The 112,949-nt window shown below is 74.5% G+C and carries 111 protein-coding genes (2 of these 111 cut by a window edge); 47 read left to right on the top strand and 64 right to left on the bottom strand.

What is annotated here, in order from left to right; genetic code table 11:
* Positions 1-341, top strand: partial view of a MarR family winged helix-turn-helix transcriptional regulator gene (locus tag FE634_RS18750; RefSeq protein ID WP_170981579.1) — the 3' portion only. 166 nt of this gene lie to the left of the window's left edge; the window shows 341 of its 507 coding nt (coding positions 167-507); its start codon lies beyond the left edge, outside the window; the stop codon is at positions 339-341.
* 66 nt (positions 342-407) lie between these two features.
* Here FE634_RS18750 and FE634_RS18755 read toward each other — a convergent pair whose 3' ends face one another.
* From FE634_RS18755 to FE634_RS18765, 3 genes are all read right to left on the bottom strand, one after another.
* Entirely contained in the window at positions 408-1,430 is a 1,023-nt protein-coding gene (locus FE634_RS18755) for an NAD(P)H-binding protein (RefSeq protein WP_138876751.1), read from the bottom strand.
* Positions 1,431-1,573: 143 nt separating this feature from the next.
* The gene (locus tag FE634_RS18760) at positions 1,574-1,990 is read right to left on the bottom strand and encodes an SRPBCC family protein (RefSeq protein ID WP_170981580.1); all 417 of its coding nucleotides are present in this window, start codon (positions 1,988-1,990) and stop codon (positions 1,574-1,576) included.
* Positions 1,987-2,877: a phosphoribosylaminoimidazolesuccinocarboxamide synthase gene (locus tag FE634_RS18765; protein ID WP_458351849.1), complete on the bottom strand. Its 891-nt coding sequence runs from the start codon at positions 2,875-2,877 to the stop codon at positions 1,987-1,989. Before FE634_RS18765 ends, FE634_RS18760 begins: the two co-directional genes overlap by 4 nt.
* A 93-nt stretch (positions 2,878-2,970) precedes the next feature.
* Between FE634_RS18765 and FE634_RS18770 the strand changes: the two genes are divergently transcribed.
* Positions 2,971-3,930, top strand: coding sequence for a sulfotransferase family protein (locus FE634_RS18770; protein WP_148240874.1), 960 nt, complete (start codon positions 2,971-2,973; stop codon positions 3,928-3,930).
* A 46-nt stretch (positions 3,931-3,976) separates the two neighbouring features.
* Here the strand turns inward: FE634_RS18770 and FE634_RS18775 are convergent, their stop codons facing one another.
* The gene (locus tag FE634_RS18775) at positions 3,977-4,882 is read right to left on the bottom strand and encodes a hypothetical protein (RefSeq protein ID WP_138876754.1); all 906 of its coding nucleotides are present in this window, start codon (positions 4,880-4,882) and stop codon (positions 3,977-3,979) included.
* A 136-nt stretch (positions 4,883-5,018) separates the two neighbouring features.
* Here FE634_RS18775 and FE634_RS18780 point away from each other — a divergent pair, with 136 nt between their 5' ends.
* Positions 5,019-5,639, top strand: coding sequence for a hypothetical protein (locus FE634_RS18780; RefSeq protein WP_138876755.1), 621 nt, complete (start codon positions 5,019-5,021; stop codon positions 5,637-5,639).
* Positions 5,640-5,664: 25 nt separating this feature from the next.
* Here the strand turns inward: FE634_RS18780 and FE634_RS18785 are convergent, their stop codons facing one another.
* The gene (locus FE634_RS18785; RefSeq protein WP_138876756.1) at positions 5,665-5,937 is read right to left on the bottom strand and encodes an acylphosphatase; all 273 of its coding nucleotides are present in this window, start codon (positions 5,935-5,937) and stop codon (positions 5,665-5,667) included.
* Positions 5,938-5,993: 56 nt separating this feature from the next.
* Here FE634_RS18785 and FE634_RS18790 point away from each other — a divergent pair, with 56 nt between their 5' ends.
* Positions 5,994-7,487 (top strand): MFS transporter, encoded by a 1,494-nt coding sequence (locus FE634_RS18790; protein ID WP_262347488.1) that lies wholly within the window; start codon positions 5,994-5,996, stop codon positions 7,485-7,487.
* On the opposite strand, the gene FE634_RS18795 is transcribed toward FE634_RS18790, so the two are convergent.
* The 3 genes from FE634_RS18795 to purD form a co-directional block, all read right to left on the bottom strand.
* A complete protein-coding gene (locus FE634_RS18795; protein WP_137293958.1) occupies positions 7,432-8,016 on the bottom strand; it encodes an antibiotic biosynthesis monooxygenase in 585 nt (194 codons plus the stop codon). The genes FE634_RS18790 and FE634_RS18795 overlap by 56 nt on opposite strands.
* A gap of 83 nt (positions 8,017-8,099) precedes the next feature.
* On the bottom strand, positions 8,100-9,530 hold the full coding sequence (gene purB / locus FE634_RS18800) for an adenylosuccinate lyase (RefSeq protein WP_138876757.1): 1,431 nt from the start codon (positions 9,528-9,530) through the stop codon (positions 8,100-8,102).
* A gap of 58 nt (positions 9,531-9,588) precedes the next feature.
* Positions 9,589-10,824 carry a phosphoribosylamine--glycine ligase gene (purD, locus tag FE634_RS18805; RefSeq protein ID WP_148240875.1) on the bottom strand — a complete coding sequence of 412 codons (1,236 nt, stop codon included), beginning with the start codon at positions 10,822-10,824 and terminating at the stop codon, positions 9,589-9,591.
* A 113-nt stretch (positions 10,825-10,937) separates the two neighbouring features.
* Here purD and FE634_RS18810 point away from each other — a divergent pair, with 113 nt between their 5' ends.
* Together FE634_RS18810 and FE634_RS18815 are read left to right on the top strand one after the other, a co-directional pair.
* Positions 10,938-13,286: a protein kinase domain-containing protein gene (locus FE634_RS18810; protein ID WP_138876758.1), complete on the top strand. Its 2,349-nt coding sequence runs from the start codon at positions 10,938-10,940 to the stop codon at positions 13,284-13,286.
* Positions 13,277-15,412, top strand: a complete 2,136-nt coding sequence (locus tag FE634_RS18815) for a serine/threonine-protein kinase (RefSeq protein ID WP_137293962.1) — start codon at positions 13,277-13,279, stop codon at positions 15,410-15,412. The genes FE634_RS18810 and FE634_RS18815 overlap by 10 nt, the downstream gene beginning before the upstream one ends.
* A gap of 55 nt (positions 15,413-15,467) precedes the next feature.
* Here the strand turns inward: FE634_RS18815 and FE634_RS18820 are convergent, their stop codons facing one another.
* A complete protein-coding gene (locus FE634_RS18820) occupies positions 15,468-16,766 on the bottom strand; it encodes an adenylosuccinate synthase (protein WP_138876759.1) in 1,299 nt (432 codons plus the stop codon).
* A 220-nt stretch (positions 16,767-16,986) separates the two neighbouring features.
* Between FE634_RS18820 and FE634_RS18825 the strand changes: the two genes are divergently transcribed.
* Together FE634_RS18825 and lysS are read left to right on the top strand one after the other, a co-directional pair.
* Entirely contained in the window at positions 16,987-17,901 is a 915-nt protein-coding gene (locus tag FE634_RS18825; RefSeq protein ID WP_137293964.1) for a diacylglycerol/lipid kinase family protein, read from the top strand.
* Between the two features lie 37 nt (positions 17,902-17,938).
* Complete coding sequence (gene lysS / locus FE634_RS18830) at positions 17,939-19,624, top strand: lysine--tRNA ligase (RefSeq protein ID WP_138876760.1); 1,686 nt, start codon at positions 17,939-17,941, stop codon at positions 19,622-19,624.
* A 101-nt stretch (positions 19,625-19,725) separates the two neighbouring features.
* Here lysS and FE634_RS18835 read toward each other — a convergent pair whose 3' ends face one another.
* From FE634_RS18835 to fbaA, 4 genes are all read right to left on the bottom strand, one after another.
* Positions 19,726-20,760 carry a type IV toxin-antitoxin system AbiEi family antitoxin domain-containing protein gene (locus FE634_RS18835; protein ID WP_138876761.1) on the bottom strand — a complete coding sequence of 345 codons (1,035 nt, stop codon included), beginning with the start codon at positions 20,758-20,760 and terminating at the stop codon, positions 19,726-19,728.
* A 210-nt stretch (positions 20,761-20,970) separates the two neighbouring features.
* Positions 20,971-21,387 carry a DUF3151 domain-containing protein gene (locus tag FE634_RS18840; RefSeq protein WP_137293967.1) on the bottom strand — a complete coding sequence of 139 codons (417 nt, stop codon included), beginning with the start codon at positions 21,385-21,387 and terminating at the stop codon, positions 20,971-20,973.
* Positions 21,388-21,470: 83 nt separating this feature from the next.
* On the bottom strand, positions 21,471-23,204 hold the full coding sequence (locus tag FE634_RS18845; RefSeq protein WP_137293968.1) for an alpha/beta fold hydrolase: 1,734 nt from the start codon (positions 23,202-23,204) through the stop codon (positions 21,471-21,473).
* Between the two features lie 83 nt (positions 23,205-23,287).
* A complete protein-coding gene (gene fbaA, locus FE634_RS18850) occupies positions 23,288-24,316 on the bottom strand; it encodes a class II fructose-bisphosphate aldolase (RefSeq protein ID WP_137293969.1) in 1,029 nt (342 codons plus the stop codon).
* Positions 24,317-24,386: 70 nt separating this feature from the next.
* Between fbaA and FE634_RS18855 the strand changes: the two genes are divergently transcribed.
* The 3 genes from FE634_RS18855 to FE634_RS18865 are packed head-to-tail and all read left to right on the top strand — an operon-like array spanning position 24,387 to position 26,283.
* The gene (locus tag FE634_RS18855; protein WP_137293970.1) at positions 24,387-24,908 is read left to right on the top strand and encodes a DUF2867 domain-containing protein; all 522 of its coding nucleotides are present in this window, start codon (positions 24,387-24,389) and stop codon (positions 24,906-24,908) included.
* A complete protein-coding gene (locus tag FE634_RS18860) occupies positions 24,905-25,789 on the top strand; it encodes a hypothetical protein (protein ID WP_137293971.1) in 885 nt (294 codons plus the stop codon). The genes FE634_RS18855 and FE634_RS18860 overlap by 4 nt, the downstream gene beginning before the upstream one ends.
* On the top strand, positions 25,786-26,283 hold the full coding sequence (locus FE634_RS18865; protein WP_137293972.1) for a SigE family RNA polymerase sigma factor: 498 nt from the start codon (positions 25,786-25,788) through the stop codon (positions 26,281-26,283). Before FE634_RS18860 ends, FE634_RS18865 begins: the two co-directional genes overlap by 4 nt.
* A 46-nt stretch (positions 26,284-26,329) precedes the next feature.
* Here FE634_RS18865 and FE634_RS18870 read toward each other — a convergent pair whose 3' ends face one another.
* Positions 26,330-26,995, bottom strand: a complete 666-nt coding sequence (locus FE634_RS18870) for a TrmH family RNA methyltransferase (protein WP_137294068.1) — start codon at positions 26,993-26,995, stop codon at positions 26,330-26,332.
* Positions 26,996-27,092: 97 nt separating this feature from the next.
* Between FE634_RS18870 and FE634_RS18875 the strand changes: the two genes are divergently transcribed.
* Positions 27,093-27,815: a DedA family protein gene (locus tag FE634_RS18875; RefSeq protein WP_262347489.1), complete on the top strand. Its 723-nt coding sequence runs from the start codon at positions 27,093-27,095 to the stop codon at positions 27,813-27,815.
* A 16-nt stretch (positions 27,816-27,831) separates the two neighbouring features.
* On the opposite strand, the gene pyrE is transcribed toward FE634_RS18875, so the two are convergent.
* Positions 27,832-28,374 (bottom strand): orotate phosphoribosyltransferase, encoded by a 543-nt coding sequence (gene pyrE, locus FE634_RS18880; protein WP_222847618.1) that lies wholly within the window; start codon positions 28,372-28,374, stop codon positions 27,832-27,834.
* A 32-nt stretch (positions 28,375-28,406) separates the two neighbouring features.
* Between pyrE and FE634_RS18885 the strand changes: the two genes are divergently transcribed.
* Entirely contained in the window at positions 28,407-29,570 is a 1,164-nt protein-coding gene (locus tag FE634_RS18885) for a pyridoxal phosphate-dependent aminotransferase (RefSeq protein ID WP_148240876.1), read from the top strand.
* Here FE634_RS18885 and FE634_RS18890 read toward each other — a convergent pair.
* Both FE634_RS18890 and clpB read right to left on the bottom strand, forming a co-directional pair.
* Positions 29,557-30,648, bottom strand: coding sequence for a hypothetical protein (locus tag FE634_RS18890; RefSeq protein ID WP_138876762.1), 1,092 nt, complete (start codon positions 30,646-30,648; stop codon positions 29,557-29,559). The genes FE634_RS18885 and FE634_RS18890 overlap by 14 nt on opposite strands.
* A gap of 175 nt (positions 30,649-30,823) precedes the next feature.
* The gene (gene clpB, locus FE634_RS18895) at positions 30,824-33,409 is read right to left on the bottom strand and encodes an ATP-dependent chaperone ClpB (protein WP_138876763.1); all 2,586 of its coding nucleotides are present in this window, start codon (positions 33,407-33,409) and stop codon (positions 30,824-30,826) included.
* 173 nt (positions 33,410-33,582) lie between these two features.
* Here clpB and FE634_RS18900 point away from each other — a divergent pair, with 173 nt between their 5' ends.
* Positions 33,583-34,344 (top strand): HAD family hydrolase, encoded by a 762-nt coding sequence (locus FE634_RS18900; RefSeq protein ID WP_138876764.1) that lies wholly within the window; start codon positions 33,583-33,585, stop codon positions 34,342-34,344.
* The gene (locus FE634_RS18905) at positions 34,341-36,875 is read left to right on the top strand and encodes a glycoside hydrolase family 65 protein (RefSeq protein WP_458351847.1); all 2,535 of its coding nucleotides are present in this window, start codon (positions 34,341-34,343) and stop codon (positions 36,873-36,875) included. The genes FE634_RS18900 and FE634_RS18905 overlap by 4 nt, the downstream gene beginning before the upstream one ends.
* 9 nt (positions 36,876-36,884) lie before the next feature.
* Here the strand turns inward: FE634_RS18905 and FE634_RS18910 are convergent, their stop codons facing one another.
* The 6 genes from FE634_RS18910 to FE634_RS18935 form a co-directional block, all read right to left on the bottom strand.
* Positions 36,885-37,769, bottom strand: coding sequence for a universal stress protein (locus tag FE634_RS18910; protein ID WP_137293977.1), 885 nt, complete (start codon positions 37,767-37,769; stop codon positions 36,885-36,887).
* Entirely contained in the window at positions 37,769-39,259 is a 1,491-nt protein-coding gene (locus FE634_RS18915; RefSeq protein ID WP_148240877.1) for an amino acid permease, read from the bottom strand. The genes FE634_RS18910 and FE634_RS18915 overlap by 1 nt, the downstream gene beginning before the upstream one ends.
* A 129-nt stretch (positions 39,260-39,388) precedes the next feature.
* On the bottom strand, positions 39,389-40,318 hold the full coding sequence (locus FE634_RS18920) for an Abi-alpha family protein (protein WP_138876765.1): 930 nt from the start codon (positions 40,316-40,318) through the stop codon (positions 39,389-39,391).
* Positions 40,315-41,622, bottom strand: coding sequence for a DUF445 domain-containing protein (locus FE634_RS18925; RefSeq protein ID WP_262347491.1), 1,308 nt, complete (start codon positions 41,620-41,622; stop codon positions 40,315-40,317). The genes FE634_RS18920 and FE634_RS18925 overlap by 4 nt, the downstream gene beginning before the upstream one ends.
* Positions 41,623-41,728: 106 nt before the next feature.
* Entirely contained in the window at positions 41,729-43,225 is a 1,497-nt protein-coding gene (locus FE634_RS18930; protein WP_138876767.1) for a hypothetical protein, read from the bottom strand.
* Positions 43,222-43,716, bottom strand: coding sequence for a hypothetical protein (locus tag FE634_RS18935; RefSeq protein WP_137293982.1), 495 nt, complete (start codon positions 43,714-43,716; stop codon positions 43,222-43,224). Before FE634_RS18935 ends, FE634_RS18930 begins: the two co-directional genes overlap by 4 nt.
* A 43-nt stretch (positions 43,717-43,759) precedes the next feature.
* Here FE634_RS18935 and FE634_RS18940 point away from each other — a divergent pair, with 43 nt between their 5' ends.
* Positions 43,760-45,637: a DUF6020 family protein gene (locus tag FE634_RS18940; RefSeq protein WP_148240878.1), complete on the top strand. Its 1,878-nt coding sequence runs from the start codon at positions 43,760-43,762 to the stop codon at positions 45,635-45,637.
* Between the two features lie 646 nt (positions 45,638-46,283).
* On the opposite strand, the gene FE634_RS18945 is transcribed toward FE634_RS18940, so the two are convergent.
* From FE634_RS18945 to dnaK, 6 genes are all read right to left on the bottom strand, one after another.
* Positions 46,284-46,814 (bottom strand): GtrA family protein, encoded by a 531-nt coding sequence (locus FE634_RS18945; RefSeq protein ID WP_137293984.1) that lies wholly within the window; start codon positions 46,812-46,814, stop codon positions 46,284-46,286.
* The gene (locus tag FE634_RS18950; protein WP_137293985.1) at positions 46,811-47,737 is read right to left on the bottom strand and encodes a glycosyltransferase; all 927 of its coding nucleotides are present in this window, start codon (positions 47,735-47,737) and stop codon (positions 46,811-46,813) included. The genes FE634_RS18945 and FE634_RS18950 overlap by 4 nt, the downstream gene beginning before the upstream one ends.
* Positions 47,738-47,843: 106 nt before the next feature.
* Positions 47,844-48,278, bottom strand: coding sequence for a heat shock protein transcriptional repressor HspR (locus tag FE634_RS18955; RefSeq protein ID WP_137293986.1), 435 nt, complete (start codon positions 48,276-48,278; stop codon positions 47,844-47,846).
* A 10-nt stretch (positions 48,279-48,288) separates the two neighbouring features.
* On the bottom strand, positions 48,289-49,467 hold the full coding sequence (gene dnaJ, locus FE634_RS18960) for a molecular chaperone DnaJ (protein WP_138876769.1): 1,179 nt from the start codon (positions 49,465-49,467) through the stop codon (positions 48,289-48,291).
* A gap of 84 nt (positions 49,468-49,551) precedes the next feature.
* Positions 49,552-50,199 (bottom strand): nucleotide exchange factor GrpE, encoded by a 648-nt coding sequence (gene grpE / locus FE634_RS18965; protein WP_262347492.1) that lies wholly within the window; start codon positions 50,197-50,199, stop codon positions 49,552-49,554.
* The gene (dnaK, locus tag FE634_RS18970; RefSeq protein WP_138876770.1) at positions 50,196-52,064 is read right to left on the bottom strand and encodes a molecular chaperone DnaK; all 1,869 of its coding nucleotides are present in this window, start codon (positions 52,062-52,064) and stop codon (positions 50,196-50,198) included. Before dnaK ends, grpE begins: the two co-directional genes overlap by 4 nt.
* Before the next feature lie 209 nt (positions 52,065-52,273).
* Between dnaK and FE634_RS18975 the strand changes: the two genes are divergently transcribed.
* From FE634_RS18975 to FE634_RS18990, 4 genes are all read left to right on the top strand, one after another.
* Positions 52,274-53,644, top strand: a complete 1,371-nt coding sequence (locus tag FE634_RS18975) for a GntP family permease (RefSeq protein WP_137293989.1) — start codon at positions 52,274-52,276, stop codon at positions 53,642-53,644.
* 75 nt (positions 53,645-53,719) lie between these two features.
* A complete protein-coding gene (locus tag FE634_RS18980) occupies positions 53,720-54,946 on the top strand; it encodes an HNH endonuclease signature motif containing protein (protein WP_148240879.1) in 1,227 nt (408 codons plus the stop codon).
* A gap of 83 nt (positions 54,947-55,029) precedes the next feature.
* Positions 55,030-55,554, top strand: a complete 525-nt coding sequence (locus FE634_RS18985; protein ID WP_138876774.1) for a PGPGW domain-containing protein — start codon at positions 55,030-55,032, stop codon at positions 55,552-55,554.
* Positions 55,555-55,676: 122 nt separating this feature from the next.
* A complete protein-coding gene (locus FE634_RS18990; RefSeq protein ID WP_138876775.1) occupies positions 55,677-56,330 on the top strand; it encodes an AMIN-like domain-containing (lipo)protein in 654 nt (217 codons plus the stop codon).
* A gap of 16 nt (positions 56,331-56,346) precedes the next feature.
* Here the strand turns inward: FE634_RS18990 and FE634_RS18995 are convergent, their stop codons facing one another.
* From FE634_RS18995 to FE634_RS19010, 4 genes are all read right to left on the bottom strand, one after another.
* The gene (locus FE634_RS18995; RefSeq protein WP_222847619.1) at positions 56,347-57,363 is read right to left on the bottom strand and encodes a hypothetical protein; all 1,017 of its coding nucleotides are present in this window, start codon (positions 57,361-57,363) and stop codon (positions 56,347-56,349) included.
* Positions 57,364-57,386: 23 nt separating this feature from the next.
* Positions 57,387-58,052, bottom strand: coding sequence for a DUF6624 domain-containing protein (locus FE634_RS19000; protein ID WP_138876776.1), 666 nt, complete (start codon positions 58,050-58,052; stop codon positions 57,387-57,389).
* Positions 58,053-58,090: 38 nt separating this feature from the next.
* Positions 58,091-59,011 carry a pseudouridine synthase gene (locus tag FE634_RS19005; protein ID WP_138876777.1) on the bottom strand — a complete coding sequence of 307 codons (921 nt, stop codon included), beginning with the start codon at positions 59,009-59,011 and terminating at the stop codon, positions 58,091-58,093.
* A 67-nt stretch (positions 59,012-59,078) separates the two neighbouring features.
* Positions 59,079-59,471: a GNAT family N-acetyltransferase gene (locus tag FE634_RS19010; RefSeq protein ID WP_137293996.1), complete on the bottom strand. Its 393-nt coding sequence runs from the start codon at positions 59,469-59,471 to the stop codon at positions 59,079-59,081.
* A gap of 153 nt (positions 59,472-59,624) precedes the next feature.
* On the opposite strand from FE634_RS19010, the gene FE634_RS19015 reads away from it, so the two are divergent.
* Complete coding sequence (locus tag FE634_RS19015; protein ID WP_138876779.1) at positions 59,625-60,260, top strand: calcium-binding protein; 636 nt, start codon at positions 59,625-59,627, stop codon at positions 60,258-60,260.
* Positions 60,261-60,270: 10 nt separating this feature from the next.
* Here FE634_RS19015 and FE634_RS19020 read toward each other — a convergent pair whose 3' ends face one another.
* Positions 60,271-61,158: a LysR family transcriptional regulator gene (locus FE634_RS19020; protein WP_138876780.1), complete on the bottom strand. Its 888-nt coding sequence runs from the start codon at positions 61,156-61,158 to the stop codon at positions 60,271-60,273.
* A gap of 71 nt (positions 61,159-61,229) precedes the next feature.
* On the opposite strand from FE634_RS19020, the gene FE634_RS19025 reads away from it, so the two are divergent.
* Entirely contained in the window at positions 61,230-61,937 is a 708-nt protein-coding gene (locus tag FE634_RS19025; RefSeq protein WP_138876781.1) for an aspartate/glutamate racemase family protein, read from the top strand.
* 9 nt (positions 61,938-61,946) lie between these two features.
* Here FE634_RS19025 and FE634_RS19030 read toward each other — a convergent pair whose 3' ends face one another.
* Complete coding sequence (locus tag FE634_RS19030; protein WP_138876782.1) at positions 61,947-62,483, bottom strand: hypothetical protein; 537 nt, start codon at positions 62,481-62,483, stop codon at positions 61,947-61,949.
* Between the two features lie 69 nt (positions 62,484-62,552).
* Here FE634_RS19030 and FE634_RS19035 point away from each other — a divergent pair, with 69 nt between their 5' ends.
* Genes FE634_RS19035 through FE634_RS19050 form a run of 4 tightly spaced genes read left to right on the top strand, consistent with a single transcriptional unit; the run spans position 62,553 to position 66,429 of the window.
* Positions 62,553-63,545: a M28 family metallopeptidase gene (locus FE634_RS19035; protein WP_138876783.1), complete on the top strand. Its 993-nt coding sequence runs from the start codon at positions 62,553-62,555 to the stop codon at positions 63,543-63,545.
* Positions 63,533-64,711, top strand: coding sequence for a CapA family protein (locus FE634_RS19040; protein ID WP_138876784.1), 1,179 nt, complete (start codon positions 63,533-63,535; stop codon positions 64,709-64,711). The genes FE634_RS19035 and FE634_RS19040 overlap by 13 nt, the downstream gene beginning before the upstream one ends.
* 49 nt (positions 64,712-64,760) lie before the next feature.
* Positions 64,761-65,534: a polysaccharide deacetylase family protein gene (locus FE634_RS19045; protein WP_138876785.1), complete on the top strand. Its 774-nt coding sequence runs from the start codon at positions 64,761-64,763 to the stop codon at positions 65,532-65,534.
* Between the two features lie 43 nt (positions 65,535-65,577).
* On the top strand, positions 65,578-66,429 hold the full coding sequence (locus tag FE634_RS19050) for an aldo/keto reductase (RefSeq protein WP_137294004.1): 852 nt from the start codon (positions 65,578-65,580) through the stop codon (positions 66,427-66,429).
* Between the two features lie 34 nt (positions 66,430-66,463).
* On the opposite strand, the gene FE634_RS19055 is transcribed toward FE634_RS19050, so the two are convergent.
* Positions 66,464-66,958 (bottom strand): MarR family winged helix-turn-helix transcriptional regulator, encoded by a 495-nt coding sequence (locus tag FE634_RS19055; RefSeq protein WP_262347493.1) that lies wholly within the window; start codon positions 66,956-66,958, stop codon positions 66,464-66,466.
* 41 nt (positions 66,959-66,999) lie between these two features.
* Between FE634_RS19055 and FE634_RS19060 the strand changes: the two genes are divergently transcribed.
* Both FE634_RS19060 and FE634_RS19065 read left to right on the top strand, forming a co-directional pair.
* Positions 67,000-67,896 (top strand): EamA family transporter, encoded by an 897-nt coding sequence (locus FE634_RS19060; protein WP_425464717.1) that lies wholly within the window; start codon positions 67,000-67,002, stop codon positions 67,894-67,896.
* A gap of 32 nt (positions 67,897-67,928) precedes the next feature.
* Complete coding sequence (locus FE634_RS19065) at positions 67,929-69,167, top strand: MFS transporter (protein ID WP_262347494.1); 1,239 nt, start codon at positions 67,929-67,931, stop codon at positions 69,165-69,167.
* Positions 69,168-69,175: 8 nt separating this feature from the next.
* On the opposite strand, the gene FE634_RS19070 is transcribed toward FE634_RS19065, so the two are convergent.
* A complete protein-coding gene (locus FE634_RS19070; RefSeq protein WP_137294007.1) occupies positions 69,176-69,766 on the bottom strand; it encodes a hypothetical protein in 591 nt (196 codons plus the stop codon).
* Between the two features lie 151 nt (positions 69,767-69,917).
* On the opposite strand from FE634_RS19070, the gene FE634_RS19075 reads away from it, so the two are divergent.
* A complete protein-coding gene (locus FE634_RS19075) occupies positions 69,918-70,370 on the top strand; it encodes a hypothetical protein (protein ID WP_138876787.1) in 453 nt (150 codons plus the stop codon).
* Here the strand turns inward: FE634_RS19075 and FE634_RS19080 are convergent.
* A complete protein-coding gene (locus FE634_RS19080) occupies positions 70,351-71,337 on the bottom strand; it encodes an AraC family transcriptional regulator (protein ID WP_138876788.1) in 987 nt (328 codons plus the stop codon). The genes FE634_RS19075 and FE634_RS19080 overlap by 20 nt on opposite strands.
* An 82-nt stretch (positions 71,338-71,419) precedes the next feature.
* Here FE634_RS19080 and FE634_RS19085 point away from each other — a divergent pair, with 82 nt between their 5' ends.
* The 3 genes from FE634_RS19085 to FE634_RS21245 all read left to right on the top strand — a co-directional run bounded on the left by FE634_RS19085 (position 71,420) and on the right by FE634_RS21245 (position 72,681).
* The gene (locus FE634_RS19085; protein WP_148240880.1) at positions 71,420-71,890 is read left to right on the top strand and encodes an anthrone oxygenase family protein; all 471 of its coding nucleotides are present in this window, start codon (positions 71,420-71,422) and stop codon (positions 71,888-71,890) included.
* A 78-nt stretch (positions 71,891-71,968) separates the two neighbouring features.
* A complete protein-coding gene (locus FE634_RS19090) occupies positions 71,969-72,532 on the top strand; it encodes a TIGR03086 family metal-binding protein (protein WP_262347495.1) in 564 nt (187 codons plus the stop codon).
* The gene (locus tag FE634_RS21245) at positions 72,529-72,681 is read left to right on the top strand and encodes a hypothetical protein (RefSeq protein ID WP_187366753.1); all 153 of its coding nucleotides are present in this window, start codon (positions 72,529-72,531) and stop codon (positions 72,679-72,681) included. The genes FE634_RS19090 and FE634_RS21245 overlap by 4 nt, the downstream gene beginning before the upstream one ends.
* A 3-nt stretch (positions 72,682-72,684) precedes the next feature.
* Here the strand turns inward: FE634_RS21245 and FE634_RS19095 are convergent, their stop codons facing one another.
* From FE634_RS19095 to FE634_RS19120, 7 genes are all read right to left on the bottom strand, one after another.
* The gene (locus tag FE634_RS19095; RefSeq protein WP_138876790.1) at positions 72,685-74,094 is read right to left on the bottom strand and encodes a cytochrome P450; all 1,410 of its coding nucleotides are present in this window, start codon (positions 74,092-74,094) and stop codon (positions 72,685-72,687) included.
* 23 nt (positions 74,095-74,117) lie between these two features.
* On the bottom strand, positions 74,118-74,876 hold the full coding sequence (locus FE634_RS19100; RefSeq protein ID WP_138876791.1) for a sucrase ferredoxin: 759 nt from the start codon (positions 74,874-74,876) through the stop codon (positions 74,118-74,120).
* 68 nt (positions 74,877-74,944) lie between these two features.
* Entirely contained in the window at positions 74,945-77,899 is a 2,955-nt protein-coding gene (locus FE634_RS19105) for a helix-turn-helix transcriptional regulator (protein ID WP_187366754.1), read from the bottom strand.
* A gap of 32 nt (positions 77,900-77,931) precedes the next feature.
* A complete protein-coding gene (locus FE634_RS21250) occupies positions 77,932-78,081 on the bottom strand; it encodes a hypothetical protein (protein ID WP_170981583.1) in 150 nt (49 codons plus the stop codon).
* Between the two features lie 302 nt (positions 78,082-78,383).
* A complete protein-coding gene (hutI, locus tag FE634_RS19110; protein WP_138876793.1) occupies positions 78,384-79,544 on the bottom strand; it encodes an imidazolonepropionase in 1,161 nt (386 codons plus the stop codon).
* Positions 79,541-80,842, bottom strand: a complete 1,302-nt coding sequence (locus tag FE634_RS19115; protein WP_137294016.1) for a formimidoylglutamate deiminase — start codon at positions 80,840-80,842, stop codon at positions 79,541-79,543. Before FE634_RS19115 ends, hutI begins: the two co-directional genes overlap by 4 nt.
* Entirely contained in the window at positions 80,839-82,050 is a 1,212-nt protein-coding gene (locus FE634_RS19120) for an allantoate amidohydrolase (protein WP_281283801.1), read from the bottom strand. Before FE634_RS19120 ends, FE634_RS19115 begins: the two co-directional genes overlap by 4 nt.
* Positions 82,051-82,073: 23 nt before the next feature.
* Here FE634_RS19120 and FE634_RS19125 point away from each other — a divergent pair, with 23 nt between their 5' ends.
* Positions 82,074-82,679, top strand: coding sequence for a nitroreductase family protein (locus tag FE634_RS19125; RefSeq protein ID WP_138876794.1), 606 nt, complete (start codon positions 82,074-82,076; stop codon positions 82,677-82,679).
* On the opposite strand, the gene FE634_RS19130 is transcribed toward FE634_RS19125, so the two are convergent.
* Both FE634_RS19130 and FE634_RS19135 read right to left on the bottom strand, forming a co-directional pair.
* Positions 82,614-83,930: a serine hydrolase domain-containing protein gene (locus FE634_RS19130; RefSeq protein ID WP_148240882.1), complete on the bottom strand. Its 1,317-nt coding sequence runs from the start codon at positions 83,928-83,930 to the stop codon at positions 82,614-82,616. The two genes, FE634_RS19125 and FE634_RS19130, sit on opposite strands and share 66 nt — an antisense overlap.
* 33 nt (positions 83,931-83,963) lie before the next feature.
* Positions 83,964-84,731 (bottom strand): dienelactone hydrolase family protein, encoded by a 768-nt coding sequence (locus FE634_RS19135; RefSeq protein ID WP_137294019.1) that lies wholly within the window; start codon positions 84,729-84,731, stop codon positions 83,964-83,966.
* Positions 84,732-84,858: 127 nt separating this feature from the next.
* On the opposite strand from FE634_RS19135, the gene FE634_RS19140 reads away from it, so the two are divergent.
* From FE634_RS19140 to FE634_RS19155, 4 genes are all read left to right on the top strand, one after another.
* The gene (locus FE634_RS19140) at positions 84,859-85,404 is read left to right on the top strand and encodes a DnaJ family domain-containing protein (protein ID WP_262347496.1); all 546 of its coding nucleotides are present in this window, start codon (positions 84,859-84,861) and stop codon (positions 85,402-85,404) included.
* A 60-nt stretch (positions 85,405-85,464) separates the two neighbouring features.
* Positions 85,465-86,571: an HpcH/HpaI aldolase/citrate lyase family protein gene (locus tag FE634_RS19145; RefSeq protein WP_138876796.1), complete on the top strand. Its 1,107-nt coding sequence runs from the start codon at positions 85,465-85,467 to the stop codon at positions 86,569-86,571.
* A 37-nt stretch (positions 86,572-86,608) separates the two neighbouring features.
* Positions 86,609-87,439, top strand: coding sequence for an HpcH/HpaI aldolase/citrate lyase family protein (locus FE634_RS19150; RefSeq protein ID WP_138877244.1), 831 nt, complete (start codon positions 86,609-86,611; stop codon positions 87,437-87,439).
* Positions 87,440-87,584: 145 nt separating this feature from the next.
* Positions 87,585-88,160, top strand: coding sequence for a DEAD/DEAH box helicase family protein (locus tag FE634_RS19155; protein ID WP_137294021.1), 576 nt, complete (start codon positions 87,585-87,587; stop codon positions 88,158-88,160).
* A gap of 40 nt (positions 88,161-88,200) precedes the next feature.
* On the opposite strand, the gene FE634_RS21420 is transcribed toward FE634_RS19155, so the two are convergent.
* Positions 88,201-88,812 carry a patatin-like phospholipase family protein gene (locus FE634_RS21420; RefSeq protein WP_222847622.1) on the bottom strand — a complete coding sequence of 204 codons (612 nt, stop codon included), beginning with the start codon at positions 88,810-88,812 and terminating at the stop codon, positions 88,201-88,203.
* On the bottom strand, positions 88,728-89,081 hold the full coding sequence (locus FE634_RS21425) for a patatin-like phospholipase family protein (protein WP_222847623.1): 354 nt from the start codon (positions 89,079-89,081) through the stop codon (positions 88,728-88,730). The genes FE634_RS21420 and FE634_RS21425 overlap by 85 nt, the downstream gene beginning before the upstream one ends.
* 67 nt (positions 89,082-89,148) lie before the next feature.
* On the opposite strand from FE634_RS21425, the gene FE634_RS19165 reads away from it, so the two are divergent.
* Both FE634_RS19165 and FE634_RS19170 read left to right on the top strand, forming a co-directional pair.
* On the top strand, positions 89,149-89,343 hold the full coding sequence (locus tag FE634_RS19165) for a DUF4337 domain-containing protein (RefSeq protein WP_138876798.1): 195 nt from the start codon (positions 89,149-89,151) through the stop codon (positions 89,341-89,343).
* The gene (locus FE634_RS19170) at positions 89,340-89,651 is read left to right on the top strand and encodes a hypothetical protein (RefSeq protein ID WP_137294024.1); all 312 of its coding nucleotides are present in this window, start codon (positions 89,340-89,342) and stop codon (positions 89,649-89,651) included. Before FE634_RS19165 ends, FE634_RS19170 begins: the two co-directional genes overlap by 4 nt.
* A gap of 4 nt (positions 89,652-89,655) precedes the next feature.
* Here the strand turns inward: FE634_RS19170 and FE634_RS19175 are convergent, their stop codons facing one another.
* The 7 genes from FE634_RS19175 to FE634_RS19205 all read right to left on the bottom strand — a co-directional run bounded on the left by FE634_RS19175 (position 89,656) and on the right by FE634_RS19205 (position 96,646).
* On the bottom strand, positions 89,656-91,074 hold the full coding sequence (locus tag FE634_RS19175) for an aminotransferase class I/II-fold pyridoxal phosphate-dependent enzyme (RefSeq protein WP_138876799.1): 1,419 nt from the start codon (positions 91,072-91,074) through the stop codon (positions 89,656-89,658).
* Complete coding sequence (locus FE634_RS19180) at positions 91,064-92,206, bottom strand: M20/M25/M40 family metallo-hydrolase (RefSeq protein ID WP_187366755.1); 1,143 nt, start codon at positions 92,204-92,206, stop codon at positions 91,064-91,066. Before FE634_RS19180 ends, FE634_RS19175 begins: the two co-directional genes overlap by 11 nt.
* Entirely contained in the window at positions 92,203-92,544 is a 342-nt protein-coding gene (locus FE634_RS19185; RefSeq protein WP_137294027.1) for a DUF2200 domain-containing protein, read from the bottom strand. Before FE634_RS19185 ends, FE634_RS19180 begins: the two co-directional genes overlap by 4 nt.
* Positions 92,545-92,605: 61 nt before the next feature.
* On the bottom strand, positions 92,606-92,995 hold the full coding sequence (locus FE634_RS19190; RefSeq protein WP_262347497.1) for a response regulator: 390 nt from the start codon (positions 92,993-92,995) through the stop codon (positions 92,606-92,608).
* Entirely contained in the window at positions 92,992-93,570 is a 579-nt protein-coding gene (locus tag FE634_RS19195) for a hypothetical protein (protein WP_137294028.1), read from the bottom strand. Before FE634_RS19195 ends, FE634_RS19190 begins: the two co-directional genes overlap by 4 nt.
* A complete protein-coding gene (locus FE634_RS19200; protein WP_137294029.1) occupies positions 93,567-94,061 on the bottom strand; it encodes a pyruvoyl-dependent arginine decarboxylase in 495 nt (164 codons plus the stop codon). The genes FE634_RS19195 and FE634_RS19200 overlap by 4 nt, the downstream gene beginning before the upstream one ends.
* On the bottom strand, positions 94,058-96,646 hold the full coding sequence (locus FE634_RS19205) for a hybrid sensor histidine kinase/response regulator (RefSeq protein WP_148240884.1): 2,589 nt from the start codon (positions 96,644-96,646) through the stop codon (positions 94,058-94,060). Before FE634_RS19205 ends, FE634_RS19200 begins: the two co-directional genes overlap by 4 nt.
* Positions 96,647-96,943: 297 nt before the next feature.
* Here FE634_RS19205 and FE634_RS21255 point away from each other — a divergent pair, with 297 nt between their 5' ends.
* The 4 genes from FE634_RS21255 to FE634_RS19225 all read left to right on the top strand — a co-directional run bounded on the left by FE634_RS21255 (position 96,944) and on the right by FE634_RS19225 (position 100,163).
* A complete protein-coding gene (locus FE634_RS21255; RefSeq protein WP_187366756.1) occupies positions 96,944-97,258 on the top strand; it encodes a DUF1360 domain-containing protein in 315 nt (104 codons plus the stop codon).
* Between the two features lie 26 nt (positions 97,259-97,284).
* Positions 97,285-98,436 (top strand): zinc-dependent alcohol dehydrogenase, encoded by a 1,152-nt coding sequence (locus FE634_RS19215; protein WP_148240885.1) that lies wholly within the window; start codon positions 97,285-97,287, stop codon positions 98,434-98,436.
* A complete protein-coding gene (locus FE634_RS19220) occupies positions 98,433-99,044 on the top strand; it encodes a hypothetical protein (protein ID WP_138876803.1) in 612 nt (203 codons plus the stop codon). Before FE634_RS19215 ends, FE634_RS19220 begins: the two co-directional genes overlap by 4 nt.
* Positions 99,045-99,134: 90 nt before the next feature.
* Positions 99,135-100,163 carry an LLM class flavin-dependent oxidoreductase gene (locus FE634_RS19225; protein ID WP_138876804.1) on the top strand — a complete coding sequence of 343 codons (1,029 nt, stop codon included), beginning with the start codon at positions 99,135-99,137 and terminating at the stop codon, positions 100,161-100,163.
* A gap of 22 nt (positions 100,164-100,185) precedes the next feature.
* Here FE634_RS19225 and FE634_RS19230 read toward each other — a convergent pair whose 3' ends face one another.
* Entirely contained in the window at positions 100,186-100,980 is a 795-nt protein-coding gene (locus FE634_RS19230) for a lysophospholipid acyltransferase family protein (RefSeq protein WP_138876805.1), read from the bottom strand.
* Positions 100,981-101,115: 135 nt separating this feature from the next.
* Between FE634_RS19230 and FE634_RS19235 the strand changes: the two genes are divergently transcribed.
* On the top strand, positions 101,116-102,285 hold the full coding sequence (locus FE634_RS19235) for an MFS transporter (RefSeq protein WP_222847624.1): 1,170 nt from the start codon (positions 101,116-101,118) through the stop codon (positions 102,283-102,285).
* Between the two features lie 9 nt (positions 102,286-102,294).
* On the opposite strand, the gene uvrA is transcribed toward FE634_RS19235, so the two are convergent.
* Both uvrA and FE634_RS19245 read right to left on the bottom strand, forming a co-directional pair.
* Entirely contained in the window at positions 102,295-104,775 is a 2,481-nt protein-coding gene (uvrA, locus tag FE634_RS19240) for an excinuclease ABC subunit UvrA (RefSeq protein WP_138876806.1), read from the bottom strand.
* Positions 104,776-104,847: 72 nt separating this feature from the next.
* On the bottom strand, positions 104,848-105,882 hold the full coding sequence (locus FE634_RS19245) for an NADP-dependent oxidoreductase (protein WP_148240886.1): 1,035 nt from the start codon (positions 105,880-105,882) through the stop codon (positions 104,848-104,850).
* 121 nt (positions 105,883-106,003) lie between these two features.
* Here FE634_RS19245 and FE634_RS19250 point away from each other — a divergent pair, with 121 nt between their 5' ends.
* Together FE634_RS19250 and FE634_RS19255 are read left to right on the top strand one after the other, a co-directional pair.
* On the top strand, positions 106,004-106,630 hold the full coding sequence (locus tag FE634_RS19250) for a hypothetical protein (RefSeq protein WP_137294039.1): 627 nt from the start codon (positions 106,004-106,006) through the stop codon (positions 106,628-106,630).
* Positions 106,631-106,674: 44 nt separating this feature from the next.
* Positions 106,675-107,304: a hypothetical protein gene (locus tag FE634_RS19255; protein WP_138876807.1), complete on the top strand. Its 630-nt coding sequence runs from the start codon at positions 106,675-106,677 to the stop codon at positions 107,302-107,304.
* Here FE634_RS19255 and FE634_RS19260 read toward each other — a convergent pair.
* From FE634_RS19260 to FE634_RS19270, 3 genes are read right to left on the bottom strand one after another with little or no spacing between them, the layout of a single operon-like run.
* A complete protein-coding gene (locus tag FE634_RS19260) occupies positions 107,262-108,584 on the bottom strand; it encodes a rhodanese-like domain-containing protein (protein ID WP_187366757.1) in 1,323 nt (440 codons plus the stop codon). The two genes, FE634_RS19255 and FE634_RS19260, sit on opposite strands and share 43 nt — an antisense overlap.
* 8 nt (positions 108,585-108,592) lie before the next feature.
* Positions 108,593-109,144 (bottom strand): cysteine dioxygenase, encoded by a 552-nt coding sequence (locus FE634_RS19265; RefSeq protein ID WP_137294041.1) that lies wholly within the window; start codon positions 109,142-109,144, stop codon positions 108,593-108,595.
* Positions 109,141-110,046, bottom strand: coding sequence for an amidohydrolase family protein (locus FE634_RS19270; RefSeq protein WP_138876810.1), 906 nt, complete (start codon positions 110,044-110,046; stop codon positions 109,141-109,143). Before FE634_RS19270 ends, FE634_RS19265 begins: the two co-directional genes overlap by 4 nt.
* A 59-nt stretch (positions 110,047-110,105) precedes the next feature.
* Between FE634_RS19270 and FE634_RS19275 the strand changes: the two genes are divergently transcribed.
* Positions 110,106-110,879 (top strand): hypothetical protein, encoded by a 774-nt coding sequence (locus tag FE634_RS19275; protein WP_138876811.1) that lies wholly within the window; start codon positions 110,106-110,108, stop codon positions 110,877-110,879.
* 6 nt (positions 110,880-110,885) lie between these two features.
* Here FE634_RS19275 and FE634_RS19280 read toward each other — a convergent pair whose 3' ends face one another.
* Positions 110,886-111,899 carry a M48 family metallopeptidase gene (locus tag FE634_RS19280; protein WP_138876812.1) on the bottom strand — a complete coding sequence of 338 codons (1,014 nt, stop codon included), beginning with the start codon at positions 111,897-111,899 and terminating at the stop codon, positions 110,886-110,888.
* Positions 111,900-112,006: 107 nt separating this feature from the next.
* A protein-coding gene (locus FE634_RS19285) for a sulfate/molybdate ABC transporter ATP-binding protein (RefSeq protein WP_138876813.1) crosses the window boundary here: on the bottom strand, positions 112,007-112,949 show its 3' portion. 113 nt of this gene lie beyond the right edge of the window; 943 of the gene's 1,056 nt are visible here — the last part of the coding sequence; its start codon lies off the right edge, out of view; the stop codon is at positions 112,007-112,009.

The raw sequence follows: 112,949 nt of genomic DNA on the forward strand, positions 1-112,949 counted from the left end.
TCATGGACCTCGGCCTCCAGGGCGAGCCGGCCACCCCGGGCCGGCTCAGCGCCACGATGCAGCTCAGCGCGCCCGCGACGTCGGCGATGCTCGACCGCCTGGAGCGCCAGGGCCACGTCACCCGCACGCCGCACCCCGAGGACCGCCGCTCGGTCGTCGTCGGGGTCACCGAGCACGCCCTCGACGTCGGCGGCCGGATGTTCGCCCGCCTCGCCGCCCACCTCGCCCCCGTCCTCGACGGGCGCACCGACGAGGAGCTCGCCCTCATCGCCACCTTCCTCGAGGAGGTCGGCGAGGCCACCGGCGCCGCCCGGCGCGACGTCGCGGCCGCCGACGACTGAGCGCGCCCGACGGCCGTGCGCCACGGTGGTCGAGGCGTCTCGCCCCGGACGGCGGCGCGGCCCGGCTCAGTCGGGGTCGGTGCCGGCGGCCGCCTGGACGTCGCCGGCCTGAGAGGTGCCCGGCTGGGCACGGTCGGCGCGCGAGCGCTCGAGCGCCTCGGTGAGCCCGGTGAAGGTGTAGCCCGGCTCCAGCACGTCGCGGCGGACGGCGTCCTCGCCGCAGACCATGTCGTGCGACAGGCTCTCCACGAGCGAGGTCACCGTGGGGCGGTCCATGCCGCTGATCAGCGCGCAGGCGCGCCCGACGACCCACCGCGGGACGAACGGCACGGGGAAGCGGACCCGCCGCAGGCCGGCCACCTCGGCGTAGCGCGCGAGGAGCTCGGGGTAGGTGACGACCTCGTCCCCGCCGATGTCGTAGTGCCGGTTGCGCGGGTCGCCGAGCAGCGCGCGGCCGACGAGGTGGACGACGTCCTCGACGGCGACGGGCTGGATCTTGCGGCACATCCACGACGGCACGGGGGTCACCAGCGGGACGCGCTCGCTGAGCCGGCGCAGCAGCTCGTAGGACGTCGACCCGGAGCCGACGACCATCGCGGCGCGGAGCACGGTGGCGGGCACGGGGGCGTCGAGGAAGACCTGCTCGACCTCGAGCCGCGAGCGCAGGTGGTCCGACAGGTCGCCGTCGGGGACCAGGCCGGAGAGGTAGACGATCCGCTCGACGCCGGCGTCGGCACAGGCCGCGGCCATCCGCTCGGCGGCGGCCCGGTCCTTGGCGACGAAGTCGTCGGACTCCATCGAGTGCACGAGGTAGATCACCGCGTCGACGCCGCGGACGGCGGCCCGGACGACGTCGTCGTCCCCGACGTCGAAGGTGCGCGCCTCGACCCGGTCGCCCCAGGGGTAGTCGCCGAGCGAGGACTCGTGGCGGGTGGCGGCCAGCACCGTGTGGCCGGCGTCGAGGAGCTCGGGCACCAGCCGCGAGCCGACGTAGCCGGTGGACCCGGTGACGAGCACCCGCAACGCCGTCGGCTCGGTCGGGACCGGGCGGTCGGGACGGGGGTCGCCCTGGGCGGGCACGCTGGACATGCACCCGACGCTAGGGCCGGGGTCGACCGGCCGACTCACCCCACGGGACCCGTGCCCGAGGTCACACCCCGCGCGCCGACCCGTCCCTGATCAGTGACGGGTCGACGAGGTGCTGCGCTGACCCGTCGCTGATCAGCGACGGGTCAGCGGGCGGCGAGGATCCTCGCGGCGCGCCGCAGGTCGGACCGGACGGCGGCCGGGGCGAGCCTGCCGAGCGCCAGGGCCAGGGGCCGGGCCGGTCCCGTGGCCTGCAGGTGCATCGTCACGCCGACGTCGCAGCCCTCGCCGGCGGGCACGAAGGTCAGCGTGAGGGTCGCGTGGAACCGGCGCCAGGTGCCGCGCTCGGACCACCGGTGCGGACGATCCGCGTCGGTGAGCTCCATCCGCGGGTTCACCCGGGCGACGGTGAGGTCGGTCCAGCTCTGGCCGACGACGCCGTCGGGGCCGACGACGTCGGCGACGCCGCGCAGGCTCGACTGCCACTCGGCGCGGTTGGCGGGGTCGACGAGGTAGTCGTAGGCCTCCTCGCAGGACACCGCGAAGCGGACCGGGGCGCTCACCAGCGCTCGCCGGTGAGCAGCTCGTAGGCCTCGACGTAGCGCGACCGCGTGCGCTCGACGACCTCGGGTGGGAGCGGCGGGGGCGCCTCGCCGCTCGCGCGGTCCCAGCCGGACTCGGGCGAGAGGGCCCAGTTGCGGACGATCTGCTTGTCGTAGGACGGCTGCGCGCGGCCGGGCTCCCACGCCTCGGCCGGCCAGAAGCGCGAGGAGTCGGGGGTCAGCACCTCGTCGCCGAGGACCACCCGCCCCGCCGCGTCGGTGCCGAACTCGAGCTTGGTGTCGGCCAGCACGATGCCGCGCTCGCGCGCGAGCGCGTCGGCGCGGCCGTACACGGCGAGGGTGAGGTCGCGCAGGGTGGCGGCGGCGTCGGCGCCGACGGCGGCCTCGACGGCGGCGTAGGACACGTTCTCGTCGTGGTCGCCGAGCTCGGCCTTGGTGGCCGGCGTGAAGATCGGCTCGGGCAGCCGGCTGCCGTCGACGAGCCCGGCCGGCAGCGCGATGCCGCACACCTCGTGGTCGGGCGCGGTGGCGGCGTAGTCGAGCAGGCCCGACCCGGTGAGGTAGCCGCGCACGACGCACTCGACGGGGTACATCTCGAGCTTCTGGCACACGACGGCGCGACCCGCGACGGCGTCCGGGACGTCGGTCGAGACGACGTGGTGGGGCACCAGGTCGCGCAGCTGCTCGAACCACCACAGCGACATCCGGGTGAGGATCTCGCCCTTGTCGGGGATCACCGAGTCGAGGACGAAGTCGAAGATCGAGATCCGGTCGCTGGCGACCACGAGCAGGTGCCCGGCGTGCGGGCCGCCCTCGATCTCGTAGAGGTCGCGCACCTTCCCGGAGTGGAGGTGCCGCGCCCCCGCGATGGCCGGCGCGTCAGGGATGTTGAGCACGGCAGGAGTCTAGGGGTGCCGCGTCACCCCCGCGGGTGCCGAGATCCCCATTGTCATTTGAAGCACGTGACATACCCTTGTTTCATGCTGCGGTCGCCCCGTCCCGACTTCCTGATCATCGGCGCCCCGAAGGCCGGGACGACGGCGCTGCACGCCGCCCTCGCCCAGCACCCGGACGTCTTCGTGAGCAACCCCAAGGAGCCCAAGTACTGGCTCTGCGACGACGCTCCCCCGCCGCACTGGACCGGGCCGGGCGACCGGCACTCCCAGCAGGAGTGGATCTGGCGCCCCGACCGGTACGCCGACCTCTTCCGCGGCGCCCGCGACGACCAGGTGCGCGGCGAGAGCACGCCGTTCTACCTCTGGAGCCGCGGCGCCCACCGGCGCATCGCCGAGGCGCTGCCCGACGTCCGGCTGATCGCCGTGGTGCGCGACCCGGTCGACCGGGCCTACAGCAACTGGATGCACCTCTGGTCCGACGGCCTCGAGCGCGAGCGCGACTTCGTCGAGGCCTTCGCCGCCCAGGACCAGCGGGTCGCCGACGGCTACGCCCCCTTCTGGCGCTACCGCGAGCTCGGCCTGTACGGCGACCAGCTCGCCCACCTCCACCAGCACGTCGACCCGCGCCAGGTGCTGGTGCTGCGCTACCGCGACGTCGTCGACGAGCCGGCCAGCGCCGTCGACCGCGCCTGCCGCCACCTGGGCATCCGGGAGGGCCTGGTCGACACCATCCCCCGCGACAACGCCCGCGCCTTCGCCCGGCCGGGCTGGCGCACCCGCGCCTTCGGGCCGCTCGTGCGGGCCGGCGCGGCCGCGGGCCAGTTCCTGCCGCCGCAGGTCTGGCGCACCGCCAGCAAGCCGGTCGTCGCCCGGCTCAGCGACGGCACCGCCCGGCGTCCGCCCCTCTCGGCCGAGCAGCGCGCCGCCCTGGTCGACGTCTTCACCGACGACATCCACCTGCTGTCCCGCCTCACCGGCGAGGACTTCTCCGACTGGCTCTCCCCGGTCTCCCGCGGCTCCTTCGACGAGCGCGTCCGCCGCTGACGCGCTGACCCGTCGCTGATCAGCGACGGGTCAGCGCGGTGGTGGGTCAGCGCAGGACGGTGACGAGGTCGTGGGCGCCGTCGGGGCGGGCGGCCTCGACGTAGTACCGGACGCCGCCACCGGGCAGCGGGACGGCGCTCGCGTAGCGCCACGCGCCGTCGGAGTGCGGGGAGGCGATGGTGCCGACGGCGTCGTCGGGCACCAGCCGCCCGCCGTCCCAGACGGCGACGCCGGTGGTCTCGTGCCAGTTCGCGTCGGCGTCGGCGCGGCCGTCGTAGAGCACCCGCAGCGGCGCGCCGTCGGCGGACGGGAGCACGGTGGTCACGCGGGCGCCGCGGGCGTCCCACGCGCCGGCGCGCCCCGCGAGCACCTCGCCCCGGTCGGTCCAGACGAGGCCGTCGGGGCTGGTGAGGTGGCGCGTGGTCATCCGGTCCTCGTGGCCGGGCTCGGTCAGCGGGTGGCAGCACAGCCACATGTCCCAGCCGTCGAGCCGCGACGGGTCGTGGGTGACGACCGGGTCCTTGACGGCGACGGTGTCGTCGCCGGGCAGCACCACCCGGCGCTCGCCGTCCGGCAGGTCGGCGGGGGTCGCCGCGGTCAGGCTGTCGACCCACCAGTGCTTCGAGTCGTACGTCGCGCAGGAGAGGTAGAGGCGCCAGCCGACGCCGGGCACCGGCACCAGAACCGGGCGCTCGAACGACTCGCACCCGAACGCCTCGCGGTGCACCTCCGCGACCGGCTCGAAGAGCAGCCCGTCGTCGGAGCGGGCGACCACGACGCTCACGCCGCGCCCCTCCGCCAGCGGACGCCGCACCCGCCAGGTCAGCCAGAAGACGTCGTCGACGAGGACGGCGCTGGCCGCGCCCGCCCAGTTGCCCGGGCCCGGGCCGGGGGCCGGGACGACCACGGTCGCGCCGTCGTGGGTCGGGAGGTCGAGCGTGTCGAGGGTCATGCGCCCACGATAGTCGACTCGATCAGTCGAGAATCAGTCGGCGACGCCCTGCCGCCGCACGGGTGCGACGAGAGGTCCCCGTCACCGGGGCCGACCCTCGCGCCCGCCGGCCCGGGACGGGTGGCAGGCTTGCGCCATGCCGGAGTCTGCAGATGAGGTCTACGCCCGGGTCGTCGCCGCCGTCGGTGCCGACGGCCACCTCCCGATGCCCCCGCTCGGCGCCTGGGACATCTTCCCGTGGACGACGGTCGACGGCGCGATCGTGCCGCGCACCCTGGCCGCCCCGTCCGACGAGCCCCCGCGGTGGGGCGAGTCCGAGGAGAAGCCCTGCAGCGCGTGCGCGGTCGGCTTCGACCCCGGGCGCGTCGTCTGGGAGGACGAGACCTGGGTGCTGACCCACCACGGCGCCCCGAGCGGGCTGCCGCTGGTGCTCACGCTGCACACCCGCGAGCACCTCGACATGGGCAACCTCGACGACGACCTGGCCTCGCAGCTGGGCCGGATCACCAACCGCCTGGTGCGCATCATCGAGAACCTCCCCGAGATCGGCCGGGTGCACGTGAACCGCTGGGGCGACGGCGGCTCACACTTCCACCAGTGGTTCTTCGCCCGCACCGCGCGGCTCACGAACGTCCAGGGCTCGACGGCCAGTGAGTGGGACGAGATCCTCCCGCCCGGCCCCGAGGACGTCTGGCGCGCCGACCTCCACACCGTCGCGACCAAGCTCGCCAACTGGGGCGGCGACGCCCGCGCCTGACGCGCGCCTCCCCGTCCGGCCAGGCTCAGCCGGTCACCTCGAACGACGACGCGCCGGTGACGGCGGCCTCGACCACCTCGACGCCCGCGACCCGCGCGGACGGCGGCCCGGTGCGACACCAGGCGACCATCGCCGCGACGGCGTCCTCGGCGCCCTCCACGTGGGCGACCACGGCGCCGTCCGGCTCGTTGCGCACCCACCCGGCGACGCCGAGCCGGCCGGCCTCGACGGCGGCGCTGTGGCGGAAGGCCACGCCCTGGACGCGGCCGGTCACGGTGAGGTCGACGGCGCGGCTCATGGGGACCACCCTGCCGAGCGCTGCCGGTCGCTGTCCAGGTGAGCGAGGCTGGTCCGGTGCCCGCCGACCTCCACGAGCCCGAGCGCCCCGACCACGACCCGACCCACGACGACGCCGACGCAGCCGACGACTCGGACGACGACTACCGCCCCGACCCGCGCCGCTGGCGGATCCTCGGCGTCTCCCTCGTGGTCGGCTTCATGTCGCTGCTCGACGTCACCATCGTCAACGTCGCCATCCCCTCCATGCAGGAGGGCCTGGCGACGTCGGCGTCCACCATCCAGTGGGTGGTGTCGGGCTACGCGCTGACGTTCGGGCTGACCCTCGTCGCCGGCGGCCGGCTCGGGGACACCTACGGACGCCGGCGGCTGATGGTGGTCGGGCTGGTGGCCTTCGTGGTGTCGAGCGCCGCCGTCGGCATCGCCCCCAACGCCGAGCTGGTCGTCGCGGCCCGGCTGCTGCAGGGCGCGTCGGCCGGGCTGCTCACGCCGCAGAACTCCGGTCTGATCCAGGTGCTCTTCCGCGGTGCCGAGCGCGGCCGGGCCTTCGGCGTCTTCGGGCTCACGGTGTCGCTGGCCTCGGCGACCGGGCCCGTCCTGGGCGGCGCGATCATCGCCCTCGCCGGCGAGGAGGACGGCTGGCGCTGGCTGTTCCTCGTCAACGTGCCCATCGGGCTGGTGGCCCTGGTCGGCATCCTGCGCCTGGTGCCGGACCGGGACGCCGAGGGCGGCGGCAGCAGCCGGGAGCGGATCGACGTCGTCGGCGCGGTGCTGCTCGGCGCCGCCGTGCTGTGCCTGCTCTACCCAATCGTCAGCCTCGAGGGCGGCGCGCGCCTGCCCCTGGTGCTGCTCGTGCTCGTCCCGCCGCTGCTGGTCGCGTTCGTGCGCTGGGAGCACCGGCTGCGCCGGCTCGAGCACGCGCCCCTCCTCGACGTCGCGCTGCTGCGCCGCACCCCCGGCTACGCCGGCGGGCTGAGCGTCGGGACGCTCTACTTCACCGGGTTCACCGGCGTCCTGCTCGTGCTGTCGGTCTTCCTCCAGGACGACCGCGGCTTCTCCCCGCTGCACGCCGGGTTGCTGCTGACGCCGTTCGCCCTCGGCTCCGCGGTGTCGTCCCTGCTCGCCGGCCGGGTCGTGACCCGCGTCGGGCGCCGGCTGACCATCGGGGCCCTGCTCGTGATGGGCAGCGGCGTCCTGCTGGTGGCGCTGCTGGTGCCCGGCCGCGCCGACGGCGACCTGTGGTGGGCCCTGCTCCCCGCGCTCCTGGTGGCCGGGATCGGCGGCGGCGCCGTGGTCTCGCCCAACCTGACCCTCACCCTCGCCGACGTCCCGCCGCGGATGGGCGGGGCGGCCGGCGGCGCCGTGCAGACCGGTCAGCGGCTGGGGTCGGCCCTCGGCGCGGCGCTGCTGATGACGGTCTTCCAGGTCAGCGGGCTGCGCGCCGCGCTCCTGACGGCCATCGGCGTGCTGTCGCTGGCGCTCGCCGCCGCGGTGGTCACCCGCGCCACGGGGGCGGCTCCCCCTGCAGCCACCACTGCAGACGACGGGTGATCCAGGGCAGCGCGAGGTAGGTCATGATCGGCGTCATCGCCAGCACCGTCGCGAGCACCCGCACCGGCAGGACGACGTCGGCGAGGTACTCCCGCGAGAGCCAGTTGGCCACCACGCTGAGCGGGAAGAAGACCACGAAGATCACGCTCGCCTGCTTCCACCGCGGCGGTGGGGTGGGCGCGGCCGCTGCCTCGCCGGACTCGAGCACCGACGAGGACGGCACGTCGAACCAGCCCTCGATCCCGGTCCGCTTCTCGACCCGCGACTCCACGACCCCCAGCCCGCTGGCCGCCGAGCGCCACCACTGCCGCTGCGGCGAGTGCTCCCACTGGTCCAGCGACTGGTGGTCGGCGAAGCGGTAGAGCATGTGCCAGCTCTCCGAGGCTGCCTCCGGACGCACCCACCCCGCCCCCAGGAACCCGGGGAACTTCTCGGCGAGGTTGATGCCGGCGTTGAGCCAGCTCATCATCTCGGCCTCGTGACCGGCCGGGAGCTGACGGGTGATGGCGACGGTGACCGGTGCGTCCATGTCCCCATCGTCTCGTGCCTCCCGGCCCGACGGGCAGCGGACGGCGGGGAGCCGTCGGTCACACCGCCGCGCCGCCGGGGCAGCTACAGGATCGCGCCGGGCGCGTACGCCGCCGCCGCCGGGAGCCGCTCGGCGACCTCGGCCACCCGGCGCACGACGCCCTGGGTCTGCTGGACGGCGGCGCCGGTGAAGGTGATCGGGTCGGCGACCAGGCTGTCGAGCTGGGCGGCGGTGAGCCCGAGGCGCGGGTCGGCGGCGAGCTTGGCGAAGACGTCGTTCTCGGCCTGGCCCTGGCGGACCGCCAGCGCGGTGCCGACGGCCGCCTCCTTGATCGCCTCGTGCGCGGCCTCGCGGCCCACGCCGTTGCGGACCGCCGCCATCAGCACCTTGGTGGTCGCGAGGTAGGGCAGGTACCGGTCGAGCTCGCGCTGGATGACGGCGGGGAAGGCGCCGAACTCGTCGAGCACGGTGAGGAAGGTCTGGAAGAGGCCGTCGGCGGCGAAGAACGCGTCCGGGAGCGCGACCCGGCGCACCACCGAGCACGACACGTCGCCCTCGTTCCACTGGTCGCCGGCGAGCTCGCCGACCATCGAGAGGTAGCCGCGGGTGACGACGGCGAGGCCGTTGACCCGCTCGCAGGAGCGGGTGTTCATCTTGTGCGGCATCGCCGAGGAGCCGACCTGCCCCTCCTTGAAGCCCTCGGTGACGATCTCGTTGCCGGCCATCAGCCGGATCGTGGTGGCGAGGTTGGACGGGCCGGCGACGAGCTGGACGACGGCCGAGAGGACGTCGAAGTCGAGGCTGCGCGGGTAGACCTGCCCGACGCTGGTGAGCACCCGCTCGAAGCCGAGGTGCCGGGCGACGCGCTGCTCCAGCTCGTCGAGCCGGGTCGCGTCGCCGTCGAGGAGGTCGAGCATGTCCTGGGCGGTGCCCATCGGGCCCTTGATGCCGCGCAGCGGGTAGCGGGCGATCAGCTCCTCGACCCGCTCGAGCCCGATCAGCATCTCGTCGGCGACGCTGGCGAACCGCTTGCCGAGCGTCGTGGCCTGCGCGGCGACGTTGTGGCTGCGCCCGGCCATCACGGTGGTCTCGTGCTCGGTCGCCAGGCGGGCGAGCCGGGCCAGGGCGGCGACGGTGCGGTCGCGCAGCAGCTCGAGGGACTGCCGGACCTGCAGCTGCTCGACGTTCTCGGTGAGGTCGCGCGAGGTCATGCCCTTGTGGATGTGCTCGTGCCCGCCCAGCGCGCTGAACTCCTCGATGCGCGCCTTCACGTCGTGGCGGGTGACCCGCTCCCGCGCGGCGATCGAGGCCAGGTCGACGCCGTCCTCGCCGCGGGCCACGACCGCCTCGTAGGCCTCGACGACGCCGTCGGGCACCTCGATGCCGAGGTCGCGCTGGGCCCGGAGGACGGCGACCCACAGCTGCCGCTCCAGCACGATCTTGTGCTCCGGCGACCAGATCTGCACGAGGTCGGCGCCGGCGTAGCGGGTGGCCAGGACGTTCGGGACTGTCACGGTGGCATTCTCCCCCGTCAGCGGCCGTCCCGGGCTGGTGGGGTCGCCGGGGTCGGGGTCAGACGCCGGCGGCGATGTCGGTGCGGTGCTGGGCGCCGTCGAAGCGGACGGCGGCCACGCCCTCGTAGGCGGCCGCGCGGGCCTCCGCGACCGAGGCGCCGGTCGCGACGACGGCGAGCACCCGGCCGCCCGCCGTCACCAGGGCCGGGCCGGCCAGGGCGGTGCCGGCCTGGATCACGTGGACCCGGTCGAGCGACTCCGCGACGTCGATGCCGACGATGACGTCGCCCCTCGAGGCCGACTCGGGGTAGCCGGCCGAGGCCATCACGACGCCGACGGCGGCGCCGGCCCGCCACACCGGCGGCGGGACGTCGGCGAGGGTGCCGGTGGCCGCGCCGAGGAGCAGCGGCAGCAGGGGCGAGTCGAGCAGGGCGAGCAGCGGCTGGGTCTCGGGGTCGCCGAAGCGGGCGTTGAACTCCACGACCCGGGTGCCGCGGGCGGTCAGGGCCAGCCCGGCGTACAGGAGGCCGGCGAAGGGCGCGCCGCGGCGGGCCATCTCGTCGACGGTCGGCTGGAGGACGTCGCGCAGCACCTCGGCGACCAGCTCCTCGGGCGCCCACGGCAGCGGCGTGTAGGCGCCCATGCCGCCGGTGTTGGGCCCGGCGTCGCCGTCGCCGATCCGCTTGAAGTCCTGGGCCGGCAGCAGCGGGTAGACGGTGTGCCCGTCGGTGATCGCGAACAGCGACACCTCGGGCCCGTCGAGGTACTCCTCGATCACCACCCGGTCGCAGGCCGCGGCGTGCTCCACCGCCTCGTCGCGGTCGGAGGTGACCACGACGCCCTTGCCGGCCGCCAGCCCGTCGTCCTTGACGACGTACGGCGCCCCGAACTCGTCCAGCGCAGCGGCCACCTCGGCGGCGGTGGTGCACACCCGCGCGGCGGCGGTCGGGACACCGGCCGCGGCCATCACGTCCTTCGCGAAGGCCTTCGACCCCTCGAGCCGGGCGGCGGCGCCGCTCGGCCCGAAGACCGGGATCCCCCGCGCGACGACCGCGTCGGCCACCCCGGCGACCAGCGGCGCCTCGGGTCCGACGACGACCAGGTCGACGCCGAGGACGTCGGCCAGCGCCGCGACCGCCTCGCCGTCGAGCGGGTCGACGTCGTGCAGCGTGGCGACCTCGGCGATGCCCGGGTTGCCCGGGGCCGCGTGGACCTGGGTCACGTCGGGGTCGAGGGAGAGCGAGCGGGCCAGCGCGTGCTCGCGGCCTCCGGTTCCGATCACGAGGGTCTTCACGGTGCTCGATCCTAGGGCGAGCGGTCCCCGGGCCCGACGCCGTGCTGCGGGCGGCCGCCAGACCCGACGCGCGGGGAGGGTTCAGCGGCGTCGGATGGGGGAAGGACGCGCCCGTGCCCACGCTCCCTGTTGTCGGCGACCTGTTCGGTCGCTACCGCATCGACGGCGTCATCGGCCGGGGCGGGATGGGGGTCGTCTTCGAGGCGACCGACAGCTCGCTCGACCGCCGCGTCGCCCTCAAGGTCGTCTCGGCCGATCTCGGCGGCTCCGCGGAGTTCCTGCGCCGCTTCGAGCGCGAGGCCGCGGTCCTGGCGCGCCTGGACTCGCCCCACGTCATCGCGATCTTCGACTACGGCACCCACGACGACGTCCCCTACATCGCCACCCAGTACATCGGCGGCGGCGACCTCGGCGCCTACCTGTCGCAGCACGGCCCGATGCCGCCGGCGGCCGCGCTGCGGCTGTGCGCCCAGGTGGCCGACGCCCTCGACGACGCCCACCGCGTCGGCGTGGTGCACCGCGACGTCAAGCCGACCAACGTGCTGCTGCGCGGCGCCCGGGCCGCGAGCCCGGGCGACCTGCACGTCTACCTGTGCGACTTCGGGATCGCCCGCACCGCGTCCGACGGGCTCACCGCCCCCGGCGCGGTCGCCGGCACCTGGAGCTACCTGTCGCCCGAGAACGGCCGCGGCGCCCCCGGGACGCCGTCCTCCGACCTCTACGCGCTGGGCTGCCTGCTCTGGGCGACCCTGACCGGGCTGCCGCCCTACCGCGGCACCGACGTCGAGATCGCCATCGCCCACCAGCGCGCCCCCGTGCGCCAGCTGCCCGGCGGCACCCGCGTCCTCGACGCGCTCAACGACGTCCTGGCCCGCAGCATGGCCAAGGCCCCCGCCGACCGCTTCCCCGACGCCGACCGGATGCGCGCCGCGCTCCTCGCCGTCGCCAACCTCCCGGACGCCGACGCGCCGCTGCCGCCGGTGCCGCCGGAGCCGGCGTCGACCGGTCCGACGACCTCGCGACCGCCCTCGACCCCGCGCCCCTCGGGTCCCCCGTCCACCCCGCCCCCGGGCACCCCGCCCGGCAGCACCCCGCCCGGCACCCCGCCCGGCACGCCCCCGCCCGCCTACCAGTCGCTGTCGTTCCCGTCGTCGCCGCAGGAGGCCGCCCTGGCCGCCGCCCTGCCGAGCACCCAGCCCGGGAACCAGCACGGCGGCCACCCCCAGCCGACCCACGCCCAGCCCGGGGGCCGGCGCACGAGCCGGCGCCGCACCGCCGCGGTGGTGGCGGTCGCCGGGGTCGTGGCCGTCGCCGGGATCGGCTACGCCGGCCTCCGCGCGGCGCAGGACGACGACCCGGCCGGCGGCGGGTCCGGGGGCGGCGAGACGCCGGTGGAGACCGCCGAGCGCCCGATCACCGGCGACCTCGACGGCGACGGGTTCGGCGACCTGAGCGCGACGTACTCCTTCGACGACCCGACCCAGGTGAGCCTGATCAGCTGGCGCTCCGACGGCACGCAGCTCTCGGTGGCCAGCGACGAGGAGGTGACGCCCGCGGGCGTCGCCTGGCCCCGCGTCACGCGGCTGGTCGGTCACGTCGACGACGACGCGATCACCGACACGGTCCTGTTCACCCGCGAGAGCGAGACCTCCGCCGCGATCCTCACCGCCACGCCCAGCGGGGGCGGCGACGCCATCGAGGTCGAGGTGCCCGGCAGCGACACCGGCACCACCCGCGGCTACGCGCTCGCCGACACCGACGGCGACGGGATCGACGACGTCTACGTCCTCGAGCTCGACGAGGAGGCGGAGACGGTCGAGCTGCTGGAGAGCCGGTTCGACGGCACCAGCCTCGCCGCTCCGGTCTCGATCGCCACCGTGACCGACCGGGTGCTCACCAGCCGGTTCCGCCTCGGCGACGTCGACGGCGACCGCAGGGCCGACCTCCTGACGGCCGTCACCACCGACTACGACGAGACCCAGGCCGCCTGGCCGGCGACCGTGTCGGTGCGGCTCGGCGACGGCGAGGGCGGCTTCGCCGAGCCCGTGACGCTGCCCGACGGGTGGGAGAGCTCGGCGGTCTTCCTCCGGGCCGCCGACGTGAACGGCGACGGCGACGACGAGGTGGTGGTCGTCGCCGACGACCTCGGCAACCTCGTCGTCAGCACCTACGACCTCACCGACGACGGCACGCTGGAGGTGCTGCCGATGGCCGGCGGCTTCGGCTACCCGCTCCTGACGCCGGTGCCGCCGGAGATCGCCGTGGTCGACGTCGACGGCGACGGCGCCGACGACCTGGTGCTGCTCCACGGCACCCGGCCCGGCGGACCGGGACGCGTCGTGGTGGCCCAGTCCCGCGACGACCGCTACGTCACCTCGACGTGGTACCGCTGGGACACGGCGTTCCCGGACGAGGAACGCGATTCCGGGCTCCGCCCGGTGGAGGAGTCACGATGGTACTGAGCCCCGGCTCCCCCCAGCTCGGCCCCGGCGCGTCCTTCGGGCCGTACCGGATCGACCGCGTCATCGGCGTCGGTGGCATGGGCGTGGTCTACCTCGCCACCGACGGCCGGCTCGGCCGACGGGTGGCGCTGAAGACCGTGCTGGGCCACCTCACCGACTCCCCGGCCTTCGTCGAGCGGTTCCAGCGCGAGGCCGCGGCGCTCGCGCGGCTGGAGTCGCCGCACGTGATCCAGATCTTCGACCACGGCGTCGAGGACGACGTCCCGTTCATCGCCACCCAGTACGCCGCGGGCGGCGACCTCGGGCACCTGCTGCGCACGCACGGCCCGATGCCGCCGCAGCTGGCCGCCGAGCTCTGCTCGCAGGTCGCCGACGCGATGGCCGACGCCCACCGCGTCGGGGTCATCCACCGCGACGTGAAGCCGGCCAACGTGCTGCTCCGCGACGACCGGCTCGACCGGGTCCACGTCTACCTGTGCGACTTCGGCGTCGCCCTGACCGACACCGACACCGGCGGGTTCACCGAGCCGGGCGGGGTGAGCGGCACCTGGAACTACCTGGCGCCGGAGCGGATCAGCGGCGGGCCCGGGTCCGCCGCCACCGACCTGTACGCCGTCGGGTGCCTGCTGTGGGAGACCCTGACCGGCCGGCCGCCGTACGGCGGCTCGGACGTCGAGGTCGCGATGGGCCACCAGGGCGAGCCGGTCCCGCAGCTGCCGGGCGACGACGAGTTCAGCCGGCACGCGAACCGGGTCCTGGCCCGGGCCCTGGCCAAGGACCCCACCGAGCGCTACCCCTCGGCCTCGGCGCTGCGCGACGACCTCCGCTCGCTCGCCGGGCTCACCCCGTCCGGCTCGGCCCAGAAGCCCGTGCTCGCCCCGGCCGGGGACGGCGCCGGCTGGCAGCCCACGCCGCAGACCGCCGTCTCGGCCGGCCGGGCCGGGGCGAGCACCCCGCGGCGCTCGCGCCGCGCCGTCTGGGGCGCGGTCGCCGCCGTGGCCGTGCTCGCGTGCGGCACCGGCGCCGTGCTGGCGGTGACCACCGGCGACGACGGCGGGTCCGCGCCGACGACCAGCGGCACGTCGAGCGGGTCCGACCCCTCGCCGACCTCACCGTCGCCGACGCCGGCCCCCGACACCCCCGAGCCCATCACCGGCGACCTGACCGGCGACGGCCTGGGCGACGTGGGGCTGATCGAGGCCGCCGAGCCGCTGCGTGTCTACGCCTCCGACGGCCGGCGGTTCCTCGACCCCGAGAGGAAGAAGCGCGCCGAGAACGTCGTCCTGTCCGGCGACGTCGACCGCGACGGCGTCCTCGACCTCGTCCGGATCGGCGGCGACCCGCCGAACCTGGCCGCCGTCGTCGCCGGGCTCTCGGTCCGCTCGCCGGTGCCGGTGCCGGTCGAGGGCTCCTTCGTCACCTCGGTGCTCGACGTGTCGTTCAACCTCGCCGACCTCGACGGCAACGGCTACCCCGACCTGGTGATGTCGACCCAGGTCGGCGAGACCGAGCGGCAGGTCGACGTCGCGCTCGGCGACGGCACCGGCGCCTTCGCCGCGCCGACGACCTGGTTCAGCGGCCCGCTGCCCGATCGTCAGCTGGTCCCGCTGGACGCCGACGACGACGGCACCGACGACCTCGTCAGCGTCGACCGGACCGCCGGCACCCTGACGCTGCTGCGCTCCGACGGCAGCGCGGCCCTCGCCGTCGAGGGCGAGCCGACCGCCACGGGCATCGACAGCTTCGGCATCGAGGCGGTGATGGCCGGCGACGTCGACGGCGACGGCACCGACGAGCTGGTCGCGGTCGCCGACCCCGGCGGACTGGAGATCGGGGTCCTGAGGTGGGACGGGACCGCCTTCGAGTCCGACTCGTGGTTCCGCGAGCGGGCGTGGCCGCGCTTCGGCACCGCCACCTTCGTCCTGTCCGACGTCGACGGCGACGGTGACGACGACCTGGTCCGGGTCGGGGACGACCGCGAGTCGCCCCGGTTCGAGGAGACGATCAACGTCTTCCTCAGCGACGGCACGTCCGCCTACACCCGCGGGACCGCGTGGCGGGTGGGGACGATCCCGTTCACCTTCCCGCGGCTCCTGGGACCGCAGGCCAACAACAACTACGTCTGACCCGGAGTCCAGCGGTCCGCGGTCGCGCGGGCCGCCGGCCCTGAGGGCCGCCGGCTCAGATCAGCTCGTGCCGCACGATCGTGGCCGCGCGCGAGGGACCGACGCCGACCACCGAGATGCGGGCACCCGACATCGCCTCGACCGCCTCCACGTAGGCGCGGGCGTTGGCCGGCAGCTCCTCGAAGGTGCGGCACTCGGAGATGTCCTCCCACCAGCCGGGGAGGTACTCGTAGATCGGGACGGCGTGGTGGAAGTCGGACTGGTTGACCGGCATCTCGTCGTGCCGGACGCCGCCGACGTCGTAGGCGACGCAGACCGGCACCTGGTCGAAGCCGGTGAGGACGTCGAGCTTGGTGAGGATGAAGTCGGTGACGCCGTTGACGCGGGCGGCGTAGCGGGCGATGACGGCGTCGTACCAGCCGCAGCGGCGGGCCCGCCCGGTCGTCACGCCGAACTCCGCGCCGACCTTGGACAGGTGCGCGCCGTGGTCGTCGAACAGCTCGGTCGGGAACGGACCCTCGCCGACGCGGGTGGTGTAGGCCTTGACGATGCCGACGACCTGGTCGAGGCGCATCGGCGGGATGCCGGACCCGGTGCAGGCACCGGCGGCGGTGCACGACGACGAGGTGACGAACGGGTAGGTGCCGTGGTCGACGTCGAGCAGCGTGGCCTGGCCGGCCTCGAGCAGCACGATGTCGCCGTCGTCGAGGCGCTGGTTGAGGAAGAGACCGGTGTCGCAGACCATCGGGGCCAGCCGCTCGACGTAGGCGAGCAGCTCCTCGACGATCTCGTCGACCGCCGGGGCCCGGCGGTTGTAGATCTTGGTGAGCACCTGGCCCTTGAGGTCGAGGGCGCCCTCGACCTTCTTGCGCAGGATCGACTCGTCGAAGAGGTCCTGGACCCGGATGCCGATCCGGTTCATCTTGTCGGCGTACGTCGGGCCGATGCCGCGCCCGGTGGTGCCGAGGCGGCGGGAGCCGAGGAACCGCTCGGTCACCTTGTCGACGGCCTTGTTGTAGCTGGGGATGACGTGGGCGTTGGCGCTGACCTTGAGCTTGCTGACGTCGACGCCGCGCGCGGTGAGCGCGTCGAGCTCCTGGAAGAGGACCTCGACGTCGACCACGACGCCGTTGCCGATGACCGGGGTGCAGTTGGGCGAGAGGATGCCGCTGGGCAGCAGGTGCAGGGCGTACTTCTCGCTCGTGCCGTCGGGCATGTCGATGACGACGGTGTGGCCGGCGTTGTTGCCGCCGTTGAACTTCACCACGTGGTCGACGCGGCTGCCGAGCAGGTCGGTGGCCTTGCCCTTGCCCTCGTCGCCCCACTGGGCGCCGATGATCGCGATGGCCGGCATTGGGTGCCCCCTCTTTCGACGGTCGGGTTCGACGTCGGTTGGAAAAACGAAAGTCCCCGGCACAAGCGCACCGGGGCCTCTTGCGGCGCCACGATACCGTGGATCGGCGGTGGGCCGCTCCCGCGCCGGAGTGTGGTCGGGCCGTAGCGGTCGGTGTCCCGCCGGCGGCCACCGGCGTGGGCGGTGACGGCGCCGTGGACGGGCAGAGCACAATGACGCCATGAGCGAGCCCCTCCTGGTCATCACCAACAGCGGGGCCGGCACCTCGGACGAGGAGAGCCTCGAGCGCGCGCTCGCCGTCCTGCGCCCGCACCGCTCGGTGGAGGTGGAGGCGACCTCCGAGCCGGGCGAGCTCGACGGCGTCCTGCACCGCGCCGGGTCGCGCACGGTCGTGGTGGCCGGCGGCGACGGCAGCCTGCACGCCGTCATCGCCGCGCTGTACCGCCGCCACGACCTCGGCAAGAACACGATCGGGCTGCTGCCGCTCGGCACCGGCAACGACTTCGCCCGCGGCACCGGTCTCCCCCTCGACGTCGAGGACGCCGCGCGCGTGATCCTGGAGGGCACCCCGCGCCGGATGGACCTGCTGGTCGACGAGGTGGGGCAGGTCGTCGTCAACAACGTGCACGTCGGCGCCGGCGCCGCGGCCAGCCGCCGCGCCCACCGCTGGAAGGGCCGGCTCGGCTCCGTCGGCGTCGGCAAGGTGAACCTCGGCAAGCTCGGCTACCCGATCGGCGCCGCGATCACCGCCTGGAACCCGCCGGTGGTCCGGCTGCGCGTGGAGGTCGACGGGAAGGTCGTCACCGACCTCGACACCCCCGTGCTCCAGGTCGCCGTCGGCAACGGCGCCTCCGTCGGCGGCGGCACCGACCTCACCCCGGACGCCGACCCCGGCGACGGCCGCGTCGACGTGATGGTCTCGCGCGCCACCGGCCCGCTGGCGCGCTTCGTCTACGCCGCCCGTCTCACCGTCGGGTCGCACCCCGACCACGCCGACGTCGACTACCTGCGCGGCGAGCAGGTGACCGTCAGCGGCGAGGAGTTCTGGATCAGCGCCGACGGCGAGATCTCCGGCCCGGAGCGGCGGCGGTCCTGGCGACTGATGCCGGCGGCCTACTCGATGCTGCTGCCCTGACCGGTCCGCGCCGGCGGCACTTCGTTAGCGTGGCGGCGTGGCACGAGGAAGCAAGGACCCCGACAGCGCGACCGCCGACCCCACCGACTGGGTGACCCGTGCGGCCGACGCCGCGATCCGGCACGCCGGCGAGGGCGCGGAGATGATCACCTGCGCCTCGGGGGCGAGCCCGTCCGGGCCGGTCCACCTGGGCAACCTGCGCGAGTTCCTCACCGTCCACTTCGTGGCCGAGGAGATCCGCCGGCGCGGGCTCCCGGTCCGCCACCTGCACAGCTGGGACGACTTCGACCGCTTCCGCAAGGTGCCGGCCGGCGTCGACCCGTCGTGGGCCGACCACATCGGGCGGCCGCTCTCGGCGGTGCCCGACCCCGACGGCTGCCACGTGTCCTGGGCCGAGCACTACAAGGAGCCGCTGGTCGCCTCGCTGCGCGAGATGGGCGTGGAGATGGAGGAGGTCTCGCAGACCGCGATGTACCGCGCCGGGGCCTACCGCGAGCAGGTGCTGCACGCCGTCCGGCACCGCGACGAGATCGAGGCCGTGCTGGCCCGGTTCCGCACCAAGGCGCCGGCCACCGAGGCCGACGACACGGGCGACAGCAGTGGCACCGGCGCGGCGGAGGCGCTCGACCGCTTCCCCTACAAGCCCTACTGCCGCGAGTGCGGCCGCGACACCGTCACCGTGACCGCCTACGACGACGACACCACCGACCTGTCCTACACGTGCTCGTCGTGCTCCTTCACCGGCGTGACCGACCTTGCGACCCAGGACGAGGGCAAGCTCGTCTGGAAGGTCGACTGGCCGATGCGCTGGGCCTTCGAGAAGGTCGACTTCGAGCCGGGCGGCGACGACCACGCGACGCCCGGGTCGTCGTTCACCGTCGGCAAGGAGATCGCCCCGGTCTTCGGCTGGCGCGCCCCGTCGTTCGTGGCCTACTCGTTCGTCGGCGTCGCGGGGATGACGAAGATGTCGTCGTCGCGCGGCGGGGTGCCGACCGCCGCGGACGCGCTGCGGATCCTCGAGGCGCCGATGCTGCGCTGGCTCTACGTGCGCCGGCAGCCGCGGCAGAACTTCACCATCGACTTCGGTCCCGAGGTCGTGCGCCTCTACGACGAGTGGGACGCCCTCGGCCGGAAGGCCGCCACCAAGCGCGACGTCGCGACCCTGTCGTGGGAGCGCTCGGTGTCGACGGCCGCGGCCGGCGTCCTGCCGACCGCGCCGGTCGTGGCCCCGTTCCGGCTGCTGTCGTCGGTGGCCGACGTGACCGCCGGCTCCACCGCGCTGGTCTCCTCGGCCGTGGCCGCCTCGGGCTACCCGCACGCCGGCGTCGAGGAGCTCGAGCCGCGGCTGTCGAAGGCGATGACCTGGACCGCCGACCTGCCCGCCGCGGACCGCACGACCGTCCGCACCGAGCCCGACACCGCCCGCCTCGCCGCCCTGTCGGAGGACGAGGAGCTGTGGCTGGCCCAGCTGCTGGACCGGATGCCCGACACCTTCGACCAGGCCGAGATCACCACGCTCGTGTACGGCGTCCCGAAGCTCGGCCGCGGCCTCGGTCTCGACGACCCGCCCACCGACGAGGTCAAGGCCGACCAGAAGGACTTCTTCCGGCTGCTCTACCAGCTCCTCGTCGACGCCGAGCGCGGTCCGCGCCTACCGACGCTCTTCCTCGCCCTCGGCGCCGACCGGGTCCGCACCCTGCTCGGCGGGGCCTCCGCCCCGTAGTCCGGCGGCGCCCCGTGCGAGTAACTCACCGTTACGCACACCTACCCGCCCGAATTCGGGCGGGTAGGTCCATCGAATGGTGAGTTACCCGACCGGGCCGGTCACCCGGCGTCCCGCCGCCCGTACCGCTCCCGCAGCATGCGAGCGTTCTGCTCGAGGCGCGGGTGCAGCACCGCACCGAAGCGCCGGACCGACTCCTCCCAGTCGGCGCGGGCCCGCTTCACGGCCCGCGCCCGGCCGGCTCCGAAGAAGTCCTCCCAGTAGAGGTTGGTCGCGCCGAGGCCCTCGGCGGTGACGAGCCGCTCGCGCTTGCGCTCGTCGAAGACGACGTCGCGGGCCTCGCGGTCGGCGACCCCGCCCTGCTCCGGCGTCAACACCTTGATGCGGCCGTGCACCTCGAACACGTGGTTGCCCACCCGCAGGTCGCACCAGGCGACCGACCCGGTCGAGAGCGCCACCGGGAACTGGAGGTCGACGTCACCGATCCCCAGGCCGAGGACGAGGTCTCGGCCGAGCGACTCCGCGGCGGACTCCGCACGCGGGTCGGCGAGGCCGATCACCTGCCGCACGGTGGTGACGTAGGGCCAGTGCCGCATCACGTCGACGGCCTCCCACAGGGCTCCGCGGGCGACACCGGCCCGCATCGCGGAGTCGGCGGTCACCAGCCCGGCCCGCAGGCCGTGCTCCCGCACGACGTCGCAGACGGTGCGTGCCCGCTCGAGCGTGGGGTGCCCGTCGACGTCGACGACCTGGTCCTGGCGGTAGCGGGCGAGGTGGTGCTTGACGTGCCCCTTCGTCCAGGCGTTGGTGAAGCCGGGGCGGGTGATGTGCGCGTAGGGCCGTTCGGGATTCAGCATCTCCAGGCCGAGGGCGTGCGCGGCCGAGTCGTGGCTGAGCACCCACCCCCGCCTCATCGCCATCACGGCCGCCTTGGCCCTCATCAGGGGCTGGCCGCGGTACGGGTCGAGGGAGTCCCACAGCTCGGCGTCGCCGTAGACACCGCGGTGCGCGACCACCCAGTCGCGACGCTTCAGGTAGCCGGCGATGGTGGTGGGGCTGACCCCGAGGTCGAGCGCGTCCACCCGGCGGATGAGACCACCCTGGGTGGCCAGGCGGGCGACGACTCTGGGGTCCATGGGCCGATCGTGCCGTGCGCCGGTACGGCGCGCACGGGCCTGCGGAGCGCCTGTGGAGAACGCTCCGGGGCACCGTCCTGGGGCGAGCCCGGCCGGGCGGGTAACCCACCGTTACGCCGACTTACCCGCCTGTATACGGGCGGGTAAGTGCGAGCAACGGTGAGTTACCCGTCTGGTCACGCAGCCCGGCCGCGGGCCTGGGAGCGGGGCTCAGGCCAGGAGCTCGGCGTAGGCCGTCGGGCTCGAGTCGCGCAGGAACTCCGAGCAGCGGGTCCACTCGTCGTCCTCGCCGATCGCCCGGGCGGCCTTGGCGAGCAGGGAGAGGCAGACCAGGAAGCCGCGGTTGGGCTCGTGCTCCCACGGGACCGGGCCGTGTCCCTTCCAGCCGTTGCGGCGCAGCATGTCGAGCGAGCGGTGGTAGCCCACGCGGGCGTAGGCGTAGACGGTCACCGCGTCGACCTCCTGGGAGACCGCCTCGGAGGCCAGGGCCGCCCAGGCCACGGGCGAGGCGGGGTAGGCGCGCACCGCGTCGATGGGGCTGGTCCCAGAGCCCAGGACGTCGGCCGCCGGGTCGGGCGGGAGGTGGGTGGGCGGGGGGCCGGCCATCAGGTCACCGAAGGAGCTCATGGCCTCATCATGGCCGACGCCCCCACCCGGTGGTCGCGGGTGGGGGCGTCGGTCGAGCGGTCGAGCGGGTGGGGCGGCGGCGCTCAGCGCCGGTAGAGCGGGCGCGCCGGCGGGCAGACCCGGCCGTCCGGCGGGAGCGTGCGGTGCACCAGGTAGTCGGCCATCGTCCGGCTGATGCAGGCACCGCCGCCGAGGGCGCCGTGGCCCCAGGCGTCGTACTGGGTGAACACCGAGTCACGGAACAGCGAGTTCACCTTCCGGGCGCCGCGCACCGGCGTGGCCGGGTCGTGGCTGTTGCCGACGACGAGCAGCGGGTACGACGTCGAGGTCCTCCAGGGGCCGCGGAACGAGTCGGAGCCGTCACCGACGCCCCCCTTCGCGCACAGCGACGAGGCCCAGGTCCAGGAGCGGCCGAACCACGGCTGCACCCGGTCGGCGAGCTTCGCGGAGCGCTCCCAGGCGCCGGGCGACTGCGGGTTGCGGCCGTCGCTGCAGGTGACGGCCTGGAAGAGGACGTCGACCGTGCTGGGGCGGGCCGCCGGGGCCGTCGAGGGCACCGAGGTCGAGGAGAGGGCCGGCGCGGCGTACGGGCCGCGCTCGTCGAGGTCGCGGCGCAGGTCGGCAAGGACCCGGAAGCTCGAGACCCGGGCGACGTCGACCCGCCGGCCCCGCGTGCCGCGGGCGGCCGCGGTCAGCTCGGCGTACAGGCCCGCGACGAACTGCGCGAAGTAGCGCGGACCGACCGGGTCGTAGAGGGCGCCGAGGCCGAAGCCGACGACGTCCTGGTAGACCCACGGCTCGCCGTCGAGGGTCAGCCGGCCCTGGCGGGCGGCCCGGACGACGGCCTGCCACTTGGCCAGCGAGGCCGGCGCGAGCTCGCACCGCGTCGGTCCGACGCGGTCACACTCGGTCCAGGCGGCGGTCAGCGCCTCGTAGGCGCCCTTGCCGCTGCCGATGCGGTAGCTGAAGGGGTGCTGCACCTTCTTTCCGCGGCCGCCGGTCGACCAGGCGACCGGGTCGAGGACGCCGTCGACGACCAGCGCCCGGATGTTGTCGGGGAACATCGCGGCGTAGGTGGTGCCGAGGTGGCTGCCGTAGGAGATGCCGTAGTAGGACAGGCGCGGCTCGCGCAGGGCGCGGCGGACCAGCTCCATGTCGCGGGCGACGTCGGCGGTCGAGGCGTGGTCGAGCAGGTCGCTGGACTGCTGGCGGCAGGCGCGGCGGATGCTGTCGTCGGAGCGGACCTGCTGCTGGACCTGGCGCGAGCCGACGGGGAAGCCGAAGAAGTCGCCGGGCACGCGGATCGTGCCGCGGCACGTCGTCCGCCCGCTGCCGCCGACGCCGCGCGGGTCGATGCCGATGACGTCGAAGCGGGCGTCGACGTCCTTGCCGAGGACCGAACCGGCGTCGACGGCGAAGCCGGCCGACGAGCCGCCGGGTCCGCCCGGGTTCACGAACAGGCTGCCGATCCGGCGCCCGGGCCGGGCGGCGGCCACCTTGACGACGGCGAGCCGGGTGGTGGCGCCGCGCGGGTCGTCGTAGTCGAGCGGCACCCGCGGGGTCGCGCACCTGACGCGCGCCCGCCGCTCCTTCGGGATGTCGCCGGCGAAGGAGCAGGTCTTCCAGTCCAGCCTCGGCAGCGGGGCCCGTGCGACCTGGGCCTCGTCGGGCGAGACCCGCGCGGCGGGCGCCGAGGAGGAGGCCGACGGCGTCCCGGTCCCCGGGGACCGGCCTGGCGGGTCGTCGGCCCTGGAGGGACCGGTGGACAGCAGGCCGGCCACCAGGGCGGCGACGGACAGGGCTGCGAGCTTGCGCAAGGGTGCTCCCGAGGAGTCAGGTGATGGGCTGCACCCATCCTGGGCTGATCGGGGCCCGCGTCAAGGGTGTGGCCGCGCGAGTCTCAGATCGTGCGGCCGGCCGAGCGCAGGTTCTCGCACGCCTCGACGACCCGGGCGGCCATGCCGGCCTCGCCGGCCTTGCCCCACGCCCGCGGGTCGTAGGTCTTCTTGTTGCCGACCTCGCCGTCGATCTTCAGGACCCCGTCGTAGTGGGCGAACATGTGACCGGCGACCGGGCGGGTGAAGGCGTACTGGGTGTCGGTGTCGACGTTCATCTTCACCACGCCGTAGTCGAGGGCCTCGGCGATCTCCTCGGCCGTGGAGCCCGAGCCGCCGTGGAAGACGAGGTGGAAGGGCTTGGCGCCCTCCTCGAGGCCGAACTCCTGCACGACCGCGGCCTGGGCGTCGCGCAGCACCGACGGGCGCAGCTTCACGTTGCCGGGCTTGTAGACGCCGTGCACGTTGCCGAAGGTCAGGGCCGTCATGTAGTAGCCCTGGTCGCCGTGGCCGAGCGCCCGGGCGGTCGCGATGGCGTCCTCGGGGGTCGAGTAGAGCTTGTCGTTGATCTCGGCCTCGACGCCGTCCTCCTCGCCACCGACGACCCCGACCTCGATCTCGAGGATGATCTTGGCGGCGATGCACTTCTCGAGCAGCTCGGCGGCGATCGAGAGGTTCTCGTCGAGCGGCACGGCCGAGCCGTCCCACATGTGCGACTGGAACAGCGGCGCCTGGCCGGCCTTGACCCGCTCGACCGAGAGGTCGAGCAGCGGGCGGACGAAGCCGTCGAGCTTGTCCTTCGGGCAGTGGTCGGTGTGCAGCGCGATGTTGACGGGGTAGCTCTTGGCGACCTCGGCGGCGTAGGCGGCGAAGGCCAGCGAGCCCGACACCATGTTCTTGACCGTCGGCCCGGAGAGGTAGTCGGCGCCACCGGTCGAGACCTGGATGATCCCGTCGCTGCCGGCCTCGGCGAAGCCGGCCAGGGCGGCGTTGAGCGTCTGGGACGACGACACGTTGATCGCCGGGAAGGCGTAGGCACCGGCCTTCGCGGTGTCCAGCATCTCGGCGTACTTCTCGGGGGTGGCGATGGGCATGCGGGGGCTCCTCGGGACGACGTCGGTCTGACCACGGACCCTAGTGCTTACCGGCCCGTAGGGTCGTTCCATGCGACGCGCGCGGACACTGCACACGAGCCGCCGGGACGCCACCGTCCGGCTCTCCCCCGAGGACACCTGGTCGGTCGTCGCGTCCGGTCGCGCCGGTCGGCAGTGGTACGTCGACGCGGCGCCGCTGGTCTTCCGCCGTGCGATCGACCGGCTCGTGCTCGGCCCCGGCCTGCGGCGCCCGCCGCCCGGCCGCCCGCTGCTCGCCACCGGCGACCGGGTCGGGTTCTGGCGGGTCACCGACGCCGACCACCGGGCCCGCCGGCTCGCGCTCGAGGCCGACGTCCGCGCCCCCGGCACGGTGAGGCTCGAGGCCGTCGTCCGCGCCGACGAGGAGGTCGAGGGCGCCAGCACCGTCTCGGTCACCATCGGCTTCGCCCCGCGCGGCGTCCTCGGCCACGCCTACCTGCTCGCCGACCTGCCCGCCCGCGAGGCCGTCACCGAGCTGGTGGTGCTCGACGTCCTGACGATTCTCCGGCGCCACGACAACCCCGACGGGTCGGCCTCCGTAGACCAGGCATGAACGAGCACCACGACCTCGCCGACCACCTCGACTCCTCCTTCGGGGACGGCCCCCCGCTCCCCCCGGCCGACGCCCGGCTCCGCGCCGGACGCCGCGCGTTGCGCCGGCGCCGCCTCACCGTCGGGGCGGGTGCGGTCGCGGTGGTCGCGGTCCTCGGCACCGCCTACACCGTCCTCGACGACGACTCCGCCCCGACCGGCGGCGGGGTCGACGTGGCCGGCACACCGACGTCCACCGCCGCGCCGAGCACGTCGAGCGCGCCGACCGACGCACCGACCAGCGCGCCGGCCACCGGGTCGCCGCGCCCGTCGCGCGACCTCCACGGCTCCGACGTCTGGCTCGACGCCGACGGCTCCGTGCTCAAGGCGCGCGGCGTGACCGTGACGCAGCGCATCGCCAACCCGCTCGCGTCGGTGCCGCCGAACCGCTCGCTGGGGATCGCCTACTCCCGCGACGGCGAGGACTACTGGGCACTGCTCGAGTACGACCCCACCGGCGGGTCCGCGAGCTGGGACCCGGCCCGCAAGTCCTTCGCGACCCTGCAGCAGTGGGTCGACGACATGGTCGCGCTCCAGACCGGCGAGCCGGGTCTGCGCCTGGTCCGCTTCGGGGACGGCGAGACCCTGCTGCCCCGCGCCGGCGTCGAGGTCCTGGAGCAGACGGGCGACGTCGACCTGCCCGACAACTTCGCCGGTCCCGGCGACCGCACCGCGGTCGCGATGGTGACCTACGACGGCATGCGCTGGTTCGTGCTCGCCCGCGAGCTCGACGGCTCGCCGCCGCAGTACCTCCCGACCGCCGGCAGCGTCGGCGGGGCGACGATCCAGGAGTTCCTGTCCTACGCCGCCGACCAGTACGGCAGCGGTGAGGGGCTGCGATGACCGCGACCGACCGCGACCGCGAGTTCACCGACTTCGTTGCCGCCCGCCAGCAGCACCTGCGCCGGATCGCCTACGCCGTCTGCGGCGACTGGAACCGTGCCGACGACGTCTTGCAGACCGCCCTGACCAAGCTGTACGTCGCGTGGCCCCGGTTGCACCGCGACGGCCGCGAGGAGGCCTACGTGCGCCAGATCATCGTGCGCGCCGACATCGACGAGCACCGCCGGCCGTGGCGGCGCCGCGAGCGGGCCGGGCTCGAGGGGCACGACCGGGCCGCGCGCGAGCCGCTGCCGGTCGAGGAGCGCTCCGAGCTGTTCGCGGCGCTGCAGGCGCTGCCGCCGATGCAGCGCCGCGCCGTCGTCCTGCGCCACTGGCTCGGGCTGTCGGTCGAGGAGACCGCCGCCGAGCTCGGCGTCGCGACCGGCACCGTCAAGAGCCACACCTCCCGCGGGGTCGCCGCCCTCCAGGCGGCGCTCGCCCCGAACGGCAGCTGAGCGCGGGTCGGCGCGACGTCGCGCCGGCCCGGCCCGGCCCCCGTGCTCAGCCGCGCCAGGTGGTGTCGGGGGCGCCGTCGGAGAGGTCGGCGTGCTCGCGGACCCAGGAGTGCATGGCGATCGCCGCCGCGGCCGAGGCGTTGATCGAGCGGGTGGAGCCGAACTGGGCGATCGAGAAGGTGCCGGCGCAGACGTCGCGGGCGGCGTCGGAGAGCCCGGGCCCCTCCTGCCCGAACAGGAAGCAGACGCGGCGCGGCAGCCGCATCGTCTCGAGGTGGGCCGAGCCGGGGAGGTTGTCGATGCCCCAGACGGGGACGCCGCCGCCGGGCCGGTCGGCGAGGTACCCGGCGAGGTCGCCGGCGCTCGGGTGGTGCCGCACGTGCTGGTAGCGGTCGGTCACCATCGCGCCGCGCCGGTTCCAGCGGCGGTTGCCGACGATGTGCACCTCCGCGGCGAGGAACGCGTTCGCGGAGCGGACGATCGTGCCGATGTTGAAGTCGTGCTGCCAGTTCTCGATCGCCACGTGGAACCCGTGGCGGCGCGCGTCGAGGTCGGCCCGGATCGCCTCGACGCTCCAGTAGCGGTAGCGGTCGACGACGTTGCGCCGGTCACCGGCGCCCAGCAGCTCGGGGTCGTAGACCTCGCTGCCCGCGCCGTCGGGCCACGGACCGGGCCACGGACCGACGCCGACCTCGACCGGTCCGTGCGGCATCGGGTCGTACGGCGCCCGCTGCTCGGCCCCCGCACTCGGGGGGATCTCAGGGTCGGCCGGATGCACAGGGAGACGCTACGACAGGTAGGTTTTGGGTGTGAGTCTGCTGGTTGCCGTCCCTGATCTCGTCCCGTTGCTGCTGGGGATCAAGTGGATGGAGCCCGAGTGGCTCCTCGACAACTTCGGCGGCACGCTGATCTGGATCAGCCTGGCGATCGTCTTCGTCGAGTGCGGTCTGTTCTTCCCGTTCCTGCCCGGCGACACGCTGCTCTTCGCGCTCGGCCTGTTCATCGCCGGCGAGCAGATCCACATCTTCGGCATGGGCGAACCGCTCGTCGAGCTCGCCGTCGCGCTCGTGCTGCTGACGATCGCCGGCTTCCTGGGCAACGTCGTGGGCTACGAGATCGGCCGCAAGCTGGGCCCACCGCTCTACGAGCGCGACGGGCGGATCCTCAAGCGCAAGTACTTCGACAACACCACCGCGTTCTTCGACAAGCACGGCAACAAGGCCCTGGTCATCGGCCGCTTCGTGCCCTTCGTCCGCACCTACATCACCGTGGTCGCCGGGGTCACGCAGATGGAGCGGCGCCGCTTCTTCACCTGGAGCGCCATCGGCGCGGTGCTCTGGGTCTGCTCGATCACCATGCTCGGCTACTTCCTCGGGGCGACGTTCCCCTCGATCGGCGACAACATCGACTACGCGATGATCGCGATCCTCATCTTCACCCTGGCGCCCCTGGTCTACGAGGGCGTCAAGCACCGGCGCGAGCTGCGCCGCGGCGAGGACCCCGACGCCGAGGCCCGCACGGCCGAGGCGTAGGGCTCGCGCCCGGGCATCACGCCCGGGCGGCGCGGACGGCGTCCAGGTCGGCCTTGGTGAGGATCGAGCGGACCTCGAGCCCGACGTCGGCGAGCGGGTTCTGCCCGGCCGGCGAGCGGTCGATCGCGCAGACGACCACCTCGACGATCGCGCCGCCCTCGCGCAGCGCCCGGGTGGCGTCGCGCACGGCGCCGCCGGTGGTGATGACGTCCTCGACGAGCGTCACCCGCCGCCCGGCGTACGGCGGGCCCTCGGCGAGCTTGCAGGTGCCGTAGGTCTTCGCCTCCTTGCGCACGAAGAGGGCCGGGGTGCCGGTGATCGAGCTGACCACCGTGGCGATCGGGATGCCGCCCATCTCGAGGCCGCCGAGCAGCTCGGTGTCCTGCGGGATCACCTGGATCATCTCGCGCGCGACCCGGCCGAGCAGCAGCGGATCGGCCTCGAAGAGGTACTTGTCGAAGTACTCGTGCGAGACCTGGCCGGAGCGGAGGGTGAACTCCCCGGTCAGGCGGCAGCAGGCGTCGATGTCGGCAGCGAGGGAGTCGTCCGTGGTCGTCACCGGGCCAGTCTCCCAGGACTAGTGTCGACGAGGTGACCGCGTCCCGCCTGCACGGCATCCCCCCGACCATCTTCGCCCAGATGTCGGCCCTCGCCGTCCGCACCGGCTCGGTCAACCTCGGCCAGGGGTTCCCCGACGAGGACGGGCCTCCCGAGGTCGTCGACGCCGCGGTGGCGGCGATGCGGGGCGGCGCCAACCAGTACGCCCCCGGCATCGGCGTCCCCGCGCTGCGGCAGGCCGTGGCCGAGCACCAGCGCCGCCACTACGGCCTCGAGCTCGACCCCGACACCGAGGTCGCGATCACCACCGGCTGCACCGAGGGCATCGCCGCGGCGCTGCTCGGGCTGGTCGAGCCGGCCGACGAGGTCGTCGTCCTCGAGCCCTACTACGACTCCTACCTGGCGATGCTGCAGGTGGCCGGGGCGGTGCGCCGTCCGGTGACGCTGCGCTCCCCCGACTTCCGCCTCGACCCCGACGAGCTGCGGGCCGCGGTGACGCCGCGGACCCGGTTCGTGCTGCTCAACAGCCCGCACAACCCCACCGGCACCGTGCTGAGCGCCGAGGAGCTGGCCGCGGTGGCCGCGCTGGCCGTCGAGCACGACCTCACCGTGATCACCGACGAGGTCTACGAGCACCTCGTCTTCGACGGGGCGGCGCACACCCCGATCGCGACGCTGCCCGGGATGGCCGAGCGCACGCTGACGCTCTCGAGCGTCGGGAAGTCGTACTCCCTGACCGGCTGGAAGGTCGGCTGGGCGAGCGGGCCCGCACACCTGGTGAGCGCCCTGATGGCCGCCAAGCAGTGGCTGACCTACACCTCCGGGGCGCCCCTGCAGCCGGCCGTCGCGCACGCCCTGACCGAGCACGCGGGGTACCCGGCGGCGCTCGCGGTCGAGCTCCGGGCCAAGCGCGACCAGCTCGTCGCGGGCCTGCGGGCGGCGGGCCTGCCGACGACCACGCCGCAGGGCACCTACTTCGCGACGTCCGACGTCGGCGACCTCGGCTGGGACGACGGCCTGGCGTTCTGCCTGGCGCTGCCCGAGCGGGCCGGCGTGGTCGCCGTCCCGGAGCAGGTCTTCCACGACGACCCGCGCGGCCCCGGCCGGCACCTGGTGCGGTGGGCCTTCTGCAAGCGCGCCGAGGTGATCGCCGAGGCGACGTCGCGGCTGGCCGCGGCCCGGCTCAGCGCCGGGTGAACCAGGCCGCCGACTCGCGCCGCAGCAGCAGCACGGCGACGGCCACGCAGGCGGCGGTGACGAGCAGCGGCGCGATGACCAGGATCCCCAGCAGGCTGGCCAGGGCGGCACCGATCGCCGAGACGACCAGGGTGATGCGGGCGCCGTTGCTGCCGCGCAGGGTGAGCACCGCGAGCACCACCGCGACGACGGCCCAGATCGCGAAGACCACGAGCATCCCGATGGCGACGTCGGCGAGCAGGCTGGGGTCGAGGTCCTCGTAGGCGGCGTTGGAGCCGATCTCGGAGGCGACCTCGTCCTCGAAAGCCGTCCGGTCACCGGCGACGAACAGGACGCCGAGCGCGACGAAGCCGGCCACGAGGGTCGAGGTCACGATCGTCGCGACGGCCGCGGCCAGGACCTGCGGCGGGCGGGACGTCGGCGCCGGGCCCTGCCGGTGGCCGCCGTACAGGGGCGCGGGCTGGTGGGCGGGCTGGTCGTACCGGGGGGCGTCGGGGGCCTGGGGTGCCTGGGGTGCCTGGTCGGGCGCGGTCGGGGCGGTGGGCGTGGTCCGCTCGGCCGGCGGGACGTAGGAGGTGGCGGTGTGGGTCGAGGGACCGAACGGGTCGGGTTGCGACGGGTCGCGGCGGGCGACCTGCGGCGACGGCGCCGCGACGCCGGCGAACCAGTCGCGCGCCGGCTGGAGCCAGAGCATCACGATCGCCGCGACGACGACGGCCGCGAGGAACCCCGACGTCGACAGGCCCGCGACCAGCAGCACCGGCGCCAGGATGCTCAGCGCCAGCCGCGCGCTGCGGGCGCGCCGCAGCACCTGCCAGCCCAGGATCGTCGACGCCGCGGCGGCACCGCCGGCCACCAGGCACAGGACCCGCAGGATCGACTGGACGTCGTCGACGCTCAGCCCGAGCCCGGACGTCGGCGGCTCGGCGATCAGCCGCGCGGCCGACTCCTGCGCCTCGATCGACCCGAGCGAGGCCATCTGGTCGAAGGTCAGCAGCACCACGAACAGCGAGCCGCCCATGATGACGCCGCCCAGCAGGGACACCTGTCGCGGTCGGGGGATCGTCTTCTCGGCCACGACCCCAGTCTCCCAGAGAAGACCTGAGGGCGCGGCCCCGCACCTGGGCCGGGGGCGGGATTTCCCCGGTCGACCGGGGAAACCTGAACCTGGGGGCCGGGATCCCGGCCCCCAGGTTCAGGTATCGGCCGCCCAGTCGGGCGTGGCAGCCAGCGGGCAGGGCCGCGGGAGCGCGTCAGACGCTGAGCGCCAGGCCCTCGTCGCCGGCGTCGATGCGGACGGTGGAGCCGTCGACGACCTGGCCGCCGATCAGCATCTTCGCGAGGTTGTCGCCGATGGCCGACTGCACGAGGCGGCGCAGCGGCCGGGCGCCGTAGGCCGGGTCGAAGCCGGTCTCGGCGAGCCAGGCCTTGGCGGCGTCGGTGACCTCGATGGTGATCCGCCGGACCGCGAGCCGCTTCTCGAGCAGCCCGAGCTGCAGGTCGACGATGTGGGTGAGGGCCTCCTTGGAGAGGGCCTCGAACAGCACGATCTCGTCGAGCCGGTTGAGGAACTCCGGCTTGAACGACGACCGCACGACCGACATCACCGCGTCGCGCTTCTTCTCCGGCTCGAGCGTCGGGTCGACGAGGTACTGCGAACCGAGGTTGCTGGTGAGGATCATGATCGTGTTGCGGAAGTCGACGGTGCGGCCCTGGCCGTCGGTGAGCCGGCCGTCGTCGAGCACCTGCAGCAGGATGTCGAAGACCTCCGGGTGCGCCTTCTCGACCTCGTCGAGGAGCACGACGCTGTAGGGCCGGCGGCGCACCGCCTCGGTGAGCTGGCCGCCCTCGTCGTAGCCGACGTAGCCGGGAGGGGCGCCGACCAGGCGCGCGACCGAGTGCTTCTCGGAGTACTCGCTCATGTCGATGCGCACGATCGCGCGCTCGTCGTCGAAGAGGAAGTCGGCCAGCGACTTCGCCAGCTCGGTCTTGCCGGTGCCGGTGGGGCCGAGGAAGAGGAACGAGCCGACCGGGCGGTTCGGGTCGGCGATCCCGGCCCGCGACCGGCGGACGGCGTCGCTGACCGCGACGACGGCGTCGCGCTGGCCGATCAGCCGCTCGCCGATGACGTCCTCCATCTTGAGCAGCTTGGCGGTCTCGCCCTCGAGCATCCGGCCGGTCGGGATGCCGGTCCAGGCCTCGACGACGTCGGCGATCTGCTCGGGCCCGACCGACTCGCCGACCATCGGCTCGGCGGTGGAGCGCTCGGCGGACTCGGCGGCCTCGATCTGCTTCTCCAGCTGCGGGATCTGCCCGTAGAGGATCTCGGAGGCCTTCTCGTACTCGCCGTCGCGCTGGTGCTTGTCGGCCTCGATGCGCAGGTGGTCGAGCTGCTTGCGGAGCTCGCCGGCGCCCTCCAGCGACGCCTTCTCCTGCTCCCAGCGAGCCTCGAGGCCGCGCAGCTCCTCCTGCTTGTCGGCCAGGTCGGCGCGCAGGACGCCGAGCCGCTCGCGCGAGCCGGCGTCGTCCTCCTTGGCCAGCGCGAACTCCTCCATGCGGAGCCGGTCGACCTGGCGGCGCAGCTGGTCGATCTCCTCCGGCGAGCTCTCGATCTCCATCCGCAGCCGGCTCGAGGCCTCGTCGATCAGGTCGATCGCCTTGTCGGGCAGCTGGCGGCCGGTGATGTAGCGGTCGGAGAGGGTGGCGGCCGCGACCAGCGCGGCGTCGGTGATCCGGACGCCGTGGTGGGCCTGGTACTTCTCCTGGATGCCGCGCAGGATCTGGATGGTGTCCTCGACCGACGGCTCGCCGACGAAGACCTGCTGGAAGCGGCGCTCGAGCGCGGGGTCCTTCTCGATCCGCTCGCGGTACTCGTCGAGCGTGGTCGCACCGATCATGCTGAGCTCGCCGCGGGCCAGCATCGGCTTCAGCATGTTGCCGGCGTCCATCGCGGAGTCGCCGCCGGCGCCCGCGCCGACGACGGTGTGCAGCTCGTCGATGAACGTGATGACCTGGCCGCCGGCGTCCTTGATCTCCTCCAGGACCGCCTTGAGCCGCTCCTCGAACTCGCCGCGGTACTTCGCCCCGGCCACCATCGCGGCCAGGTCGAGGCTGAGCACCCGCCGGCCCTTGAGGGAGTCGGGGACGTCGCCGTCGACGACGCGCTGGGCGAGGCCCTCGACGACGGCGGTCTTGCCGACGCCGGGCTCGCCGATGAGGACGGGGTTGTTCTTGGTGCGCCGCGACAGCACCTGCACGACGCGCCGGATCTCGCTGTCGCGCCCGATGACGGGGTCGAGCGCGCCCTCCTCGGCGAGCTGGGTGAGGTCGACGGAGTACTTCTCCAGCGCCTCCCAGGTCGACTCGGCGTCCTGGCTGGTCACCCGGCGGTTGCCGCGGACGGCGGTGAGGCCCTCGCGCAGCCCCTTCTCGGTGAGGCCGGCGTCCTTGAGCACGCGCTGGGCCTCCGAGTCGGTGCCGGCCAGCGCGATGAGCAGGTGCTCGGTGGCGACGAAGTCGTCCTTCATCGACGCGGCCAGGTCGAGCGCGCCGGCGAGCACGCGGGTCAGGGCCGGCGAGGTGGTCGGGCGCTGCACGGTCGCGCCGGTCGCGCGCGGCAGCGCGGCGAAGGCCGACTCGGCGGTGCGGGTCAGGGTGGCGAGGTCGACGCCGGCCTTGGTGACCAGGGTGCCCGCCGTCCCCTCGCTGTCGCGCAGCAGCGCGACGAGGAGGTGCAGCGGCTCGACCTTGCTGTGGCCGGACGTCGTCGCCGCGAGCTGGGCGGCCTCGATGGCCTCCCGGCTGCGGGTGGTGAACTTCTCGGCGGAGAACTGACTCATGGGGCAATGCTCCTGCGGTACGGGTCCGAGCGGGTCGGAACGGGTGGATCGGTGGCCCGACGGAGTCGGACACCCGGTTCAACGTAGCAAGAGTTGAGTCTGTTCCACTCAACTCTGGTCATCTGTCACGGTGACCGACGAGCCGGACGCACCGCCCGACTACCCTCAGGCGCATGATCGTCGACTGGTCCTCGTACCGCGCCGTCCTGTTCGACCTCGACGGCGTCATCACGCCGACCGCCGAGGTCCACATGCGCGCCTGGGCGCAGATGTTCAACGACTTCCTGCGCGGGCGCGGGGTCGAGGAGCCCTACACCGACGCCGACTACTTCGAGCACGTCGACGGCAAGCCGCGCTACGACGGCGTCCGCGACTTCCTCGCCTCGCGCGACATCGTGCTGCCCGACGGCACCCCCGAGGACCCCGCCGACCAGGCGGCCGGCGCCGAGACCGTGTGCGGGCTCGGCAACCGCAAGAACGACGCCTTCGGCCAGGTGCTGCGCGACGAGGGCGTCGCGGCCTACCCGGGCTCGCTGCGCCTGCTCGAGGAGCTGCGCGAGCGCGGCACCGCGCTGGCCATCGTGTCGTCGTCGAAGAACGCCCCCGACGTGCTGGCCGCCGCCGGCGTCACCGACTACTTCACCGTCGTCGTGCACGGCGGCGTCGCCGCCGAGCGGGGACTCCGGGGCAAGCCGGCGCCCGACACCTACCAGGAGGCGGCGCGCGAGCTGGGCGTGCCCGACGAGAGCGCCGTCGTCGTCGAGGACGCCACCAGCGGCGTCGCGGCCGGTGCCGCCGGCACCTTCGGGCTCGTCGTCGGGGTCGACCGCGGCGTCGGGCACGACGCGCTCACCCGGGCCGGCGCCGACGTCGTCGTCGACGACCTCGACGAGCTCACCACGGCCGCTGCGACCCCCGGGGAGGAGCAGCGGTGAGCACCGTCGACCCGAACCTGACCGAGCGGCACGGCGCCAGCCACAAGGCCCCGCCCGCCGTCGACCCGCTCGACCGCACCCGCTTCCCGATCGACGAGTGGCGCCTGGTGGAGAGCCGGTTCGACTCCAGCGACCTCGGCACCACCGAGTCGGTGTTCAGCGTCGGCAACGGCTACCTCGGCCTGCGCGGCAACTACGAGGAGAGCCGCGACTTCGCCGCCAACGGCACCTTCATCAACGGCTTCCACGAGACCTGGCCGATCCAGCACGCCGAGGAGGCCTTCGGGTTCGCCAAGGTCGGCCAGACGATCGTCAACGCCCCCGACGCCAAGGTGATCCGGCTCTACGTCGACGACGAGCCCCTCGAGCTGTCGACCGCCGACCTCGTCGAGTACGAGCGCGCCCTCGACTTCCGCACCGGCATTCTCTCCCGGCACGTCGTCTGGCGGACGCCGAGCGGGCGCCGGGTGCAGATCGACAGCACCCGGATGGTCTCCTTCACCCAGCGCCACCTGGCGGTGATGACCTTCGAGGTCACCCTCCTCGACGACGGCGCCCCGGTCACGATCAGCTCGCAGCTGCTGAACCGCCAGGACGCCGACCGCGGCGCCTCGGTCGAGATGGCCAAGGCCGCGGCCGAGTTCGACCCTCGCAAGGCCAGCCACTTCGCCAGCCGCGTCCTGGTGCCCGAGAACGACCACGGCGTGCTGCCCGACGGCCGGCTCGCGCTGCGCTACAAGACCGCCGAGAGCGGGATGACGATCGCCATCGCGGTCGACCACGAGCTCGAGACGGCCAGCCCGAGCACCACGTCCTACGAGCGCAACGACGACATGATGAAGGCGATCTTCCACGTCACCGCCGAGCAGGGCGTCCCGATCCGGCTCACCAAGACCGTCGGCTACCACTCCGCGCGGGTCGTGCCGACCGGCGAGCTGCTCGACCGCTGCCTGCGCACCCTCGACCGGGTCCGCGAGGAGGGCCTGGAGAAGGAGGCGCACGACCAGCGCGCCTGGCTCGACGAGTTCTGGGAGCGCTCCGACGTCGAGATCGCCGGCCAGCCCGCCCTGCAGCAGGCCACGCGCTGGAACCTCTACTCGCTGGCGCAAGCCTCGGCGCGCGCCGACGGCTCCGGCATCCCGGCGAAGGGGGTGACCGGGTCGGGCTACGGCGGGCACTACTTCTGGGACACCGAGATCTACGTGATGCCGTTCCTCACCTACACCAACCCGTGGGCGGCCCGGAACGCGCTGCGCTTCCGCCACTCGCTGCTCGACTCCGCGCGGCACCGGGCCCGCCAGCTCGCGCAGAAGGGCGCGCTGTTCGCGTGGCGCACGATCAACGGCGAGGAGGCCTCGGCCTACTACGCCGCCGGCACCGCGCAGTACCACATCGACGCCGACATCGCCTACGCCCTCAGCCAGTACGTCAGCGCCACCGGCGACTACGAGTTCCTCGACCGGCAGGCCGTCGACATCCTCGTCGAGACCGCCCGGCTCTGGGCCGACCTCGGCTTCTGGCGCGACGAGGACGGCGGGGCGTTCCACATCCACGGGGTCACCGGCCCCGACGAGTACACGACCGTCGTCAACGACAACCTGTACACGAACGTGATGGCGCGCTTCAACCTCGCCCGCGCCGCCGAGGCGGTGCGGTTCATCCAGGCCAAGCGGCCCGAGAACTTCCGCGAGATGGCCGCCCGCGTCGGCCTGCGCGACGGCGAGATCGAGCAGTGGGAGCGCGCCGCGGAGGCGATGAACATCCCCTTCGACGAGCACCTCGGCATCCACCCGCAGGACCTGCACTTCCTCGAGCGGGAGATGTGGGACCTCGACCACACGCCCCAGGACAAGCGGCCGCTGCTGCTCAACTACCACCCCCTGGTGATCTACCGGTTCCAGGTGCTCAAGCAGGCCGACGTCGTCCTCGCGCTCTTCCTGCAGGGCGAGCACTTCTCGCTGGAGCAGAAGAAGGCGGACTTCGACTACTACGACCCGATCACCACCGGTGACTCGACGCTCTCGGCGGTCGTGCAGTCGATCATCGCCGCCGAGGTCGGCTACCACGAGCTGGCGCTGCGCTACTTCCACGCGGCCCTGTTCGTCGACCTCGCCGACCGCCACGGCAACACCTCCGACGGCGTCCACGTGGCCTCGACCGGCGGCGTCTGGAGCGCCCTGGCCTCCGGCTTCGGCGGCTTCCGCGACCTCGGTGGCGGGCGCTGGTGCCTCGACCCGCGGCTCCCCGACGGCTGGGACTCCCTCACCTACCGGATCACCCTGCGCGGCACCCGGGTGCGGGTGCGCGTCGAGCCCGACGCCCTGCACCTCGAGGTCGAGCAGGCCGGGCCCGACGGGGGCGAGCTCTCCTTCGGCGTCAAGGGCGAGACGGTGAGCGTCGCTCCCGGTGCGCCCACGAGCGTCGTCCTCGACGGCCGCGGCCCGCGCCTGGAGGGGGTGCCGCCGAACCCCGCCGGCACCCGCCGCTCCGACGGCACCGTGATCACCGCGACGGTGCCCTCGGGCACCTGACGCCGGAGGTCAGGGGACGACGACCACCGGCACCGGGGAGGCCCGGATGATCTTGGTGGCCGTCGAGCCGAGGAAGAGCCGCTGCATGAGGCTCGCGGCCGACGAGCCGACGACCAGGACGTCGCTGCGCTCCCACGGCACGTCCTCGAGAGCCTCGGCCCAGCTGCGACCGGTGGCCACGGCGGTCTCGACGTCGGCGGGCACGTCGGCGACGTCGCCCAGCGCCGCGACGGCGGCCGTCTGGAGGGCGGCGGTGTGCTCCACGTAGGACGCGAGGATCTCGTCCTCGCCGTGCACCTCGGGCGGGTACATCGTCTTGCCGCGGACGCCGAAGGTGACGACGCGCAGCGCCGCGCCGACCTGGTGGCAGATGGTCGCCGTCCGGGCCAGCACCTGCGCCGAGACGTCGTCGCCGCGGAACGCGCACGTGGCGCGGGCGACCGTCGCGTCGGGCGCGGCGCGGAAGCCACGCGTCGCCACGGCGACCGGGACGGGCGAGGAGTGCAGCAGCCGGTCGGCCGTCGAGCTCACCACGACGGTGCCCCACGCGCCGTCGCTGCCGGAGCCGACGACGATCATCTCGGCGCCGAGCCGCGTCGCCTCCTCGATCAGCGTGGCCGCCTCCGACCTGCCCGGGAGGGCGGCGACCGAGGCCGGCACGTCGGGGCAGATCTCCGCGAGCAGCTCGGTGGTCGCCACCACCGCCCGCTCGCCCTGGTCGCGCGCCCAGGTCTCGAACTCGCGGTCGGAGCCGCGGGCGACCGGCGTCGGCCACGGCGCCGGGACCACGACGACGACCCGCAGGTCCTGGCCGGCCGAGCGGGCCAGCGTCGCGCCGAGGTGGAGCGGGGCGGCGTCACCCTTGGCGGCGGCGTACCCGACCACGAGCGTCATCAGTGGCCTCCGCCCGGCGCCCCGGGCTGCGTCGTGTCGGCGACCACGCCGCGGTTCAGCGCGGCGTTGTTGCGGCCCCACAGCAGGTAGAAGGCCAGCACGACCGCCAGCCAGACCGTGAAGATGACCCACGTGATCGCGGCGAGGCCGGACAGGATGTAGACGCACGCCGCGATCGTCAGGATCGGGGTGACCGGGTAGCCCGGCACCCGGAACGGCCGCTCGAGGTCGGGCTGCGTGCGGCGCAGCACCAGCACCGCGGTGGCGACGACGATGAACGCGATCAGGGTGCCGATGGAGACGGTGTCCCACAGGTAGTCCGACGGCACGAAGCCGGCGATCAGGGCCACCACGACCGAGACCACGACGGTGTTGAACGTCGGGGTGAGCGAGACCGGGTTCACCGAGGCGAACTTCTTCGGCAGCATCCCGTCGCGGCCCATGGCGAAGAGGATGCGGGTCTGGCCGTAGAGCGTGACGAGGGTGACGGAGAAGATCGAGATGACCGCGCCGGCGGCCAGGACCGTGCCCGGGACGCTCGAGCCGGTGATGTTGGACAGGATCACCGACAGGCCGGCGTCCTGCTGCTCGGGGTCGCTGAACTGCTCGGTCGGCTGGGCGCCGACCCCGGCGAGGGCGACCAGGACGTAGATCGCGACCACGACCACGAGCGCGCCCATGATCGCCCGGGGCAGGGCCCGCTGCGGGTCCCGGACCTCCTCCCCCGCCGTCGACACCGCGTCGAGCCCGATGAAGGAGAAGAAGATCGTGCCGGCCGCCGCGCTGATGCCGGCCGCGCCGGCGTCCCAGAAGCCGGCGAAGTGGTCGGACTCGAACGCCGTCAGGCCGATCACCACGAAGAGCAGCAGCACCCCGAGCTTGATCAGCACCATGATCGTGTTGACCCGCGCCGACTCGCTCGCGCCGCGCAGCAGCAGGAACATGCACAGGATCACCAGGACGACGGCCGGCAGGTTGACCAGCCCGGTCACGTTGTCCTCGTAGGGCACCGGTGAGTACGACAGCGCGTCGGGCAGGTGGAACCCGAACAGGCTCTGCAGCAGCTCGTTGAAGTAGCCGCTCCAGCCGACCGCGACCGCGGCGGAGCTGACGCCGTACTCGAGGAGCACGCAGGCGGCCACGACCATCGCCACGAGCTCGCCCATCGAGTGGTAGGCGTAGGAGTAGGTCGAGCCGCTGACCGGGATCGCGCTGGCGACCTCGGCGTAGCAGATCGCCGACAGCCCGGCGGCGAGGCCGGCGACGAGGAACGCCACGATGACCGCCGGCCCGGCGTCGGGCACGGCCTCCTGGAGCACGAAGAAGATGCCGGTGCCGACGGTCGCGCCGACACCGAACAGCATCAGCTGGAACGTGCCGAAGCTCCGCTTCAGCTCCGGCCCGTCGTGCGGCCCCCGGGGCGCCGCGATCGGCTTGCGCCGCCGCAGCTGGTCGCCGAAGGACGGCCGGCCGGTCGTCAGGTCTGTCATGTCACCCTCCCGCCACCCCTGGCGTGCGCCCGAGGTGGGAGCGAACCTAGACCCGCGGGTGCGTCCCTGGATACGCCACCCGCGAGATTGCGCGGGGTCGGTGCCCCGGCGCGCGCCCGCCCCGCGGGATCAGCGCGGCTCGACGGCGTCGCCCTCGCCGGGGGTGCCGTGCTCGGGGAACGGGGCGTCGGCGGCGTCCTCCTCGACCAGGCAGGTGCGGCAGAAGTCCTCGCCGAACGGCGTGAGGTGGATGCTGCGCCGCACGACCTTGGCGAACTTCACCGAGTGCACCGCCGCCAGCACGTCGGGCTGGGCCTCGACGACCTGGTACTCCAGAGGGTCGCGCAGCGGCTCACGCGAGAACCAGACCAGGCCGAGCCGGAACAGGTTGTTGAGGTAGGACGGCACCTGCTCCACGTAGCGCAGGCCCGCGCGGGCGCCGATCATGCTCAGCCCGGGCGCGACGAGGTGCGAGGACACCATGCCCATCGGCCCACCGGTGCGGACGTCGACGCTGGGCTGCGGGCCGCTGTTGAGCAGCAGCACCAGGATCCGGCCCTCGTCGGGCGCGAGCTCGGTCAGGATCCGGGCGAACGCCGGGTGGCCCTGGTCGGTGCTCCAGACGTCGCGCGAGCGCATCAGCAGGTCCTGGCCGAGCTCGCGCAGCGTCGGCTCGTGCGCCGTCGCGCTCGACGACACGACCGTGCCGTCGACGACCTCCGGCTCGCGGCCCGCGGACGAACCGTGCTCGCCGACCAGCCCGCCGAGCGTCGCGCCGGCGACGACGAGCGCCTTGCCGACCGGCGTGCCGGAGGACACCGAGCGGGCCAGCTCGCCGACGACGGCGATCGCCTGGCCGGCGTCCTCGGCGAGCGCCGCGGCCTCGTCCTGGTCGGTGACCGCGCGCCCGACGCGGCGCCAGGCGGCCGCGGAGGTGCGCAGCGACCAGCCGGTCGTGTGCCAGGCCGCGGACGCCGCCACCCGCGCCAGCCCGGGCAGGGCCTCGGCGGCGGGCAGCAGGTCGCGGGGGTCCGGGCGGCCGGAGGACTCGGTGCTCATCGAGCCCCCTGGACGCCGAAGATCGCGAGGTGCAGGAAGCCGCCGGCGGCTCCCATGATCGCTCCGTGGGCGTACAGCATCCACTCATCCTCCCTGATGGCCGAGCGCATCATGTCCACGAAGTCGCGCGGCGGCAGCTCCCGGGTCCGTCGTTCGACCAGGTCGCGGATCCGTCCGGCCTGGCGGGCGCTGAACTCGGGGTCCTTGAACGGCGTCAGCGTGCGGTCGACCGCCTCCCGGGCGACCGCCTCGCGGATCGTGTCGAACCGGGTGCCGCCGATCGCCACGCGCAGCGCGCCGCGGGCCGGCCCGGCGGCCTGGTCGATCGCCGGACGCAGCGCGGTGACGAGCATCTGTCGCGTCCGGTCGCCGCGCGGCCCGTCGAGCAGGAAGTCCCCGATCCGCTCGAGGGTGATGACGTCGTCGGCGATGATCTGGGCGTAGACGCCGGCCGCCTCGGCCTGGCGGCGCAGGAAGAGCCCGTGCGCCCTGACCCCGAGGATCCGGCGCGGCTCGGCGGGCTCGAAGATCAGCCACATGCCCAGGGCGTTGGTGATCCAGCCCACGACGACGCCGAGCACGGGGAGCAGCCACGCCTGGTGGGCGATGCTGTCGACCAGGGCGACCGGGATGCCGAGCAGGAACCCGAACACGAAGCCGAACCGGACCATCATGTCCAGCTCCTTCTGGCCGAAGTCGCGGAAGATCCGCACGACCAGGTCGGGGTTCTCCTGGAAGTGGTCGATCACCATGATCTTCGGGTCGAGCAGCTGGTCGATGTGGATGCCGATCTCGTCGGTCACCCGGCCGACGACGCTGGGCAGCTGCGCCCGGACGCGCTGGTAGACGGCGTCCTTGAACGGCTGCGGCAGGTCGCGCCACAGGCGCGGGTGCTCGGTGCGCATCACCTGGTCGACCAGCCCGGGGATCTCGGGACCGAAGACGGTCACGATGTGCTCGGCGATCCGGTCGGGCTCGAGCTGGCGGTAGAACTCCGCCGGCGTCCCGAGCTTCGCGATCGCCTTGTCGACGGCGATGCTGCCCATCTTCGCGGCGCGCGCCGGCACGATGCCCTGCCAGCCGATCCCGCCCTGGAGCAGCCCGGGGACCTCCTGGACCTTGCGCGGCAGGAGCGTCGCGAGCTCCCTCATCCCGGGCACCCGCACCCCGCGGAAGCGCAGGGGCGCGAAGAGCATCAGCAGGCCCGACCAGTTGATCAGCCAGCCGACCACGCCGGTGAACAGCGGGATGCTGAGGAACGCCGCCCAGTGCACGTGGCGCGCCCAGTCGTGCACCCAGTCCACGCACGACCCCCTCGCCGCGGGCGGACCCATCGCCACCCGGTCTGCGCAGGGTAGTTCACCCCACCACGCCGGGTGCGACACCGTGACGCAGACAACCGTGGGCCGCTCAGATCGCGAGGACGCCCATCGTGGCGACGACGGCGAGGGCGAACGCGCCGAGGGCGATCTGGGCGACGAAGAGCCAGGTGGCGACGCCGCCGCGCCGTTGCGGGAGGTCGGCGCGGCGCTCGCGGCGCATCGTCCACAGCAGGGCGGCGCCGATGCCGAGCATCGGGGCCATCGTCGTCCAGTAGCGCGGGCCGCCGATGTGCACGAAGGGCTGCGCCATCAGACCGATGATCCCGACCTTGAGCAGCACCAGGGTGAGCTGGCTGTCGAAGGTGCGGCGGGTCGCGGCGCCGAGCAGCACCAGCATGACCAGGCAGGCCGGGTAGAAGGTGCCGAGCGTGAGGACCTCGGCGAGCGGCACGACGTCGTACGGCGCGCCGTCCCAGCGCAGCAGCGTCGCGAACCGCGCGGGCTGGCCGAAGTAGCGCCCGGAGTTGATGCCGACGTCGCGGGCGTAGGACTCGGCGGTCACGTGGCGCCGGGCGTAGGCCGACATCTCGTCGGCGACCACGGTCTCGCTGACGCCGGCGGCCCGGCCCTGCTCGCGGGAGTAGCGCAGCGGCGAGAACCAGATGCTGCTGCCCGGGTCGCACTCCCCGAAGCAGATCGTGTCGCGGTCGCCGAAGGCGTTGGCGCGCACGGTCGGCACCGACACGGTGGTGAGCACCCGGCCGTCGAGGGAGGTCGACGCCGCCAGGCTCCACGGCGCCAGGATGGCCAGGAAGACCAGGCCGGCGGCGACGTAGGTCGTCACCACGCGGCCCCGGTCGGAGCGGCGCGCGAGCACCAGCGAGGTCACGAAGGTGATCCCGAGCATCCCGACGACCAGCAGGCTGACGCTGGAGCGGAAGTACACCGCGACGATCGCGAAGAGCCCGAGCTTCACCCCGTCGCGCCACGAGATCCGGCCGTGGTCGCGGGCGGCGCGCAGCATGTCGATGGCCTGGCAGAGCATCAGGACGACGAGCAGCCCGGCCGACGTGTCGCCCCAGGCGGCCGCGCCGAAGACCGAGTAGGTCGGCACCAGGCCGGGGAAGACCAGCATCGCCCCGGCCGGACCGTTGCCCAGGGTGCGGCGCACCTTGAGCGCGGTGAGGAGCAGCAGCAGCGCCGAGAAGAGCGCCAGGTAGGCCCGCACCAGGGCCAGCGGCGCGGCCGGCACCAGCAGGTACAGCGGCGTCAGCACCACCGACATGCCCGGCATGAACCAGCCGCTGCCGACGACGTGCCGCTCGAGCTCGGCGGTGTTCGGGCCGTCGAGGGAGACCAGGTCGCGCAGCAGGTTCGACAGGGCCCGGCCGGAGTCGAGGTAGAACGCCTCGTCCCCGACCAGCGGGCCGCCCGCGATGCCGACGTAGGTCACCAGCCGCATCACCAGGGTGCCCACGAAGAGCCAGACGAGGATCCGCGCGGGCCGGCCGAGACCGTCCCACCGCGCCCGCAGGCGCTCGCGGACGCCGTCCGGCCCGGCCTCCGACCCGGTGAGCGTGCTCACGAGCGGTCCGCGAGGTCGGGGGTGAAGCGCTTGGTCGAGTTCACGTCGAAGCAGTCGGGGTCGTCGGACTGCCGCACGACGACGGGCAGGTCGAGCACCATCTCGCCGCGGACGACGGCGTCGTCCGGGACGCCGTCGAAGTCGCGCGCCCGGACCCGGACGCCGCTCACCCCGGCCTCCTCGAACTGCGCCTCGAGCCGGGCCCGCGCCTCGTCGGCGCCGATCCGGTCGACCTGGAGGACCGTGCGCCGGCGCAGCCCGTCGGCGGCGAGGGTGTCGCCGTCGCGACGCAGCACGTAGGCGAAGTCGGGGACGACGCCGCCGGGCAGCGGGTAGCAGCCGGTGGTGAGGCCGTCGGGCGGCAGCACCGGTCGGTAGCTGCCGTTCACGTCGGCGCGGCCGAGGAGCGGGCTGACCAGCACGACCACCAGCGCGACGACCACCGCCGCCGCGGCGACCCGGGCTCTCGGTCGGGTCGGGATCAGGCTCATGGCGCAGCCATCCTAGGGAATGCGCGCCGATACACTCCGCCGCATGGTCGGTGGCGGGGTGAGGCGGCTCCCACCCGTCCTGTCGACCGCCCTCGGGTGGACGGTCGCCGTGGTGGCGGTCGGGCTCGTCGTCCTGGCCACGACCGCCGGCTTCGTCGAGCGCCTCCTGCGCCCCGACGACGCGCCCTACAGCCTGGTCTCGCGCGAGGTCGGCGACCACCCGCTGGCCGTGCTGGCGATCCTCGTCGTGGTCGCCGTGCCGTACGTCCTCGCGTTCCGCTGGCTCTGCGCCCGCACGGCCGCGTGGCGCGACGGCGTCACCGCCCCGACCCCGACCGGCCGCTGGGTGCGCGTGGCGGCCCTGGTCGACCACGTGTTCGCCCGCTGGTACCGCGTCGCGGCGGTGCTGGCGATCGTGTGGCTGCCGTTCTACCTGACGTCGTTCCCGGGCCAGCCGAGCCCGGACGCCGCCAACATGTTCACCGAGTTCCTCCAGCGCCGCTCCGACTTCGCCGGCGCGCCGCCCCTGGCGCCCGCGGACCTCACCGCGCCGTACGTCGACTACCCGACGTCGACCTACCTGATGGACGCGATGCCCCCCGGCTCCGACAGCATGTGGTCGAACCACCACCCGCTGTTCCTGATGCTCGGCTACGGCTCGATCTGCTGGGTGAGCATCCAGCTCTTCGGCAGCCTGGTCCCGGCGATCGTGCTGATCTCGGCGGCCTCGGCGCTCTTCACGCTGGTGGCCTTCGGTCGCGCGCTCACCCTCCTCGGCCGCCACGTGCCGAGCTGGTGGCACCGCGGCCTCGCGCTCGCCCTCACCCTGCTGAGCCCGCTGATCGCGCTCTGGAGCATGGCCGAGCACAAGAACCAGCTCTTCTGCGCGGCGTTCGTGTGGTGGCTGGCGCTGCTGGCCCGGCTGGTCCACTCACCCGAGCCCGTCGGACGCCGGTGGTACGCGGAGACCGTCGCGGTCTCGCTGGTGATGGCCGTGAGCGTCCAGTTCGGGTGGATCGTCCTGGTCGCGCAGGCGCTGGCCCTGCTGGTCACCCGGCACCGGGTCGCGGGGCTGGTGGCGGTCGGCGTCCCGGCGGTCCTGGTCTACGCCAGCATCGCGCTCGTCACCGCCGGCGGTGCGGCGGTGCCGTCGGATCCGGTCGAGACCAAGGGCACCCAGATGCAGCTGCTCGCCCTCACGCTGCGCGAGCACCCCGACGCCCTGACCGAGCGGGAGCGCGCCGACCTGTCGCGGATCTTCGACCTCGACGAGATGGTGGCCGTCTTCGACCCCTCGAGCTCGGACCCCCTGAAGTCGACCGGCCCGCTCGAGCGCAAGTCGGGCAGCTTCCGCTACGAGACGGTGCAGCCCGAGGACTGGGACGTGCTGAACCCGGTCGTCGTCCGGCTGGCGAGGGAGTACCCGGCGACCTTCGTCGACGGGCTGTTCCTCAAGTCCTACCGCTACCTCGACCCCTTCGACGAGGGCACCGACTGGTACCCGCCGTGGTCGCCGGGCTACGAGCGCACCGTCGACGGCCACCAGGTCGCCCCGGTCGAGCTGAACGCGACGCTGCGCGGCACCACCCGCGACGTCGCCCGCAGCTGCTACTCCTCCTTCCCGTGCCGGCCGACGCTGTCGCACGGCGTCCGCACCGTCGCGCTGGTGCTCCTGCTCGCGGCCGCGATCGCCGTCCGCCGCCGCTACGCGTGGCTGTGGGCCCTGCCCTTCGCCCTCCAGCTCGGCATCGCCGGCGTCTCCCCCCTCAGCGCGGGCGGACGCTACGTCCTCGCCTTCACCTACGCCCTCGGCGTCGTGGTGCTCCTCCTCGCCACCAGCGACCGCTCCGACGAAACCGCACCCGCCACACACCGGCGGTTGAGCAGGCGAGCGCCGGCGAGCGCCGACGAAACCTCCTGAGCGGTCTCGTCGACGGGCTCGCCAGAGCTCGCCCTGCTCGACCTCCGGCACGACGTCCACCTCGACCCTCGGAGGTTGAGCAAGCGAGCGCCAGCGAGCGCCAGTGAGCGCCGACGAAACCTCCTAGCCGGTCTCGTCGACGGGCTCGCCAGAGCTCGCCCTGCTCGACCTCCGGCACGACGTCCACCTCGACCCCCGGAGGTTGAGCAAGCGAGCGCCAGCGAGCGCCGACGAAACCTCTAGAGCGGTCTCGTCGACGGGCTCGCCAGAGCTCGCCCTGCTCGACCTCCGGCACGACGTCCACCTCGACCCTCGGAGGTTGAGCAAGCGAGCGCCAGCGAGCGCCAGCGAGCGCCGACGAAACCTCCTAGCCGGTCTCGTCGACGGGCTCGCCAGAGCTCGCCCTGCTCGACCTCCGGCACGACGTCCACCTCGACCCCCGGAGGTTGAGCAAGCGAGCGCCAGCGAGCGCCGACGAAACCTCTAGAGCGGTCTCGTCGACGGGCTCGCCAGAGCTCGCCCTGCTCGACCTCCGGCGCGACCACCGGAGGTTGAGCAAGCGAGCGCCAGCGAGCGCCGACGAAACCCGGCAACCACCACGCCCAAGCCACCGAGATCGGCCCCAGCGGTCTCGTCAACGGGCTCGCTAGCGCTCGCCCTGCTCGACCTCCGGCTGGGCCTCGGGCTCGACCTCCGGCTGTGGGTCCGGCGCAAGCTCAGGCGGCGGTCGGTCCGGGGTGCCGGCGGCGCCGAACACCCACCGGTAGCCGAGGAAGTTGCTGACCATCCCCACCGAGATCGCGCCGAGCTTGGCGGCCGGGGCGGCGAGGTCGTGCGAGAGGCCGGGGAGGACGGCGTCCGCGAGGTGCAGGAGGCCGAAGATGACCAACGACTGGACGACGAGGCCGCTGAAGAGGGTGACCGCGACGAAGGCGGCGTAGGCCCTCAGCCCAGAGCTCTCGGAGCGGAAGACCCACGCCCGGTTGAGGAAGAAGCTGATCGTCATCACCACGACGGTCGAGACGACGTTCGCGGCCACCGGCGCGAACCCGACCGCGACGGCGAGCAGCGTGAAGAGCGCCAGGTCGAGGGCGGTGTTGAAGAGCCCGACGACGAGGTAGCGCCGCGCGCTGCTGCTCGTGCTGGGGGCGGGGGCCGGGGTGCCGGGCCGGCTCACGCGGAGAGCTGGAGGTAGAACAGCCGCCGGGTCTCCCGGGTGGCGCGCATGACGGCGTTCATCACCATGCCGATGCCGACCGCGAGGAAGGCCAGCACCATCAGCGACGACGACAGGAACGCCGTCGGGAACCGCTCCACCTGGCCGGTGTCGAGGTAGTCGGCGATGACCGGCACGCCGAGCACCAGGCTGACCAGCGCGCTGAGCAGGCCGAAGAGCCCGCACACCAGCAGCGGCCGCTCGTGCAGCATCAGGTGGGCGAGCAGGCCGAGGATCTTGAAGCCGTCGCGGAAGGTGCGGAGCTTGGACTCCGACCCCTCGGGGCGGTCCTTGAACCCGATCGGCACCTCCGCCTGCGGGACCCGCAGGTTGGCGGCGTGGATGGTCAGCTCGGTCTCGATCTCGAACTCCTGCGAGTTCGCGGGGAACGACTTGATGTAGCGCCGCGAGAAGGCCCGGTAGCCCGAGAGCATGTCGGTGACCGGCTCACCGAAGAGCTTGCTCGTGAGGCTGTTGAAGACCTTGTTGCCCATGGCGTGGCCCGGGCGGTAGCTGCCGTCCTCGTTGGTGTCGACGCGGACGCCGACGACGTGGTCGAGCGGCCCCGAGACCAGCGTCTCGATCAGCCGGGGCGCGGCCGAGGCGTCGTAGGTGTCGTCGCCGTCGATCATCAGGTAGACGTCGGCCTCGATGTCGGCGAACGCGCGGCGCACGACGTTGCCCTTGCCCTTGCGCTTCTCGTAGCGGACGATCGCGCCGGCCTCGGCCGCCACCTCGGAGGTGCGGTCGGTCGAGTTGTTGTCGTAGACGTAGATCTCCGCGGCGGGAAGCGCCTTGCGGAGGTCGCCGACGACGGTCGCGACGGTGAGCTCCTCGTTGTGGCACGGGATGATCGCCGCGATCCGGAGCTCTTCGAGAGACATGGACGTCCTTGCGGTGGCTTGCAGGTGAGGTGGCGAAACGACGCTCACTGTAGCCAGCGGACGCCGTCCGGCCCGATTCCGCAGCCGGCCGCGACCGGCCGGTCGGTCAGCGTCCGCGGCGCCAGACGACGACGGCCTGGCTGCCGCCGGGGTCGCGCAGGACGGGCAGCCGGCTGACCGGGGTGTCGACGACCCGGGCGGTGGCGGCCAGGCGCAGGGCCTCGCGGGTGGCGACGAGCTCGCCGTGGAGCTCGTCGTTGCGGGCCCGCAGCGCGGCGACCTGGTGCTCGAGCTCGAGGATCCGGCGCACGCCCTCGATGCCGATGCCGGACGACGTGAGGTCGGCGATCGAGCGGAGCAGCTCGAGGTCACGGTGGGAGTAGCGGCGCCCGCCTCCGCCCGTGCGGCCCGGCGTGATGAGGCCGAGCCGCTCGTAGGTGCGCAGGGTCTGCGGGTGCAGACCCGTGAGCTGGGCGGCGACGCTGATCACGTAGACGGGCGCGTCGGGCCCGGGCGGGCCACCGAAGCCCGTCCCGCTCATGACGCGGCGCTCATGACTGCGACGCCTCGAACAGGCCGGCGCGCAGCGGCTTGCCGGCGGTCGCCTCGCGGTAGGCCTCGACGGCGGCGCGGGCGGCCTCGTCGAGCACGGCGGGCACCTGCACCGCGACCGTGGCGAGCAGGTCGCCGCGGGTGCCGTCGGCCTTGGTCGCACCGCGGCCGCGGACCCGGAAGGTGCGCCCGTTCGGCGTGCCCGCGGGGATCCGGAGGGTGACGGGGGCGCCGCCCAGCGTCGGGATCTTGATCTCGGCGCCGAGCGCGGCCTCGTCGAAGGACACCGGCACCTCGAGGGTGAGGTTGTCGGCCGTGCGGCCGAACACCCGGTGCGGGCTGACCTTGACCGCGACGAACAGGTCACCGGCCGGGCCGCCGTTCTCCCCGGCGGCGCCCTTGCCGCGCAGCCGGATCCGGGCGCCGTCCTTGACCCCCGCGGGGATCCGGGCCTGGATGGTGCGCGCCGAGGAGCCGCGACCGCTGCCGTGGCAGGTCGGGCACTTCTCGTCGTAGACCAGCTGGCGCCCCCCGCAGCCGGGGCAGGTCTCGTTGATCGAGAACGCGCCGCCGACGCCGGCCACCACGTAGCCGGCACCCTCGCACTCGGGGCAGATCCGCGGCTTGGTGCCGGGCTTGCCGCCGGTTCCGGAGCACTGGGGGCACGCCGAGTCGGAGGTCAGCCGCAGCGAGATGGTGACGCCGTCGATGGCGTCGGTGAACGAGATGGTCGCGCTGGTCTCGACGTCGGAGCCCTTGACCGGACGCCGGACCTGGCCGCCGGGACCGGTGCGCCGCTGGCCACCGCCCCCGCCGCCGAAGAGGTCGCCGAACATGTCGCCGAAGCCGCCGCCACCGCGGGCGCGGTCGCCGAGGAGGTCGTCGAGGTTGAACCCGCCGCCTCCCCCGCCGCCGCGGAAGCCGCCGGAGCCGTAGAGCCGGCGCATCTCGTCGTACTTGGCGCGCTTGTCGGGGTCACCCACGACGTCGTAGGCCTCGGCGACCGCCTTGAACTTCTCGAGCCGCTCGTCGTCACCGGGGTGGGTGTCGGGGTGGTTCTCCCGCGCCAGCTTCTTGTAGGCCTTCTTGAGGTCGGCCGCGGGCGCGTCCTTGCTCACGCCGAGCACGGCGTAGAAGTCCTTCTGCGCCCACTCGGGCTTGAACTCCTGGTCAGCCATGGTCGATCACCCTCCTCTCCTCCACGGACGCCGGGTCGGCGAAACGCTGCGCCGACCCGACGTGGTGCACGTCGATGGTGCTGCTCAGCCGCCGGCCGGGTCGACGACCAGCACCTGCGCGGCGCGGACGACGCGCTCACCGATGCGGTAGCCGGCCTTGGCGACGACCTTGACCGTCGTCACCGACACCTCGGGATCCTCGCCCTGGTGGGCGAGCGCCTCGTGGAACGTCGGGTCGAAGGCGTCGCCGGGCTCGCCGAACTTCAGCAGCCCGGCCGCGGCGACGGTGCGCTCGAGCTGGTCGGCGACGGCCTTGAAGCCGCCGTCGAGCTCCTGCCCGTGCGACTGGGCCGACTCGCGCGCCCGGTCGATGTTGTCGAGCACCTCGGTGATGGGCGCGAGCGCGGCGTAGGTCGCGTTCTGCACCACCTTCTCGCGGTCGCGCTCGACGCGCCGCTTGTAGTTGAGGTACTCGGCCTGGAGCCGCTGCAGGTCGAGGGTGCGCTCCTCCAGGGCGATCCGGGCGAGCGTCAGCTCGTCGGCCTCGGCCTCGGCCGGGGACGCCGTGGCGTCCCCGGCCTCGGTCACGTCGGCCACGTCCTGGGACTCGAGCGGCCCGCCGTCCTCGACCCGGTCGGCCCCGCTGGTGTCGGGCAGGTCCTCGGCGACGTGGTCGCCGCCGTCACCAGCCGGCTGCGGGTCGCCCGGGACCTCGTCGCGGGGATCGGTCACTTGTCGTCGCCCTCGGGCTTGTCGTCGTCGACGACCTCGGCGTCGACCACGTCGGCGTCGACGATGTCCTCGTCGGACTCACCGGTCGCCCCGGTGCTGCCACCGGCCGCGGCCTGGTCGGCCTCGGCGGCGGCGTACATCGCCGCCCCCATCTTCTGGCTCGACTCGTTGAGCTTGGTGACGCCGCTCGAGATCTCCTCGGCCGAGGCCTCGTCGTTCTCGAGGGTCGCCTTGAGCGCGTCGACGTCGGCCTGGACCTCGGTCTTGACCTCGTCGGGGATCTTGTCGCCGTTGTCGGCCAGGAACTTCTCGGTCGTGTAGACGAGCTGGTCGGCCTGGTTGCGGGTCTCGACGGCCTCGCGACGCTTGGCGTCGTCCTCGGCGTACTGCTCGGCCTCCTTGACCATCCGGTCGATGTCGTCCTTCGACAGCGCGGAGCCGCCGGAGATCGTCATCGACTGCTCCTTGCCGGAGCCCTGGTCCTTGGCGGTGACGTGGACGATGCCGTTGGCGTCGATGTCGAAGGTGACCTCGATCTTCGGCACGCCGCGGGGGGCCGGCGGGAGGCCGGTGAGCTCGAAGTTGCCGAGCGGCTGGTTGTCGCGCCAGAACGGACGCTCGCCCTGGGCGACCTTGATCTCGACCGACGGCTGGTTGTCGTCGGCGGTGGTGAAGATCTCCGAGCGCTTGGTCGGGATCGTGGTGTTGCGCTCGATGAGGTTGGTCATCGCGCCGCCCTTGGTCTCGATGCCGAGCGACAGGGGGGTGACGTCGAGGAGCAGGACGTCCTTGACCTCGCCCTTGAGGACGCCGGCCTGCAGGGCCGCGCCGACGGCGACGACCTCGTCGGGGTTGACGCCCTTGTTGGGCTCCTTGCCGCCGAGCAGCTCCTTGACGACCTCGCTGACCGCGGGCATCCGGGTGGAGCCGCCGACGAGGACGACGTGGTCGATCTTGTCGACCGCGACGCCGCCGTCCTTGAGCACGTTCTTGAACGGCTCCTTGGTGCGGTCGAGCAGGTCGGCGGTGAGCTTCTGGAACTCGCTGCGGGTCAGCTTCTCCTCGAAGTGCAGCGGGCCGGACTCGCCGTGGGTGATGTAGGGCAGGTGGATCGTGGTCTCGCTGGACGACGACAGCTCGATCTTCGCCTTCTCCGCCGCCTCCTGGAGGCGCTGCTTGGCGATCTTGTCGGCGGCGAGGTCGACGCCGTTGTTGGCCTTGAACTTCTTGACCATCCACTCGACGACGCGGTTGTCCCAGTCGTCGCCACCGAGGTGGTTGTCACCGGAGGTCGCCTTGACCTCGACGACGCCCTCGCCGATCTCGAGGAGGGACACGTCGAACGTGCCGCCACCGAGGTCGAAGACGAGGATGGTCTGGTCGTCGCCCTTGTCGAGGCCGTAGGCCAGCGCGGCGGCGGTCGGCTCGTTGACGATGCGCGAGACGGTCAGGCCCGCGATCTCGCCGGCCTCCTTGGTCGCCTGGCGCTGGGCGTCGGAGAAGTAGGCCGGCACGGTGATGACGGCGTCGGTGACGGTCTCACCGAGGTAGGCCTCGGCGTCGCGCTTCAGCTTCTGCAGCACGAAGGCGCTGATCTGCTGGGCGGTGAAGTCCTTGTCGTCGATCTTCTGGCTCCAGTCGGTGCCCATGTGGCGCTTGACGGAGCGGATGGTGCGGTCGACGTTCGTGACGGCCTGGCGCTTGGCGACCTCGCCGACGAGGACCTCGCCGGACTTCGCGAACGCGACGACGGACGGGGTGGTGCGAGCACCCTCGGCGTTGGCGATGACGGTGGGCTCGCCACCCTCGAGGACCGCGACGACGCTGTTGGTCGTGCCGAGGTCGATACCGACTGCTCGTGCCATGGTGGATCTCCTCCGTGCTGGGTGTCGCTGCGGGTCTGCAGCGATGACTACTGGGATCTGGATCAGACAAGTTGAGTCTGGATGGCTCAAGTCTGACACAGGGCACAACCGGGTCCACGGCGGGGTTGTTCCCCCGGCGAGGACCGGGTCGGCGAGCGTGACGCCGGTCACCCCTAGGGTGGGCGCAGTCGAACGAGGGAGCCGCCGCCATGGAGGTCGTGCACACCGTCATCGCCATCGTGCTGGTGGTCGGGCTGATCATCTGGGTCAAGGTCGACCCGGTGATCTCGCTCGTGATCGCCTCGCTCTACCTCGGGCTGGCCGCCGGGGTGGGCTTCGCCGACACGATCGCGGCGATCACCGGCGGCTTCGGCTCGATCATGGCCGAGGTGGGCCTGCTCATCGGCTTCGGCGTGCTGATCGGGGCCCTGCTCCACTCGCTCGGCACCTTCCGCAAGCTCGTCGCCGCGCTGCTCAGGGTGCTCGGGGCCAAACGGCTCCCCTACGCCCTCACGGCCGCGCTCTCGACGGTCTTCCCGTCCATCTACGTCGACGTCCAGGTCGTGCTGGCCGCCCCGATCGCGCGCTCCTCGGCGCCGCACATCGGCCCACGCGGCCTCGCACACCTCGCGGGTGCGGTCGGCACCGGCATCTTCGCCGGCTACGTGTTCGTCGTCCCCGGCCTCGCCGCCGTGTCGATCGCGGGCCTGCTCGACGTCCCGCTGGGCACCTGGATGCTCTACGGCGTCGTGCTCGGGCCGGTCACCGCGCTGGTCACCACGTTCCTGTTCGGGCTGATGCTGCGGGCCGGCTGGTGGCGTCCGGAGACCGACGAGGCCGAGGACGACCCGCTCGGCGAGGGCGGGCCCGCGGTCGGCACGGCCGGCACCGGACCCGACGAGGACGACAGCCTCAGCGACGTCGACGTGCCCCTGGCCGTCTCCCTGCTCCCGATCCTCGTCCCGCTGGTGATGATCGCGTTCGGCGCCTTCGCCGACCTGGGCGGCTTCTCGAACTCCTTCGTCGCCTTCATCGGTGACGCCAACGTCGCGCTGTTCGTCGGACTGCTGGGCGCCTACGTCCTCGCCCGTGCGGCCAGCGGCAACGACCGCACCGAGCAGGCCATCAAGACGGGGTTCCACACCACCGGCGAGATCCTGCTCATCACCGGCATCGGCGGCTCGCTCGGGGCGGTCATCGAGGCCACCGGCCTCGACGCCACGCTGGCCGGGCTGTTCTCGGCCAGCGAGGGCGCTGCCGTGGTGACCAGCATCCTGCTCGCCTGGGTGATCGCCGCCGTGCTGCACCTGGCGATCGGCTCGGTCTCGGTCGCCGCCATCACCGCCGCCGGCATCATCGCCCCGGTGCTCGGCTCGATCGACGTGGCCCCGATCGCCGTCGGCCTGGCGATCGCCTCCGGCTCGATGTTCGCCCTGACCGTCAACTCGAACTTCTTCTGGATGTTCAAGTCGCTGCTCGGCCTGACCACCCAGGGCGCCCTCAAGACGATGACGACCGTGACCAGCATGGCCTCCCTCATCTCGCTCCCGCCGGTGCTGGTCATCGCCCTGCTGGTCTGAGTCGCCCCCACCGACCTCTCCACAGGCCGGTCGAACACACTGTCGATTGTCGGTGGTGGCGCGTAGAATCAGGCCATGAGCAAGCACCCCGGCGACCGCCGCGACGGGCACCCCGTCGCCCGGTTCGTCGCGCTGCTCGAGACCGAGTTGGCGGCTCTGGTGGACGCCCCGACCTGGTCGCTCGACGCCCCTGCGACGGCTGATTTCGTGCCGCGGATCGCGGGAGTCTTGGCCGGGGTGCAGGAGCTCGAGGCACGCGTGGTCGGGCACGCCGGGGTGCTCGACTTGCCGGGCTCGATCGGGGCGCGGTCGCTCGCGGCGTGGCTCGCGCGGACCACCCGGGTGACTGGCGCGGAGGCGTCGCGGAAGGCACGCCTGGCCGATGATCTGGCCGCCCACGAGTCGGTCCGGATCGCCATGGCGTCCGGTCGGGTGCACGGCGAGCAGGCCAAGGTCATCGCCGCTGCTGTCGGGGACCTCGACGGCGGACACGTTTCGTGGCGTGACAAGGCCGAGGCGCACCTGCTCGACGAGGCGGGGCACCACGACGCGCACGAGCTGAAGACCCTGGGTCGGCGGATCCTGGAGGCCCTCGACCCCGACCAGGCCGACGAGCACGAGGCTCGACTGCTGGAGGCCGAGGAAGCCCGAGCCCGCAAGCGCACTGCGTTGACGATGTGGGACGACGGCGAGGGTCTCGCGCACGGCCGGTTCACCCTGCCGTCGGCGCAGGCCTCGATGCTGCGCAAAGCACTTACCGCGATCGCGGCCCCCAAGCACGTCCGCGCCACCGACGGCGCCGGCTCCTACGACCACGAGCGACCGACCCCGGAACGCCTCGGGCAGGCGTTCGGCGAGTACGTCGAGCGCTACCCCGCCGACCAGCTCCCCACCATGGGCGGGGTCAACGCCACCGTCGTGGTCACGATGACCCTCGAGAGCCTCAACGGAGGACTCGCAGCCGCCCACCTCGACACCGGGACCGCGCTCTCCCCCACCGAAGCCCGCCGGATGGCCTGCGAAGCAGGCATCATCCCTGCTGTGCTGGGTGGCCAGGGCCAGGTCCTCGACCTCGGCCGCAAGCGCCGCTTCCACACCCCCGCCCAGCGCCTCGCCCTCACCCTCGAGCAGCAGCACTGCCAACACCCGACCTGCACCACACCCGCCGCCTACTGCCACACCCACCACGGCATCCCCTGGACCGCAGGCGGCACCACCAACACCCGCGACGCCGTCCTGCTCTGCCCCTTCCACCACCACCAGACCCACGCCACCGGAGACACCCACCCCCTCCGGACCTAGCCGTCCGCCGGGAATATGTGGGGCGGGTCGCCGCTTCCTCGTAGGTGACCTGCGCCCTCGCCCCACGGCGCAACGCGGACGTGATGAACGCCGCGCCGACGTACGGCTCCGTGGAACCCTCCGGCCTCCCGGACGAGGTGACGCGGACCAGGACCGCGTGGCGTCCGTCGCTCGGCAGCCTCGTCGGACGAGCCACGGGGTGGACCCTCGTCGTCGTCGGCATCGTCCTGATGCCGCTGCCCGGGCCCGGCACCCTGATCGTCGTCGCCGGCCTGCGGATCCTGGTCCCGTACCACCGGTGGGCCGCCGCGAGCTACGACCGGGTCCGCGACCAGGCCGTCGCCGCGGCCCGGGCGGGCGTGGCGACCCGGCCCCGTGTCCTGGCGTCGCTGGCCGGCGTCGTGTGGATCACCGTCCTCTCCGGGATGTACGTCGTCGACGTCTCGATCCCCCGGACGAGCCTGCTCGGTGTCACCGTCGGCCCCTCGCTGCCCTTCCACAGCACCGCGACCGCCGTCGGTCTCGTGGTGTCGAGCCTTGCCTCCGCCGCCGCCACGCTCTACAGCATCGCGCGCCTGCGCCCGCGGCCCGCGGTGCGCACGGCCTGACCCGCCGCGACACGGGCCCGGTTCCCGCCGGCCGGGGAGTCCTGTCAACCGGGCACCCTCGTCGCGCGTCCCACGAAGCGAGCGGGACCCACGCAGAGGTCCGCAGCGACGAAGGGCGACCCATGACACTCCGCACGACGATCGCAGCGGCCGCGCTGCTGTCCCTTCCCCTCCTGGCCGGCTGTGCCGACGACTCGGTGGCCGAGGACGCGACGACCACGCCCGCCGCAGGGACGGCCACCCCCGACCCGACGTCCGAGACACCGTCCGAGACACCGTCCGTGCCGACGTCCGAACCGACGTCCGACCCCACACCCGCGCCGCCGGACTTCCCCGACGGCACCGGCGACCAGGCCGCGGACGGGACGGGGGCGGGCCTGGTGCTCGTCGACGTCCGGGCCGCCCGGCGCGACGGCTACGACCGGGTCGTGCTGGAGTTCAGCGGGAAGGGCACGCCCGGCTGGGTGCTCGACTACGTCGACCGCGCCCGGCTCGAGGGCAGCGGCGACGTCGTCGACGTCGACGGGGCGGCGACGCTCCAGGTCTTCGCGTCGGGCACGACCTGGCCGGCGCCCGACTACTACAGCGGTCCCAGGCGGCTGACCCCGCAGGGCGGTGGTGCCGGCGGGGTCGCCGAGGTCCACGTGGCCGGGACGTTCGAGGGCTACACCCAGGTCTTCGTCGGCATCGACGACGAGCCGGTCCCCTTCCGGGCCTTCACCCTCACCTCGCCCTCGCGCCTGGTGATCGACGTGCAGGACACCGCCGCCGACTGACGGCGCACCCTCCGGGTCAGCGCAGCACGGAGTCGACGATCGTCGGCAGGCGCGCGCCGAGGAAGAAGATGCCGGGCAGCCCGGCGGTCTCGAAGCCCTGGCTCGGGTTGCGGACGAGCCGCGAGCCCCGGACCTCCATCGTGCCGGTGCGGTCGTTGCTCACGAAGAAGACCGCGCCGCCGCCCTCGCGGGCGACGTTGCCGCGCACGGTGGTGCGCACCAGCGACAGCGTGAACAGGTTGCCGTCGAGGTAGATCGCCCCACCGCTGCCACCGCCGGGCGTGCCGGGGCGGGCCGGGTTCGCGCCGCGGCCGATGGCCCGGTTGCCGAGGAAGGTGCTGTCCTCGATGCGCCAGGAGACCCCGATGCTGCTGATCGCGCCACCGTTGCTGCAGCGGCCCCTCCGGAACGTGCTGCGCACGACCTGCACCGGGCGGTCGCGGTGCTGGTCGAGCACGCGGAGCGCCGCCCCGCCGACGTCCGGCCCGACCCGGTCGCAGCGGTTGCCGACGAACGTCGAGCCGACGACCTTCAGCCGGCCGCCGCGGACGAACACCGCGCCGCCACCACCGCCGTCCAGGTCCTGGCCGGTGGAGTCGCCCCGGGCCAGGGTCAGGCCGCGCAGCACCAGGCGCGGCGAGGCCTGGTCGTCGCAGTGCGACGTCGTCCAGACCTGGGCCGGGTCGCAGGTGTTCTGGTAGAGGATCCGGCGCTGACCCATCCCGCTCAGGGTGACCAGCCCACCGCCGTCGATCACCACCCGGCGTGAGGTGTTGACCACCTTCGCGGTGCGTCGCATCTCGATGGTCACCGGCCGCGGACCGCAGTCGAAGCGGATCACGCCACCCCGGCGGACGGCGCGCACCACCGCGTCCGAGGTGCAGCTCGTGCTCGAGCCGTCGCCCACCACCCGCGCCGACGAGCTCGTCACGGGCGCCCGGTCGTGGTGGGCGGACGTCGGCGCCGCCGACCCGGCCGGCGTCACGCCGACCGCGGCCAGCACGGTGAGAACCACGAGCGCGAGTCGACCCACCCGGCGAGCATAGGCGGGATCGGTCAGCCGGCGCCGTCCTGCGCGCACAGCTCCTCCATCTCGACGAGGTAGTCCGCGAGCGGGTCGAGACCGGCGTCGCTGCGGCGCTGCTCGACGCCGTCGCGGTCCTCGATCGGGGTGGCCGGCACCGGTCCGTCGTCGCCGCAGCGGATCTGCGTGCCGTAGGCCTGCGGTCGTCCCTCGGAGACCGCGACCCGGTCCTCGAGGTAGGCCAGGTTGCCGGGCGAGGCCTGGCCCGCCGCGACGGCGTCCCGCAGCAGCTCGAGGGCCCGCGCCTGGAAGGCCGGGTCGAGGTCGGCGTGCTGGGCGACGGCCCAGGCCGCATCGCCGCCGTCGCGCCCGACGAGGTCGAAACCCGGCCAGCCGTGCTCGGCGAAGATCTCCGCGAGCCGGGCCTCACGCTGGGCGAAGGTGTCCGCGGCCGGCTGCCCGGTGCTCTCGAGCTGGTCGCGCTCGAGCATCCCGACCAGCTCGTCGTGGAGCGCCTGGTCGAACCCGCCCGCGGCCGCGGACGACGTCGGCCCCGTCGGCCCCGTCGAGTCCGTCGGTGGTGACGACGCCGACGACGACGGATCGTCGGCCGGCGGGGCCTCCGGCGAGCCCGCGCACCCGACGACGGCGACCAGCAGGCCGGCCGTGACAAGCGGTGCTGCCCGCGCGGTGCGCATGACGCATTCCACCACGGCGCCCGCCCGCCGCGCCCGGCTCAGGCGCGGTCGAGCGGGACGCTGCGCGGGCTCGCGAACCGGCGCCGGACGCCGTCGACCGGGTCGAGGTACTCGAGCTCGCTGGCCAGCAGCTGGAGCGGCCGGCTGAAGTCGTCGACGTCGACCTCGAGGTCGACCGGGTAGAGCGGGTCGTCGACGATCGGCGCGCCGAGGTCGCGCAGGTGCAGCCGCAGCTGGTGGGTGCGGCCGGTGCGCGGCAGGAGCCGGTAGACCGCGAGGTCGCCGCGGCGCTCCTCGACCTCCACCAGGGTCTCGGCGTTGACCGGTGCGCCGGGGACCACCTCGGCCCGGCCGGTGCCCGGGATCGGCGCGACGTGGTTGCGGACCGTGGTCGGCGACTCCAGGTCGGCGCGCCAGGGCGCCAGGGCGCGGTAGGTCTTGCGCACGGTGCCCTGCGCGAACATCGACTGGTAGGCGCCGCGCCACTGCTTCCCGACCGCGCAGACCACCAGCCCCGAGGTGACCCGGTCGAGGCGGTGCATCGGCGTCAGGTCCGGCAGACCGAGCTCGTCGCGCAGGCGCACCACGAGGCTCTGGGTCACGTGCCGGCCGCGCGGGACCGTCGAGAGGAAGGCCGGCTTGTCGACCACCAGCACGCGCTCGTCCCGGTGCACCAGGGTGAGCGTCCCGGGCACGGGCGGCTCGGCGCGCAGGTCGCGGTGGAACCAGACGAAGGTGTGGGGGCGGTAGGGGTCGGCGTCGCCGACCGGCCGGGCGTCGGCGTAGACGAAGCGCCCGGCCGCGAGCATCGGCTCGACGGCCACACGGGCGTCCACGTGGTCGCGCAGCCACTGCCCCATGGTCGCCCAGGGGACCGGGCGCGTGGGGTCGCGGTGGGGCGTGCAGACCCACGCCGCGCTGAGCCCGTGCCGCAGCGGCAGCGGGGAGCGGGGCGGCACGGCGCGATCCTACGGAGCCGACACCCCGGCAGGGGGTCTCGGTCGGGGCCGAGGGTGCGGGGGGTGCTCAGGCCCCGGGGTAGAGCCGGTACCCGAGCAGCCGGCGGTGCGCGAAGCCCTCGTAGAACGCCTCGGCGTCGAGGGTGACGAGGTCGATCCGCGCGGTGGCGGTGGCCTGGAACGTCGCCATCACCAGGAGCCGTCCGATCCCGCGGCGCCGGTGGTCGGGGTGCACGGCGAGGAAGCTCAGGTGCGACTGGAGGACGCCGTCGCCGAGCGCCTGCGCCCAGCCGACGAGCACGTCGTCGGTCACCGCCACGAAGGCCACCGACCCCGGCGCCTCGCACACCCGCAGCACCACCGCCGGGTCGGTCAGCGACGGCCACCGGACCACGGCCGAGAGGCGCGCGATCGCGGTCTCGTCACCGGGCTCGAAGGGCCGGACCTCGACGGTAGGCATCTGCCGACCGTAGGCCGGAGCCGCCGATCGCGCGACCCTCCTGGGGGCGACCGGTCTCGCCCCGCACGGTTCCCCGACGCAACCAAAGGGCCGCCGTGCGCATCTGACCATCGACGGTGGTCGTCCGGGCCACCCCGACCGCGGAGGACTCCGATGCGCCACACCACCCTGCTCCGGTCCGGGCCCCGTGCCCGCCGTCCGCTCGCCCCGGCCGCGACCCTCCTGGGTCTGGCCCTGGCCCTCGCCGTGCCGGCGGCGGGCAGTGCCAGTGCCAGTGCCCGTGCCGACGAGCTCCACGAGATCACCGGCACCCCCGGGGACGACCGGCTCCGCGGCACCCCGGACGCCGACGACATCCGCGGCGAGGCCGGGCACGACCACCTGTGGGGGCTCGGCGGCGCCGACGTGCTCAGCGGCGGCGCCGGCTCGGACACCCTCCGCGGCGGCGTCGGCGTGGACGGCCTCCTCGGTCGCGCGGGCCGCGACGTCCTCCGCGGCGGCCGCGGCGCGGACTACCTGGAGGGCGGGGGCGGGCCCGACGTCCTCTCCGGCGGGCGCGGCGGGGACCTGCTCGTCGGCGGTGCCGGCGACGACTCCGTCGAGAGCGAGGTCGGCCGCGACCGGATCCGGCTCGGTGCCGGCGACGACGCCTACGTGGACTGGCAGGTCGACGGGTTGCCCGACGAGATCTGGTGCGGCCCGGGCGACGACCTCGTCGGCTACTGGGGTGATCCCGACCCGGCCGACACCCTCCACGGGTGCGAGGAGGTCGTGGACATCGCCCACTGACCCGGCTCCGTCACGCTGCGGCGGCGGCCACGATGCGGGCCACGAGGGCGGCGGTCGCCGGCACGATCTCGGCGCCGGGACGGTGGGCCACGCCGACGTGCCGCCGCCCCAGGGCCGGCAGGGCCAGCACCTGCACGTCGGGGTGGCGGTAGGCCGTCAGCGCCGACTCGGGCAGCGCGGTGACGCCGAGCCCCCGGGCGACGAGGTTCTGCACCACGACGTAGTCGTCGGTGGTGTGGCGGATGGTCGGGGTGAAGCCGACCGCCTCGCAGCAGTCGACCAGGTGGGTGCGACAGCGCACGCAGCCGCCGATCCAGTCCTCCGCGGCGAGGGTGGCGAGCCCGCCGCGCCCCGGCGCGCGCCGGCCCGGCGGCAGGACGAGGTGCACCGGCTCGTCGAGCAACGGGCGCCAGGTGAGGGTCCCGAGGCCGACCGGGGCGCCGTCGTAGCCGAAGACGAGCGCCAGGTCGGCGTCGCCGGCGGCCACCGCGACCAGCGCCTCGGGCGGCTCGGCCTCCTCGAGCCCCACCTCGACCTCGGGGTGCGCGGCCGCGAGCGCGCCGATCGCGTCCGGCACCACGGTCGCCGCGGCCGAGGGGAAGGCCACCAGGCGCACCCGGCCGGCCCGCAGGTGCGTGAGGGCGGCGAGCTCCTCGGCGGCGGCGTGCAGCTCGGCGGCGACGACGTCGGCCCGGCGCAGCAGGGCGGCGCCCGCCCCGGTGAGGGTGACGCCGCCGGGACCGCGCAGGAGCAGCGGACCGCCGGCCTCGCGCTCGAGCCGGGCCAGGTGCTGGCTGACCGCGGGCTGGGTCCAGCCGAGGTCGCGCGCCGCCGCGCTGATCGAGCCGGCCCGCGCCACCGCGCGGAAGATCAGGGTGCGTCGGGCGTCGAGGGCCATAGGCACACGTTATGCCTCGTAGTAGGAGGACGGGGATTCCTTTGGTCCGTCGGCGGCCCCATGCTGGACGCATGAAGACCATCGGGCTCGTCGGCGGCATGTCCTGGCACTCCACCGCGACCTACTACCGGATGATCAACGAGCAGGTCGCAGCCCGTCTCGGCGGGCACGCCTCGGCGAAGATCTCGCTGCAGTCGCTCGACTTCTCCGAGGTGCGCGACTGCCAGGTCCGCGGCGACTGGGACAGCTCGGCCGCCCTGCTCGCCGACGCCGCCCGCCGCTGCGAGGCCGGCGGCGCCGACCTGGTGGGGCTCTGCACCAACCTGATGCACAAGAACTTCGGCGCCCTCGAGGACGCCGTCTCGGTGCCGGCCGTCCACATCGCCGACGCCGTCGCGGCCGTCGCCCGCCGCGAGGGTTGGACGACGCTCGGCCTGCTCGGCGCCCGCTGGGTGATGGAGGAGACCTTCTACGCCGACCGGCTCGCCTCCCACGGCATCTCGGTCGTCACGCCCGACGAGGCCGGCCGCGAGCTGGTCGACCGCGTCGTCTTCGACGAGATCACCCAGGGCGTCTTCCGCGACGAGTCGCGGGCGGCCTACGTCGACGTGATGGACGACCTCCGGGCGCGCGGCGCGGACGCCGTCGTCCTGGCCTGCACCGAGATCGGGCTGCTCGTCGGCGCCGACGACGCCCCGCTGCCGGTCGTCGACTCGGCCGTCGCGCACGCCTCGTTGCTGGTCGACCTCGCCCTCGAACCGGCGCTCGAGCCGGCCTGATCGTCCCCGTCAGGTCGCGGCCGGCGGCACCGGGCGGGCGGCACGACGCCGTTCGAACGGGCGCCGCACCGACGTCCAGGCGGCGAGCACCACGCCGAGCAGGCCCGCACCACCCGCCTCGACGGCGTGCCCGAGGCGCTCGTGGCGCAGGCGGTCGCACGTGGCCTGCACCTGCTCGCGGGTGAGACCGGCGTCCTCGAGATCGCTCGAGTAGGGGGTGTCCTCGTCGACCCAGTCGCCGGACCGGGGCCGGTCGCCGCTGTAGTCGACCAGGTCCTTGTTCTGCTTGGTGCCGTCGCCGTCGTCGTCGAGGTACGGGCCGTGGGTGACCGACCCGCACCGCACCTCGGTACGCAGGACCTCGGGCTCCGCGGGCGGGTAGCCCTCCTCGCCGGCGACCGGGTCCGCGCTCAGCACGCCGCGCATCGTCTGGCTGGTCGGCTCGTGCAGCCAGACCGTGCACAGGACGAACGCGGCGGCGGCCAGCACCAGCAGCCCGGCGGCGGCGATCGTGTCCCACGGGCGGCTGGGGGCGGGGTCGGTCACGGCGACCACCATGCCCCGCCCCGGCCGCGGCGAACCCGGGCCGTGGGGGGAACCTGCGAGGATCGGGACGTGCTGCGCCGGCTGCCACCCCTCGTCGCGTGCCTGGCCGTGACGGCCGGGTGCACCGGTGACCCCGGCGCCGGGGCGACACCGTCCACCCCGACCTCGTCGTCGGCCCCGACGTCCCCGGCCCCGACCACCCCGGCGCCGACGTCCCCGGCCACGCCGCCCCCGACGCCGGAGCCGGCCCCCGAGCCGCGCCTCTCCGTCGACGACGTCCGTCCGCGCACGGCCCTCGCCGCGGTCGAGCACCTGGCCGGGACGGTCGGCCCCCGCCCCGGCACCACCGAGGCCTACTTCCGTGCCGCGGCCTGGGCCGAGCGCGAGCTGACGGCGTCCGGCTGGTCGGTCGGGCGACAGCGGTTCCCGACCCCGGCCGGCTACTCGTGGAACGCGCCGGTCGAGGCCGGCCCGTCGGTGAACCTCGTCGCCACCCGCGGCGAACGCCGGCCGGGCGAGCCGTGGCTGCTCGTCGGCGCGCACCTCGACACCGTTCCCGAGGCCCCGGGTGCGGAGGACAACGCCTCCGGCGTCGGCGTCGTCCTGGCCCTCGCGGAGGCGCTCCAGGGCCGGCGCACGCGGCTGCCGGTGGTGCTCGTGCTGTTCGGCTCCGAGGAGCCGCGGGGCCCGGGCGACGCGCACCACTACGGCTCGAAGGCGTTCGTGGAGCGGATGAGCCCGGCCGACCGGCGCAGCCTGCGGGGCATGGTCTCCCTCGACCGGGTCGGCGTCGGGGACGTGGTGCCGGTGCAGACCGTGCTCGTCGGCAACGACGTCAGCACGGGCCTCGAGGCGGCCGCCCGGCGGGTCGACGTCCCGACCGTGCTGCAGGAGGGCGAGAGCTCCAGCGACCACGAGTCCTTCGCCGACGAGGGCCTGCCCGCGGCCCGGCTGGGCAGCACGCCGTACCTCGGCTACCACTCCACGGACGACGTGGTCGGCGTCGTCGACCCGGCCCAGCTGGCGCGGGTGGCGCGGGTCGTGGCGGCATGGCTGCGCTGACCCGCGCCCGCGCCCTCTCGCTCGCCGGCACCGCGCTGCTCGCGGTGGCCGCGTGCTCACCCGCAGAGCGGCCCGGCGCCGCCCCGTCGCCGAGCCCGTCCGGCACCCCGTCCGGCACCCCGTCCAGCACCGGCCCCACGACCCCACCGACCACCCCCGACGTCGAGCCGCCACCCGAGCCGCGGCCGGCGCCGGTGACGATCGCGGTCGCGGGCGACGTCCACTTCGAGGGCGTGCTGCGCGAGCGGCTCCGTGACCCCGCGACCGCCCTGGCGCCCGCGACGTCGGCGCTGGCGGCCGCCGACGTCGCCGTCGTCAACCTCGAGACGTCGGTCGGCACCGGCGGCCGGCCCGACCCCGCCAAGCGCTACACCTTCCAGGCCCCGCCGACGGCGTTCACCGCGCTCGCCGCGGCGGGTGTCGACGTGGCGACGATGGCCAACAACCACGCCCTCGACTTCGGCCGCGAGCCGCTGCCCGGCATGCTCGACGCCGCCGCGCGCGCCCGGCGCGCCGACCCGCCGCTCGACGTCGTCGGTCTCGGACGCGATGCGGCCGCAGCGTTCCGGCCGGCGCGCACCGAGGTCGGCGGCCCGGGTGGCACCGTCGTCGCCACGATCGGCGCCACCGTCGCCACCCTCGACCCGACCGCCGACCCGACCGGCTCCTGGGCCGCCACCGCCGACGCCGCCGGCACCGCCGACGCCGTGGACCCGACCCGGCTGCTGCGCGCCGTCGCGCGGGCCGACGCCTCCGCCGACGTGGTCGTGGCCTACCTCCACTGGGGCGTCCAGGGCGAGCGCTGCCCCAGCCCCGGCCAACGCTCGCTCGCGGGCGACCTGGTGGCGGCGGGCGCCGACGTCGTCGTCGGCAGCCACGCCCACCGGCTGCAGGGCGACGGCCGCCTCGGCCCCGGCTACGTCGCCTACGGGCTCGGCAACTACGCCTGGTACACCCAGGGCCCGGAGGCGACGTCCTCGACCGGGGTGCTGACCCTCGCCGTGCGGCCGCCGGCGTCGCCGTCGGGGCGGGCCCGGGTCACCGAGGCCACGTGGACGCCGGCGCGGATCGGCCCCGACGGGCTCCCCGCCCCGCTGCGGGCTGCCGAGGCCGCGGGCTTCGACGCCGACCGGGACGCGCTGCGCGACTGCGCCGGGCTCGGCTGACCGGCTCGGACGGCGACAACCCGGGCGGGTCCGCGAACGTCACACCGGCATGGCACCCGCATCCCGCACCCTCCCCGCCCTCCGCGCCACCCTCGCCGCCACCCTCGTGGCCGCCGTGGCCGCCGCCGTCCTGACGATGCTCGGCGCCCCCGCCTCGGGGTCGCTGTCGGTCGACCCGCCCGCACCGGCCCCGTCCGCACCGGCCCCGTCCACCCGGCCGCTCGACCGGTGCCCGTCGGGCCGCGTCGCGCTCACCTTCGACGACGGGCCGTCGCCGACGACGACGCCGGCGATCGTCGCCGTGCTGCGGCGGATGCACGTGCCCGCGACGTTCTTCATGGTCGGGAGCCGGGTGCGGCAACACCCCGACGTCGCCCGCGAGGTCGCCGAGGCCGGCTTCACGATCGGCAACCACACCGACGACCACGTCGACCTGACCGGCCTGTCGCGCACGGCCATCCGCACCACGCTGCGGCGCACCGAGAGGGCCCTGCGCGACGCCGGCGTCGCGGACGTCTCGCGCTACGTCCGGCCGCCGTACGGCGCCACCGACGCGAAGGTCGCCGGCGTCCTGCGCGCGACCGGCCGGGTGATGGCGCTCTGGAACGTCGACTCGCGCGACTGGGAGGGCCTCACCCCGCGGGAGATCCGCTCGACGACGATCGACCAGGTCACCGCGCGCGGACGCGCCGGCATCGTCGTCCTGCACCACGACGGCGTCGCCACCTCGGAGGCGACCCTGGCCGCGCTGCCCTCGGAGATCCGGCGGCTGCGGGAGGCCGGGTACTGCCTCACCCCGCTGCCGGCCGGCGGCCTGGACTGACCCGCACCGGAATAGATGCGGTCCGGAACTTGTGGTCCTAGGTATGGCATCAACCGTTCCGTCCCTGACCCTCAACAACCAGACGACCATCCCGCAGCTCGGCTTCGGGGTCTACCAGGTCCCGCCCGCGCAGACCGCCGACACCGTCGCGACCGCGCTCGAGATCGGCTACCGCCACATCGACACCGCCCAGATGTACGGCAACGAGCAGGAGACCGGCGTCGGCCTGGCCGCCTCCGGCCTGCCGCGCGACGAGGTGTTCGTGACGAGCAAGCTCAACAACGGCTTCCACCGCCCCGACGACGCCCGCCGCGAGTTCGACGGCACCCTGCAGAAGCTCGGGCTCGACCACGTCGACCTGTTCCTGATCCACTGGCCGCTGCCGACGCTGTACGACGGCGACTACGTCGCGACGTGGCGCACGCTGACCGAGTTCGTCGCCGACGGCCGCGCCCGCGCCGTCGGGGTGTCGAACTTCCAGCCCGACCACCTCGACCGGATCGTCGCCGAGACCGGTGTCGTCCCGGTGGTCAACCAGATCGAGGCGCACCCCTACTTCACCAACGACGCCGCCCGTGCCGCCACGCACCGCCACGGCGCGCTCGTCGAGGCGTGGTCGCCGATCGCCCAGGGCGGCGTCCTCGACGACGAGACCATCGGCCGGATCGCCGCCGCTCACGACCGGACGCCGTCGCAGGTCACCCTGCGCTGGCACGTGCAGCGCGGCGACATCATCTTCCCGAAGTCGATGCGCGCCGAGCGGATGCGCGAGAACTTCGCGATCTTCGACTTCGAGCTCAGCGACGACGAGGTCGCGGCGATCTCCGCCCTCGACCGGGGCGAGGCGGGCCGCACGGGCCCGAACCCCGACACGTTCGACTACGTCCCCGGCTGAGCGACGCCGGAGGCTCGCGCCTCGGCGCCGTCGTTCAGCCGGCGCCGAGGACGCGGCCCCACGTCTCCAGCAGGTGGGCCAGCCGGGTGCGCTCCACCTCGCTGAGGCCGGCGACCAGGCGGGTCTCGTTGGCCAGGTGCCGCTCGACGACGTCGTCGACGACGGCGAGGCCGGCGGGGGTGAGCCGGATCCGGCGCGAGCGGGCGTCGTTCTCGCAGACCGTGCGCGCCACCAGGCCCGCGGCCTCCAACCGGTCGACGCGCTTGGTGACCGCGCCCGAGGTGACCATCGTCGTCTCCGCCAGTCCGCCCGGCGTCAGCTCGTGGGGCTCACCGGCCCGGCGCAGCGCGGCCAGCACGTCGAAGTCGCCGTCGGAGAGCCCGGCCGCGGCGAAGACCGGCCGCAGCTCGGCGTGCAGGTGGTCCGAGAGCCGGTGCAGCCGGCCGATGATCCCCATCGGCGTGGTGTCGAGGTCGGGGCGCTGCTCGGCCCACTGCTGACGGATCCGCCCGACGTGGTCTTCGCTCACGCGGGTGGACATTATCTTAGTCGGAAACTAATATGTCTTCCGTGGAAGAGAAACTGGGTCGCACCGTCGCGATCACGGCCGTCGCCCCGCTCGCGTGGGGCACCACCTACCTCGTCACCGAGCAGCTCCTCCCGCCCGACCGGCCCCTGTTCGCGGCGCTCATGCGCGCCCTGCCGGCCGGCCTGCTGCTGCTCGTGGTCCTGCGGCGCCTGCCCACCGGCGACTGGTGGTGGCGGGCGGCCGTGCTCGGCGGGTGCAACATCGGACTCTTCTTCCCGCTGGTCTTCCTGGCCGCCTACGAGCTGCCGGGAGGTCTGGCCGCGACGATCCAGGCGGCGTCCCCGCTGGCGGTGATGGCGCTGGCCTGGCCGATGCTGCGCGAGCGCCCCGCCGCCGTCCGCGTCGTCGCGGCCCTCGCCGGCCTGGCCGGGGTCTCGCTGCTCGTGCTGCGCTCCCCCGACGGCGTCACGCCGCTCGGACTCGCGGGCGCGTTCGGCTCGGTCGCCGTCTCCGCGCTCGGCTTCGTGCTGGTCAAGCGGTGGGAGGCGCCGGTCCCGATGCTCACCCTGGTGTCGTGGCAGCTCGTCGCGGGCGGGCTCCTGCTGCTGCCGGTCGCGCTCCTGGTCGAGGGAGCCCCACCGGCCATCGACCTGCCCGCCGCGGGCGGCTTCCTCTGGATCGGCGTGGCCGGCACGATCCTCGCCTACACCTGCTGGTTCCACGGCCTCACGCACATGCCGGCCGGCGCGGTCTCGCTCGTCGGCCTGCTCAACCCGGTCACCGGCACCGCGCTCGGCGTGGCCTTCGCCGCCGAGGCGTTCGGCCCCGTCCAGGCCCTCGGCATGGCCGTCGTGCTCGGCTCGGTCGTCGCCGGCCAGTACCGCCGCCGGCCCCGGCCAGCGCCGGCCGCCACCCCGCGCGAGCTGACCACCGTCTGAGCCGACCGGGGGCGCCGCGCGAGAATGACCCGGTGCCGCCGCCCGCGTCCTCGGAGTTCCGTCTCCGCGACATCGCGCTGACGGCGTACGGCCCGACGATCGTGAGCTCCACCGGCCACGGCGCGGTGATGCCGATCCTCGCGCTGCGCGCCCGCGACCTCGGCGCCGACGTCAGCACCGCCGCGGCCGTGGTCGCGCTGCTGGGCCTCGGGATGCTCGTCGCCTCGCTGCCTGCGGGCGCGCTCGTGGCCCGGATCGGCGAGCGCCGCGCCCTCGTCCTCGCCGGGGTGGCCGACGCCGTCGCGATGTCCGTCGGCGCGCTGGCCGGGTCGGTCGTCGTCCTGGCGGCGGCGGTGGTGCTCAGCGGCATGACCTGGACGACGTTCCTGATGTCGCGCCAGGGCTACATGATCGACGTCGTCCCGTTCAGCCACCGCGCCCGGGCGCTGTCGACGCTCGGCGGCTCGCACCGGGTCGGCGTCTTCGTCGGGCCGCTCGTCGGGGCCGGGCTGATCGTCGTCCTCGGCCTCTCGGCGGTGTTCTGGTTCGCGGCGCTCGCCGCGCTGGGTGCCGCCGCGCTCGCCCGCACGATGCCCGACCTGGGCGCCGAGCGTCGCCGGTCGCGGCGCGACACCGGGCAGCACCTCGGCGTGTGGGAGGTGCTGGCGCAGCACCGCCGCGTGCTGCTGACCCTGGGCACCGTCGTCGTGGTGATCTCGGCGTCGCGGTCGGTGCGCAACGGGCTGCTGCCCCTGTGGGCCGACCACGTCGGCATCTCCCCGAGCGCGACGTCGCTCGTCTTCGCCCTGTCGGGGGCGATCGACATGGTGTTCTTCTACCCGGGCGGCTGGCTGATGGACCGGGTCGGGCGGACCGTCGTCGCCGTCCCCGTCGTGGCCACGGTCGCCGTCGCGACGCTGCTCCTCCCGCTCGCCACGACCACGGTGGCGGTCGCGGCGGCCTTCGTGCTGATCGCGGTCGGCAACGGGCTCGGCTCCGGGATCGTGATGGTGCTCGGCGCGGACGCCGCCCCCACCGAGGGCCGCGCGCAGTTCCTCGGCGGGTGGCGGCTGTGCGGCGACGTCGGGCTGTCCGGCGGACCGCTGGTCGTCAGCGCCGTCGCGGCCGTGGCTCCGCTCGCGACCGCGTGCGTCGTGATCGGGCTGCTCGGCGTCGCCGGCACCGCCTGGACCGGCTTCTGGGTCGGCCGCGAGGACCGCCGGCGCCGACTCGACGTCGGGACCGGCGCGCGGGACCGGCGCACCAGGTAGCCGGAGGGCTAGCCGACGGTGACGGTGACCTCGTTGGACTCCACGTCGCCGTCGGGGTCGACCACGCGGAACCGGTTGTCGCCGAGGTTGCCGGTGAGCACGAACGTCGCGAAGTCGCCGCTGTTGACGGTCGCGGTGATCGGGGACCCGGCGTCGGGGAACGGCGCCCAGCCGCCGCCGTCGAAGCGCTGCACGACCAGGGCCGTGCCGTCGTCGGCGGCGGGGTAGGTGCCGCTCAGGTTGATCGTCTCCATCGCCCCGACCGACGACTGGCCGGCCTCGAGCGTGATGGTGCCGTCGGCCTCCGGGGTCTCGGAGAAGCTCGAGGACGGCAGCGGCTTCTCGGGGACGTCGCGCAGGGTGATGTAGTCGGTCGGCGACGCGTCGGTCTCGGTCGGGTCGGGCACGACCATCGTCTCGCCCGCCGTCGACTCCTCGGTGGCGACCGGGTCGCCGGACAGCCCGAGGGCCTTCGTGCCGACGAACACGCCACCGGCGAGGATGCCGCCGACGACGGCGACCACGGCGATCATCGCGGCGAGGCCCCACACGATGGGGTGGCCGTCGCGGCGGGTCGGCTCGGGCTGGTCGTCGCTCACGTGGCCATTGTGAGCGAGCATCGCGCGGCGACCAAGCCCGAGGGCCGCGGGGGCGGCGGGTGCGCCGACCCGGGACCTCTCCCGGGCGGTCGTCCACAGGCACCGGACCGACGGGTTTGTCCCCAGCCGCGCCCCGAGCAGGGCTGGAGGCATGACCACCACCGCCCGCCCCCACCTGACCGTCGCCGTCCCCCGCACGTGGCGCCGGCGCTCCGATCCCGAGCGCGGCGTCGTCGTCGCGGCCCGCTCGGTCCTGCTGCCCGCCAGCGGGGTCCGGCCCGAGCTGACGCTGCGCGCCGGGCCCGTCGTCGAGCCGGACGCCGCCACGTGGCGCGCCGGTGCGCTCACCGCGCTCGCCGCCGTCCTGGTCGACTTCGCGCTCGAGGACGACGACGTCCACGACCTCGACGGGCACGAGGTGGTCCACCACCGCTTCGCCCACCGGGTCGGCGCCGCCGACGTGCTCTGCGACCAGTGGTCCTGGCTGGTCGACGGGTACGGCGTCACGCTCACCTGCTCGGTCGCGCGCGAGGACCACCCCGACTACGGCGACCTCTTCGACGCCATCGCGGCCACCGTCGAGCTCACCCGGCGGGCGGCCTGAGCGACGGCCCTCCTCCTCGGCGGTGCTCCCGCGGGGACATGCCCCGCTGGCGGGTGAACGCCGCGCTCAGCGCGAACGGCGACCCGTAGCCCACCCGGTGCGCGACCGCGGCGAGCGTGAGGTCGGGGTCGAGCAGCAGGTCGGCGGCGAGGTCGAGGCGCCACTCGGTGAGGAAGGCCATCGGCGGCTGCCCGACGAGGTCGTGGAAGCGGCGGGCGAAGGCCGCGCGGGAGGACCCGGCGGCGGCCGCGAGCGTCGCCACCGTCCAGGGCCGCTCGGGGTGGTGCTGGGCGAGCCGGAGGGCGGGGCCGACCACGGGGTCGGCCTGGGCCGCGTACCAGCGCGGCGGTGCGGCGTCCGGCCGGGCGAGCCAGGTGCGCAGCGCCGCGACCAGCAGCAGGTCGAGCAGCCGGTCGAGCACGGCCTGCTGCCCGGGGTCCTCGCGCAGGATCTCGGCTGCGAGCAGGTCGACGAGCGGGGTGTCCAGCTCGTCGGCACCGAGGACGACGAGCCCCGGCAGCGCCCGCAGCAGCCGCCCGCCCAGCTCGCCGTCGACGGCGTAGGCGCCGGTGAGGAGCACCGTGGCGCCGGCGGCGCTGTTGCCCCAGCTGCGCACGCCCTGGTGCATCTCCTCGTGCAGCTCGCGGCCGTCGGGGGTCCGGCAGACCTGGCCGGGGTGGATCACGGCCTGGACGTCGGTCGCGGGGTCGTCGGCGAGGACGGCGTACGCCGCCCCGGGCGCCCGGCGGTCGGGGCACAGCACGGCGACGTCACCCGGTCCGAGCCGGACCGGCGCCCAGGTCGAGGATCCGGCCGGCAGCAGCCAGGTGTGGCCGCGCACGACGGCGGTGACCGACAGCGGGGCGTCGTCGGCCAGGCGCACCGACCACGGCGGGTCGAACAGGCAGCGGAGCAGGAACGCCCCGCGGGCGCGGGGTCCGTCGAGCAGCGCGGCCAGACCGTCCATGCCGCCCCACGCTAGACGATCACGCATGGGATCGGCACCCGCAGCCATGGAACGTCTCGACCGGGCGTGGTGGGCTGGGTCCATGGCCGACTCCCTCGAGCACCTCCGGGTCCCGATCCTCCTCGCCGCCGTGGTCGCCAACGGGCTCCAGGCCGGCACCTACTACACCTGGGCGTCGGGGGTGATGCCCGGACTCGCCCGCACCGACGACCGCACGTTCGTCTCGACGATGCAGCACGCGAACGCCGCGATCGTGAACCCGGTCTTCCTCGCTACGTTCCTCGGCGCCCCGGCGCTCGCCGCCCTGGGCGTCGCGGCGACCTCGGGGGCGGCCCGGCCGTGGGCGCTGGCCGGGCTGGCGCTCGCCGCCGCCACGGTCGTGGTCACCGTGGTCGGCAACGTCCCGCTCAACGACGCCCTCGCCGCGGCCGGCGACGCCGACCCGACGGCCGCGCGGACGGCGTTCGAGGACTCCTGGGTGCGGTGGAACGTCGTCCGCACGGCCACGTCGACCGGCGCGCTCGGCGTCCTCGGGTGGGCGCTGTCGCGCTAGCGGCCCACCCGGGCGAGGGTCCGCGGCCGGGCCCGGTCCCGGCCGATGGATCCGGCCCGGTCGGGCAGTCTGAGCACCGTGACCGACACCGATCCCGCCTCCTTCCACCGCTCCGTCGCGGCCGGCTTCACCGAGCGCGTCGTCGGGGCCGACCGTGCCGGGGAGTGGGGCGCCCCGGCCCCGGTCGAGGGCTGGGTGGCGCGCGACGTCGTCCGGCACCTGCTCGAGTGGTTCCCCGGGTTCCTGGGCTCGGGCACCGGGATCGAGCTGCCGACCGGTCCGTCGGTCGACGACGACCCGGTCGGGGCCTGGCGGACCCGGGTCGACGCCGTCCAGGCCCTGCTCGACGACCCGGCGTCGGCCGGGCGGGTGCTCAGCAACCCGCACCTCGGCGACGTCCCGCTCCCGGAGGCGGTCTCGCGCTTCTACACCACCGACGTCTTCATGCACACCTGGGACCTGGCGCGCGCCACCGGCCAGTCGGAGGCGCTCGACCCCGACCTGTGCGCCGAGCTGCTCGCGGGCATGGAGCCGGTGGACGAGCTGCTGCGCTCCAGCGGCCAGTACGGCCCCCGGGTCGACGTCGCCGACGACGCCGACCCGGTCACCCGGTTGGTGGCGTTCATCGGACGCCGGCCGTGACGCTGCGCCGCGCCACCCGCGACGACGTCGCGATCGCCTGCTACCGGGCGAACGGGTTCACCCGCCTGGGCGCCGAGGAGGAGCGGGCCTGGAACCAGGGCCAGCGCCGTGCCTGGGTCTGGATGGTGCTGGCGTCGTCGACCCGGTAGTCCCTACCCCCGCCGGCGGCTGACCCGGACCCGGGCGCCGAACCGCGGGACGGAGGTGATGTTGCGGACCAGCGGGACGTCGTCGCCGACGGCCTCGACGTCGAGGTCGCGGAAGACCTCGCGCAGCACGGCGACGCCCTCCATGAGCGAGAAGCCCGCACCGATGCACCGCCGCACGCCGCCGCCGAACGGGATCCAGGTGTTGGTGGGCGGGTTCTGGCCGAGGAACCGCTCGGGCCGGAACACCTCGGGGTCGGGGTGCTGGTCGGCGCGCTGGTGGCTGACGATGATCGACGGCGCGACGGTGACGCCGGCCGGCAGGTCGTGGCCGGCGATCGTCGCCGGGGCCATCAGGGTACGAACCACCATCGGGATCACCGGGTGCAGCCGCATCGACTCCTTGAGCACCGCCTCGAGCCAGGCGTCGCCGTCGTGCTCGTCGGCACCGGCGACGGCGCGGACCGTGCGCTCGTGCAGCTCGGGGTGGCGGCCGAGCTCGTGGAGCGCCCAGGCCAGCGCGGTCGCGGTCGTCTCGTGGCCGGCGAGGAGCAGCGTGACGAGCTGGTCGCGCAGCTCGACGTCGCTGAGCCGGTCCTCGGGGCTCGCGTCGGCACCCTGGCCGACCCGGACGAGCCGCGACAGGACGTCGGTGCGCTCGGCCAGGTCGGGGGCCGCGCGGCGCTCGCGGATCTCGGCGTACATCAGCCGGTCGAGCTCGTACTGGTTCTCGACCACCCGCCTCCAGATGCCGAAGCGCTGCAGCCGGGGGTAGCCCCAGCCGAGCAGCACGACCGGCGGGACGTCGACGGTGGCGTTGACCCGCGGACGCAGGGCCGCCAGGCGCTCCTCGTCGGTGACGCCGAACACCACGCGCAGGATGACCTCGAGGGTCAGCGCGTTCATCCGGTCGAGGCTGCGGAAGCTCGACCCGTCGCCCCAGCGACCGACCTCGTCGCGCGCGAGGTCGGTGACCAGGTCGGCGTACTCCTTGAGGGCCTGGCCGTTGAAGGCCGGCATGAGCAGCTTGCGGGCCCGCTTGTGGTCGACGGAGTCCTGGAGCAGCAGCGAGTGGCGGCCCATGATCGGGCCGAGGATCGCGTTGCCCTTGCCCGCGTGGAAGACCTCGGGGTCGCCGGCGAAGACCTCCTTGGCGTGCTCCGGGCGGGTCACCATCACCAGCGGCCGCGACCCGGGGATCAACCGCACCGTGTAGACGTCGCCGTAGCGCCGGTGCAACCAGGGGTGGAACCGGTGGCGGAACCGCATCAGGGCGACCGTCTGCACCAGCGCCGGCCACCGCGGGCCGGGCGGCAGGGCGGCGTCCCGGGGCGGCGACGGGGTGCGCCCCCCGACCGCGTGGGTGGCGCGGAACCGCGTCGCGGTGAGGGCGGCGACGTCGTCGAGGTCGGTCACGCGGTCAGCGTACTCGCGGGTAGTCAGCCCTCGCGGAGCGTCAGGACGGGCGCCGCCTTGGTCGACAGCTTGGCGCACGACTGGCGCCGCGGCTCCCCCGGACGCGCGTCGACGGCCACCGTGAGCTCCCCCGACGGCGTCGCGAGGCTCACCTCGTCGCCGTCGGTCGCGAGCAGCCGGACGTCGTCGAGGCCGGTCCAGCCGTGCCGCCGGCGCAGCGCGAGGTCGGCGTGCTGCGCGCGCGCCGGCCACCCGGCCCGGCCGCGCGCGTGGTCGAGCGGCATCCGCCCGGCGCGCAGCGCCTCGACGGCGGCGACGGCGCTCGCCGGGTCGAGCCGGCCGAGGACCACGCCGCTCGGGAACGCGACCAGGGTCGCGGCGAAGCGGTGCCCGCCGAGGTGCGTGGTCTCCCACGTCTCGACCGGCCACCGCTCGGCGAGCGCCGCCGCGACCGGCCGGCCCCGCTCGGCGCAGCAGACGTCGCGGCGTCCGTGGGTGCACACGAGCAGCAGCGGCTCGCCGCCGGCGTCCGGCAGCTCGACGCGACGCTCGAAGGACCCCGCCGCGGTGGTGGCGGTGCGGCCCGGACGGCGCACGAGCTGGACCCGCGCCCCCGCCGCCCGGTCGTCGTCGACGCCGGAGGTCACGGTCGCGGGCCACGGGCCGTCGTCCTCGAGCAGCAGCCAGGCCGCGTCGGTCGGCGCGGTGCCGGCGATCGGCTCGCCGCCGGCACCGTCGGGGCCGTCGTCCTCGCTGGCGCGCGAGCACCGGAACGTCGTCACCTGGCCATCCCACCAGACGCCGACCCGTCGCTGATCACTGACGGGTCAGCGGGGGTGGCGGGTGGGGGTCAGTCGAGGAGGCCGCGGCGGCGGGCGATCGCGGCGGCCTCGGTGCGGCCGGAGGCCTCGAGCTTGCCGAGGATGTTGGACACGTGCACCGAGACGGTCTTGGCGCTGATGAACAGCAGCTTGGCGATCTCGCCGTTGGAGCGGCCCTCGGCGACGTGACCGAGGATCTCGCGCTCCCGGGTGGTGAGGGCGACCGTGGACGCCGGCTCGCGCACCGGGGCCGACCCGATCGCGCGCAGCGCGTCGAGCAGCGGCTGGGCGCCCAGGCCGCGGGCGGCCTCGCGCGCCAGGTCGCCCAGCTCACGGGCGCCGGCGAGGTCGCCGGTCGAGCGCAGGATGGCGGCCAGGCGGGTGCGGACCACGGCCAGCTCGTAGACGTGGCCGAAGTCGACGAACGCCGCCTCGGTCTCGCGCCAGGTCGCGACGAGCTCGTCGAGCCCGGGGGCGTCGATGCCGGCCAGCCACCGCGCCCGCAGGGTCTCGGCGTCCACCCGCTTCAGCCACGCCTGACCCTCGGGGCCCCAGTGGCCCGAGGGGTCGGTGTAGCGGTCGAGGACGACGTGGCCGTCGTCGTGCAGGCGCTCGACGTCGACGAGCAGGGCCTCGCGCTCGGTGTGGCTCCGCGTCGCCAGGGCGTCGCCGACCACGCCGATCGCGACGGCGGCGAGCCGGATCCGGGCGCTGAACCACTCGCGCCAGATGCGGCTCAGCACCGCGACCGCCTCGTCGTAGGAGGCCAGCGCGGCGGCCGGGTCGTCACGGCGTCCGGCGGCGGTCATCTCGATCGAGGCGGCGTGGATCCCGATGGCGCCCTCGCGGCGCCAGAACGGACGCAGCCCGCCGACGCGGGCGGCGACGTCCTCGCCGCGCCGCTGGAGGATCTGCAGGCGCAGGACGGTGAGCATGGCCCGCGGGATCGGCGGCGGGAACGGCCCCTCGACGACGAACAGCTCGAGGGCCTCGTCCCAGCGGCCGCGGACGACCTGGATCCACGCCAGCTGCCACCGCGACTCGAACCCGTACGGCGCCCACGGCAGTCCCGCGTCGGTGGCCCGCTCGATGGCGCTGGCGAACCAGGTGGCGGCCTCGTCGAACTCCGCCCAGTCCTGGTAGGAGCGCCCGAGCAGGAAGCGGCCGCGCAGCTCGGCGTGGATGGCGTCGGCCTCGACCGCGCGCTGGATCGCCTCCTCCAGCGCCCCGCGCAGACCCTCCTTGGGGCCGGCCTTCTTGAGTCCCGAGAGCGTGGTGATCGCGTCGGAGGCGAGCTCGCGCAGGTCGAGCCGCTCGGCGAGGTCGAGCGCGTCGACGCCGACCGCGCGGGCCTCCTCGTAGCGGCCGTAGCCCGCCAGGATCCGCGCGTGCACGGTGAGGACGACGGCGCGCAGCTGGCTGCCGTCGTCGGGCACCAGCGCGACGGCCTCGGCCGAGATCTCGTGGGAGCGCTCGTGGTCGTCCTCGGTGAGGAAGACGGCGTTGGCGAGCGCGGCGAGCATCCGCGCCCGGCGGGTGGCGTGCGCGCCGGGCGGCAGCAGGTCGAGCTGCTCGCGGATGACGCCGGCGGCCCGCTCGGGGTCGCCGGAGGCGATGAGGGCGTCGGCGGCCCGGACGACGAGCTTGGCCAGGTCGACGCCGTGGTCGCCGAGGTCGGACTCGGAGCCCTGGGCGGTCGCGCTGCTGAGGATCTCCAGGGCCTGTTGGTAGTGGTAGGCCGCCTCGTCAGGACCGCCGACCTCGATCGCCTCGTTGCCGGCGCGGACGCTGGCCTGCAGCGCGGTCGTCTTGTCCATCGCGAGGCGGGCGTGGCGGGCCAGCTCGGCGGCGGTGCCGCGCGCCGAGCCCTGGCGCAGGGCGGCGACGTAGCGGGCGTGCAGGCGGGCGCGCTCGCCGGGCAGCAGGTCGTCGTAGACGGCCTCGCCGAGCAGTGCGTGCCGGAAGGCGTAGGCCCCGCGGTCGGTGACCAGCACGTTCATCTCCACCGCGCCGCGCAGGCCGCGCTCGAGCGCGTCCGTGCCGATCCCGGAGGTCGCCTCGAGCATCTCGTGGGTGACCCGGCGGCCGCTGGCGCTGGCGGTGCGGACGACGGCGCGGGCCTCGTCGTCGAGCCGGTCGAGGCGCACCAGCAGGACGTCGGCGAGGTCGGCCGGGATCACGCTGCCCGGGTCGGCGGCGGCGGCGACGAGCTCCTCGACGAAGAAGGCGTTGCCCTCGGCGCGCGCGACGACGTCGGCCAGCTCGGCCTCGGGCAGGCCGCCCGGCACCAGCTGCAGCACCAGCGAGCGGACGGCGGCGTCGTCGAGCGGCGAGAGGTTGATCCGCTCGACGCCGCGCAGCCGCGACCACTCCGCGACCTGGCGGCGCAGCGGGTGCCGGCGGTGCAGGTCGTCGGAGCGGTAGGACGCGACGACGGCGAACCCGTCGGAGTCGAGGCGGGAGAGGAGGAAGCTGAGCATGTCGCGCGTCGACTGGTCGGCCCAGTGGGTGTCCTCGATGACCAGGAGCAGCGGGGCCCGGCGCGCGGCGGCCTGGAGGACGGCCAGCATCGCGCGGAAGAGGTCGGCGCGGTCGAGGGCGGAGGCCTCGGCGTCGACGGGGTCGGAGTCGGCCATCTGGCGGCGCACGGGCTGCAGCCGGGCCAGGGCCGGGTGGGTGGCCGCCACCTCGGCGGCGACCTCGGGGAGCTCGGTGGTGATCCGACCGAGCACCTCGGAGAAGGGGAGGTAGGGCAGCGCGCTCTCGCCGAAGTCGAGGCAGTGCCCGGCGTACACCTGCCAGCCCTCGTCGAAGGCGAGGTCGCGCAGCGCGCGGAGCAGGCGGGTCTTGCCGACGCCCGCGTCACCCGAGAGCAGCACGTCGACCAGCCGGTCGGCCGGTCGGGAAGGACGGACGCCGAGCGCTGCGGCTGTCTCCGCGAGCTCGGCGTCCCGTCCCACCATCGTGCTGGACTGGATCGCCACGGGCTCCATGATGGGCTACCGCTGGGCCGCGGTCAGCCGACGCGCCCGTTGATCTCCTCGCGGGCGCCGACGAACGGCACGCGGGTGCGGTCGGCGGTGCGGCGACGCTTCACCGGGCGGCCCTTGCTGAGCCGCTCGCGGCGGTAGTCGACCTCGGCCTGGATCGTCATGCGGTCGAACATGAGGAGCTCCTCTACCTCAGTGCCGACCCGGTGTCGGCGACGTAGGACGAGCCTGGCTCCCTGAGGTAGGCGCGCACATCGGGCAACCTCCTTATCCCCGCCGGGGCGCTACCTCAGAGCGGGGTGACCGGGCTCATAGCCGGGGCCCGTCGGCCGTCCTGGCGGGCTGGTCCCGGCGGTGGTGGTGGTCTGAGCGCGGCCGGCCCCGGGCGTGCAATTGCCGCTCCTGGCTCAGTTCGGGGCACGCGAACTGAGCCAGCTTCGGCAATTGCGCGCGTGGGGCCACTCGATCGCCCCCGCGCTCACCAGAGGGGCCGGCCGCCGAGCCAGGTGCTGGTGACCAGCGGCACGCCGGGGCGGTAGGCGAGGTGGCGGTGGCTGGGGGCGTCGAGGACGAGGAGGTCGGCGCGGGCGCCCGGCGTCAGGTGGCCGACGTCGTCGCGGTCGAGGGCGCGGGCACCGCCGGCGGTGGCCGCGTGCACCGCCTCGGCGGGCGTCATCCCCATCTCGCGGACCGCGAGCGCGATGCAGAACGGCAGGCTGCTGGTGAAGCACGACCCCGGGTTGCAGTCGCTGGCCAGGGCGACGTGGACGCCGGCGTCGAGCAGGCGGCGGGCGTCGGGGTAGGGCTGCTTCGTGGAGAACTCGACGCCGGGCAGCAGGGTCGCGACGGTGCCGCTGTCGGCGAGGGCGGCGACGTCGGCGTCCGCGAGGTAGGTGCAGTGGTCGACGGCGGCCAGGCCGAGCTCGCACGCCAGCCGCACGCCGGGGCCCTGGGTGAGCTGGTTCGCGTGCAGCCGCCCGCGCAGGCCGGCGGCCGCGCCGGCGGCGAGGACGGCGCGCGCCTGGTCGGCGTCGAACGCGCCGCGCTCGCAGAAGACGTCGATCCACCGGGCGTGGGGCGCCGCGGCGGTCAGCATCGGGCCGGTCACGAGGGCGACGTAGGCGTCGGGGTCGGCGTCCGCCGGGACGACGTGCGCCCCCAGGAACGTCGTCTCGTCGGTGAACTGGCGCGCGACGGCGAGGCTGCGGGCCTCGTCGTGCACCGAGAGCCCGTAGCCGCTCTTGATCTCGACGGTCGTGGTGCCCTGGCGGCGCATCTCGGCGACCAGCCGCCCGACGTGGGCGGTGAGCTGCTCGTCGGTGGCGGCGCGGGTGGCGGCGACCGTGGTGCGGATGCCGCCGGCGGCGTACGGCGTCCCGGTCATCCTGGCCTCGAACTCCGCGGCCCGGTCGCCGGCGAAGACCAGGTGGGAGTGGGAGTCGACCCAGCCGGGCAGGACGGCGCGGCCGCCGACGTCGACCGCGGCGTCGGCGGCCGGGGCGTCCGCGGCGCGACCGACCCAGGCGACCGTCGTCCCCTCCACGACGAGGGCGGCGTGCTCGACCGCGCCGAGCAGGTCGGGGGCGGCCGGGTCGTTGGTGACCAGCTCGGCGATGCCGGTGATCAGGGTGCTGGTCATGGCAGAAGGCTCCTGATGGTGCGGTCGAGGTCGCGGCCCACGCCCTCGCGGTCGAGGTCGAGCAGCACGCCGTCCGCGACGACCGAGACGACGTCGGCGGCCCCGGCCGCCCACACGGCGGTGTGCTCGTCGGCGCCGGTGCCGGCGGTCCGGACGCTGGTGGTGTCGAGGGTGACCAGGTCGGCGCGCTGCCCGACGGCGAGGGCGCCGGCGTCGGCGAACCCGAGGCTGGCGTGGCCGGTGACGGTCGCGGCGGCGAGCAGGTCGGCCGTCGTCCAGGTGCCGCGGCGGCGTGAGGCGAGCCGCTCGTCGAGCTCGACGGCACGCATCTCCTCGAACGGGTCGATCACGGCGTGGCTGTCGGAGCCGAGGGTGAGCCGGGCGCCGGCGTCGCGGAGCTCGCGGCTGGGGCCGACGCCGTCCCCGAGGTCGCGCTCGGTCGTGGGGCAGAAGCAGACGTGGGTGCGGGTGCTGCCGAGGAGGTCGACGTCCTCGTCGGTGAGGTGGGTGGCGTGGACGACGGTGGTGCGCGGCCCGAGGACGCCGTGGTCGGCGAGCAGCCGGGTGGGGGTGGCGCCGTAGACGGCGAGGCAGTCCTGGTTCTCCTGCGGCTGCTCGCTCAGGTGCACGTGCAGGGGGTTGGCCGCGTACCGGGCCATGTCGCGCGGCGCCACGGCCCGGACGGAGTGGAACGCGCCGCCGACGTGGACGTGGTCGCCGTCCGGCTCGAACCGGGCGAGCCGCTCGGCCCAGCCGTCGACGTCGCCGTCGGAGTAGCGCCGCTGCACGCCCTCCACCGGAGCGCCGAAGCCGCTGCTGAGGTAGCAGGTGTCGAGCAGGCTCAGCCGGACCCCGGCGACGCGCGCGGCCTCGACCAGCGCGTGACCCATCGCGTTGGGGTCGTCGTACGGCGTCCCGTCGCGCTGGTGGTGCAGGTAGTGGAACTCCCCCACCGTCGTCGTCCCGGCCGCCGCCATCTCGCGGTAGACCGCGGTCGCGAGCGCGAGGTAGGAGTCGGGGTCGAGCCGCTCGGCGACGGCGTACATCTGCTCGCGCCAGGTCCAGAACGTGCCCCGACCGCGCTGGGTGCGCCCGCGCAGGGCGCGGTGGAAGGCGTGGCTGTGGGCGTTGGCCAGCCCGGGGACCGTCAGGCCGGCCAGCCGGACGGCGTCCGGCGACGTGGCACCGGGGGTGACGGAGGCGAACCGGCCGTCCGCGACCTCGACCAGCACGTCGTCGCGGACCGCGCCGCCGACCCAGGCCCGCTCGAGGAGGTAGCTGCTCGTCGGGACCGTCACCGGGCCAGCCGCTCGAGGGTGCCGGCGAGGGCGGTGACGCCGGCGAGGCAGTCGGCGGTCTCCGCGGACTCGGCCGGCGCGTGCGAGACGCCGGTGGGGTTGCGGACGAACAGCATCGCGGTCGCGATGCCGGCCGCCGAGAGGATCCCGGCGTCGTGGCCGGCCTGCGACGGCAGCACCGGCCAGCGGTCGTGGCCGGGTCCACCGAGGTGCAGGGTCAGGTCGAAGCCGACCGAGCCCGACACCGACTCGGGCGTCACGGTGACCGTGGTGCCGTCGCGGTCGGCGCGGTCGGCGGCCTGGCGCTCGACGGCGGCGACGAGGTCGGCCAGGGCGGCGTCGGAGGAGGCACGCGCGTCGAGCCACGCCGTGACCCGGGAGGCGACGGCGTTCGTGCCGTTCGGCGCGACCTCGATCCGCCCGAACGTCGCGCGCTGGCCGGCCAGCCGGGCCTGCTTGTTCGCGGCGAGCGCCGTCATCGCGTAGGTGAGCATCGGGTCGTGGCGGTCCTCCATCCGGGTGCTGCCGGCGTGGTTGGCCTCCCCGCCGAAGTCGAAGCGGTAGCGCCCGTGCGGCCAGATCTCGCTGGCCACCCCGACCGGCTCGTCGAGGTCGACCAGCCCGCGGCCCTGCTCGACGTGCAGCTCGACGAACGCGCCGACGCCGTCGAGCAGCGTCGAGCGCTCGCCCGCCCCGGGTCCGGGGACGACGTCGCCCAGCGCGACGCCGTCGCGGTCGCGGAGCGCCCGGGCGTCCTCCCAGGAGGTCGCGCCGACCGCGAGCCGCGAGCCCAGGCAGGCCAGCCCGAACCGCGACCCCTCCTCCTCGACGAAGACCGACACCCCGAGCGGCCGGCCCGGCACGAACCCGCGACCCCGCAGCACGTCGATCGCCGCCAGCGCCGACACCACGCCCAGCGGGCCGTCGTAGGCGCCCCCGTCGAGCACCGAGTCGAGGTGGCTGCCGGTGAGGACCGCCGAGCCCGGGACCGGTGGCGCCGGCGGGTCCCACCAGGCGGCGACGTTGCCGAACGGGTCGCGCTCGAGCCGGAGGCCGCGGGCGGCGCACTGCTCCTCGAACCAGGCGGCCAGCTCGCGCTCGGCGGAGGCGAACGGCTGACGAAAGTAGCCGCCCGACGTCGCCGCCCGGCCCACCGGGGCGAGGTCGGCCCACATCCGCTCGAAGTCGTCGGCGGCACGGTCCGGCACGGGCGTCTCCCTAGGATCGGGGCATGGAGTTCCAGGACGTCGTACGACGCCGCCGGATGGTGCGCAACTATGCCGACGAACCGGTCGACCGCGCCATCATCGACCGCGCCCTCGAGAACGCGACGCGGGCCCCCAGCGCCGGCTTCAGCCAGGGGTGGGCGTTCGTCGTCCTCGACACCCCGGCCGACGTCGAGCGGTTCTGGCGGGCCAGCAGCGACGACGTCGACGACCCGAACCCCTGGCTCGCCGGCATGATGCGGGCGCCGGTCGTGATCCTCCCGTGCAGCAGCAAGGACGCCTACCTCGACCGCTACGCCGAGCCCGACAAGGGCTGGACCGACCGCGACGAGGCCCGCTGGCCCCTCCCGTTCTGGCACATGGACGCCGCCATGGCGTCGCTGCTGATCCTGCAGACCGTCACCGACGCCGGACTCGGCGCCTGCTTCTTCGGGGTCGTCCCGGAGCGCGCCGGCGACGTCCGCGAGGAGTTCGCGATCCCGCCCGACCACGACCCGGTCGGCGTCATCACCGTCGGCCACCCCCGGCCGGGCGGCGCGAAGGGGTCACCGAGCCGGCGCGAGCGGCGGCCCTGGCAGGAGTCCGTCCGTCGTGGGGGCTGGCCGCGCTGACGGCACCGGCGCGGCCACCGGGCCGCGGCACGTCGAGGCGAACGCCGCGCCCAGCAGCCGGTTGAGGGCGACGTACGCGGGCTGCTCGGGGTCGGCGTACTGCCGCCCGGTCAGCGCGGCGGTCACCCGGCGGCGCCCGTCGCGCGAGCTGAACGACAGCGTGTGCGTGCCGAACGAGGCGCCGTCGTGGCCGAAGAGCCACCTCCCGGGCCGGCACGGGTCCGGGATCCGGTAGCTGCCGTAGCCGTAGGCCACGCCGATCCCGGCCGGGTCGTCGGCGCGGGTGACCGTGGAGCGCATGGTGTCGACCAGCCGCGGGGCGAGCAGGCGGCCGCGCGACAGCGCCACCTGGAACCGGTTCAGGTCACGCGTGGTGGTGAGCAGCGCGCCGGCGGCGGAGAACATGGTCGGGTTGAACGAGCCCAGGTCGAGCGGACGGCGTCCGCCGAGGTCGGCGTACTCGCGCAGGCGCGGCGCGGGCATCCGCCGGCCGACCGCCCAGGTGCTCTCGGTCATCCGCGCCGGCCGCAGGATCCGCTGCTGCGCGAGGGCGGTGAGCGAGCGGCCGGTGGCCCTGCGCAGCATCAGCCCGACGATGACGTAGCCGGTGTTGGAGTAGCCGAACGAGGTGCCGGGCTCGAAGAGCCAGGGCAGCTGCTTGGCGACACCCACCAGCTCGCGGTCGGTGCGGCGCGGGCTGATCGCGGCGAGGAACCTCGCGTTCGTCGTGGCGTCGGCCACCAGCGCCGCCAGGTAGTCGGGCACGCCGCTGCGGTGGCTGAGCAGCTCGCCGAGCGTGACGTCGGACCGGGCCGGCCACAGCCCCGGCAGCACGTCGCCGATCGTCGTCCCGAGCGTCCACCGGCCGCGCTGCACCTGCTGCAGGGCCAGGACGGCCGTGAGCTGCTTGGTCACGCTCGCGGCCCGGAAGCGCGCCTGGTCGGACGCCGCCCGGCGGGGCGCGAGCCGGGCGGACCCGGCGGAGCCACCCGAGCGGTCGCCGCGGTCGACCACCTCGAACGTCGCCGCCACGGCACCGGCCCGGACGACGCGGCGCAGCGCCTGGCGCAGCCGGGGACCGGGCGGCGGCGCCGGCGCGGCCTCCCCCGACGTCGCCGCGGCACCACGAGGTGCGGGCTCGGCGGTCGCGGGTCCGGCGGTCGCGGGAGCGACCAGCGCTCCGCTCGTGACGAGCGCGGCGGCCACCGCGGCGCCCAGGGTCGTCCTCCAGCACTGGCTGCGTCGGCGCATCGCATCTCTCCCGGGACGTGGTGTGCCCCAGGACTACCAGACCGCCGGTGACGAGCCGGGCCGGAGGGTGCGGGCGAGCAGCTGCTGCAGCGCGGCGAAGTGCCGCTCGGCCGCGGCCTCGTCGTACATCGCGGTGTCGGCCATCGTGTAGCCGTGCGGCGCGCCCGCGTAGACCTCGTTGGTCGCCTCGAGCCCGTGCTGCTCGAGCGTCGCGCCCAGGGTCGCGACCGCCTCGGGCGGCATCGATCCGTCGTGGTCGGCGTGCCCGAACACGAAGGCGGCCCGGGCCGACCCGAGCCCGGCGTGCGGGCTGTCGGGCTCGTCGGTGACCAGGCCGCCGCCGTGGAAGCCGCCGCACGCGACGACGTCGCCGGGGTGGCCGGTCGCGGCCCGGACGGCGAGCCGGGCGCCCATGCAGTAGCCGGTCACCCCGATCGGGCCGGCGTCGACCCCCTCGAGACCGCGCAGGGCGGCGACGTACGCCGCGATGTCGGGCACCGCCAGGTCGGCGGTGAGCCGGCCCACGCGCGGCATGGCGGCGGCGAAGAACTCCTCGCGGGCACCCGGCTCGGTCAGGTCGCGGTGCGGCCCGACCGCGTCGACGTCGCCCTCGCGGTGGAAGACGTTCGGGGCCAGCACGACGTAGCCCCAGGAGGCGATCCGGTCGCACATCGCCGCGATCTGCGGACGCAGCCCGATCGCGTCCATGAAGAACAGCACGCCCGGGCCGGCACCGGCCGGGGGCCGGGCGAGGTGGGCCTGCGCGGTACCGGTGGGGACGGCGATCTCGGTCAGCTCCATGCCCCGACCGTAGGACGTCGGCCCTCACCCCCACGGTCGTCGGCGGTGGGAATCTCCCCGGCCCCGGGGCAGACTGGTCGGGCGGGGAGACCACCGACCCCGCGCGAGGAGAGTCTCGGAGGTCGACGTGGACGAGAAGGACGAGCAGGTCGAGGGCCGCGACGTGCGCACCGGACGGAGCGCGGCGGCCGCGCGGATGGCCCAGCAGCACCTGTGGGTCGACGAGCAGGTCCGGCGCGCGATGGAGCGCGGCGAGTTCGACGACCTGCCCGGCGCCGGCAAGCCGATCGAGGGCCTCGGCGGCGACCACGACCCCGACTGGTGGCTGAAGAAGCTCGTCGAGCGCGAGAACATCGCCGTCCTGCCGATGTCGGTCCAGCTCCGCAAGGAGGACGCCGACCTCGACGACCGGCTCGACAAGATCGCCTTCGAGGCCGAGGTGCGCCGCGTCCTGGTCGACTTCAACCAGCGCGTGGTCGCCGCCCGGTACCGCGCGCCGGAGGGCCCGCCCCTGGTGACGATGCCGCGCGACGTCGACGCGACCGTCGCGGCCTGGGCCGGGCGCCGCGCGGAGCGCCGGGCCGCGGCCCGCGCCCGCGCCGAGCAGGCGGCGTCCGAGGCCCGACCGCGGCGCTGGTGGCAGCGGCGGCCGGGCTCGCGGGACGGCTCCTGAGGCGCGCGGGGAGAGATCGGTCATATCCCTGCGCGGTGAACGGCTGCTAACTTCCGCGACATGCCCGCCTCCCAGAGCGCCAAGGACTTCTTCCGACCGCTGGCGGTCGGCGCACCGACGCCGCTGACCGAGATCCCGTTCCGCCCGAGCCGGGCGATCCACTTCTTCGACCCCAGCAACCCGAAGATGGCCGCGAAGATCCCGGCCATGGTCGGCACCGTCGACGTGCTGCTCGGCAACCTCGAGGACGCCGTCAAGGCCGACAACAAGGTCGCCGCCCGCGAGGGCCTGGTGCGGATCGGCCAGGAGACCGAGGGCCTCGGCGGCGGTGGTCCCACCCAGCTCTGGACCCGCATCAACTCCCTCGACAGCCCCTGGGCGCTCGACGACCTCACCACGCTGGTGCCGGCGATCGGCGACCGGCTGGACGTCGTCATGGTGCCGAAGGTGCAGGGCGCCGAGGACATCCACTACGTCGATCGGCTGCTCGCCCAGCTCGAGGCCCGGGCCGGGCTCGACCGGCCGATCCTGGTGCACGCGATCCTGGAGACCGCCCGCGGCGTCGCCAACGTCGAGGAGATCTGCGGCGCCTCGCCGCGCATGCAGGGCCTCTCGCTCGGCCCGGCCGACCTCGCGGCCGACCGCCGGATGAAGACCACCCGCGTCGGCGGCGGCCACCCGGGCTACCTCGTGCGCCAGGACCCGCCGATCGACGAGCTCGGCGTCGCCCAGGTCGAGGCGGCCCGCGCGACGCACCAGCAGGACCTGTGGCACTACACGATCGCGCGGATGGTCGACGCCTGCGCGATGCACGGCATCTACCCCTACTACGGCCCGTTCGGCGACATCGCCGACACCGTGGCCTGCGAGGACCAGTTCCGCAACGCGTTCCTGCTCGGCTGCGTCGGCACGTGGAGCCTGCACCCGAAGCAGATCGCCATCGCCAACCGTGTCTTCTCCCCCTCCGTCGAGGACGTCGCGCACGCCCGGCGCGTCGCCGCCGCGATGGGCGACGGCACCGGCGCGGTCATGCTCGACGGCAAGATGGAGGACGACGCCTCGCTCAAGCAGTGCCTGGTGATGGTCGAGCTCGCCGAGCAGCTCGCGGCGATCGATCCCGAGCTGAGGGCGGCCTACGACGCCATCCCGAGCGGCGAGGAGGCCTGACGTGGGCGCCTTCACCCCGCTGCGCTCGGTCCTCTACATGCCCGGCTCCAACGCCCGGGCGCTCGAGAAGGCCCGGTCGATCCCCTGCGACGGGCTGATCCTCGACCTCGAGGACGCCGTCGCGCCCGACGCCAAGGCCGCCGCCCGCGACGCCGCGTGCGCGGCCGCGGCGTCCGGCGGGTACGGCCGCCGCACCGTCACGATCCGGGTCAACGGGATCGGCACCGAGTGGCACGACGCCGACCTCGCGGCGGCCAGCGCCGCCGGTCCGGCCGCGGTCGTCGTCCCCAAGGTCGACAGCGCCGCCGCGGTGCAGGGCCTGGTCGCGGCGATGGAGCGGGCCGGCGCGCCCGACCACACGAAGCTCTGGGCGATGGTGGAGACCCCCGCCGCGATCCTCGACGCGCTGGCCATCGCGCGCGCCTCCGAGCGGCTCACGGTGCTGGTGCTCGGCACCAACGACCTGGTCAAGGAGCTGTACGCCGAGCACGTGCCCGGCCGCGCGCCGATCCTCCCGTCGCTGCACACCGTGCTGCTCGCGGCCCGCGCCGCCGGCATCGCGGTCCTCGACGGCGTCCACAACGACGTGAAGGACACCGAGGGGTTCCTCGCCGAGTGCGACCAGGGCCGCCAGATGGGCTTCGACGGCAAGACGCTCATCCACCCCGGGCAGGTCGACGGCGCCAACGCGGCGTTCGCGCCGTCGGCGCAGGCCGTCGAGGACGCCCGCGGCCTGGTCGCCGCCTGGGGGGCCGGCGCCGGGTCGGGCGTGGTGACCTTCCACGGCCGGATGGTGGAGAACCTGCACGTCGAGTCCGCCCGCCGCACGCTGTCGATCGCCGAGGCGGTCGCCGCGCTCGAGGGCTGAGGCCGGGACACGTCGTACAAGCACGTACACCACGGAACCCGACGAGCACCTCCCCGCCTGGACCGGCCGGGGCGGACGCCGTCGTGTACGTGGTTGTACGACGGCCCCCGCTCCAGCCTCTCGGGCCCGCTGGCAGGGTGGCCCCGTGCACCTCGTGTTCCTCTTCGGGCCGCAGGCCGTCGGCAAGATGACGGTCGGGCGCGAGCTGGCCAGGCTGACGCCGTACCGGCTGTTCCACAACCACGCGACCATCGAGCCGCTTCTCGAGGTCTTCGAGTGGGACGACCCGGGGTTCCAGCGGCTCAAGGAGGAGTTCCGGCGCCGGGTGGTCGAGGAGGCCCTCGCGAGCGGGCTGCCGGGCCTCGTCCTCACCTACGTCTGGGCGCTCGACGTCGCCGAGGACACCGCGGCGGTCGAGCGTCTGACCGCGCCGGTGCTGGCGGCCGGGGGCCGGGTCGACCACGTGGAGCTGTACGCCGACGTCGACACCCGCCTCGGGCGCGAGGGCACCCCGCTGCGGCTCGAGGCCAAGCCCTCCAAGCGCGACGTCGAGTGGCAGCGTGCCCACCTCCTCGAGTGGGGTCGCGAGTACCGGCTGAGCACCGGACCCGACCAGCCGTTCCCGCTCGACGCCCCGCACCACCGCGTCGACAACACCGACCTGTCGCCCACGGCGGCGGCCCGCCGGATCGTCGACCTGCTCGGCCTCCCGCTGCGCTGACCGCTCTCCGGCACCCGACCGGGGGCTGAGTCGGGCGGGCTCAGCCCCAGAGCTCGCGGACGGCGGCGACGTGCGCCCGCGCCTGGGCGTACCCGGCGCGCGCCGAGGGCGGCCGCGCCCCAGGGTCGAGCACGTTCCGGCCGATGGCGGCGACCGAGGCGGCGTCCGGGGTGATGACAAGGTGGGGCACGTCCATCCGGGCCAGGATCCGCGCGGCGCTGTGCATCGGGCCGACCGACCGGTCGACCGGCGTCAGCGCGACCACCACGCCGCAGCCGGCGGCGAGGTCGGCGTTGGACCCGGACCGGACGCCGCCGTCGACGAAGGTGCGCGAGCCGATCCGGATCGGCGGGTAGACGCACGGCACCGCGCAGGAGGCGTTGACGGCGTCCTCGAGGCGGACCTCGGGCGTCGAGCCGCGCGGCCCGAACGCCGCCAGCTCGCCGGTCGCCACGTCGACCGCGGTGACGACGAGGTCGCGGTCGGGCCACTCGATCCCGCCGATGCGCTGGGCGACCTGGTCGTAGCGCTCCTCGACCGACGGCGTGCGCCCCTTCGCGGACGCCGTCACGGCGGCCCCGCCGAGCACCCGGCCGAAGCGCTCGAGGTCGCCGCGCGAGCGCAGCAGCGCCCCGGCGAACCGCGCGACCACCGCGCGACCACGCCGAGCCCGATCGAGGCGAGCGGCACCCCGCCGTCCCCGAGCTCGGCCGGCGCGAGCAGCTGGCGGCGGTAGAGCTCCTCGAGGGGGGTGCTGCTGGTGACCTGGGCACCCACGATCGAGCCCGCCGACGTGCCGACCACGCGCTCGGCGTCGGTCAGGTCGACGCCGGCCTCGGCGAGCCCCCACAGCAGCCCGGTCTCCCAGGCGATGCCCGTGATGCCGCCGCCGCCGCCCAGGACCAGTCCTCGTGTCGTCACCCGGCCAGTGTGCCCGGGTCGACCGCACCGACTTGCGTGGGCGTCCGTGGCTGGCAGGGTGGACGGCATGACGGACGACGATCCTGGGACCACCGAGCAGGAGGAGGAGGACAACCGCCTCGCGCTGGGTGTCGCCTTCGGCGCACCGATCGGGGTGGTCCTGTCGCTGCTGCTCGACAACTGGGCGCTGCTGGGCGTCGGGATCGCGCTGGGCCTGGTCTGGGCGGTTCTGCCGAGCGGGAAGGACCGGCGGTCCAGGTGAGCGGGCACGGCACGTCGCAGTGGCAGGTCCGCGCCAACCTCTACCGCGGGTGGCGGGCGCTGGGCGGCCGCCTCACCCTCGACACCGAGGCCCTGTCGTTCGAGCCGCACGGCCTCGAACGCGCGCTCGGTGGCGGCGTCCACTACCGCGCTCCCCTGGCCCAGATCAGCTCGGTCGCAGTTGCCCGACGAGGCTTCCCGCGCAAGCGGCTGGTCGTCGTGACCGCCGACGGCACCGAGGCCCGGTTCCTGGTGCCCAAGGTCGAGGCCCGCGCGGCCGACCTCCGCCGGGCGGTCCCGAGCCTCTGACCGGCTACCTCGCCACCCGCAACGTCTGCAGCGACGCGTCGGCGGCGTAGGCGATCCGGACGCCGGCCGCCCGCGCCGCGTCGAGCGCGGCCAGGGTCGCCGCGGTGACCTGCTCGCCGGGGGCGAGCACCGGGATGCCGGGCGGGTAGGGCGCCACCAGCTCGACGCTCACCCGGCCGAGCGCCTCGGTGAGCGGCACCGCCTCGGCGTCGGCGAAGTAGGCCTGCCGCGGCGTCATCACCGACACCGGCTCCACGGCGTAGGTCGCCGCGGGGGCGACCGGTCGCGGGGCGCCGCGGTGCCGCTCGATCGAGTCGGTCACCGCGTCGACGAGCGCGCCCAGCGAGTCCGCGGTGTCGGCGAGCGACACCACCGCGACGAGGGTGTCGCGCTCCGCGGCCTCGACGGGCAGCCCGGCGGCGAGCAGGTCGTCCTCGACGCGGACGCCGTGCGCACCGGTGCCGGGGAGCACCAACGTGAGCTTGAGCGGGTCGACGCCGTCGCCGCCGAGGACGACGAGACCCTCGACCTCGGCCAGCCGCTGCCGGGCCCCGCGGACGGCGTCGAGGGCGACGCCGAGCAGTGCCTCGCCGTCGCGCTCGAGGAGGGCCCGCGCCGCGTCGGTGCTGGCCAGGATGGCGCCCGCCGGGCTGGTCGTCGCGGTGGCCTCCACCCCGGCGTCGAGGCGTGCGGCGTCGATCCGGTCGGCGCGGGCCAGCACCAGCGCGGCCTGGCTCCAGGCCGGCAGCGTCTTGTGGGCGCTGACGACCATCGCGTCGGCGCCGAGGGCGAGGGCATGGTCGGGCAGCGCGGGGTGGAAGCCGAAGTGGGCGGCCCACGCGGCGTCGACGACGAGCGGGGCGCCGTGCGCGTGCGCCACCCCGGCCAGCCCGGCGACGTCGCCGACGGTGCCGACGTAGGACGGGTCGCCGACGAGCACCGCGCGGGCCTCGGGGTGCGCCTCGAGCGCGCGCGCGACACTGGCGGGGGCGACGCCGAGCGGCAGGCCGGTGCGCGGGTCGGTCTCGGGGCGGACCCACACCGGCGTCAGCCCCGCGACCACCAGCCCGAGGAGCAGCGAGCGGTGCAGCGTGCGGCTGACGACCACCGTGTCGCCGTCGCCGCCGAGCGCGAGCGCCAGCGCCTGGTTGGCGTGGGTCGCCCCGCCGACCGAGAACCGCGCGACGTCGGCGCCCCACAGCCGGGCGGCCCGGGCCTCGGCCTCGGCGAGCACGCCCCCGCTGAGCTTCATCGTGTCGAGGCCGGCGTACAGCGGGACGTCCCCGGCGACGACGTCGCCGACCAGGTCGTGGCGCTGCTTGTGCCCGGGGATGGTGAACGGCGTGGGCCGCTGCTCCTGGAAGCGCAGCCACGCGTCGAGGAGCGGCGCGTCGCCGCGCAGGCCGCGCGGGTCAGTCGCCACGGTGGCCCGCCGCCCAGGCCGGGAGGACGGCGACAAGCGCGCGGGCCAGGGCCCGCACCTGCCGCAGGTCGACCCACTCGTCGACGGCGTGCAGGCCGCCGCCGGAGGGTCCGCAGACCAGGGTGGGGCAGCTCGCCTGCCACAGCGGCGCCTCCATCCAGTACGGCGCGTCGAAGCTCGCCCCGGTGCCGAGCGCCCGGCCGAGGAGCCCGGCGAGGTCGGCCGCGGCGCCGTGGTCGTCGAGCCGCCACGCCTCGCGGCTGGCCACCAGCTCGCTGGTGGCCCGCATCGCCGGGGTCAGGAGGGCGTCGACCTCGGCGTGCGCGGCGGCCGAGCCGGGCTCGGTCGTGCGGCGCTCGACGACGCACTCGGCGTGGTCGGGCACGACGAACGCCGACCCGCCGCCACGCACCACGGTGACCGCGAGCTCGCCGCCGCCGGCCCGGACGCCCGGCGCGGCGCCGTCGACGGCGTGCAGGAAGCGGCCCAGCGCGGTGACCGCGTTGACGCCGAGCTCGGGCTGTGAGCTGTGCGCGGCCCGGCCCTCGAAGCGCACCCGCACCACCGCGAAGCCGCGCAGCGAGCGGGCCAGCGCGAGGTCGGTCGGCTCGGCGACCAGACACACGTCGGGCCGGACCCCCAGCCCGGGAAGCGCCGCGATCACGGCCTCGCTCCCGAGGCTCGCGTCCTCCTCGTCGGCGACCAGCGCCAGCACCGGCCGCACCCGCGCGCCCGCGGCGAGCAGGGCCTCGGCGGCGGCGACGACGGCCGCGACCCCGCCCTTCATGTCGGCGGCGCCGCGCCCGACCAGCCGGTCGCCGTCGACCCGGGCGGCGAAGGGCGCCGCCATCCCGCTCGTGCCGACGGTGTCGAGGTGCCCGTTGAGGACGACGGTCGGGACGTCGTCCGCCCCCGGCGCGACGGCGACCAGGCTGGGCCGGTCGGGGCGGCCGGCGGCGGGCACGACGTGCGTGGCGAACCCCGACCGGGCCAGTCGCGCCCGCAGGTGCTCGACGATCGCCGTCTCGCCGGCCGCGCCCGGCACCAGGCCGGGGTTGACGCTGTCGATCGCGACGAGCTCGGCGGCGAGGTCGGCGGCCACCTGGCCCACGTCGGCGGGTGCACCGCTCACGACCGGAGCACCTTCTCCATCGGCCGGCCCCTCGCCAGCTCGTCGACGAGCTTGTCGAGGTAGCGGATCTGCTGCATGAGCGGGTCCTCGACGTCCTGGACGCGCACGCCGCACACCGAGCCGGTGATCAGCGCGACCCCCGGGTTCACCTCGGCCGCGGCGAAGAAGTCCGCGAACGTCGTCCCTGCGTCGAGGTGGGCGGCCAGCGCCCTCTCGTCGAAGCCGGTGAGCCAGGCGATCACCTGGTCGAGCTCGGCCTTCGTGCGGCCCTTCTTCTCGACCTTGGCCACGTAGTGGGGGTAGACCGACGCGACGCTGACGCTGAAGATCCGGCTCATCCTGGGCAGGGTAGTCCCCGGCACCGACGCCGCCCCGGCTCGTTCCACGGGTCGCGCAGGGTCAGGCCGGCGGATCCCAGCCGAGCATCGTCGCGAGCTCGTCGCCGAGGGTCATCGGGTTGAACGGTTTCGAGATGACGCCGGCGACGTTCATGTCGTCCCACGGCTGCGGGCCGCCCACCTGGAGCTTGGCGGTCAGCAGGACGACCGGGATGTCGGCGGTCCTCTCGTCGGACTGGAGGGCGGCGAAGGTGGCCCGGCCGTCGATGATCGGCATCATCAGGTCGAGCAGCACGAGGTCGGGACGGTGGGTCTGCGCGAGCAGGATCGCGGCCTCGCCGCCGCTGGCGGGGATCACCGTCCAGCCGGCGACCACCTCCAGCGTCACCTGGGTGATCTCGCGGATGGAGTCGTCGTCGTCGACGATCAGCACGGTGGGCGGCGTGGTCACGGCACCCGCCCGTCGTCGACGCCCCGGAAGGTGCCCGCGTAGTAGGTCTGGCGGTCGATGGTCGCCACGCTCACGTCGCCGGTGCGGCCCAGGACGCGCGCGGCGTGCCGGCCGAAGGAGAGGTCGTCGTCGTTGAAGGCGCAGATGTCCCACCCGACCACGGCCTCGGCCTCGGCCAGCACCGTGCCGATCCGGTGGATCATCGCCTGGAAGGCCCGGCTGCGCCGGTGCTCGCGCTGGACCAGCGTGAAGCCGATGTAGTAGACCGCGTCGCGCGCGAACTGCTCGGGGTAGTGGTGGCGGAAGTAGGCCGGGCTGATCCACGGGACGGTCTCGAGCTGGTTGGTCAGCGTCGACATGCCGATCGCGGTGCCGTCGCTGGAGCGGGCGACGTACTTCGCGACGCGCGGGTCCTCCATCTCCTCGAGGAACTCCTCGCGGTGCAGCAGCTGGCGGGCGACGGCCTTCGTCTCGAGCTCGCCGAAGGTCTCGCGGTACAGCGCGTAGTAGGCCTCGGCGGTCTCGACGTCGACCTTCTCCTCGACCGTGACCTCGAGGTCGCCGCGCGAGCTCACGACCGTCCCCAGCCGGCGACCTCGTAGGCGGCGATCGCCAGGGCGCACACGGGCCTGACGGTGCAGTGCGCGGTGACGATCGCGGTGTGGACCTCGCCGAAGTCGATCCCGCGGTTGGCGGCCATGTCGGCCAGGCTGAGCCGGATCTGCTCGTCGACCGAGGCCTCGCTGCCCCCGGTGTGCTCGACGAACAGGCCGCCGATCTCGGGGTGGATCGTCCAGCCGAGGCCGGCGGAGACGATCTCGCCCGGGTGGTCGGCGTAGGCGACGGACTCCACGCAGTAGAGCCGGTCGCCGTGCGCCCCCGGGAGCGTCTCGGAGGTCCGCGACACGTTGGCGCGCGGGGGGATCACCGACGAGAGCGGGATCAGGTTGAAGTCGGCCACCCCGGCACCGAGCAGGGCGGTGTCGAAGGCGGAGAGCAGGGTGCGGCCCTCGCCGACGGCGGTCCTGACGGTGATCTCGAGCGGGGTGTCGTGCGTTCCGGTCACGTGCGGATGCCTCTTCCTGGGAGTACTGGTGGGGTGGCGAGCAGCTCGAGCACCCGGTCCTCGACCGCGGTCGGGTCGACCCGGCTCTTGGTGACGAAGCTGGTGCGCCCGAGCGTCAGTCGTGGGCGGTCGTGGGGCTCGACGTCGGCGGCGCTGTAGACGATGACGTCGAGGTCGGCGGTCCGGGGGTCGAGCGCGAGTCCGGCGACCAGGTCGTGGCCGGTCCCGTCGGGCAGGGCGACGTCGAGGATCAGCAGCCGCGGCGTGTTCCGGGCGGCCATGGCGAGGGCCTCCTGGACGCCGGTGGCGCGCGCCACCGGCACGCCGTGGCCGGCGAGCAGCGTGGTCAGGACGTCGGACAGGTCGTCGTCGTCCTCGACGAGGAGGACCCCGCCGCGGTCACCGGGCCGGCCGTCGGGCGTCGAGCCGCTCCGCGAGCCCGACCGGCCGGCGGAGGGGAGCGTGAAGAACAACGTGGTGCCGGCGCCGACGACGCTCTCGGCCCAGATGCGGCCGCCGTGTCGCTCGACGATGCCGCGGCTGATCGTCAGGCCCAGGCCGGTGCCGCCCATCAGGCGGGCGTCGGAGGAGTCGGCCTGCTCGAAGCGCTGGAAGACCGCCTCGAGCCGGTCGCCGGGGATGCCGCGTCCCTCGTCGCGCACGCTGAACAGCACGGCGCCCGCACCGTCGTCGGCGGAGCTGAGGACGACGCTCTGGCCCGCGGAGGAGTACTTGATGGCGTTGTTGAGCAGGTTGGCCAGGGTCTGCACGACGCGGTCGCCGTCGGCCAGGACGCGTCCGGTGCTGGGCCCGACCTCGAGCCGCACCCCGGTGGCCCGGGCCTGGCCCGTCATCTCCGCGACCGAGCGGGCCAGGAGGTCGGCGGCCTCGGTCGGGGCCACGTCGAGCGGCCGGGTGCCGGACTCGATGCGCTCGAGGTCGAGGATGTCGTTGATCAGGCGGGTCAGCCGCTCGCTGCTCTCCAGCGCCAGGTTGGCCATCGCCCCGGCCTTCGGCGTGAGCTCGCCGAGCTTGCCGCTGACCAGGAGTCCGAGGGAGCCCCTGATCGACGTCAGCGGGGTGCGCAGCTCGTGGCTGACGACGGAGATGAACTCGTTCTTGATCCGGTCGACCTCCCGGCGCTGGGTGACGTCGCGGAACACGACGACCGCGCCGCGCACGACGTGGTCCTCGACCAGCGGGCTGGCGGTGATCTCGACGGGGAAGCTGGACCCGTCGGCGCGCAGGTAGACGTCCTCCTCCGACGTGGTCACCACACCCGAGCGGATCGCCTCGGCGATGTAGCACCCGTCGTAGGGGTGCGGGAGGCCGTCGTGGTCCGGGGCGTGGAAGAGGTCGTGGGCGTTGGCCCCGTGCAGGCTCTCGGCGGTGTGGGTGAGCGCCTCGGCGCCGGAGGGGTTGACGAAGGTGACCCGGCCCTCGGCGTCCACGCCGTAGATGCCGTCGCCGACGGAGGTGAGGAGCACCTCGGTCTGACGGGCCAGGCGCCGCAGGTCGGCCGTCTGGTCGCGGACGCGGCGCTCCAGCCCCCGGCGCAGGGTGAGGTTGTCGCGGGTGAGGACGATCTGGCGCACGGCCGCGCCGAAGGCCATCGTCAGCCACAGCACGGCGGTGGACGCGGCCAGCTCGTGGCCCGATCCCGCGAGGACCTGGACCGCGGCCGCGACCATCAGGCCGAGGTAGACCATCGCCGCGTCCCGGACGTCGGCCGACACGGGCACCGGCAGGTCGCCGGCGCCGCCGGGCACTCCGGACTCGGGGGTCTGGGTCGGGGGGCACCACGCGGCGAGGGAGAGCAGCGCGTAGCCGATGATCCAGCCGAGGTCGACCGGGGTGCCGAACTCGAAGTCGCCCTGGGCCACGAGCACCGCGAAGGAGAGGTCGGCGAGCGCGTAGGACAGGAAGCCGAGGGTCAGCAGGGCGAGGGCGCGACGGTCGGCGCCCCGGGTGCGCAGCAGCAGGAGCAGGGCCGCCACGATCAGCACGACGTCGAGGACGGGGATCAGCAGCGTGGTGAACCGGGCCGTGGCGTTGCCACGGGTCTCGTCGAGCAGCTCGCTGTAGACCAGGGTCGAGGCCACGATCAACACTGCACCCCCGACGACGAGGCCGTCGAGCAGCATCACCACCTGGTCGGCCCGGCGGCGTGGCGCGCTCGGGAACGTCAGGACGGCCGCGATGCACAGCACGAGGGCCACGGTGATGGTGAGGTCGCTGACGGTGCTGGGCGAGGTCACCGGGTCCGACCCGGCGGCGGCGCTCCACACGTTGCCCGTGACGGCCACGACGGCGCCGACCTGGATCAGCTGCCAGGAGCGCCGGCGGCGCCCCTCGTTCATCCGCGCGCCGCGCCCGCAGGACACGGCCAGGAAGAGCCCGCTCAGCACCAGCGCCAGTCCGCTGGCCGACTGGCGGACGTCGGCGGGGAACAGCGACGGCTGCAGCAGGGCCACGAAGACGGCGCAGACGACGACCGTCGCGACGGCGACGACCCGGAAGGTGCGCACCCGCCGCTCGTCCGCGCTCGGGCGCGCGGTCATCGTCGCGGGCACTGACTCGAGCATCGGCCGCCTCCGTGCGCCGGACGGACGTCCATGGGTTTTCCTTGCGTGAGGTTCACCCTGGTCGGACGACCAGGGCCCCCCCGGGCCCGTCCCAGCACCAACCTGGAACTCGGCGAGTCTAGTGGGCACGGAGCCCTGCGCGCCCCCGTAGTCGGCAACCCGGGGCGTCGGTTTGGTCACTCACCCGCAGGAAGGACGCCATTCCCCACCGCGCGGGGCACCGGAGGGTCCACGGACGGCGCGCACCACGACCTCGCGCGCCGGCACCGCCCGTCTGACCGATCCCCCAGGAGCACCGTGAGCCCGACCCCACCCCAGCGCGACGCCGTCAGCCTCCTGGTCGACGCGCTCGCGACCTACCGGCTGGTGAAGCTGGTCAAGGACGACAAGATCGCCGAGCCCGTGCGCGACCGCGTCGTCGAGGCGCAGGGTCCGCCGGACCGCTCGAAGGTCTCGTACCTGGTCCACTGCCCGTGGTGCCTGTCGATCTACTTCGGCGCCGCCGTCACCCTGGCCCGCCACCGCTGGCCGGGGCCGACGGCGCTGGTCTCGCGGTCGCTGGCCCTGTCCTCGATGGCGGGGCTGGCCTCGCTGCACCTCGAGAAGCACTGATGCCCACCCGACGAAGGAGACAAACGATGAAGGCGATGGTGTACCGAGGGCCCTACCGGGTCCGGGTCGAGGAGAAGGACCGCCCCCGCATCGAGCACCCCAACGACGCGATCGTGCGGGTGACCAGGGCGGCGATCTGCGGCTCCGACCTGCACCTGTACCACGGGATGATGCCCGACACCCGGGTCGGCCACACGTTCGGCCACGAGTTCGTCGGCATCGTCGACGAGGTCGGTCCGTCGGTGCAGGAGCTGCGGGTCGGAGACAAGGTCATGGTGCCGTTCAACGTGTTCTGCGGCTCCTGCTACTTCTGTGCCCGCGGCCTCTACTCGAACTGCCACAACGTCAACCCCAACGCCACCGCCGTCGGCGGCATCTACGGCTACTCCCACACCACGGGCGGCTACGACGGCGGCCAGGCGGAGTACGTGCGGGTGCCGTTCGCCGACGTCGGCCCCTCGCTGGTCCCGCCCTGGCTCGACGACGAGGACGCCGTGCTGATGACCGACGCGCTCGCCACCGGCTACTTCGGTGCCCAGCTGGGCGACATCCGCGAGCTCGACACGGTCGTCGTGCTCGGTGCGGGCCCGGTCGCGCTCTTCGCGGCCAAGTCGGCCTGGCTGATGGGTGCGGGTCGGGTGATCGTGATCGACCACCTCGACGACCGGCTCGAGAAGGCGCGCACCTTCGCCCACGCCGAGACCTACAACTTCGTCGAGCACCGCGACGTCGCCGTGCTCCTCAAGCGGATCACCGACCACCTGGGCGCCGACGTCGTGATCGACGCCGTCGGTGCCGAGGCCGACGGCAACCTGCTGATGCACGTCACCTCGGCCAAGCTGAAGCTGCAGGGCGGGTCGCCGGTCGCGCTCAACTGGGCCATCGACGGCGTCCGCAAGGGCGGCACCGTCTCGGTCGTCGGCGCCTACGGCCCGTTGTTCAGCGCGGTGAAGTTCGGCGACGCCCTCAACAAGGGACTGACCCTCAACATGAACCAGACGCCCGTCAAGCGACAGTGGCCCCGGCTGCTCGAGCACGTTCGCGCCGGCCACCTCAAGCCCAGCGACGTCGTGACGCACCGCTTCCCGCTCGAGCACGTGGCCGAGGCGTACCACGCGTTCTCGGCCAAGCTCGACGGCATCATCAAGCCGATCCTCGTCGTGGACGGTGCGGCATGAGCCACGACCAGTCCGACGGTGTCCCGCAGTACACCTACACGCCCGACAAGCGGCCTCCCGCCGAGACCAGCGAGCAGCTCCGGGCCCGGATCCCCGGCTGGGGTGTCGACCTCGACCCCGCCGACCGGCCCCAGGTGCCCCGCGAGCGGCTCGACCTCGACCTGCCCGGCGTGCGGTGGCGCTTCCCCGAGCGCCAGCCCGAGCACCGGCCCCGCGAGCGCTCCATCGAGCACGGCACCCTGCCCCCGGTCTTCGGCACGGCCCAGCCGTTGCACGGTCTCAGCGGGGCCATCCGCCGCCGCGCCTACAGCCGCTACAGCGAGGCCCGCGCCGCCCACTGGCTGCTGCTCGTCGTGGCCGACCGGGTCGAGGCCCGGGGCGCCGCGCTCCGGTCGTTCGGCACGCTGCGCCCCGACAACCCCGTCACCGAGACCGGGATCGTGGCCGAGGTCACCCACCACGGCTGGCGCTCGCGCGTCGGGCGCGGCCGAACCGACGTCGGGCACCACAGCCTCGACGTGGTCCTCGTGGGCGGGTCGTGGGCGGCCACCGGCGCCGTGACCTACCTCCTGGCCCGGCGGGTGTCGCGACGGGCCCGGCGGGCCTGACCGGCACGCGCCGGCGGGGCGGGGGCGGAATGGCGGAGGGTCGGTGGGCGTTGGCCCGGCACCCACCACCCACCAGCTCCGGAGGTTCCCGTGCACGTCGGCGTCGACAGCTTCGTCTCCCGGGTCACCGACCCGTCCACCGGCCACGTCGTCGGCCCCGCGGAGCGGATGGCCCACCTGCTCGAGGAGATCGAGCTCGCCGACCGGTCGGGGCTCTACTCCTTCGGCATCGGCGAGCACCACCGCGAGGAGTACTACGACTCCGCGCCGCCGGTCATCCTCGCCGCGGCCGCCGCCCGGACGACGTCCATCCGGCTCGGCAGCGCGGTCGCGGTGCTCAGCGCCGCCGACCCGGTGCGGCTCTTCCAGCAGTTCGCGACGCTCGACCTGATCTCGGGCGGCCGGACCGACCTCGTGGTCGGGCGCGGCTCGTTCACCGAGTCGTTCCCGCTCTTCGGCCTCGACCTGGCCGACTACGACTCGCTGTTCGCCGAGAAGCTCGACCTGCTTCTCCAGATCCGGGAGTCGCCGCAGGTGACCTGGTCGGGCGAGCACCGCGCCCCCCTCACGGGTCAGGGCGTCTACCCGCGACCCGTGCAGGACCGGCTCCCGATCTGGGTCGGGGTCGGCGGGACGCCGCAGTCGTTCGTGCGCGCCGGGTTGCTCGGCCTGCCGCTGATGGTGGCGATCATCGGCGGTGAGCCGCGCGCCTTCGCCCCGCTCGTCGACCTGTACCGCCGGGCGGGCGCGCAGGCCGGGCACGCGCCCGAGACCCTCAAGGTCGGTCTCCACGTCTTCGGCTACGTCGGCGAGAGCCGCCGCCACGCCGCCGACACCATCTACCCGGGCTGGCACGAGATGTTCACCTCGGTCTCCCGCGAGCGGGGCTTCGCCCCGCCCAACCGGGCGCAGTTCGAGGCCACCAGCGGACCGGACGGAGCGTTCTTCCTCGGCGACCCCGACGAGATCGTCACCAAGCTCGGCCGCGTCGCGGACCAGCTCGGCGGCGTCGACCGGATCGCGCTGCAGATGACCAACCCGCGCCTGGCCCACGACGACCTCCTGCGCGGCATCGAGCTGCTCGGCACCGAGGTCGCGCCGCGGGTCGCCCAGCTCTGACGCCGTCGTCCACCAGGACGTCCTACCGTCGGCCGAGCCGTCGGCGCACGAGGTAGCCGACGAGGGGCACGGAGGCGAGGGCGGCCAGCGCGAGGTCGCGGGTCCGGTGCGAGGGCGGCGCGGGCCGGTCGTGCTCGGCGAGCAGGTCGGCGACGGCGGTGCGCAGCGACTCGGTGGCGCGCTCGACGGCGTCGGGGTCGTGGCCCGGCTGCAGGTGGATGGGCGCACCGATGACGACGTCGATGTCGGCACGGTCGGCCGTGCGCCGCCACAGGGTGCGCTTGACCCGCTGGGCGTTGCTGGCGATGACGTGGTCGGTGCCGACCAGCGCGACCGGGACCACCGGCACGCCCGCCTGCAGCGCCATGCGTGCCGCGCCCGACTTGAAGGGCAGCAGGACGCCGTCCTTGGGGATCGTGCCCTCGGGGAAGACCGCCACCAGCTCGCTGCCGCGCAGGCTGGCCACCGCCGAGGTGAGGGCGTCGGCCGCCCGGTCGGTGCCGCGGTGGACGGGGATGACGCCGGCGCGCCGGAGCACCGAGCCGACCAGCCGGGCGCGGAACAGCTCGGCCTTGGCCAGCACCATCGCGTCGCGACCGGTGCGGTCGAGCGCGGCGGCCAGGGCGACGGCGTCGAAGAGGCTGCGGTGGTTGCAGACCAGCACCGCACCGCCACGCTGCGGGACGTGCTCGAGGCCGACCACGTCGACGTCCGAGAACAGTCCGGCGACCCAGCCGAGCAGGCGGCTGAGGAAGCCGTGGACGAGACGGGACGGCTTGCGGTGCGGGGCGAGGAGGGACGGCCGGAGATCGGGCATGGCCGGGACTCTAGGGCCGGGGAGCGGCCCGGGATCACCGCACGCGTACTCAGGAGGGGAGACCGCTCGGCGTCGGGTCCGGGCCCACGACCACCCCCGCCCAGCCCGGTCCACCGGGGCGACTAGCGTGCCTCGGTGATCTCGATCTGGCGGCAGCCGGGGATGCGGCCGCTCGTCGTGATGACGTTCCTGGGGTTCTGCGGCTACGCCGTCCTGCTCCCGGTCGCCCCCCTGTGGGCGGTCGCCGGCGGCGCCGACACCGGGGAGTCGGGCCTCGTCAACGGCGTGCTGCTGCTGTTCACCGTGCTGACCCAGCTGTTCGTCCCGCGGGCGCTGCGCCGCCTCGGCTGGGGGCCGACGCTCGTGGTCGGGATGGTCCTGCTCGGCGTGCCGGCCGCGCTCCTGGCGGTCAGCGACGCGCTCGGCCCGGTGCTGGCGCTCAGCGCCGCCCGCGGCGTCGGGTTCGGCGTCCTCACCGTCACCGGCAGCTCGGCCGTGGCGGCCCTGGTCGGCACCGAGCGGCGCGGGGAGGCGATCGGCGTCTACGGCCTGGCCGTGGCGCTCCCCAACCTGGTCCTGCTCCCCGCCGGGCCGTGGCTGGCCGAGAACGCGGGGTTCGGGGTCGTCTTCGCGATCAGCGCGCTCCCGCTCCTGGCCGTCCCGGCGGCGCTCCGGCTCGCCTCGACCCTGCACCACACCGCGCCGGACCTGCTCGCCGCCGGTGGCGGTGACGCCGATCCCGGCGACCCGGCCTCGACCGCCTACCGCCGGCTGCTCCGACCGACCCTGCTGCTGCTCTCCGTCACGCTGGCCGGGGGCGCCGTGCTCACCTTCGCCCCGCAGATGGTCTCCGGGACGACGGCGACCGCCGGGCTCTTCCTCATGGGCCTGGTCGCGGCGCTGGGCCGCTGGCGCGCCGGCATGCTCGCCGACCGGTACGGGCCGCAGCGCTTCCTGTGGCCGCTGGTGCTGCTCACCGGCCTCGGCACCGCGCTGGTGGCGTGGTCGGTCGCCGAGCCGGTCGAGCCCCTGGTGTTCCTGGTCGCGATGGTCGTGGTGGGGCTGGCCTACGGGGGCCTGCAGAACCTCACCCTGGTCGTGGCGTTCGGCGCGGTCTCGCGCCGCCACCACCACCTGGCGAGCGCGGTGTGGAACGTCGGCTTCGACGCCGGCACCGCCCTCGGCTCGGTGGCGGTCGGCGCGATCGCGGTCCAGGCGTCCTTCTCCTCGGCGTTCTGGCTCGTCGCCTGCCTCACCGTCGCGGTGCTGCCGGTGGCGCTCCGGTCACCCTCGGGCGCGAGGTGACGTCGGTGGCTACCGGTCGGGGGCGAGGGCCGCGAGCCGCGTGGCCAGGTACGGCGCCGTCGCGCTGGCGGTGACCCGGGCGACCTCCTCCGGGGTCCCGGTGGCGACCACCCGCCCACCCTCGTCGCCCCCGCCCGGGCCCAGGTCGATGACCCAGTCGGCGCTGACGATCGTGTCGAGGTCGTGCTCGACCAGCACCACGGTGTTGCCGGCGTCCACCAGCCGGTGCAGCTGGCGGACCAGCAGGGCGGTGTCGGCGGGGTGCAGGCCGGCGGTGGGCTCGTCGAGCAGGTAGAGCGCGTGCCCGCGCCGGGCCCGCTGCAGCTCGGTGGCCAGCTTGATCCGCTGGGCCTCGCCACCGCTGAGCTCGGTCGCCGGCTGCCCCAGGCGGAGGTAGCCCAGGCCGACCTCGCGCAGCGTCGTCAGGCTCCGCGCCGCGGCGGGGACGTCGGCCAGGAAGTCCGCGGCCTCGTCGACGGAGAGTCCCAGCACCTCGGCGACGTTCTTGTCGCGGTAGGTGACCTCGAGCGTCTCGGCGTTGTAGCGCGCCCCGTGGCAGGTCGGGCACGGTGCGTAGGTGCCGGGCAGGAACAGCAGCTCGACCGAGACGAACCCCTCCCCCTGGCACGTCTCGCAGCGTCCCTCGGCGACGTTGAAGGAGAAGCGACCCGCGCCGTACCCGCGCTCGCGGGCCTGCGGGGTCGCGGCGTACACCTTGCGCACCGCGTCGAACAGCCCGGTGTAGGTGGCCAGGTTGGAGCGCGGCGTCCGCCCGATCGGACGCTGGTCGACGCGCACGAGACGGTCGAAGGACTCCAGCCCGGTGGCGTCGTCGACGTCGATCTCGAGCTCGCTCTCCTCGGCGTCGTCGGGGGCCTGGCCGAGGTGGCGGCGCACCAGCTCGGCGAGCACCTGGGTGACCAGGGTCGACTTTCCCGACCCCGAGACGCCGGTCACCGCGCTCAGCACGCACAGCGGGACGTCGACCGAGACGTGGTCCAGGTTGTGCCGGCTGACGCCGCGCAGGTGCAGCCAGCCCTGCGGCGTCCGCTGGGGTCGCTCGAGCGGCTCCGCACGTCCGAAGAGGTGCTCGGCGGTGACCGAGCCCTCGACGTGCTCGAGGCCCGACACCGGGCCGGAGTAGAGCACGTGGCCGCCGCCCTCGCCGGCCCCCGGCCCGATGTCGACGATCCAGTCGGCGCGGCGCACGACGTCGAGGTCGTGCTCGACGACGAACAGCGAGTTGCCCGCGGCCTTGAGCCGGTCGAGCACGTCGAGCAGCGGCTCGGCGTCGGCCGGGTGCAGGCCCGCGGACGGCTCGTCGAGCACGTAGACGACCCCGAACAGGCCCGAGCGCAGCTGGGTGGCGATCCTCAGCCGCTGGGCCTCACCCGGCGACAGGGTCGTGGAGCTGCGCCCCAGCGAGAGGTAGCCGAGCCCCAGGTCGAGCAGCACCTGCACCCGCGCGACGAGGTCGGCGCACAGCCGCACCGCCACCTCGGTCGCCTCGCCCGAGTCGGCCGAGGACGTGGCCGCGCCGGCGTCGGTGAGCTCGGCCACCGGGCGCAGCAGCGCGACCAGCTCGGTGAACGACAGCGCGTTGGTCTGCGCGATGCTCCGGCCCCGGAAGGTGACCGCCAACGAGTCGGCCTGGAGCCCGGTGCCGTGGCAGGCCGGGCAGACGTCGCTGCGGACGAAGCGCAACGCCTTGTCGCGCATCATCTGGCTCTTCGAGGTGTTCAGGACGTGGTGGACGTGCGCGCGGGCGCTCCAGAACAGGCCGTGGTAGCCGTGGTCGACGCGGTCCCGCTCGGGCTTGACCAGCACCTTCGGCTGCTCGTCGGTGAACAGCAGCCAGTCGCGGTCGCGGGCCGGCAGCGTGTGCCACGGTGCGTCGACGTCGATGCCGAGGCCGGTCACGATGCTGCGCAGGTTCGCGCCCTGCCACGCGCCCGGCCAGGCCGCGATCGCGCCGTCGCGGATGCTCAACGAGGTGTCGGGCACCATCAGCTCCTCGCTGACGTCGTGCACCTCCGCCAGGCCGTGGCAGCGCGGGCACGCCCCGGCCGCGGTGTTCGGCGAGAACGCCTCCGCCCCGAGCCGCGCCGCGCCGGCCGGGTAGGTGCCGGCGCGCGAGAAGAGCATCCGCAGCAGGTTCGACAGCGTCGTCAGCGTCCCGACCGTCGAGCGCGAGGTGGCCGCGCCGCGCCGCTGCTGCAGCGCCACCGCCGGCGGGAGCCCGGTGATCTCGTGCACGTGCGGGGCACCCACCTGCTGCAGCAGCCGGCGCGCGTACGGCGCCACCGACTCGAAGTAGCGCCGCTGCGCCTCGGCGTACAGCGTGCCGAACGCGAGGGAGGACTTGCCCGACCCGGAGACCCCGGTGAAGACGACCATCGCGTCGCGGGGGACGTCGACGTCGACGTTCTTGAGGTTGTGCTCGCTGGCGCCGCGCACACGGACGAAGGGGTCGTTCGGGTCGTGGGGCACGCCCCCTGTCTACCCGCGGTGCCGCGGGGTGCCGTGGGAGGGGCCCGGCGCGGTGCCGTGGAGGGGCCGGCGCTACGAGGTCGACGTCGGGTCGGTGCCGACCCGGACCAGCGCCTTGCCGAGGTTCCTGCCGCTGAGCAGCCCCCGGAAGGCCTCGGGGGCCTGGTCGAGGCCGTCGGTGACGTCCTCGAGGTAGCGGACCGAGCCGTCGCCGACCCAGCCACCCATCTCGCGGGCGAAGTCGGCGGTGTGGGTCGCGGCGAACTCGTCCTGGATGAAGCCGCGCACGGTCAGGCTCAGGGTCAGCACGCGGCGCATGAAGCCGGGCAGCCGGTCGGGGCCCTCGGCGGCCGCGGTGTCGTTGTAGCCGGCGACCAGGCCGCAGACCGGCACCCGGGCGTAGCGGTTGAGGCGGCGTCCGACGGCCTCGGCGACGGGGCCGCCGACGTTCTCGAAGTAGACGTCGATGCCGTCGGGCGTGGCGGCGGCGAGGTCGTCGACGAAGGTCTCGGAGCGGTGGTCGACCGCCGCGTCGAACCCGAGCTGCTCCACCAGCACCCGGCACTTCTCCGCGCCACCGGCGATCCCGACGGCGCGCGCTCCCTTGAGCCTGGCGATCTGGCCCACGGCGGAGCCGACCGGGCCGGCGGCCGCGGCGGTCACGACCGTCTCGCCGGCCTTGGGCCTCCCGATCTCGAGCAGGCCGGCGTAGGCGGTGAAGCCCGGCATGCCGAGCACGCCGAGCGCCGTCGAGATCGGGGCGGTCGAGGGGTCCAGGCGACGGGTGTGGCGCGCGTCGACGACGGCGTGGGTCTGCCAGCCGGTGAAGGCCAGCACGACGTCGCCGACCTGCCGGTCCCCGGAGCGCGACTCGACGACCTCGCAGACGGTCCCGCCCATGACCACGTCGCCCAGGGCGAGCGGGTCGGCGTACGACTTGGCGGTGCTCATCCGGCCCCGCACGTACGGGTCGAGCGACAGGTAGATCGCGCGCAGCAGCACCTGCCCCTCGGCGAGGTCGGGCAGCGAGACGGTGGCGAACTCGAAGTCGGAGTCGGCGGGCACGCCCACGGGGTACGCCGCGAGCCGGACTTGGGTGGTCTCCATGCGACCCACCCTGCCCCGTGCGACCAACCGGCGGCGCGCGGGGTCGGCCGACCCTGGGGAACGGCTGCGCCGGGGCCGCCGATGGCCGAGGATGTGGCGGCCACCCCACGACGGAGACCCGATGCTGCCTCGCCGCCCCACCACCCCCACCACCCTCGCCGCCCTCGCCGCCCTGCCCGCCCTGGTCGCCCTGGCGGCCGGGGCCGCCCTCGCGTCCGCACCGACCGCCGCCCACGCCGAGACCTGGTCGCACCGCGACGCGACCGGCGACGTCGTCGCCACCGGCGGTGAGTCCGCCCCGACGGCGGCGCCGACCAACCGGACCGCCGACCTGCACCGGGTCACGATCACCCACACCCGGGGCGCGGTGCGGGTCGTCGCCCGCGTGCACGAGCTGCGGCGCACCGACCAGCTCGCCACGGTGCAGCTGCGCGCCCCCGGTCTCCACCTCGTGACCGCCGACCTCGTGCGCATCGACGGCGGCACCGCGGTGCACACGCACGTCGAGACGCAGGACGAGGTCCGCGAGTGCCCGTCGGCGACGGGACGGTTCCGGCTGCGGACGGACACGTTCGTCGTGACCGTCCCGCGTGCGTGCCTCGGGCGGCCCGACTGGGTGCGGGCCGCGGTGGGCTACGTGACCATCGGGGGGAGCGACGTCGGCGACGAGCAGGTCGCCCTGGACGACGGGCTCCGCGACGGCTTCCGCCTGGCCCCGCGGTGGAGCCCGCGGATCCACGCGGGCTGAGGCCCGCGCGACCACCCACCACCGACCCACCCCACGGAGACCCGATGCTGCCCCGACCCACCGCCACCGCCCTGGCCGCCCGTACCGCCCTGACCGCCCTGCTCACCGGGGCCGTGCTGGCCGGCGCCCCCACCTCAGCGCACGCCGAGACCTGGAAGCACCGCGACGCGACGGGCGACGTGGTCGTGTTCGACTTCGAGGACGAGGCGGACGAGGACGGGACCCCCGCGCCGGCGAACCGGACCGCGGACATCCGCTCGGTCTCGGTCAGGCACGCCGCGCGCGCGGTCCGGGCGGTGGTGCGGGTGCGCGACCTGCGCCGCCACGACCAGGTCGCCACGGTCTACCTCCGCGGCCCCGGGGACCGGTTCGGCGGCGTCCAGCTCACGCGGGTCGCCGGCCGCACCCACGTCGACTCCTTCGTCGAGGTCGAGGGCACCGAGACCAGGTGCACCGGCGCGCGCGGGCACCTCCGTCCGGGCGCCGACCGGTTCGTCGTCGTGGTCCCCACGGACTGCCTCGGGCGGCCGGCCTGGGTGCGGGCCGCGGTGTCGTACGGCGTCGTCGCCCCGGACGGCTTGGGTGTCGCGCTGGACGACGGCCTGCGGGACGGCAGTCGGCGCGACGGCGGCTACGGCCGCACGGGCTGGAGCCCGCGGATCGACGTCGACTGACCGAGCGCTCCCGCGTCGAAGTCGAGGTCGGGGTCGCCGGCGGCGGCGACGGCGGCCAGCAGGCCGGCGGCCCAGGCGGCGCGGGCGCGGTGCCACGCGTCGCCCTCCGGGCCGGACGGCGGCGGGCCGGCGCGGTCCACCACGGGCCCGGCGTAGGACGGGTCGGCCGTGGTCAGGTTGCCGGGGAAGGCGTCGATGCCGCCCTCGAGGATGTGGACGTCGCCCCGCCCGCCGAGCAGGCGGTCGGCCTCGGCGGCGATGAAGTCGGGCACCAGGTCGTCGTCGCCGACCAGCACCACCGGGCTACTCAGCCCGGGCAGCAGCGACGGCAGCTGCTCGCGGCGGGCGTGCACCGAGCCGCCGACGTGGCCGGCGGCGTAGGCCGCGGACGAGCGCAGGTCGACGACCGAGACCACCCGTGCGCGGAGCATCGCGGCCATCTCGTGGCCGGTGACCGCGTCGACGACCGGCACGTCGGGGACCGGAACCGGGACCGGCGCGGCGGCGCCGTCGTGCACGTGCACGTGCACCGGTCCGTCGTGCAGGTGGCGGAGCCGGGCGACCGTGGCGGCGCTGCGCAGGAGGTCGGCGTCGTCGACGATCACGACGTGCGCCCGCCGCACCGCGAGGTGCTCCTCGACGGCGCGCACCAGCCGGTCGCCCGGGACGTGGAGGCTGCCGGGCACGTGGCCCGCGGCGTGCTCCGCGGGGCCGCGCACGTCGACGACGTAGGTCGTCCGCGTCGGGTCGGCGACCAGCCGGGCGAGCCCGGCGGCGTCGACCCGCTCGACGCCGGCGGCCTCGAGCGTCTGTCGCGCCCGGGCGCGCACGTCGTCGACGCCGGCGCCGGCGTCGACGGAGGTCGTCCTGATCCACTCCCCCAGCGCCGTGCCCAGCACGTGGGTGCCGGCGTAGGTGCGACCGCCGCAGGCGCGCCAGGCGTCGAGCCCGCCCTCGAGCACGTGGACGCGCTCGTACCCGAGCCCGGCCAGGATCGCGGCGGCCTGGTCGTCGAGCGCGGGGTCGGAGGCCACGACGACGACGGTGCCGAGGCGCGGGACCAGGCCGCGCGCCCGGCGCTCGAGGTCGTGCAGGGGCGCGGGCGCGCTGCGGACCAGGTGGCCGGCGGCGCGCGCCACGGGGTCGCGCACGTCGAGGACGGCGACCTCCTCGTCGCCGTCCAGGAGCCGGCGCAGCCTGGCCGGCGTGACGGTGCCGACGTGGGTGCCGACGTGGGTGCCGGTGTGGGTGCCGGTGTCGCGGACCGTGGTGGTGGGCACCTCCGACCTCAGCCGTCGAGCGGGCGCAGCTCGTCGGCGTAGGACACCGAGAACCGCTTCATCACGCCGGACGGGGAGATCGAGTACTGGCCCATCCGCCACAGCGGCGGCGAGTAGGCGTGGATCGAGACCGAGCCGTCGACCGCGCCGCCCATCCGGTGGATGTGGTCGGGGCCGAAGCCGAACGCGCGGCCGGCGCGCACCGTGCGGGTGGTGGGCGTGCCGCCGAGACGGGGGCGGCTCTCGCTGACGGCGCCGCGGGTGACCGCGACCGCGCCGGCGGAGGTGTCGTGGTCGTGCCAGCCGGTGTCGTCGACGAGGTTCCAGCAGAGCAGCCAGACGTCGACGTCGGCGTCGCGGTGGAGCGAGACGTAGTGCCGGCCGCTCCCCGCGTCGTGGCGCACGTGCTGCTCCCACAGCTCGGGCCGGGAGGCGACCTCGCGCACCCAGGCGCGCAGCTCGTCCTCGTCCATGACCCGGCCGGGCAGGGCGGGCAGCTGGTCGGCGCTGAGCACGCTGGCGCTGCTGGTGGTGGTCGCCGGGGAAGGGGCGATCGTCATCGGGAGCCTCCGTTCATCAGGTGGTGCGGGTTGGCGGTGAGGAGCGCGTGCGAGAGGGCCTCGCCCATGCCGGGGCCGGTCGTGCTCGACGGGGCCGCGTACGGCAGGTCGGAGCCGTGCACGACGGCGTCGACGCCGACGACGCGGACCATCGCGTCGATGGCCCGCGGGCCGTAGGACGAGGTCTCGTAGTAGACGTGCCGGTCGACCGCCCCGAACGTGCCGCCGCGGGCGACGAGGCGCTCGTGGTGCAGCGGCGCGAGGCCGGCGAGCGCGACGAACGCGATCCGCAGGTCGGGCAGGAGCGCGCGGCCCGCGAGGTGCCAGGCGAACCAGGCGCTCGCCTGCTGGGCGGGGTACGACGTGAGCGCCGGCCACCAGCCCGGTACGTCTCCCGCACCGGCCGCTCCTGGCGGGGTGGGCGCCGGGCCGGGGTGCACGAGGACGGGCAGGCCGGCGTCCTCGACGACGGCGAGGACCGGCGCCAGCCGCTCGAGGCCGGCCGGGTCGAGCAGGGCGGTCGCCGGGACCTGGAGGCCGTGGACCTGGTCGCCCGCCAGGGTGGCGCGCAGGTCCACGAGGTCGGGCTCCACGAGGTTGACCGCGGCCCAGAGGCCGTGGCCGGCGCCGAGGTCGGCGGCCAGCCCGTGCCAGGCGTCGAGCAGCGGTGCCGCCTCCTCGGGCGGCAGGGTCTCGATGCCGAGCGGGCTCGACAGCGACACCAGCGCGAGGTCGACGTCGTCGCGCACCGACGGCGTGAGCACGGCCGGGTCGACGACGTACGGCGGCTCGCCGGCCAGGTGCAGCACATCGCCGGCGAGGTGGGGGGCCCGCGTGCGTCGGCGGAGCCCGTCGACCAGCGCGGCGGGCCACACGTGCTGGTGGCAGTCGACGCGGGTCATGGGCAGGACTATAACTGTAGTCAGAAACTATACTTAACGCCGCGCCGTACGGTGGCCCCATGGCCTCCACCCTCGCCTGCATCGGGCTCGACGTCGCCGACCTCGACGCCCTCGGCACCCTCCTCGAGTCGCTGCCCGCCGAGGTCGTCGGGCGCACCGACGACGACGTCGTCACCGTCAGCTACCCCGACCCGACCGGCGCGCGCGTGGTGATCAGCCGCCGCGACGGCGTCCCGCTCGACCTGGTGCCGTCCTACGCCGCCGATCCCGGCGCCCTTCTCGGCGAGGTGGTCGTGACCGAGTCCGGACTCACCCGCGCCGCCGTCCTCGACGACGACGGGCGCACCGTCACCCAGCTCCTGGTCGACCTCGAGCAGCACCGCCAGGCGCTGGTCGCCGCCGACCCCGCGCCGGTGCACGCCTCCGTCGTGGCCCTGGGCGTCGAGATGACCGTGCACGCCGACGCGGCGGCGTTCGCGGCCTCCGACGCCAGCCGGATCGGCGACGAGCCCGACGCCTCGCGGTGGGCGGCGGAGTCCTTCGTCTCGTACGGTCTGGTCCACGAGGGCCCCGACGCCGAGCCGACCGGGTTCCTGGCCGGCACGATCGTGCACAGCCTGAGCCACCGCCACAGCGTCTCGGGGCAGGAGTTCCACACGGTGCGGGTCCGGACCGTCGGCTTCGAGGCGACCGTCTGCCTCGCCGCCTCGGACCACCCGGTGCCGCCGCTGCCCGGCAACGTCGTCGCCGGGTCGTGCTACCTGGTCGCCGACGTGCCGTCGCTCTGGAACGTCGAGCCGCAGCGCAAGTGGTGGCAGCCGGCGCCCGAGTAGCGAGCGCTACTCCCCGCGCCGCAGCCGCTCGTCGAGCCAGAGCTTCATGCTGCCGGCGGCGCCGGCCAGGTCGTGGACGAGCTTGCCGAGCGCGTCCTGCGAGGACTCGAACGCGGCGGAGTACGACGTGGCCGCGTCCTTCGCAGCGTCGCTGACCTTGGCGCCGGCGTCGTCGTCGCGCCGGGCGTAGTCGCCGCCGAGGATGCCGGCGTAGGCACCGGAGTCGACCCAGCCGCGCAGCTCCGCGGCGCGGACGACGGCGAAGGGATGCGTCGTCTTCTCGACCAGCATCAGCTTGAGCACCGAGTCGCGCAGGTCGCCGGCCTCGAGGTACTCCTGGCCCTGCGCCATGAACGTCGACAGGTCGAGGTCGCCCATCAGTCCGCCGCTGGCCAGCTGCATGTGGGCGCGGATCGCGGCGGCGGGGTCCTGGGTGGCGAGCAGCCCGGCACGGTCGGCCGAGAGCTCCGACTTGCGGGCCCACTCGTAGAGGGCGGCCACGATCGCGCGCAGGCCGAGTCCGCCGAGCGGCACGGAGCCGAGGACGCCGGTCAGGTTGATCAGTCGCATCAGGAGCGTCCGGTAGACGGCGTGACCGCTGAGGGCGTGGCCGAGCTCGTGGCCGACGACGAAGCGCAGCTCGTCCTCCTCCAGCAGGTCGACCAGCGCGGAGTTGAGCACGATCACCGGCTTGTCGAGACCGATGGTGACCGCGTTCAGGGTCGGGTTCGCCTGCACGTACATCTCCGGGAGCGGGCCCTCGACGTCGAGGACCCGGGCCGCGTCGCGCAGCAGGTAGTGCAGCGCGGGGAACTGGCGCTCGTCGACGCGGACCGCCGTGCCGAGCAGCAGGAGCCGGGTCGTGCGCTCGTTGACCAGTCCCGAGACCGCCTTGAGGACGGTGTCGAAGCCCTTGAGCCGGCGCAGCGCCACGAGGGCGCCGCGGTCGGCCGGGTGCTCCCACGCACGCGAGCTGATTCCGGTCAGGGTCGCCCGCTGGCGGGCCGGCTGGGTCGTCACGGTGTCACTGTGACACGCGGCGCCACATCGTCACTGCGTCGTCGCGACGGGGATCCGCGTCGTCGCGACGGGGATCCGCGTCGTCACGACCGGGATCCGCGTCGCGGTCAGTGCACGTAGACCGAGACCTCGGTCGCCTTGACGCTGAACGCGACCCGGTCGCCCGGGACCAGCGCCAGCTCGGCGGCCGCCTGCGCGGTGACGTCGGCGCTGACCAGGTCGGAGCGGATCCGGATCAGGTCGCCGCGCGGCTCGACGTGGCTCACGGTCGCGTCGAGCACGTTGCGCGGGCTCCCGTGCGGCGGCTCGCGGTAGATCGACACCGCGGTGGGCCGGAACACCGCGAGCACGGAGTCACCCGGGGCCGGGGCCGGTCCCACGACGCGGCCCTGCACGACCGCGCCGGCGTCGAGGCGCACGGCGCCGTCGTCCCAGCGGCCGGCGAGCAGGTTGAGCCCGGCGAGCCGGGCCGCGAAAGCGCTGCGCGGTCGGGCGAGCACGTCGGCGCTGGCGCCGTCCTCGACCACCGCACCGTCCTCGACCACGACGACCCGGTCGGCCAGCAGCAGGGCGTCGAGGACGTCGTGGGTGACCAGGACGGTGGTCCGCTCGGCCAGCACCTCGCGCAGGGTGTGCCGCAGCGCGGGCCGGACGTCGACGTCGAGCGCGGCCATCGGCTCGTCGAGCAGGAGGAGGTGCGGGCGGGCGGCCAGGGCCCGGGCGACGGCGACCCGTTGCGCCTGGCCGCCCGACAGCCGGCTCGGCCGCCGCTCGCCGAGGTGACCGACCCCGACCCGATCCAGCCAGCCGGCGGCCTGCTCGCGGGACTCGCTGCGGGAGGCGCCGGAGCTCCGCGGTCCGAAGGCCACGTTGTCGAGCGCGCTCAGGTGGGGGAAGAGGAGTGGCTCCTGGGCCAGCAGCGCGACGCCCCGGCGGTGCGGCGCGACGTCGACCCGGGCCCGGCCGGCCCCGACGTCGGTGAGCGGTCGTCCGTCGAGCACGACCCGCCCCTCGTCCGGGCGCAGCAGCCCGGCGAGGACCGAGAGCACC

It is taken from the genome of Nocardioides sp. S-1144 (assembly GCF_005954645.2).
GTDB lineage: Bacteria > Actinomycetota > Actinomycetes > Propionibacteriales > Nocardioidaceae > Nocardioides > Nocardioides dongxiaopingii.

Coding starts and splice junctions, on each gene's coding strand:
- FE634_RS18755 (WP_138876751.1), bottom strand. CDS start 1,430: ATGTCCAGCGTGCCCGCCCAGGGCGACCCCCGTCCCGACCGCCCGGTC.
- FE634_RS18770 (WP_148240874.1), top strand. CDS start 2,971: ATGCTGCGGTCGCCCCGTCCCGACTTCCTGATCATCGGCGCCCCGAAG.
- FE634_RS18775 (WP_138876754.1), bottom strand. CDS start 4,882: ATGACCCTCGACACGCTCGACCTCCCGACCCACGACGGCGCGACCGTG.
- FE634_RS18780 (WP_138876755.1), top strand. CDS start 5,019: ATGCCGGAGTCTGCAGATGAGGTCTACGCCCGGGTCGTCGCCGCCGTC.
- FE634_RS18785 (WP_138876756.1), bottom strand. CDS start 5,937: ATGAGCCGCGCCGTCGACCTCACCGTGACCGGCCGCGTCCAGGGCGTG.
- FE634_RS18795 (WP_137293958.1), bottom strand. CDS start 8,016: ATGGACGCACCGGTCACCGTCGCCATCACCCGTCAGCTCCCGGCCGGT.
- FE634_RS18815 (WP_137293962.1), top strand. CDS start 13,277: ATGGTACTGAGCCCCGGCTCCCCCCAGCTCGGCCCCGGCGCGTCCTTC.
- FE634_RS18820 (WP_138876759.1), bottom strand. CDS start 16,766: ATGCCGGCCATCGCGATCATCGGCGCCCAGTGGGGCGACGAGGGCAAG.
- FE634_RS18825 (WP_137293964.1), top strand. CDS start 16,987: ATGAGCGAGCCCCTCCTGGTCATCACCAACAGCGGGGCCGGCACCTCG.
- FE634_RS18835 (WP_138876761.1), bottom strand. CDS start 20,760: ATGGACCCCAGAGTCGTCGCCCGCCTGGCCACCCAGGGTGGTCTCATC.
- FE634_RS18840 (WP_137293967.1), bottom strand. CDS start 21,387: ATGAGCTCCTTCGGTGACCTGATGGCCGGCCCCCCGCCCACCCACCTC.
- fbaA (WP_137293969.1), bottom strand. CDS start 24,316: ATGCCCATCGCCACCCCCGAGAAGTACGCCGAGATGCTGGACACCGCG.
- FE634_RS18855 (WP_137293970.1), top strand. CDS start 24,387: ATGCGACGCGCGCGGACACTGCACACGAGCCGCCGGGACGCCACCGTC.
- FE634_RS18860 (WP_137293971.1), top strand. CDS start 24,905: ATGAACGAGCACCACGACCTCGCCGACCACCTCGACTCCTCCTTCGGG.
- FE634_RS18865 (WP_137293972.1), top strand. CDS start 25,786: ATGACCGCGACCGACCGCGACCGCGAGTTCACCGACTTCGTTGCCGCC.
- FE634_RS18870 (WP_137294068.1), bottom strand. CDS start 26,995: ATGCCGCACGGACCGGTCGAGGTCGGCGTCGGTCCGTGGCCCGGTCCG.
- clpB (WP_138876763.1), bottom strand. CDS start 33,409: ATGAGTCAGTTCTCCGCCGAGAAGTTCACCACCCGCAGCCGGGAGGCC.
- FE634_RS18900 (WP_138876764.1), top strand. CDS start 33,583: ATGATCGTCGACTGGTCCTCGTACCGCGCCGTCCTGTTCGACCTCGAC.
- FE634_RS18910 (WP_137293977.1), bottom strand. CDS start 37,769: ATGACGCTCGTGGTCGGGTACGCCGCCGCCAAGGGTGACGCCGCCCCG.
- FE634_RS18915 (WP_148240877.1), bottom strand. CDS start 39,259: ATGACAGACCTGACGACCGGCCGGCCGTCCTTCGGCGACCAGCTGCGG.
- FE634_RS18920 (WP_138876765.1), bottom strand. CDS start 40,318: ATGAGCACCGAGTCCTCCGGCCGCCCGGACCCCCGCGACCTGCTGCCC.
- FE634_RS18935 (WP_137293982.1), bottom strand. CDS start 43,716: ATGAGCCTGATCCCGACCCGACCGAGAGCCCGGGTCGCCGCGGCGGCG.
- FE634_RS18940 (WP_148240878.1), top strand. CDS start 43,760: ATGGTCGGTGGCGGGGTGAGGCGGCTCCCACCCGTCCTGTCGACCGCC.
- FE634_RS18950 (WP_137293985.1), bottom strand. CDS start 47,737: ATGTCTCTCGAAGAGCTCCGGATCGCGGCGATCATCCCGTGCCACAAC.
- FE634_RS18955 (WP_137293986.1), bottom strand. CDS start 48,278: ATGAGCGGGACGGGCTTCGGTGGCCCGCCCGGGCCCGACGCGCCCGTC.
- dnaJ (WP_138876769.1), bottom strand. CDS start 49,467: ATGGCTGACCAGGAGTTCAAGCCCGAGTGGGCGCAGAAGGACTTCTAC.
- dnaK (WP_138876770.1), bottom strand. CDS start 52,064: ATGGCACGAGCAGTCGGTATCGACCTCGGCACGACCAACAGCGTCGTC.
- FE634_RS18975 (WP_137293989.1), top strand. CDS start 52,274: ATGGAGGTCGTGCACACCGTCATCGCCATCGTGCTGGTGGTCGGGCTG.
- FE634_RS18980 (WP_148240879.1), top strand. CDS start 53,720: ATGAGCAAGCACCCCGGCGACCGCCGCGACGGGCACCCCGTCGCCCGG.
- FE634_RS18985 (WP_138876774.1), top strand. CDS start 55,030: ATGAACGCCGCGCCGACGTACGGCTCCGTGGAACCCTCCGGCCTCCCG.
- FE634_RS18990 (WP_138876775.1), top strand. CDS start 55,677: ATGACACTCCGCACGACGATCGCAGCGGCCGCGCTGCTGTCCCTTCCC.
- FE634_RS19000 (WP_138876776.1), bottom strand. CDS start 58,052: ATGCGCACCGCGCGGGCAGCACCGCTTGTCACGGCCGGCCTGCTGGTC.
- FE634_RS19010 (WP_137293996.1), bottom strand. CDS start 59,471: ATGCCTACCGTCGAGGTCCGGCCCTTCGAGCCCGGTGACGAGACCGCG.
- FE634_RS19015 (WP_138876779.1), top strand. CDS start 59,625: ATGCGCCACACCACCCTGCTCCGGTCCGGGCCCCGTGCCCGCCGTCCG.
- FE634_RS19020 (WP_138876780.1), bottom strand. CDS start 61,158: ATGGCCCTCGACGCCCGACGCACCCTGATCTTCCGCGCGGTGGCGCGG.
- FE634_RS19025 (WP_138876781.1), top strand. CDS start 61,230: ATGAAGACCATCGGGCTCGTCGGCGGCATGTCCTGGCACTCCACCGCG.
- FE634_RS19040 (WP_138876784.1), top strand. CDS start 63,533: ATGGCTGCGCTGACCCGCGCCCGCGCCCTCTCGCTCGCCGGCACCGCG.
- FE634_RS19045 (WP_138876785.1), top strand. CDS start 64,761: ATGGCACCCGCATCCCGCACCCTCCCCGCCCTCCGCGCCACCCTCGCC.
- FE634_RS19050 (WP_137294004.1), top strand. CDS start 65,578: ATGGCATCAACCGTTCCGTCCCTGACCCTCAACAACCAGACGACCATC.
- FE634_RS19075 (WP_138876787.1), top strand. CDS start 69,918: ATGACCACCACCGCCCGCCCCCACCTGACCGTCGCCGTCCCCCGCACG.
- FE634_RS19080 (WP_138876788.1), bottom strand. CDS start 71,337: ATGGACGGTCTGGCCGCGCTGCTCGACGGACCCCGCGCCCGCGGGGCG.
- FE634_RS19085 (WP_148240880.1), top strand. CDS start 71,420: ATGGCCGACTCCCTCGAGCACCTCCGGGTCCCGATCCTCCTCGCCGCC.
- FE634_RS21250 (WP_170981583.1), bottom strand. CDS start 78,081: ATGTTCGACCGCATGACGATCCAGGCCGAGGTCGACTACCGCCGCGAG.
- hutI (WP_138876793.1), bottom strand. CDS start 79,544: ATGACCAGCACCCTGATCACCGGCATCGCCGAGCTGGTCACCAACGAC.
- FE634_RS19125 (WP_138876794.1), top strand. CDS start 82,074: ATGGAGTTCCAGGACGTCGTACGACGCCGCCGGATGGTGCGCAACTAT.
- FE634_RS19130 (WP_148240882.1), bottom strand. CDS start 83,930: ATGCGCCGACGCAGCCAGTGCTGGAGGACGACCCTGGGCGCCGCGGTG.
- FE634_RS19135 (WP_137294019.1), bottom strand. CDS start 84,731: ATGGAGCTGACCGAGATCGCCGTCCCCACCGGTACCGCGCAGGCCCAC.
- FE634_RS19145 (WP_138876796.1), top strand. CDS start 85,465: ATGCCCGCCTCCCAGAGCGCCAAGGACTTCTTCCGACCGCTGGCGGTC.
- FE634_RS19150 (WP_138877244.1), top strand. CDS start 86,609: ATGCCCGGCTCCAACGCCCGGGCGCTCGAGAAGGCCCGGTCGATCCCC.
- FE634_RS19165 (WP_138876798.1), top strand. CDS start 89,149: ATGACGGACGACGATCCTGGGACCACCGAGCAGGAGGAGGAGGACAAC.
- FE634_RS19185 (WP_137294027.1), bottom strand. CDS start 92,544: ATGAGCCGGATCTTCAGCGTCAGCGTCGCGTCGGTCTACCCCCACTAC.
- FE634_RS19205 (WP_148240884.1), bottom strand. CDS start 96,646: ATGCTCGAGTCAGTGCCCGCGACGATGACCGCGCGCCCGAGCGCGGAC.
- FE634_RS19215 (WP_148240885.1), top strand. CDS start 97,285: ATGAAGGCGATGGTGTACCGAGGGCCCTACCGGGTCCGGGTCGAGGAG.
- FE634_RS19220 (WP_138876803.1), top strand. CDS start 98,433: ATGAGCCACGACCAGTCCGACGGTGTCCCGCAGTACACCTACACGCCC.
- FE634_RS19230 (WP_138876805.1), bottom strand. CDS start 100,980: ATGCCCGATCTCCGGCCGTCCCTCCTCGCCCCGCACCGCAAGCCGTCC.
- FE634_RS19245 (WP_148240886.1), bottom strand. CDS start 105,882: ATGGAGACCACCCAAGTCCGGCTCGCGGCGTACCCCGTGGGCGTGCCC.
- FE634_RS19250 (WP_137294039.1), top strand. CDS start 106,004: ATGCTGCCTCGCCGCCCCACCACCCCCACCACCCTCGCCGCCCTCGCC.
- FE634_RS19255 (WP_138876807.1), top strand. CDS start 106,675: ATGCTGCCCCGACCCACCGCCACCGCCCTGGCCGCCCGTACCGCCCTG.
- FE634_RS19265 (WP_137294041.1), bottom strand. CDS start 109,144: ATGACGATCGCCCCTTCCCCGGCGACCACCACCAGCAGCGCCAGCGTG.
- FE634_RS19270 (WP_138876810.1), bottom strand. CDS start 110,046: ATGACCCGCGTCGACTGCCACCAGCACGTGTGGCCCGCCGCGCTGGTC.
- FE634_RS19275 (WP_138876811.1), top strand. CDS start 110,106: ATGGCCTCCACCCTCGCCTGCATCGGGCTCGACGTCGCCGACCTCGAC.